This is a genomic window from Arcobacter thermotolerans (assembly GCF_983172305.1).
In genome coordinates this window covers 57,672-173,014 of sequence record NZ_CFAFZJ010000003.1, presented here as the reverse complement: position 1 = coordinate 173,014, position 115,343 = coordinate 57,672, and the positions used below count along the sequence as shown (strand labels likewise).

Here is a 115,343-nt window from a genome sequence, read left to right as displayed (position 1 = left end):
ACTAATAGTACATTTTTTCATCTTAGAACTTATTTTAATTATCTTTTTGATAATATTGTTGATTAAAATCTAATTTTAGGATAATAAAAGCAATGACTGAATCAAAATATATATGGATGGATGGAGAGTTTACTCCTTGGAATGAAGCAAAAGTACACGTTTTAAGCCACACTTTACACTATGGAAATGGTGCAATTGAAGGTACAAAAGCATATAAAACTGTTGATGGAAGATGTGCGATATTTAAACTAAATGAACACACTCAAAGACTTTTAAACTCATCAAAAATGACATTAATGAATGTTCCATTTACTCTTGAAGAGTTAAATAAAGCTCAAGTAGAGTTACTACAAAAAAATGAACTAACAAATGGTGCATATATCAGACCACTTGTATATTTAGGGTATGGAGTTATGGGACTTTATCATAAAGATGCTCCAGTAAAAGTATCTATTTCTGCTTGGGAATGGGGTGCTTATTTAGGAGAAGAGGGTCTTAAAAAAGGTGTTAGAGTAAAAATTTCATCATTTACAAGAACTCCAAATACTTCAGGTATGGGAAAAGCAAAATCAGTTGCAAACTATATGAACTCTCAAATGGCAAAATATGAAGCTGTTGAAGCTGGATATGATGAAGCACTTTTAAGAGATGATCAAGGTTACATTGCAGAAGCATCAGGTGCATGTTTCTTTATTGTTAAAGATGGAAAATTAATATCTCCTCCAAATGATAACTCACTTGAATCAATTACTCAAGCAACTGCAATTGATTTAGCAAAAGATATGGGAATTGAGGTTGTTAGAAGAAGAATAACTAGAGAAGAGATTTATGTAGCTGATGAAGCTTTCTTTACAGGAACAGCAGCAGAGATTACTCCAATTAGAGAAGTTGATGCAAGAGTTATTGGAGCTGGATGTAGAGGAGAAATCACAGAAAAAATTCAATCTGCATATTTTGATGTAGTAACTGGAAAAAATCCAAAATATACAAAGTATTTAACATATATTAACTAATTTTAAATATTATATTAGATTAAAAAAAATATAAGGAAGATTATGCCAATAGATAACGACTATTTTAAGAACAGACAACAAGGGAATAAACCAAGTGGTGGTGGAGGTGGAAATTTTCAACCACCATTTGAAACTCCAGAATTTTTCAAAAATTTTGGTAAAAAAGCAGGTATGCTCTACCTTGTAATTATACTAATTGGTGCACTATTTTTGTTTAAACCATTTGTTATTATTGAATCAGGACAAGTTGGGATCAAAGCAACAACAGGAAAATATGATAAAGAGCCTTTAAATCCAGGATTCCATTTTTATATTCCTGTAATTCAAAGAGTTATTGTTGTTGATACAAAAGTTAGACTTTTAACATATATGAACACTCAAAGTATTGGTTCTTTTGATCAAAGTATCAAAAATAACCCTGCAATAAATGTTTTAGATTCAAGAGGTTTACCAATCTCTATTGAATTAACGGTTCAATACAATATTATTGCAAGTGGAGTTCCTGAAACAATTGCAATTTGGGGACCATCTTGGGAAGATAAAATTGTAAATCAAGTTGTTGGAGAAGTTGCAAGAAGTGTTCTTGGTGGATACAATGCTGAAGTTCTTCCTATGAAAAGAAATGAAGTTGCTGAAAGTCTTGATAGATTAATAAAAGAGAAAGTTGCTGAAAGATCTAAGCAAGCAGTTGTAGTTGAATCTGTTCAGCTAAAAGAGATTGTTCTTCCTGAAAAAATTAAAGAGCAAATAGAAAAAGTTCAAATTGCAAATCAAGAAGCCGAAAGAGTAAGATACGAAGTTCAAAGAGCTAAACAAGAGGCTGAAAAAAGAGCAGCACTTGCAACTGGAGAAGCTGAAGCTAAAAGAATTGAAGCTCAAGGTAGAGCTGATGCTGTAGCTATTGAAGCAAAAGCACAATCTGCTGCAAATAAAGTTATTGCTGAATCTTTAACATCTAATCTTCTTCAAATGCAACAAATTGAAGTTCAAGGAAAATTCAACGAAGCTTTAAGAGAGAACAAAGATGCAAAGATTTTCTTAACACCAGGTGGTTCAACTCCAAATATTTGGGTTGATACAAAAGATAAAAATAGAGATACTGTAGTTAATCAAAAATAGTATGTAAATTTTAAAAGAGGTGGAGAATGAGAATAGTAGCTTTAATTTTATTATTACTATTTTCTAGTAACCACCTTTTTGCTGATTCAATAGAATCTGTTCTTAAAATAAAACCTCCAATAAAATATAATCAAAACCAAAAATATGACAAAATCAAAAAGTATAGTGACAATCAAAGTGATGGTGATAGCAAAAAATATGACTTTGGAATTGACATTGGTATAGATAAAGAGCTTATGACAATAGATAAGTTAAAAATTGATGTTGGAACAAAATTTAAAGGTATTAATTAGATGAAAAATATAGAAAAGATAGATTGGGCGAAAATGGGAGATTTAATACCTGTTATAACTCAAGATAGTAGTTCAAATGAAGTTTTAATGCTAGGATATACAAACAAAGAAGCTTTAGAAATTACACTAAAAACTGGATATGCACACTACTTTAGTAGAAGTAAGCAAAGAATTTGGAAAAAAGGTGAAAGCTCAAATCACACTCAAAAAATAGTAAATATTTTCCTTGATTGCGATAACGATACTCTTTTATTTAAAGTTATTCAAGAAGGAGTTGCTTGTCATACAGGAAGAAAATCTTGTTTTTTTACAAATCTAGAAAATAGTGAAGTTGTTGAAGATGTAAAAGTTGATTTATCAAAAACATATAGCGTAATAGATAATTTATACCACACTATACAAAAACGAAAAAATGAAGATATTACAAAATCTTACACTGCAAAACTTTTAAATGGTAGCCAAAACTCTATGCTTAAAAAAATTGTAGAAGAAGCTGGAGAGTTTTGTTTTGCAATAAAAGATAAAAACGAAGATGAAGCAATATACGAAGCAGCCGATATTACATATCATGTTTTAGTAGCTCTTGCAAGTCTTAATATAAATCCTGATAGAGTAAAACAAGAGTTAGCAAGAAGATTTGAAATTTCGGGGATAGAAGAAAAAAACTCAAGAAACAGATAAAAATTATTAATATTTCTTATACAACTAAGTTGCATTTAATAATTGCTTGTTATAATGCTCGCAACAAAAACTAAAAAAGGAGTTTAAATGACAAATAGCTGTCAACACTGCTCTAAGAAAATACCAATTTCAAAAGTTTTTTGCTCTCCAGCTTGCAAAGAGAACTATTTTCAAAAAATTGCAATATCAGTTCCAAAACCTTTTGTAAAAAAATTATACTTTTTTTGTACAGAAGAGGAGAAAAGCTATGAAATCAAAACTTTTGCTAAAAGACACAATTGGCATGAAGAGTTAGTAATAGAAAAAGTAGAAGAATTATTCCAAGAGTATTACAAGTGTGGATAAATAGAAATTTAATTCTATTTAAATTAAAAGGAGAAGTTATAAAAACTTCTCCTTTTTTTTATACAAAATTTTTAGGTTTAAAGACTATTTTTTAGTGGCAACCGCATCCAGAGCCACAACCACCACTTTTTTTAGCTTCATGCTCAGCTTTTATTTTTTGTCCTTCAGGAGAACAGGCACTAACACCTGCTGGCATAATTGGCTGAATAGCCTCATTTGAAACTTCACCTTGATTTTCAAGCATAGATATAAGTTTACTTGCAGCCATCATATATCTTTTTGCACTTATTGATTCAGGTTCAAAATAAACTATTGGTTTTCCACTATCCCCACCAACTCTAATAGCAGGTTCAATTGGAAGATGAGCTAAAACTTGAGTATTGTACTGTTTAGCTAACTCATCACATGTTCCTGTTCCAAAAATATCAGATTCTGTGTTACATGATGGACATATAAATCCACTCATATTTTCAACTATTCCAGCAACTGGAATATGAAGCTTAGAGAACATATCTAAAGATCTTCTACTATCATCAAGAGCTACATGTTGAGGAGTTGTTACATTAATACCAGCACTTACAGGAACACTTTGAGCAAGAGTTAATTGAGCATCTCCTGTTCCTGGAGGCATATCAATAAATAAAATATCTAACTCTTCCCATAAAATATCTCTTAAAAGCTGTTGGATTGCCTTCATAATCATAGCACCTCTCCAAATAACAGCCTCTCCCTCTTTCATTAAAATTCCCATAGACATAATATCTACGCCATAAGCATTTAAAGGTTTTGCTTTATTTCCTATTACTTCAACCTCTTTTCCATTTACTCCCATCATTCTTGGAATATTTGGTCCATAAATATCAGCATCTAAAATACCAACTTTTTTACCTTGCATAGCTGCTGCAATTGCAAGATTTACAGTTGTAGTTGATTTTCCAACTCCACCTTTTCCTGAGCTAACCATTACAATATCTTTTATTTGTGGTGCGATGTTTTGACCACTTACGCTATTGCTTTTTTGTTGCTCCTCTTTTGGTTTATTAAAAACCAAATTAATATTTAAATTTGGAAGAGCTTTTGGAATCTCTCTTCTTAATTCATCTTCAACCTCTTTTGCTGTTGAAGTAATATCTAATAGTATTGTGCAAGAGTTTGCATCTAATTTAATATCTTTTACAAATCCAAAATCAATAATTGATTTTGAAAAACCTGGGTATTTAACACTTTGTAAAGCTTTTTTAATATCTTCTATACTCATTTTTAATCCTTTTTTATAGGTTCCCATATAAAAAAGGAACCATCTAATATAAACTACTTTTTAACGGAATTTATAAAAAATTCCTAAAAGTAGCAAAATTCTAAAGGGCTTCGAGAACGAAGCCTTATATCATAGGTTCCCATACAAAAAAAGAACCTCCTCATAAATCGAGAAGTTATTATATTTTAATTAGGATAATTTTTGTCTTAAATTACCCCGCCATATTATCTATTGCTTCACCATGTTCTTTTACAATTTTTTGAGTTATCTTGTATGAACAAAATTTTGGTCCACACATTGAGCAAAACTCTGCTTCTTTAAATACATCTTGAGGCAAAGTTTCATCGTGATACTCTCTTGCACGATCTGGGTCTAAACAAAGTTCAAACTGTTTATTCCAATCAAATGCATATCTTGCATCACTCATCTCATCATCAATATCTCTTGCACCTTTTCTTCCTCTTGCTATATCGGCACTATGAGCAGCTATTTTATATGCAATAATTCCATTTCTAACATCTTCAGCATTTGGTAATCCTAAATGCTCTTTTGGAGTAACATAACAAAGCATTGATGCTCCATGCCATCCACCAACAGCAGCACCAATAGCAGATGAAATATGATCATACCCAGCAGCAATATCAGTTGTAAGAGGTCCTAAAATATAAAAAGGAGCTTCATGACAATACTCTTTTTCTATCTTCATATTTCGCTCAATTTGATTTAAAGGCACATGTCCAGGTCCTTCAATCATAACTTGTACATCTTTTTCCCAAGCTCTTAAAGTCAAATCTCCAAGAACTTTTAGCTCTCTTAGTTGTGCTTCATCAGATGCATCAGCTAAACATCCTGGTCTTAAACTATCACCCAAAGATAAAGATACATCATACTTTCTACAAATATCTAATATTTTATCAAAAGCTGTATTAAATGGATTCTCTTTATGATAGTGCATCATCCATGCTGCCATCAAACTTCCACCTCTTGAAACTATTCCCATTTTTCTTTTTGCAATATGAGGCATAAACTCAAGTAAAAATCCAGCATGAATTGTGAAATAAGAAACACCTTGTTGTGCTTGTCTTTCAATTACTTCAAGCATTTTTTCAATACTTAAATCCTCTATTTTATCTTTTACATCATGTAAAATTTGATAAATAGGAACTGTACCAATTGGAACTGTAGAGTGAGCTATAACAGCCTTTCTAATCATATCCAAATCTCCACCTGTACTTAAATCCATAATAGTATCAGCACCATACTTTAAACAAACATCAACTTTCTCAATCTCTTTGCTAACATCACTTGCTAGTGCTGAACTTCCAATATTTGCATTTATTTTACAAGAACTTGCAATTCCAATAGCCATAGGAATTTGATTTGTATGATTTACATTTGCAGGAATTATAAGTCGTCCACGTGCAATTTCACTTCTTATAAATTCAGCATCAAGATTTTCAACTTTTGCAACATACTCCATATGAGGAGTAATAATACCTTGTTTTGCATAATACATTTGAGTTCTTACTTTATCGTTTTTATGTTCTTCTAACCATTTTTGTATATTTTGCATTTTTGCTCCTAAATTAATATTATTTTCTTTATTGCTAAGACAAATTTTGAGCAAAAAAAAAGTACTCTCCGAAGAAAGTACTTTTTATTAAATTTTATCCATTTTAAACTATGAAATTTAATTTTTAAATTTACTTCCTACGCTGGTCTTAACCATCAGGTTCAAAGGGTCAGGTTTTACCTTCTCAACGCCAAAGCGTCCCCCCGCAATAAAAAAACTATTCTAGCATAAAGAATGATTAAAAACATATTAATTCTCTTTTAAAGCTCAATTATCCTTTAGTAGATATAATATAAGTTACAATTTTATATAATCATTTTTATTTCATATTAGGTTTTTAGGAAAAATGATAAAAAATTTTGCAAAATATATACAAAACTTACCAACTTTACCAGAAATCATAATAGATTTAGATAGTTTTAGAAAATCAAAAAATAGAAATTTTAAACAACTTGCTATGATTATAAAAAAGGATAAGAGTCTTCATTTAGATATTTTAAAAGTTATGGATTTTCAAATATTTGATTTTTTGAATAAACCAAAAAATATACATAATTTTATTTTAATTACTAGTTTAGAGTTTGTTTGTGCATTAGCAACATCTTTATCTTTTTGTAGAAATATAAAAACAAATCTATTTTCATATGCTGCCACTTTTGATGATTTTTTATATTCAAATACTCTTTCAATGCTAATTGTTGAAATGTGGTTAAAAAAGAGCGATAAAAACTTAAAAGATGAACTTCTTATTCCAGCATTTTTACAAGATCTGGCAAAACCTTTTATCTCTCAAGCAATAAGTGAAAATAAACTAACCGAACAGTTCTTAAATGAAATAAAAAACTCAAATATGAGTAAAGCTGAAGAGAAATTTATAGGATTTAATTCTCAAAGAATAAGCTCTACTATACTTAAAAATTGGGGTTTAAGTCACAATATTATATTTCCAATTTTATTTTCAAAAGATTTAAAAAATTGTCCAGATGAATTTAGACTAAAAGCTCTTATCTTGAATATTGTTAGCATTGTTTCAAATTTAAGAGAGCCTCTATTAGAATCAAATATAAAAAAAGCAATTAATGAAATTGAGTTATTTGGGTTAAATAGCGATAGATTTTTAAGTACAATAAGTAACATAAATGATAATATAAAGAGCAATTCTTAAAAGTATTATAAGTAACATTTAGCTATTATCTGTAACTTTTTTACTCAAAGGTTGATAATTGAAAGATATTACTTTAGTTGTTTTATGTGCTGGAAACTCTACAAGATTTGATAATTTATGTAAAAAACAGTGGATTAGGATTGACAATGAACCTCTGTGGTTAAATGTTACAAATAGATTAACTTCTTTTTCTAATTTTTCAAAAACTATTGTCGTTTCACATAAAGATGAGTTAAGCTACATGAAAAACTTTAGTGATGATTTTATTTATGTTGAAGGTGGAGATACAAGACAAAATTCTATAAAAAATGCTTTAGAATTTGTTGATACACCTTATGTAATGATAAGTGATGTTGCACGTGCTTGTATTAGCAAAAATATTATTTCTGATTTAATCCAAAATAAAAACAAAGCCTCTTGTATAGTTCCAATTTTAGATGTAAGTGATACTGTTATATTTGAGAAAAACACTATTAATAGAGAAGATGTAAAACTTATTCAAACTCCTCAATTATCAAATAGCGATATTCTAAGAAAAGCAATTTCAAAAGATATTGAATTTACAGATGAAAGTAGTGCTATAAAAAATATAGGTGAAGAAATATTTTATATAAAAGGTGATATCGCTAGTAAAAAACTAACTTTTTTTGAAGATATTTCTCAAATTCCATGTCTAAAAGCTCCAGCTAAAACACAATTTGTTGGAATTGGATATGATATTCATAGTTTTGAAGAGAAAAAAGAGATGTTTTTAGGTGGTGTAAAATTGCCATATGATTATGGATTTAAAGCTCACAGTGATGGTGATGTTTTAATCCACTCTTTAATTGATGCCCTTTTAGGTGCTATTGGTGCTGGTGATATTGGAGAGTTTTTTCCAGATACTGATGATAAATTTAAAGGAATCGACTCAAAAATACTTTTACAAAAAATTATAAGTTTTGTAAATAATGTTGGATATGAAATTGTAAACATTGATATTACAATAATTGCTCAAAAACCAAAAATAAATCCTCATAAAAATGAGATAAAAAGTAGTTTATCAAAACTTTTAAATCTTCCAAAACAATTTATAAATATCAAAGCATCAACAGCTGAAAAGTTAGGTGCTGTTGGAAGAGAAGAAGGAGTAGTTGTACAAGCTATGACAAATTTAAGATATTACGATTGGACTAAATAAAATGAATATACTAATAATTGAAAATGAAGTTTATCTAGCACAGAAAGTTGTTTCAAGACTTCTTGATGATGGTCATAACTGTGATTTTGTAGAAAATGTAAATCTTGAAAATTTAACAAAAGAGTATGATATTGTACTTCTTTCAACATCAATATCAAGCTCTATCGTAAAAGGTGTTATTAAAAAATATGGTCAAAATTCAATAATACTTCTTTTAGTATCTTATATTTCAGACGAAACTGTAACAAACCCTATTAAAGATGGAGCAAAAGATTATATTATGAAGCCATTTTTAATGGATGAATTAGTTAGAAAGATTTATCACTATAAAGAGTGTAGAGCTATAAGAAGAGAGCTTAAAGTATTAAAAGATTATTTCGAATTTACTATGAGTGATATTGATATAAAAGATGTGTTAGTTCCATTTTCATTCCCCTTACTAATAGAGACAAATTTTCAAAGCTATGCTGATAAACTTGTTTTTGAAATCGCAAAAAAAGTAGATTTACCAATAAAATTTATCTCCTTATCTTCAGCAAATTGGCAAAAACAGATAGCAAATCAATTTGAAAGAACTATTATTTACCTTACTGATTATCATACTTTAAAAAGAAATGTAAAAGATCAACTAATAAAACAGATTTTAGATAAAAAATGTGTAATTTGTTCTTTAGAAAGTGATGATGAATTTACTCACAAAAAAGTAGTTTTTAATAGTAAAAATAAATCTTTAGATCATAGTCAAATTATGTCAATAAACGATTATATAAAAACAATAGTGATAAATCATCAAAATAGATACCCTGATACAGAACTTTCAAAAAGGTTAGGAATATCTAGAAAATCTCTTTGGGAAAAGAGAAAAAAACTCGAAATTGATAAAAAGAAGTAACTATGAATTTTAGAAAATTTTTCTTAACTGTAGGATTTAGTGGATTAAGTCCAAAAGCACCTGGAACTGTTGGAAGTTTTGTATCTTTAATTTTAGGAGTCATTTTACTTGAGTTTTTACACACATCATCTCTGTTTCTACTATCTATTTTAATAACTATAATAGCTATAAAACAAATAGATCTTTATGAAAAAGAGATTGGTAGTCACGATAGTAGTGAAATTGTAATAGATGAATTAGCTGGTATGTGGATAGCTTTAGCTATTTGTGGAATAAATAGTGAAAATGTTTTCATTTTAGCTCCTCTTGCTTTTATATTTTTTAGAATCTTTGATATTTGGAAACCATCTATTATTGGAAAAATTGATAGGGATGTAAAAGGTGGATTAGGAGTAATGGGCGATGATGTTTTTGCTGGAATTTTTGCTGGAATTTGTACAGCTGGAGTTTGGCAACTAATTGAAAAATTTGTTATTTAAAAAATAGAATTTATAGATTAAAACAAAAAGGGCTTTTATAGCCCATTTGCTTCGATAAGTCTTGATTGATGATCAGCAATAAGAGGATCAATTACCTCATCAAACAGACCATCTTGAAGAATATAGTCAAGTCGATATAAAGTTAGATTTATTCTGTGGTCACTTAGACGATTTTGTGGGAAATTATAAGTTCTAATTCTTCCACTTCTATCTCCAGTTCCTACTTGCTCTTTTCTATTTGCACCCTCAGCTTCCATCTTTTTTTCCATCTCAATTTCAAAAAGTTTAGCTTTTAGAACTTTCATAGCTCTCTCTTTATTTTTATGCTGAGATTTTTGATCTTGATTTGTTACAACAATACCTGAAGGAATATGAGTAATTCTTACAGCAGAATCGGTAGTATTTACAGATTGTCCACCATTTCCACTTGCACGCATTACATCAATTTTAAGGTCATTTTCATTTATCTCAACTTCAACATCATCAACTTCTGGCATAACAGCAACTGTAATAGCAGAAGTGTGAACTCTACCTTGAGACTCTGTTGCTGGAACTCTTTGAACTCTGTGAGTTCCACCTTCAAATTTTAGCTTTGAGTAAACATGGTCACCCTTTACAAGTATTACAATCTCTTTATAACCACCAGCTTCACTATCACTTGAACTCATAATTTCAACTTTCCAGTTATTGTTTTCTGCATATCGCAAATAACCACGAAACAAATCTCCAACAAAAAGTGCAGCTTCATCTCCACCTGTTCCAGCTCTAAGCTCCAAATATATATTTCTATCATCATTTGGGTCTTTTGGAATCATAAGAAGTTTTATCTCATCTTCCAAAATAGGTTTTTTCTGCTCAAGCTCTTTTAACTCTTCTTTTGCTAAATCACCCAGCTCAGAATCATCAAGCATACTTCTGTTCTCTTCAATATCTTCAAGAACTTTTATATACTCTTTTGCTTTTCTAACAATTGGTTCTATACTTGATTGCTCTTTTGACAGAGTTGTCATTCTTTTTATATCACTAGTTATGTCAGGAGACATCAATAAATTTGTAATCTCCTCTGATCTAGTAATAAAAGGTTGGAGTTTGTCTTTTAGCATAAATTATATAGCATTAACTTTTAGTTGAAGTCTGCTTACTTTTCTAGAAGCTGTACCTTTTGCTAAAATACCCTTTGAAACGCAGTGGTGGAAGTATTTATTTGCAACTTTCATAGCAACTACTGCTTTTTCTTTATCAGCACTTTCTACTGCTGCAATAACATCTTTAGTGATGTTTTTAATTCTTGTTTTGTAAAATCTATTTCTTATAGTTTTTACTAATGTTTGTCTAGCTCTCTTCTCAGAAGATTTATGATTTGCCATTTTATTTAACCTCTTTATAAATTTTTAAAGGATAGAATACTATCCAAAATAACTTAAATAGAGTTTAATTTTAGGAAGATTTAATGAAACTATTTGGAACAGACGGAGTTAGAGGAAAGGCTGGAGAGTTTTTAGATGTTATTACAGTTATAAAATTAGCACAAGCAGCTGGAATTTATTTTAGGAAGCACTCAACAACAAATAAAATTCTTGTAGGTAAAGATACAAGAAGAAGTGGGTATATGATTGAAAATGCACTTGTTAGTGGATTAACTTCTGTTGGTTACAATGTAATTCAAATAGGACCTATGCCAACACCTGCTATTGCATACCTTACAGAAAGCATGAGATGTGATGCTGGAATTATGATTAGCGCTTCTCATAATCCATTTGAAGATAATGGAATAAAATTTTTCGATAATCATGGTAACAAACTTAGTGTTGAAAGTGAAAAAGAGATTGAGAAAATTTTTAATGATGATGATTTACTACAACAAAATCAAGCTGTTGAAAAAGAGATTGGTTCTTCAAAAAGAATCGATGATGTTATTGGAAGATACATTGTTGTAATAAAATCTTCTTTCCCAAAAGATTTAACTCTAAAAGGATTAAGAATTGTCCTTGATTGTGCAAATGGTGCTGCTTATAAAGTTGCTCCTACAATTTTGGAAGAGTTAGGAGCTGATGTAATTACAATAAATAATAAACCAAATGGTTTTAATATTAACGATAATTGTGGAGCTATGCATCCTGAAAATGTTTCAAATTTAGTTCGTGAATATAGAGCAGATATTGGTCTAGCACTTGATGGCGATTCTGATAGATTGGTTGTTATTGATGAAAATGGAGATATTGTTGATGGTGACAATCTTTTAGGAGCTTTAAGTGTATATCTAAAAGAGGAAAATCTTTTAGAAGGAGATGCTTGTGTTGCTACAGTTATGTCAAATAAAGCATTAGAAGATTATTTAGAAAAACATAATATCAAACTTTTAAGAAGTGATGTTGGTGATAAATATGTACTTGAAGTTATGAAAAAAAATGGTGTTAATTTTGGTGGTGAGCAAAGTGGACATATCATATTTTCAGATGCTGCAAAAACAGGAGATGGTTTAGCTTCAGCACTTCAAGTCTTAGCTTTGATAATAAAATCAAAGAAAAAAGCAAGTGTTGCTTTAAATCCATTTAGTTTATATCCTCAAATATTAGAAAATTTAAAAGTTAGTGAAAAAGTACCGTTAAAAGATATAAAAGGTTTAGATGAGATTTTAAAACCAATTAGAGAAAAAGGTATAAGAGATTTGATAAGATATTCAGGAACTGAAAATAAAATTAGACTTTTGCTTGAAGGTAAAAATAAAAAAGATGTTGAATCATCTATGAAAACTTTAGTAGATTTTTTCAAAAAAACACTATAAAGATAGGAAATAATTTGAAAAAAGAGTTAAAAATTGCATTGTTTATTTTTGCAACTATTTTTATTATAGATCAAGTTGTAAAATTTGGTTTTGCCTCTTTAGGATGGGGAGCTACTGGAAGCTTTATGAATCTAGAGCTTGCATATAATTATGGCGTAGCATTTTCTATGCTAGAATTTTTGGCTGGATATTTAAAATATATACAACTTTCTATAGTAGTTTTAGGAACTATTTATCTTATTAAAAATAGAGATGTTTTTTATAAATACTATATTCCTATTGCACTTTTATACGCTGGTGGTTTATCAAATATTTTAGATAGATTTACTTATGGTGCGGTTGTAGATTATTTTGCATGGCACTATATGTTTGAGTTTGCAATATTTAATTTTGCTGATGTTATGATAGATTTAGCGGTTGTTATAATTATAGTTATGCAAATAAAAGAGAGCAGAAAACAAAAAGTGGAGTAATCCACTTTTTTATGATTTTATCTTAGTTATAGCTTTTTGAAGTCTTATAAATCCTTCATCTATTTCACTTTTAGAGATTGTTAGTGCTGGTAAAAATCTTAAAGTATTATTTCCTGATTTAAGAACCATAACTCCAAATTCAAAAGCAGTTTTTATTAAACTTGCTAAAGTATCAGCATCTTTTACTCTTAATCCTCTCATAAGACCTAATCCAACATGAGTTATAAAAATATCTCTATTTGCTTCAAAAATATCATTTAATTTTTTTGTAAAATATATAATAGTTTCATCCAAAGTTCCGCTATCTTTTAAATTTTCTAAAATATCCAAAACTTCTAAAGCAGCTGCGGTTACCAAATAGTTACCACCAAAAGTACTTCCATGGTCACCAGCTGCCCAAATATCTTTATGTTTAGTCATAACAGCTCCCATAGGAACACCGCCTCCTATACCTTTTGCCAAAGTTATAATATCTGGCTCTATATCATATAAATTTGAAGCTAAAAACTCTCCAGTTCTAAATACTCCTGTTTGAACTTCATCAATTATTAATAAAATATCATTTTCTTTTAGGAATTTTGCCAACTCTTTAATTTTTTCTTTATCAAATGGAAAAACTCCACCCTCACCTTGCACAAGCTCTATCATAACAGCAACTGTTTCATCATCGATTGCATTATAAACATCATCTATCGCATTAAATGAAAATCCATCTGGGTATGGAGCAAACTTACTTTGATGAAAAGAGCTTTGACCTGTAGCTTTTACAGTTGTGATTGTTCTTCCATGAAAAGAGTTTTCCAAAGTTATAATTTTGTATCTTTTTTTCTCAAAATTTAACTCTCCATAAGTTCTTGCTATTTTTATAGCTCCTTCATTTGCTTCAGCTCCACTATTTGAAAAAAAAGTTCTTACATCATATCCACTAAGCTCTTTTATTTTTTTAGCCAAAAGTGCTTGAGGTTCTATTGCATACAAATTCGAAGTATGCGTAAGATTTGAAACTTGTTCAAAAATTCTTTTTGCAACTCTAGAATTTCCATGTCCTACACTTGTAACTCCAATACCTGAAGTAAAATCTATATAATCTTTGTTTTCATCATCATAAAGTGTTGCATTTACACCTTTTTTGAAGTTTACATAATTTCTTGCATATGTATGAAGTACATAATCTTTATCTAATTTTTCTATATCTTTCATTACTTTTCCTGATCAATCAATAATTTTTTATGAATTATAACTATAAATCTTTAAATCTTACTAGTTATCATCATTTATAGTTGCTGAATAATATCTATTTAAATCAAACAATCCATACTCCAAAGGATTTGATTTTTTAAACTCATTATCAAACCAATCAAAGTGTTCCCAGAAATTTGGATTTGCTCTATTTATTGTGTAATCTCTAATATGCTCTTTTAATTTTATCTTGCTTTCATAATTCTTTATAGTATTAAAAAAATCTAATATTTCATTTTGTTTTAAAACAATAAAAAGGCTTGGATAAGAGCTTACAAATCCTTCAACAAAATCTATATCATCTTTTGTTGGGTCAAGTCTTGACTCTTCATTAAACATCAAGGCTACATTATCATGCCATCTATTTACAACCATTGAATAGATAAGATTTTCACCATTATCCATAATAATTCTTATTAAAATAGCATTTGCATCTCTATCAGTAAAATGCTTTGTTATTTTTGTGCTTCCTGGTGCTGCTAGTGATTTAAAACTCTCTTCAATCTCCTCTTTTGTATTATAACTATCTCTTAAAGGAGTTGGTTTATATGCTTTTTCTAGAAAATTAATTTTATCTCTTTTTGTTTTTGTATAATCAAGTACCATATTTGAAAATTCATATTTATAATCGTTTGAATAGTATTTTATTCCTGTTTCATTTTTTGATGGAGAATAAACTGTAAGATATTTTGCTAACCAACCAACATACCAAGAGTTAAAATAATCCATTCTACTTTTTTGTGGCAAAAACTCCAAAAAGTTATTTTCACCTTCAACTCTTAATCTATCCATATGTGTTCTTACTAACAACTGATGCGCAGTATTACCAAATACATCAAAACCAGCAACTAAAGAGTAATATAACCTTTCTAAAAGAGGAAAATCTATAACCCAAAGAGTTTTTGGAACGCTTCCTACTGCTCCATATTGAAGAGAGGCTGTATCAAAATGTCTATAAACAGTCAAAACTGAGTCATTGTGATTTGGATTATTACTTTTTCTAATATGCTCTAACTTCATTCCATCTGGATAATATTTTTTATAAATATTTGCTCTATCTTCTTGATATTTTTTTGTCTCTTTTTCATGTCCGAGATTTTTAAAAGTTTCAAATAATCCTGGATCTTCTCCTAGTTGATTTGGAATTTTAAGATATTCAAAATTATCTCTCAAAAAGTTTTTATCTATTACACTAACATCATATTTTGGATCCATAAACATTACCCAAAAGTGGTCTTGTATTACATTTAATGCAACTTGTCCTTTGCAAACAGGACCTTTTATAAATGAATTTATAAAAAAATATATATCATTTAGTAAAAACTCATATCTACTTTTTGCTGGAATTTGCTCAAATACTGCTAATGCATTTGGAGCAGAATGTTCATTATAAGATATTAAATAAGGTACTTCCTCCCAATTTGGTTTTATAAAAGTATCCTTATAAAATCTTAATTTTTCATCGTTAAACTTAACAACCATATGAGTTTTATGAACAATTGTGCCTTCAACTTTTTGTAATCTATAATAAAACTTCTCCTTAATTTCATCATAAGGAAATCTTGTAGGAATTATCTTTGGTTCAGTTCCAGATGGAGTACTAGATCGGATTATTTGGAAAAAGTTTTTACTATTATCATCAAAAGATATATGAGCCAAAAAGAGATGCTCATAAATATATCTTGCTGTTACTTGATTTTTTATACTTTTATCATTAAAAAAATCTTCATATTTTTTTATTTGGGCTTTTTCAAAGTCATTTATAGTATCTTTTGGAGTGTCATCTATTGCTCCATTATCAAGCCAAGTCATAATAGTATTGTATTCATTTTTTGATAAGCCTGGAAAACCATAAGGCATTGCTTTGTGTGGATTTACTTCAAGATAATCTTCCAGTTCTTCTTTGTTTTTTACACAAGATAACTTATCTGTTTCAGGAGAATATTTACCTTCTAATTTAGGATTTCTATCTTTTTCAAAAAGATACTGCATCATAATAGAAGAATTTGTATCTTCCATCTTATCAGTCATAGAAAAAAAACCTTTATCTCTCCAATCTTTAGTATTTAAAGCATCAACAAATAGCCTAGTTGGATTTACAGATTTTATTCTTGTATCATAAACTAAATCTTTTGAAGCACCCCTATCAAGACCTGAAAAAGAACCTAAATTTAGCTGACATGGAGAGTTATAACAAGAGTGACAAGATACACATCTATTATCTAAAATTGGTTTTACATCTTTTGTGAAAGATATATCTTTGTTAACTCTATCAAAACTTACTGGATCAAGCGGTTTACTTGAACATCCAAAAAATAAAAATGAAAAAATTAATACTATAAAGAGTTGAAGCTTCATAAAATTTTCCTTGTTATCTTAAAAATTTTTAGATTATACAAGAAGTTTATTTTTAAAGTGCTTTTTGCTAGAATTCGAAACTAAAATCAAAGGAAAAAAATGAGACACCTAATTCGTACTTCGGACTTTACAAAAGAAGAGATACTCAAAATTTTTGATGATGCTAGAGAGTTTAAGAATAATAAATTTAGCAAACTCTTAGAGGGTAAAATCATTGTTACACTATTTTTTGAAAACTCAACAAGAACAAGAAGCTCTTTTGAAATAGCTGCAAAAAGATTAGGAGCTGAAGTTGTAAATCTTGATGTTGGTACCTCTTCTCAAAAAAAAGGTGAAACAATGTACGATACTGTTTCAAATATAAATGCTATGAACCCTGATGCTATAATTATTAGACATAGTGTTCACGGTCTTCCAGAGAGTTTGATAGGTTATGTTGATTGCCCTATAATAAATGCAGGTGATGGAAGACACTCACATCCAACTCAAGCTTTTTTAGACCTTTTTACAATTAATGAATATTTTGGTGGAAAAACTGAAGGTAAAAAAATAGCAATTGTTGGAGATGTTAGAAATTCAAGGGTTGCTGGAAGTAATAGAAGGTTACTTCCTAGATTTGGAATAGATGTAAATTTGGTAGCTCCTGATTGTTTTAAATATGAAGGTGAAGAGTTTAAACAGTTTGATACAATTCAAGAAGTTATTGATGATATGGATATTATTATGAGTTTAAGAAGTCAACTTGAGCGTCATAATATCACATATTTTGAATCACTTCAAGAGTATGCAAAAGATTTTTGCATTACAAGTGAGTTGATGAATAGAAAAGAGTTTTTACTTCTTCATCCAGGTCCAGTTAATAGAAATATTGATATTACTGATGAAGTTTTAAAACATCCAAGATGTAAAGTCTTAGAGCAAGTTACAAATGGAGTTGCTATAAGAGCTTCTATATTAAAAAAATTAATCCTAGAGGATAGATAAATAGTTACTAACTTTCAAGATATTCTAAATAAATTTGGCTCGTTAAAAGAGCCTTTTTTATTTTTAATCTCTTATGATTTAGAAAAAATCTATATAGAAAAACTTCAAAATCTCTCACAAAATATAAAATTTGAAATAGATAGTAAAAATAAAAAAAATATAAAAGATTACAGTTTAAAAAAATATCCAATTAGTTTTGATGAGTACAAAAAAAAGTTTGATTTAATTCAAGATGAGATAAAAAAGGGAAATAGCTATTTACTAAATTTAACTGCACAAACAAAAATAGATACAAACCTAACTTTAGATGATATTTATGAATCATCAAGCTCTTTATTAAAATTAAGAGTAAAGTTGGATGATTTAGATTTTGTCTGCTTTAGCCCAGAAAAATTTATAGATATAAAAGATAATAAAATCTATACATATCCTATGAAAGGAACTATTGATTCAAATTTTGATGATGCAAAAAATATTTTACTAAATAGTAAAAAAGAGTTAGCAGAACACACTATGGTTGTTGATTTGCTAAGAAATGATTTAGGAAAAGTTGCTAATAATATAAAAGTTGAAGAGTTTAGAACATTTAGCAAAATAGTTACAAAAGATAGAGAACTTTTTCAAACAAGCTCAATTATTTCTGGAGATTTACAAAATAATTGGCAAGAAAAAATAGGAGATATTTTATCAAATATTCTTCCTGCTGGAAGTATCACAGGTACTCCAAAAAAATCTACAATAGAAATTTTAAATAATATTGAAAACTATGATAGAGGATTTTATAGTGGAATTTTTGGTATTTTTGATGGTATAAATCTTCAAAGTTTTGTGCTAATTAGATTTATCGAAAATATAAATAATGAGCTTTTTTATAAAAGTGGCGGTGGGATTACAAGTGATAGTATTGCAAAAGAAGAGTATAAAGAACTTTTAAATAAAGTTTATCTACCATTTTAAAGGAAATATATGTTTTTTGAAACAATAAAATGTGAAGATTGTGAGATTTTTAATTTAGAGTATCATCAAAAAAGAGTTGCAAAAACTATCGGAAAGAATTTTGATTTACAAGAGTATATAAATCCACCAACAAATGAGCTACTAAGATGTAAGATAGTTTACAACAAAGATGAAATTTTAAGTGTAGATTATTTTCCATATAAAATACGAGATATAAAAAGCTTTAAAATAGTAGTTGATAATAGTTTAGATTACTCAAAAAAATATCTAAATAGAGATAAACTTGACAACTTATTTTTAAAAAAAGATAGTTGTGATGAGATAATTATTCTTAAAAATGGAGTAGTTACCGATACAACAATTGCAAATATAGCTATATTTTATGATGAAATTTGGATTACTTCAAAAAATTGTTTGTTAGAAGGAACTTCAAGGGCAAGGCTAATAGAAAAAAAAGAGTTATTTGAAAAAGACATAAGTCTGGATATGTTAAAAAAAGCTTCAAAAATAGCTCTTATGAATGCTATGATTGATTTTTATGAGTTAAAGGATTTTAGAATAGAGTATTAAAAAATTAAATTATTTTTATTACTGAGGCAAAGCCTCAGATATTTTAACTCTATTTTACCATTTGCGAAAAATCTTGACAAATACTAGAGTTTGAAACTGGAGAGAATTCACTACTTAATTCATTTTTATTTTTATATTTTAAAGCTACAGCACTGTCATTAAAAACTTTAATATGAGTTACATCTGCAATGTTTTTAATATCTTCACTTATTTTAAAATCACCATTAATACCACAAATTTCTACTGTTTTTTCACCTCTAATAGGATGGCTTCCATACTTTATAGACTTAATCTTATCTACTTTTACACCACTTGCAAGTGCTAGTAAATAGTGTCCTAGACCAACTGCAAGAATCGGAATATTTGCGTCTATTAATCTTTTTATTTCAGCTATTTCATCAGTTAAAATATTTGGATTTCCAGCTCCGCTACTTAGAACTACTCCACCTATTTTACCTGCTTTAAAATTATTAATTATATCATCTGCTTTTGTAGAAGCAGGAACTACTTCAACTTCAAATCCTAACTCAACAAGCTCATTTAAAAATGATTTTTTAACTCCATAATCAATTACTTGAACTCTTTTATCACTCATTTGAGCTTTATTATACTCTCCTGTTTCATGATTCCAAACACCTGATTTATGAATATAAGCCTCTTTAGTTGAAATATCTTTTACAAAATTGATTTCATCATATTTTTTTGCTTCATTTAATTTTTTTGCTAGTTCATCTTTAGAAGAGATTTGTGTAGATGCAATCATCATCATACTTCCCTCTTCTCTTACAATTTTTGTCAAGAATCTTGTATCAATATCACAAATTCCAATAACATTTTGTTCTACTAAAAAATCTTTTAGACTCATTTCTGCTCTATAATTTGAGTAAGCATCATGATAATTTCTCACAATTATACCTTTTGCATGAGCTTTTGAACTTTCCATATCAACTCTATTTGCACCCGTATTTCCTATCTCTACAGCTGTAAAATTGATAAATAAACCATTATTTGAAGGGTCTGTAATAATCTCTTGTTGTCCAAATGTTGAGTTATTATAAACCAGTTTTCCAACAGCAGTTGTATCTGCACCAAAAGAGTTTGCCTCTAAAAATATTCCGTTTTCTAAATAAATATATACTTTTTGCATCAAATTAATCCTCTTTTTATTAACTCTTCTTCATAAAGTCTATGATAAACCAAATCATAGTCCTCTGTACCTGGAATTAGCTTTCTTTTATAGTTTTTAAGTTTAGCTAATACTTCACCATCTGCTTTTTCAAACCCTTTAATGAAATCATCCAAAGAACCAAATATCACATTTTTTATTTGGTTATCTGAACAAGTAAAATGTATATAATCCTCCTCCCATAGATAATCTAATATTTTGTGAGCAATATCAGAAAATCTATCTTCATTGTTTAAGATAACTCCAAAATCATTTGCAAGTCTTTTTTTTGTCATCCAGAAAAGTTGTCTTCTATCAGCATTTAGATACTCTATCTCTTCTGTTTGAGAATCTAAAATCTCTTCTACTTTCTCATCTAAAGATTGCTCTTTTAGAATATCTTCATCTAAAATTCTTTCAACTTGCTCTTCTATACTGGCTTTATCTTTTCTTGTCTCTATAAAATCACAAGTTATTAAATCTCTTGTAATTCTTCTTGAAAGGTATGTAGTTTGGTGTAGCTTTAATCTCATTTTATCCCCTTAAAATTGTATCATCTCGTTCTGGTGAAGTTGAAATTATTCCAACCTTTACATTTGTTATCTCTTCAATTTTTTCTATATATTTTTTTGCATTTATTGGTAAATCTTCATATTTTCTAATTCCAACAACACTATCCCAACCATCTATTTCTTCATAAATAGCTTCTACATTATCCATATTTGATGGCATATAATCAATTCTCTCTCCATTATAGTTATATGCAACACAAACTTTAATTTTATCAAAGCCATCTAAAACATCTAGTTTCATTAAAGCTAATTTATCACAACCATTTAATCTACTTGCATATCTAACTGCAACAGCATCAAACCAACCACATCTTCTCTTTCTTCCTGTAACTGTTCCAAACTCTTTTCCAACTTCACCCATAGTTTTTCCATAATCTGTGAAATCTTCTGTTGGAAATGGTCCATTTCCAACTCTTGTACAGTAAGCTTTTACAATTCCTGTAATTTCACCTATATCTTTTGGATTAAGTCCAAGACCTGTACAGGCTCCTGCACTAACAGTACTTGAAGATGTTACATATGGATAAGTTCCATGGTCAATATCTAAAAGTGTTCCTTGAGCACCCTCAAGTAAAACTCTTTTATTATCTTCAAGAGCTTTCCAAACCATATTTGTAGTGTTTGTTATATATGGTGCTAAATTAGAGCTATAAGTTTCAAGCTCATTTAAAAGCTCTTTTTTCTCTGGAATTTTAATCTCTAAAACATCAAAAATAGCTCTATTTTGTTCAAAATAATCTAAGATATCATCACAAAGTTTTTCTGGATTTAATAAATCACCTGCTCTAAAACCATTACGGCTTACTTTCTCAGCATAAGTTGGTCCAATTCCTTTTCCAGTTGTTCCAATAGCTTTATCACCTTTTAATCTCTCTTTTGCTTGATCAATTAAAGCATGAAAAGGCAAATTTAAATGAGCTTTATCAGAGATATATAATCTTCCTTCTAAGTTATCAAATTGGCTCATCTCTTTTAAAATATTTAGTGGAGAAACAACAACCCCATTTCCTATAATATTTATAGCTTTTTTATTTAAAATTCCTGAAGGAATAAGTTGAAGTGCATATCTAACTCCATCAACCCAAATTGTATGTCCTGCATTGTGTCCACCTTGGCTTCTACAAACCATATCATACTTTTGTGCAAGCATATCAACAATTTTACCCTTGCCTTCATCTCCCCATTGAATTCCAACAATAACATCTGCCTTCATAACTATCCTTCTATCATTTTTAATAAATTATCTGTGTATAGTGCAAAACCTAATGAGCTAATTCCATCAGCTTCATACATTCCACCTCTACATAAAACAAAATTTTTCTCTATTACTCTGTAATAAATATCATTATAATATTTTAAGCTTCCATAATATAATGGAGCTATTATTATATTTGAGTAATCTACCTCTAAAGATTTTTTTAAAAGTTTTTGTAACTCATCTTTTAAAATATCTGGAACTAATTTTATAGCCTCTTCTAAACTTTTTATATCCTGAACTCTTAAAAGTTTATCAAGCCAAGATATTTTTAACTCTAATAGCTTAGAGATATCACCATTTTTAAGAAGTTCAATATCAATATTTAACTCTTTTGCTAAAATTCTTGGAATTTTTATATTTGATATTTGTAAAATTGGCTCTATATTTAAAGCTTTTAAAATATTAGCTGTTAAATTTAGTATATCACTTATATTGTCGTGTTCTATCCACTCACAACCTATTTGATAATCCTCACAACTAGGATATGAAAAAACAGGTTGGATATAGAACCATTTTTTTTGTTTTGTAGTTCTTCCTAATCTTTTTGTAATAATTCTTACAACATCTAAAGTTGAGTCAGCCCTTAAAGATACTTGCTCATTCTCTTCATCTGAAAATTTAATTAGTTTTTTTTCATCTGTTATTGATTGATGTTGCGAATATGAAAAATTTGGTGTTAGAATCTCTTCAAAACCATTATCTTCCAAAATATCACAAACTCTATTTTCTAAAACTCTTTTTGCTTTTGCTGTTTTACCAAAATAAAGACGGCTACCTTTTGGAATTTCGTGTTCAAAAATCATAATTGATTAATTTCCTTTATAAAATGTCTGAGCAAAAACTCTGTTTGCAGTTCCATCAAATGTTCTAATTTTTAACTCATCCATAACCAGCTCAATAGCATTAACAGCCCAAGATGCTTCAAAATCTTCAACTAAACCCATATGATTAATTCTAAATATTTTTCCAGCTAAGTGATCTTGACCACCTGCAATATCAACATTGTATTTTGTTTTTAAAAGTTTTCGAATCTCATTTGATTGTTCTGTATAAACAGTTGTCATAGCATTTGCAGGATTTTTTGGATAAATTTCAAATCCTATTGCTTTTAACGCTTCTTGAGTTGCTTTTGCTCTTAAAGCTGTTTTACTATATAAATTATCAAATCCTACTTTTTTTAATTCAACTAAAATAGCTTCTAATCCCATAATTAATGTAGTTGCTGCTGTCCAAGCCGTTGTATTTTTTCTTTGATTTTTTAACTCAGTTGCAAGATTGAAATAATATCCAGCTGATTTTTCTTCTATTTTTTCAATTGCTTTTTGTGATAATCCAATCATTGCAAGACCTGGAGGAAGCATAAATGCTTTTTGACTTCCAGTAATAAGTGCATCAATATTTGTAACATCTATTTTTTCAACACCTAAAGCTGTAATTCCATCCGCTACAACTATTATTTCTGGATTAATTTTTTTAACTTCTTTTGCTATTTCTTCAACAGGATGCCTTAATCCTCCAGCACTTTCACATATTTGAATAAATATAGCATCGATATTTGAATCATTTTTGATTTCATTTATAACATCTTCAACGCTAACAGCAGTATTCCACTCATTTTTTATTTCAGTATAATCTATATTAAACGCTTTACAGATTTTTCCAAATCTCTCTCCAAATTTTCCAGAATTAACTGTAAGTGCTTTTTTTCTAGTAAAATTAGTTACACAAGCCTCCATAGCTCCTGTTCCACTTGAAGCTAGCATTAAAACTTCTGGCATATTATAAATTTCTATTAAAAGATTTCTAGTTCTCTCAAAAATTGCTTCAAACTCTTTTGTTCTATGATGTATTGTAATATCGCTCATAGCTTTTCTTGCAAATTCTGGTACAGGAGTTGGTCCTGGTGTTAATAACATATTAATTATCCTTATTATAAATATTTCATATTTCAGTAAAACGGAATATTTTAGCTAAAAAAAGATTATTAAATGGTTAAAATATGTTTTATTAGATATAATTGCACGATTAATTTTATAAGGTAAAAAATGAAAGCAACAAAAATCTTATTATCAATACTATTATTAACTCCTTTTCTTTATGCAAAAGAGTTTGTGGTAAATAGTAAAAACTCAAAAGCAAATTTTCAACTAACATACCAAAAAACAAATATAGTTGATGGAAGCTTTCAAGATATTAGTGGATTGATAATTTTTGATGAAAAAGAAAACATAATAAAATCAATAAAAGGTTCTGTGGATACAGACTCAGTATCAACACAAAATGGTGAATTAACATCTTTAATAATAAGTGAAAAAATCTTAAATAGCAAAAAATACCCAGAAATTGAATTTATTGCTGAAAAAATAAGTGATGATAAAGTTTTTGGTGATATAACAATAAATGGTGTAAAAAGAAGTGTCGAATTTGATATTGAAAATAGTGGCATCTTTCTTGATAAACTTTATGTGACAATGAGTACAACTTTAAAAAGAAGTTCTTTTGATCTCTTTTGGGATGTTTTAGAAAATTTTGGAAGTAGTGCTGTATCAAATGATATTAAAGTTAGCATAGATATCGAAGCAACTTTACAAAATGATTTAATTTTTCAACATGCAAAAGAGAAAACAAAAAAATAGTATTGACTTTTAATACTAATTAGTAATATACTTTCACCTAAGGAGTCTTTATGAAAGAAAAAAGTTTAAAATCTTATGGTGAAAAAACTGATAAATCAATGAAAACAGTTATGAGGCTCTTAAGAGTTGCTCACATTTTAAATAACAAGACTGAACTTTTTTTATCAAAGCACAACCTTACATTTAATCAATTTAAAGTTTTAGAAGTTCTATACCATAAAGGTGATTTAAATATAAGTTCAATTACAAAACTTATCATGGGAACTCCTGGAAATACAACTGTTGTTGTTAAAAATTTAAATAGAGATGGACTAATTGAGTCAAAAAAAGACCCAAATGACAATAGATCTTCAATTTTATCAATAACTTCAAAAGGAAGTTTGATAATGCAAGAGATTTTTCCAAATCATGCAAAAAATCTAAGTGAGTTTTTAGATGTTTTAGATGATTATGAATTAAAAACTTTATATGATTTATTAAATAAAATTTACAAAGAAAAAAAGGATTAAAAATGAAAAAGATTACTTTAGGATTATTAAGTATATTTACAGCAAGCTCGTTATTTGCTGGAACTTATAGTGTAGATACATCACATTCAACTGCTGGTTTCTCAGTAAAACATATGATGGTTACAAATGTTGTTGGAAAAATAAAAGATATATCTGGGACTTATGAATATGATGAAAAAGCAAATACTTTATTAAGTGTTCAAGGTGAATTAAATGTTGCTTCTATTGATACAGCTGATGAAAAAAGAGATGCTCATCTAAAAGCTGATGATATTCTAGATGTTGCAAAATTCCCAAAAATAAGTTTTAAATCTACAAAAGTAGAAAAAGATGTAGTTTATGGTGATTTAACTATAAAAGGTATTACAAAAAATATTAAATTAAATCTTGAAAATGGTGGTTCACTAGGTAAAAAATCAGGTTTTTCACTAACTGGAAAAATAAATAGAAGTGAATTTGGTGTAACTTGGAATAAAATTTTAGAAACAGGTGGAGTTGCTGTTAGTGATGAAGTAAAATTAAATATTGATATTGAAGGAAATTTGACTAATTAATTTTAGTCAAATAATATTATGAATCCATCTTTATTTATCTCTCATGGAGCACCTAATATTATTTTTAGTGATTTAAAATCAAAAAAAAGTATTCAAAATCTTAAAAAGATTTTGGATACTCCAAAATATATTATTATAGTATCAGCACACTATGTAACAAAAAATTTAAAAGTTATAAATCCTATTGCAAATAGTTTAATGTATGATTTTTATGGTTTTGAAAAAGAGTTGTATGAGTTCAAATACAATATAAAAAGTGATATAAATTTAACAAATAATCTAATAGAGAAATTAAAAAATCAAGGTATTGATATAAGTATAGATGAAAACCGAACTAGTTATGATCACGGAGTTTGGAGTGTTTTATCTTTAATATATGAAAAACTTGAAATTCCACTAATTCAACTTAGTATTCCAATATCTTATAGCATCAATGAACTATTAAACTTAGGTGAAAAACTAAAAATATTTAAAGATGATGCTTTACTTATTTTTAGTGGTGGAGTTACTCACAATTTAAATGAGATGGGATATGGAAATACTAAAACTTATGCAAAAGAGTTTAATGATACTATTAAAGATATTGTAGAAAATGGAAAAATTGAAGAACTAAAAAATATAAGTAAAGATAAAAATTTTTATAAAAATCATCCTACGCTAGAGCACTTTATCCCTTTGCTTTTAGCTTTTGGAAGTGCTTTTAATAAAAAAGGCGAATCATTTAATAGTGAGATATTATATTCAAATATCTCTATGGAAAGTTTTATTTTTGATAAAAAAGAGGTATAAAAATGATAAAAAAATTACCAAAACAAAATATGGGAAAATCAAATTTAGGTTGGTTACAAAGTCGTTTTCACTTTAGTTTTGCAGAGTACAGAAATCCTAAAAATGTACATTTTGGAGTTTTAAGAGTTTTAAATGATGATTTAGTTGAGGCAAAAACTGGCTTTGAGATGCATCCTCATGAAAATATGGAGATTATCTCATATATTGTTGATGGAGAGATTACTCATAAAGACTCTATGGGAAATAGTGAAACTTTAAAAAGAGGTGAAGTTCAATACTTAAGTGCTGGAGATGGAATATATCATAGTGAAAAAAATGAGAGTGATAAGATTTTAAGATTGCTTCAAATTTGGGTATTCCCACCACAAAAAGGACTTCCACGACTTTATGGTTCAAAAAGATATACAAAAGAGCAAAGAGATAATAAACTTTTACATATAGTTTCAAGTCAAGATGGAAATTGTGATATAAAGATATATCAGGATGTAAATATTTATGTTAGTGAATTTGATAAAGAACTAGAGTTTGAAATAAAAGAAGATAGACAAGTATATTTTGTGCAAATTGAAGGAAGTTCAACTGTAAATGGAGTCGCATTGGATTTTGGCGATGCTATGGAGATTACAGATGAAGATAAAATAGTAATAAATCCTATTTCAAAAAGCCATATTTTATTTATAGAAATGAAAAAATAATATATTTTAAATTAATCTCAAAATAGATATACTAATTCAATTTTAAGGAGTAAAAATGCTAGTTACATTAAATATAAAAAATGAAAGTAAAAAAGATAGTTTTTTAAATTTTTTAGCAACTCTTGATTATATAGAGATTAAATCTCAGCAAAATATTAAAAAAAACAACTCAGAGAAGAAAGATAAATTTAAAGATTTTGCAGGTTTGTGGCAAGATAGAGATATAACTTTAAAAGATATAAGAGAAAAAGCTTGGAAGTAATATTAGATACAAATATTCTAATAGAAATATTAAAAAACAATGAAGAAACAATCGAACTTGTACAAAAGTTTAATACTCATTATATAAGTGTAATAAGCGCTATGGAGCTTTATTATGGTGCTTTCAATAAAACAGAACTAAATAAACTAAAAAAATTTGTAGAACTCTTTCATATAATAAATATAAATGAGGAAATATCAGATTTATCTAAAAAGTTAGTTTTTGATTATGCAAAAAGCCACTCTTTGGATATCCCTGATAGTTTAATCGCAGCAACAGCAATAATAAATAATATAAATCTGCTAAGTTATAACAAAAAAGATTTTAAATTTATAAATAATTTAAAACTTTTATAAATGAAACTACTAAAATAGAAAGAAGTAAAAATGGATCCGAAAAAAAGGTTTGATGTAAAAGTAGGTTTAAAAGTAAATATTGTATTAAAAGCAGATCAAAGAACGGGTAAACTAACTCAAGGAGTTGTAAAAGATATTTTAACAAATTCACCAACTCATCCACATGGAATAAAAGTAAGATTACAAAACGGGGATGTTGGTCGTGTTCAGCAAATACTTTAAAAAAAAGATTAAATTATGAGTATAAAAATTGTTTTAAATGGAGCTGGTAGAATTGGAAAATCAATTTTAAAACAGCTTTTAAATGACGAGAATTTTGAAATTGTAGCAATAAATGAGATAAATCCATCTGTTGAAAATATAGTTTACTCTATAAACTATGATTCAACTTATGGAAAATTAAATGATAAATTTAAAGTTATAGAGAATAGTTTTATACAAAATCAAAAATCAAAAATCAAAATTACAAACTACAAAGATATATCAGAGTTAAATTTAGATGGAGTTGATATTTTAATTGATGCAAGTGGTCAAAAAACTGATTTAAATATATTAAGAAATTTAAAAGTAGATAAAATAATTTTAACTCATCCTCAAAAAGATGCCGATATAAATATAGTTTTGGGTGTAAATGAAGAAAAGCTTGATTTAAAAAATCATAAAATAATATCTACAAGTTCTTGTAATGCAACTGCATTGCTTCCTGCTTTAAAGATAATTGATGATAAAAAAGAGATTCTTTGCGGTGATATTGTAACTATTCATCCGCTTTTAAATCATCAAAGAGTTTTAGATGGAAGCTTCGTTCAAAGTGCTACTAGAGATGTTGATTTAAATTTTGAGTTTGGAAGAAGTTCAACTCAAAATATTATTCCAAGTCAAACAACTACTATAAAAGCTTGCTCTTATGTTCTAGAAAAGTTTAATTCAAATTTAATAAGCTCAAACTCTCTTAGAGTTCCAACAGATACTGTTGGAGTTATAAATGTAACACTTTTTACAAAAGAGATTTCAAGCAAAGATGAGATAAAAAATATTTTTTTAGAGTTTGAGAAAAATCAAAAATTTCCAATAGTTTTAAACAATTTTGAAGCACTTGTTTCAAGTGATTTTAAAAAAGAGAAATTTACAACAATAGTTGATCATAGATTTTTGGAAGTTAAACAAAATATGATAAAACTACTTTTATGGTATGACAATGAGTGGGGATATGCTTCTAAAGTTGTTGAGATTTTAAAATATATAGATATAAAAAAAGGCTAGATAAAAAATCCAGCCTTTAACTTTAAAAAAAGAGTTTTTATATAAACTCTACTTTTCTTTTACCTTCTTTTAACTCACCAATTACATAACCATCAGTGTTTGCTAAAATAGCATCTACATTTGAAGGATTTACAACAAGGATCATTCCAACTCCCATATTAAATGTTCTATACATCTCTTCAAGCTCTACATGTTTACTCATAAATTCAAATATTGGTAAAACTTTTATTTTAGCTCTATCTACAACAGCAGTTAAATTTTCTGGTAAAACTCTTGGAAGATTTTCAGTAATTCCACCACCAGTAATATGTGCTAATGCATTTATTTTATCTTTGTTGGCTTTAAACTCTTTTACATAAATTCTTGTAGGTTCAAGTAAAACATCTTTTAATTTTTTACCTTGAAAATCATCCTCTAAACTCATGCCAAGTTTTTCTAAAAGAAGTTTTCGCACAAGTGAAAATCCATTTGAGTGAACTCCAGAGCTTGGAAGAGCAATTAAAACATCTCCAGCACTTACTCTTTCAACTCTATCAAGCTCATCTTTTTCAGCTATTCCTACACAAAAACCAGCTAAATCAAAATCACCCTCTTTATACATACCTGGCATCTCAGCAGTCTCTCCACCAATTAGTGCACACTCGCTTCTAATACAACCTTGCGCAATTCCTTTTACAACTTGAGTTGCTTCTTCAACTTCAAGTTTTGCAGTTGCATAATAATCAAGAAAAAATAGTGGCTCTCCAAAGTTACAAAGCAGATCATTTGTACACATAGCAACTAAATCAATACCAACAGTGTCAAATTTTTTAGCATCAATTGCTAATTTTAATTTTGTTCCAACACCATCTGTTCCAGCTAAAATAACAGGTTTTTTGTAACCACTTGGAAGTTCAAAAGCACCAGCAAAAGAGCCAATTCCTCCAAGAACTCCAGGAATCATTGTAGATTTTACATAAGGTTTGATATTCTCTACAAACTGATTTCCTGCATCAATATCAACTCCTGCATCTTTGTAACTAACTGTTGCCATTTTTTACCTTTTTTCGTAATATTCTCAAATCTTAAGATTTATTAAAAATTTTTCGGTATTATAGCAGACTATTTATAAATTTTAAGGAATTGAAAAATGAAAGATAATATTACATTTAGTGAAATGATGGTACATATACCACTTTGCACACATAAACTTGCTAAAGATATTTTAGTAGTATCTCAAGAAAATAGTGATTTAATAAATGAGCTTGATAGACATAAAAAAGAGTCTAATTACAAATTTATTGAACTAAACGATTTAGAAAAAATTGAAAACAAATCTTACGATGTAGTAATTTTACCAAATACAAAACTAGATATAAAAATTGTAGGAAAGCTTTTTGATATTTTAAAAGATGATGGGCTTATTGCATTTTCTTCAAAAGTTTTTTCAAGAGATGATAATAGATTAATTGATGATTTAAAACTAGTAGGTGAAAAATTCTGGATAGCAATGCCTTACAGATTTGGACACCAAGCTTCAATAATTGCTTCAAAAAAATATCACCCAACGGCTGATTTAAATCTTCAAAGAGCAGATTTTCTTGATGATTTAGAGTATTATTCAAGTGAAATTCATATAGCTTCTTTTGTTTTTCCAGCAAAACAACATAAAGATTTAACAGGTATTGCAAAAAGATAGTATGAAACAAAAAAAAGAAGATAGTTTTAAAAATGCAATTGCACTTACAGGAGGAATTGCAACTGGCAAAAGTACAGTTTGCAACCTTCTAAAACTTCATGGTTTTTTAATAATAGATGCTGATAAAATAGCTCATAAACTATTAGATGAAAATAGTCAAAAAATAGAAGAACTTTTTGGAAAACAATATGTTGAAAATGGAAAAGTTTTAAGAAAAGAGTTGGGTAAAATAATATTTTCTAATGAAGAGAATAAACTAAAACTTGAAGCACTACTTCATCCACTAATTTTTCAGAAAATCGAAAAAGAGGCAAAACTCTTTGAAGAACAAAATAAACCTTATATTGTTGATATTCCTCTATTTTTTGAAAAGATGCACTACCCTATTTCTAAATCAATTGTTATTTATACTCCAAAAGATTTGCAAATAAAAAGATTGCAAAATAGAGATAATATAAGCAAAGAAGAGGCTATATTGAAAATTTCAAATCAGATGGATATTGAAGAGAAAAAAAGCTTGGGTACATATATAATAGATAACTCAAAAGATTTAAAACATCTTCAAAATGAAGTAGAAAATTTGATATCAAAGGTTTTAAATTAGCTCCTTTACTTAGGAGCTAATTTTTACTCTGCTACATTTATATCTATGCCTTGTTTTAAAAGTTCATCTTGTCTAACTCTTAAATAATCCAAGTAAGTTTTTGGATACTGTATATAGTGTTTCCCACTAACATATCTTAAAACCTCTTTGAAGTGAAAAGGGAAAAGTAAAGCATCTATTGTTGAGATTAACTTTTTATCATCATAAAGCAAAACAGCTGGTCTATAATCTAAATTTATTTTCTCAACCAAAGATTTTGCTGTAGTTTTTTCACCTGTTGGTAAAATTAACTCTTTTGTACTATTTGCATCAACTCTAATAACTGTAAATTTTGAAAACTCATAAATTACATCTTTATTTGTTAGAATTTTATTGTGAAAATGGTCACATTGAATACAATTTTTATCCTCAAAAATAATTGCAACAGGAGTTTTTATTTTAGATAAATCATTTAAATCTTTAAACATTTTATTTTGTATAAAAATATATGTATCTTTTTTATCTAACTTACTTAAGTATGATGTAAAATCCATTTTTTCATAAGATTTTGTCTGTATAAAATCCAAAATATATTGAAAATCTTTGCTATTTCTATATCCATTTACTCTAGCAACTATCTCTTTATTTGAGTTAAAAATAAGAAGTGTTGGACTGTATTGAATTTTTAATTTTTCTGTTAAATCTTTTTCAGTTAAGACATCTCCATCAACCCAAGTTAATTCACGACTTCCTTTAACATTTAGTTCAATAACATCAAAATTATTTTTGATAAATTGGCTAGTTTTGTTATCTTCTTCAAAACTCTCTTTTAGCATTTTTGAACAATAAGGACAACCTTCAAAATCCAAAAATATCATAAAATGCTTATTCTTTTCAGTAGCTTCTTCAATATCTTCACTTATATCTAAAAAACTATCCTTAAACCAACTAGGTACTTCATGATTTGAAGAACCAATAACTTTCCCCTCTTTTGCGTTTAAAGTTGTAGCAAAAAATATTGCAACAAAAATTAAAAATAAACGTCTAAATATAAACTTCATAATCTCTCCTATATTTAAAATAATAATGATTCTATTCAAATTATCATTATAAAAAGCTATAAATTTGAATTCTTTAATCTAAAAATGATAGAATTCTTTTTATAAAATAAAATTTACTATAAATATAATTTAATCTTATGATAAATGTCTATAAGAATAAATTGTGTTTATATAAAATCTTAATATTTTTTATGTAAAAGGATTTAAAATGAGCGAAAAAAATGAGTTTGTAAAAAAAACTTCTTATCGTAAAAAGAGATATTTTGTTTATGCAATTGTTTCAATAATATCATTAGTAATGCCATTTATTCAAATAAATGGAAATCAATTATTCTTATTATCTTTTGATAAAAAACAGTTTCATCTTATGGGAACTGCTTTTGATATGCAAGAGTTATACTTAATGCCATTTTTATTGATGTTGCTATTTATAGGAATTTTTGCAATAACTTCAATTGGTGGTAGAGCTTGGTGTGGTTGGGCATGTCCTCAGACGATTTTTAGAGTAATTTATAGAGATTTAATTGAATCAACACTTTTAAAACTTAGAAGAATAAAAAATAAACAAAAAGATATTGATTTAAGTAAAAATGGAAATAAAATCAAAAAATTTGTTGGTGTAATTTTATGGTCTATTTTATCTTTAGTTGCAGCATCAAACTTTATGTGGTATTTTGTTCCTCCTCAAGATTTCTTTGCATATATTCAAGACCCACTTGAACATATGTTTTTAATAGGAATTGTTTTAAGTATAGCTGCATTTTTAATCTATGATGTAATTATTTTAAAAGAAGATTTCTGTGTATATATCTGTCCATATTCAAGAGTTCAATCTGTTTTGTATGATAATAATACTTATCAAGCAATCTACTCTACAAAAAGAGGTGGAAAAATATATGATGAAAATAAAGAAAAAGTTGTTTGGAAAATAAAAGATTTACCAGACCCTGCAAATGAGTGTACTGCTTGTGAAGCTTGTGTTACTGTTTGCCCTACTCATATTGATATTAGAAAAGGTTTACAACTAGAGTGTATAAACTGTCTTGAGTGTGTAGATGCTTGTACAACAGTTATGGGAAAACTTGGAAAACCATCTTTAGTTCAATGGTCAAGTACAAATACTATAGTTGAAAATAAACCAACAAAACTTCTTAGAAAAACAACAATTATGTATTTTATCTCTCTTACTATCACTTTTGCTCTACTTTTTGCTATGAGTGGAGAAAAAGAGTATATGCTTTTAAATGTTAATAAAGATACAGAACTTTATAAGATAAAAGATGGAAATGTTGTATCAAATAACTATTTATTACTTTTCCAAAATACTGAGTCAAAAACTCTAACTTACGAATTAGAAATAGTAGATAATCCAGATATAAAAATCACAAGATTTGAACCATTTACTCTAAGTCCTGGAAAAATGGCAAAAAAAGTTGTGATTCTTGAAACAGATAAACTTTTAGTAGATAATAATCTAAAAGATACTCCAATTACAGTAACTATTAAGGCTTATGCTAAAGAGGATCCAGAAAAAGTAAAAGTATTTAGAAAAGCTACTTTCTTCTTCCCTAGATCTGATAAACTTCAAAAATAAATATAGAGTGCAATAGCACTCTATATTTTTAAATATCTTCTTAATTAAAATTTAGATAAAATCACAGCTTATATATTTTAAAAATTCAATAATATTTACGGAGTATTTTAATGACAAAATTCATTTTTGTAACAGGTGGAGTTTTAAGTTCTTTAGGAAAAGGAATTACATCGGCTTCAATTGCTACAATATTAAAACAATCTGGATTTAAAGTAAGTATGTTAAAAATTGACCCTTACTTAAATGTAGATCCAGGAACTATGAGCCCTTTAGAACATGGAGAAGTTTTTGTAACAGCTGATGGAGCTGAAACTGACCTTGATTTAGGAAACTATGAAAGATTTATAGATAGAACTTTAACAAAAATAAATAGTTTTACAACTGGTCAAGTTTATCAAAGTGTTATAAAAAGGGAGAGAGAAGGTGGTTATCTTGGAAAAACTATTCAAGTAATTCCTCATGTTGTTGATGAGATAAAAAATAGAATTTTTGCTGCTGCTGAAGGAAATGAATTTTTAATTATTGAAATTGGTGGAACAGTTGGAGATATAGAGAGTCTTCCATTCCTAGAAGCTATTCGTTCTATTAGACACGAACTTCCAAAATCAAACACTATGAATATTCATGTAAGTTTAGTTCCATATATTAAAGCAGCAGGAGAACTTAAAACAAAACCAACTCAACACTCTGTTCAAGAGTTAAGAAGAATTGGTATAACTCCTCATATGTTAGTTTGTAGAACAGAAAAAGAGCTTCCAAAAGCTCTAAAAGACAAATTAGCACTATCTTGTGACATTGACAGAAATGCTGTTATTGAAGCTGGTGATGCGCAATCTATTTATCAAATGCCTTTACATTTTATAAAAGATGGTATTTTAACTCCTCTTCAAGAACATTTTAATATCAAAATAAAACCAAATATGGAGAAATGGGACACTTTAGTAAAAAATATTTTAGTTCCGCAAGATGAAGTTACTATTGGCTTTGTTGGAAAATATCTTGATTTAAAAGAGTCTTACAAATCTTTAACTGAAGCTTTAATTCATGCAGGTGCTCATCTAAATACAAAAATAAATATTCACTGGTGTGATAGTGAAAGAATTGAAGATTTAGGAGCTTATGAAGTTATTGGGAATGTAGATGCTATTTTAGTTGCAGGTGGATTTGGAGCAAGAGGTGTTAAAGGAAAACTTGAAGCTATTAAATATGCAAGAGAAAATAATATAACTTTCTTAGGAATTTGTCTAGGAATGCAACTTGCAATTATTGAGTTTGCTAGAAATGTTTTAGGAATTGAAGATGCAAACTCTATTGAATTTGATAGTGAAACAAAAAATCCTCTAATATATTTAATTGATGAATTTATTGATCAAAGTGGAAATAAACAACTAAGAACTAGTAAATCACCTCTTGGTGGAACTATGAGATTAGGAGAGTATCCTTTCGAACCACTAAAAGGTTCAAAACTACAAAAAGCATATGGAAATAATAAAGAGTATTTTGAAAGACATAGACACAGATATGAAGCAAATCCAAAATATAAAGAGGCTTTAGAAAAAGCTGGAATGATTATTTGCGGTGAATCAAATGGACTTATTGAAGCAGTTGAACTACAAGACCATCCTTGGTTTGTAGGTGTTCAATTTCATCCAGAATTTACATCTCATTTAGAGACACCAAATCCTATAATTTTGGATTTTGTAAGAAAAGCTAACTCTCCTAAATAATGTCGAAAATCACAAAGGATAGACTTTTTGAAATCTTAAATGCAAGGCATTTGAATAATCCATATTCAAAACTTGCATCTATACCATCTTTTAATAACTTCAAAGATATCAATATCGCTACAAAAAGAGTAAAACAAGCTATTTTGAGTGGTGAAAAAATAACTATTGTTGGAGATTATGATGTAGATGGTATTGTATCTACTACTATTATGATAGATTTTTTTAACTCTTTGGGTATAAAAGTTGATTATATTATTCCAAATAGATTTGAGCATGGTTATGGTTTATCTGTTAAAATTGTTGATATGATTGATAGTGGTTTAGTAATTACTGTTGATAATGGAATAACTGCATATGAAGCATCTTTAAAACTAAAAGAGAAGAATATTGATTTAATAATCACAGACCACCATACAGTTGGAGATAAAGTTCCAATAGCACTTGCAATTATTAACCCAAAACAAAATGATTGTAATTTTGAATTTAAAGAGATTTGTGGAGCTCAAGTTGCTTGGTATTTTTGTGCTGCAATAAAAAATGAGATGAACTATGATATAAATATGAGTTCATATTTAGACCTTTTATGCTTAGCAATAATTGCAGATATTATGCCTATGACAAGCCTTAATTACACTATGGTAAGACAAGGATTAAAAAAGATAAAAAACTCTTCTAGAGAAGCTTTTAAACTTTTAAATTCTCACTTAAAAAAAGATATTTTAGTTTCTGATGATATTGGATTTACAATTGCTCCAAAACTAAATAGTGCTGGTAGAATGGATGATGCAACTGTTGCATTAAAATTTTTATTATCAAAAGACCAATCTAGCGCATATGAAAGTTTAGCTGTTTTAGATGAATTGAATAGTTACAGAAAAACTATTCAAGAGAGAATTTCTAATGAAGCAGAGCAAAAATCAAATAAAGAGGATAGAGCTGTTATTGTTTGGGCTGAAGATTGGCATGAAGGAATTATTGGTATTGTTGCTTCAAAACTCTCAAATAGTTATAAAAAACCTGCTTTTATATTTTCAATCCAAAATGGTATTGCAAAAGGTAGTGCAAGAGCGAACTCAAATATAAATTTATATGATTTAATATCTAAAGCTTCACATCTTCTTTTAGGTTTTGGTGGACATAAAAATGCTGCTGGTCTATCTTTATTGGAAGAAAATCTACCTGAATTTAAAGAAATAATAAACAAAGAGCTAGAAAAATCAGATGATATATTGCACAATGAGTTTATAACTTTGGGTGAACTTGATGTTAGTAGTGTAGATTTGGAGTTTATATCTATTATTGAAAGTTTTGAACCTTATGGACTTGAAAATGATAGACCATTTTTTAAAGTTTCAAATGCAAATCTTATAAAATCAGAACTAATAGGTAAAGATAAAAATCATCTAAAATTAACTTTAAGTAGTGATGGATTTGTTTTTGAAGCTTTGAAGTTTTTTAACTCAAATACAAATTTAAATAATAGATTGGATTTGATAATATCAATTTCAAAAAATGAGTTTAGAGGAGTAGTTACTCCAACTTTTTTAATTCAAGATTTTTTATAAGACCATAGGTCTTCTAATACTATTTCTAAATTCCATATCTCGATTTTGAGATATTCCCTCAAGATCTAATATTTCACTATCTAAATCTGTTCTAGCAAAAGATGAGCTAAGTATATTTCCACTATTTATATCTATTAATTTTATAAAAAGATTTAAGCTTTTATTAGAAATAGAGTAAGTTCCAACAACTGCATATCTTGATTTTACATTATCACTTAAAATTCTATTTTTTTCTCTAGTTAAAAGATTAAACCCAGATGGTCCAAATTCAAACTCTTTTCCTAGTTCTATCTCTTTTACAATAACATCTAAAGATGATAATCTATCTTTTAAAAGATTTGATAGTAAAAAACCAAGTTGAGATCTATTTTTTAAATTATCAAGATTTACAAAATCTGATACCAAAACAACCTCATCGTAAGCTACATTTTTCTTTATCTTCATAGCTGATTTTTTTACCATATCGTTTAACATTGAATCAAAATTTGTATTTTTTGAAATTGGGTCTTTATATGCTCCACAAGAGCTTAAAAAAAGTGTTAAGAGTATTAAAGATAGATAAAATCTAAATACTCTTAATTTTTTTAAAATCATAAAACTACTTCTCTTTTACAATTTTTATAGTTCTCATAGGGGGACAATCTCCAAACATTGTACAATCATGAGCTAATCCATGAACATAAGTAGATCTTGCACTTGTTATTACTTTACCAGTTATGTTATCAATAACTCTTGCATTTAAAATAACTTTTCCATTTTGTCTTGAGTAAGTACCAACAACAACATAAGTACTAGGAACCTCTTTTTTTAACTCATGTGGTTTTCTACTTAAAAAATACTCACCTTTATCGTTAATTGAAATAGCCATTTGTCCTCTAAACTCAATTAGATTAAATCCTCTATTAGATAACTCATCAATCATACTTTCACCAACAACTCTTCCAAACTCTGAAGTTGTTTTGAATTGATCTAATCTTACAAAAGAAGTTACAATTAATGGCTTACTAGTATCAAGTTTTTTATTTACCATCATCTGTGTTGCAAGAGATGATATAGTTGCTTCTAAACTATTTTGAACTGTAATATTTTCTTGTTTATAGTTCGCAACATTCATACCATCTTTCATCTGATTTACCTTATCTGATTCAGTTTGTACCTCTTTGTTTTTTTGAGTACATCCTGCAAGAATAGTTATAAAACATACAAAAATAGCAAATTTTAAAATCTGTTTAGACATTTACAATCCCCTTTTTAAATTCTTAAGATTTTATTTAAAATTTACTTATATATCCTTTATAAAAGCTTATATAAACCAAATTTCAATATAATAAACTTCAATTTTGAGTTAAGCTTCATTCTTGAAGCCCTTTAGGATTTGCTACTTTAACAATTTTTTATAAATTGTGTTAAAAGTAGTTAAAAAATATTAGTTCCTTTTTAAATAGGAACTATTTAAAAAAGGATAATTTATGGCAAAAATTTTAGTTCCAATAGCAAATGGATTTGAAGAGATAGAGGCAATTTCAGTTATTGATATTTGCAGAAGAGCAGGAATAGAAGTTGTGACTGCTGGGGTTGAAGATAAAGTTTTAATTGGTGCTCATAATATAAAAATTGAGATGGATAAGAAAATTGATGAAGTAAAATCAAGTGATTTTGATATGATAGTTCTTCCAGGTGGTCTTCCAAATGCTTTTACTTTGGCTGAAGATAAAGATGTTCAAAGACTTTTAAAAGAGTTTGAAGAGAAAAACAAAAAAATTGGAGCTATTTGTGCAGCGCCTTATGCACTTCACAAAGCAGGAGTTTTAAATCAAAACTATACTTGCTATCCAAGTTTTGAAAAAAAGATAAAAGATGATGGCTACCAAAATGATAAAAATGTGGTTACTGATAATAATGTAATCACATCAAGAGGACCAGCAACTGCTATTGATTTTGCACTTGAAATTGTAAAAACTTTAAAAGGTAATGATATTTATCACCAAATTAAAACAGGTCTTCTAGCATAAGTTTGTAAGCCTTTATTTAAGGCTTACAAACTTTTAATTACTTCAAAAACAAATTTTAGATAGAATCTTTAGTTAAAAAATAAAATAGAAGATTTATAAAATATGTCACAAATACCACAATTTACACATTTACACTTACATACAGAATATTCACTACTTGATGGTGCAAACAAAATAAAACCTCTTGCAAAAAAACTAAAAGAGTTTGGCATGAAAAGTGTTGCTATGACTGACCATGGAAATATGTTTGGAGCAATAGATTTTTATAATGCAATGAAAAATGAGGGGATAAAACCAATCATTGGAATGGAAGCATATATTCACAATAGCGAAGATTTAGGAGACAAAACAAATAGACAAAGGTTTCACTTATGCTTATATGCAAAAGATGAGATAGGTTATAAAAATCTTATGTATCTTAGTTCTCAAGCCTATATAAATGGGTTTTACTACTATCCTAGAATAAATAAAGAGCTTTTAAAAAACCATTCTGAAGGTCTTGTTTGTAGTGCTGCTTGTTTACAAGGAGAGGTAAACTGGCATCTAAATACTCAAAATGAACGAAATGTTAAAAATGGTGCAAAAGGTTATGAAGAGGCAAAAAAAGTAGCACTTGAATACAAAGAGATATTTGGTGATGATTTTTATTTAGAAATTATGAGGCACGGTATTGGTGACCAGCATTTTGTAGATGACCAGATTTTAAGAATCTCTGCTGAGACTGGAATAAAAGTTGTTGCGACAAATGATACACACTATTTAGAACAAAAAGATGCCGATGCTCATGAAGCTTTTATGTGTATTGCTATGAATAAACTCTATGACGACCCAAATAGATTAAGACATAGTGTTCATGAGTTTTACTTAAAATCACAAGAGCAAATATATAAGCTCTATGCAGATATTCCTGAAGCTATAGAAGCTACTCAAGAAATAGCTGATAAATGTAATCTTACAATCAAGCTAGGAAATCCAACACCACCAAACTTTAAATTTACAAGAGATAAATTAAAAGAGTTAAATATAGATATTCCTGAACCACAAAATGAGTACTCTTTAGAAAATGATAAGGTTTTATTTGCATTTGAGTGCAGAAAAGGTTTAGAAGATAGATTAAAACTAGTTCCCAAAAATAAACATCAAGAGTATAAAGATAGATTAGAAACAGAAATAGAAATTATTAATAATATGAAATTCCCAGGATATATGTTAATCGTTTGGGATTTTGTGAAAGTTGCAAAAGATATGCAAATTCCTGTAGGTCCAGGAAGAGGATCGGCTGCTGGAAGTTTAGTTGCATATAGTCTTAAAATTACGGATATTGACCCTATTCCTTATGGTTTACTTTTTGAGCGATTTTTAAATCCAGAGCGGGTAAGTATGCCCGATATTGATATGGACTTTTGCCAAAGCCGTCGTGGTGAGATTATCGATTATGTTGTAAATCAATATGGACGAGCAAACGTTGCACAAATTATAACTTTTGGTAAACTTTTGGCAAAAGGAGTTATACGAGATGTTGCAAGAGTTTTAGATATGCCTTATGCAAAAGCTGATGCTATGGCAAAACTAATTCCTGATGAGTTAGGAATTGATTTAAAAAACTCTTGGGAGAAAGAGCCAAAAATCAAAGAACTTTGCGAAACAGATCCCCTTGCAGCTAGAGTTTGGGAATATGCTCTTGCTTTAGAGGGATTAAATAGAAATGCTGGAACTCATGCAGCTGGAGTGGTTATCTCAAATGAACCACTTTGGAATAAAACTCCTCTTTTTAAACCAAGCGGACTTGATACTCTTGCAACTCAATACAATGGAAAATATATTGAAGATGTAGACTTAATTAAATTCGACTTTCTTGGACTTAAAACCCTTACAGTTATTGATGAAGCTTTAAAATTAATAGAACAAAGACATGGTAAAAAAATAGATTTTGCAACTGTTGATGTAAATGATAAAGGTGTTTATGATTTAATCCAAACAGGAGATACTTTAGGACTATTTCAAATAGAATCTGATGGTATGCAAGATTTATGTAAAAGATTAAAACCATCAAATTTTGAGGATATTGTAGCCGTTCTTGCACTTTATAGGCCAGGACCTATGGAATCTGGAATGCTAAATGACTTTATAGAGAGAAAACACGGGCGTGCAAAAATTGATTACTTCCATGATGAACTAGAAATTGCACTAAAACCTATTTTAGAAAATACTTATGGAGTTATTGTTTATCAAGAGCAAGTTATGCAAATTGTTCAAAGTGTTGGAGGTTTCTCTTTAGGAGGAGCTGATTTAGTAAGACGTGCTATGGGTAAAAAAATCAAAGAGGAGATGGATAAGCTAAAAGGTCAATTTGCTTCTGGTGCAGAGCAAAAAGGATTTACAAAAGCCTATGCAGAGGAACTTTTTGATTTGATTGTAAAATTTGCTGGATATGGATTTAATAAATCTCACTCAGCAGCATATGCTCTAATAACATTCTATACATCATACTTAAAATGTTACTATCCAGCAGAATTTATGGCTGCTTTATTAACTTTGGAAAAAGATAATACAGATAAAGTTGTAAGGTATGTTGATGAAGTAAAAAGATTAGGACTTGAGCTATTTGCTCCTGATATAAATAAATCTGATTTAGTATTTTCAGCAAGAGTTGTAGATAATAGAGAAGTTGTTATGTTTGGAATGGGCGCAATTAAAGGTGCTGGAGATGTTGCTATAAACTCAATATTAAATGCAAGAGAAGATGGAGATTTTAAAAATCTATCAGACTTTGTATCAAGAATAGATGCTAGTAAAGTTAATAAAAGAGTTATAGAATCTTTAGCAAAAGCAGGAGTTTTTGATAGTTTTGGATACTCAAGAAATGCACTTCTAAGTCAAATAGAAAAAATAGTTGATGGCGCTTCAAAAGCTTCAAATGCAAAAAAAATGTCATCTGGTTCTTTGTTTGGAGATAGTACTGAGCTTACAAATATAGAAATTGAACTTGATAATTTGCCTGAATATTCAAAAAAAGAGATTTTAGAACTTGAAAAAGCAAGTCTTGGTTTTTATGTTTCAGGTCATCCTCTTGATGAGTACAAAGATAAAATAGAAAAGATAAACTACACTTTATCTTCACAAATAGATGAAATAGCAGATGGTAGCCAGATTTTAATTGTTGGAAAAATTGAAACAATATCTGAGAAAATATCAAAAAAAGGTTCTAAATTTGGAATTGTATCAATTTTGGATTTTCATGGAACTGTTGAATTTATGCTTTTTGAAGATAAATTAAAAGAACTTCAAGAGAATTTTGATTTAAATGAACCAATAGCGTTTAAAGTTAGAATCTCAAAAAATGACCAATTTACAAGAATGAGTGTTTTAAAAATAGAGACTATTTTTGATGCCCAAAAAGAGAAAATAAAAATTAAGGCAAAAGAGATAGAAGAGCCACCATTAACTGTAGCTCTTCCATTTTCAGAAGATGAAAACTCTATTTATAGTTTATTTGATTTAATAATAAATAATCAAGGAAAAAGAGAGCTAAAGATAATAATAAAATCCAAATTAGCAGACCTAGAGCTTGAAAGTGGTATAAAAGTATCAAATGCAGTTGAAAAACTAATTCACAATATAAAAGGAGCATATATAATAGATGATGAAAATTCTATTAACAAATGATGATGGATATGATGCCGTAGGACTTAAAGCTTTAATAAAAGCTTTAACACCAATAGCAAAAGTAATGGTAGTAGCACCTGCAAAAAACAAATCAGCATGTGGTCACTCTTTAACTTTAGATAAGCCATTACGACTTATAAGCGTTGATGATGAATACTATAAAATAGATGATGCAACACCAACAGATTGTATATACTTATCTTTAGGTCACCTTTTTAAAAATGGTTACCGACCTGATTTGGTAATAAGTGGTATAAATATTGGTGCAAATATGGGAGAAGATATCACATATAGTGGAACAGCAAGTGCTGCAATGGAGGCTGTAATTCATGGAGTTCCAGCAATTGCCATATCTCAAGTTTGTAAAGATATGTGCAGAAGTATTGTTGTTGATTGGGATTTTGAGCTAGCTTGTAAGGTAATTTTAGATCTTATAGCTAGAATAAAAAATGGCTCTTTCCCACTAGCTGAAAGAAAGTTTTTAAATGTTAATATTCCACCTTTAAAAGTAAAAGATTGCAAAGGTGTAAAAATCACAAAAGCTGGATATAGAGAGTATGGAAATGATGCACATAGACATACAAATCCAAGAGGTGAAGAGTATTATTGGATAGGACTTCATCCATTAAGATGGAAACCTAGTCTTGATAGTTCTTGTGACTTTGAAGCTATAAAAAATGGCTATGTATCAATCAGTCCAATAATGCTAGATATGACATCTCATAGCGATATAAAAAATTTGGAAAATTGGCTAGAAAAATAAAAAACAAAAATTAAACAAAGGAAAGTCAAACTATGAATTTCAAAAATTCAATTACAAAACATATAACAAAACTTGTAGGAACTCTAAAAAATGAAGATGAACTTCAAGAAGTATTAAAACGAAAATTTACAAAAAGAGAGTACAAAACTTTCATAGCTTTTGAAGAGGGTAAAGATATAGATGAAATAAAAACTCTTTTAAAAGAAGAAGATACAAAAGAGGTAGAAAAAATCTACCAAACTGCTATTAAAAAATTAAATCAAGAGATTTTTAAAAGGGAGTTAGTAGATTTATAAAAATCTACAACACCATTTTTATATCACTGTGCTCACCTAATAGTCTAAAAATCTCAGTTCTATCATCATCATTGTGTACTAGCATCTCCAAACTATAACTTTTGAATTTACCTTTTGAACTAGTTTTTGATGGTTTTAAGTTATGTTCTCGTTCAAAAATAACCTCTTTTACACATTTTTTAATATTACAAGTTTCCAAAACAACAAGTTTGTATTCCCAACTACAAGGGTAGTTTAACTCTAATTTTTTATCACTTAAATCTATCATCTTTTAAAATCTCCACTTTTTCCACCGCTTTTACTTTCAAGCTGAATATCTGAAATTATCATACTTTTATCAATAGCCTTTACCATATCATAAATTGTAAGAAGTCCAACACTAACACCTGTTAAAGCTTCCATCTCAACACCTGTTTGCCCATTTAATTTTGCTGTAACAAAAAGTTTAAAACTATTTGTTTGTGGTAACTCTTCTATATCACAGTTAATTCCATTCAAAAGTAAAGGATGGCACATAGGTATTAATTCGCTTGTCTTTTTTGTCCCCATAATTGCTGCTATTACGGCCGTTTGTAAAACTGGACCTTTTTTAACAACATTTCCAATAATTGCATCATAAGCCTCTTTACTCATAGTAATCTTTCCACTTGCAACTGCAATTCTATGTGTCTCATTTTTTCCTGAAACATCTACCATTTTTGGTCTATTATTATCATCAATATGTGTTAAATTCATAATATATTCCTTAATATTTAAAAAAATTATTCTATTCTAATATAGATTAAATAGGAATTAAGTTTATTTAATTATAATCCAAGCTCAAATTTAAAAAGAAAGTGGGTGATTTTAGTGCCAGGCATTAAAGTTAGAGATAATGAATCTTTTGACGAAGCGTATAGAAGATTTAAAAAGCAATGTGATAGAAACCTTATAGTTACAGAAACAAGAGCTAGAAGATATTTTGAACCAATGACTGAAATCAGAAAAAAACAAAAAATTTCTGCTAGAAAGAAAATGCTTAAAAAATTATATATGCTTAGAAGATACGAATCTAGATTATAAGATTTATTATTTTCCAAGTAAAAGCCCAGTTCTTAGGAATTGGGCTTTTTTTATTTAGATTAACTTAAATAACACTAAACTAATAGCCATAACAAACATTCCCAAAGAGATACCAACTATTGTAGTATGAGCATTTCCATAAACTCTTGAAGCTGGTAAAAGCTCATCAAAAGATATATAAACCATAATTCCAGCAACAATTCCAAAAACAATTGCCAAAGTAGCATCTCCCATAAAAGGAAGAAGCAAGAAAAACCCAACAACAGCACCAAGAGGTTCAGCTAGTCCTGAAAGTGTTGCATACCAAAATGCTTTTTTCTTCTCTCCAGTTGCGTGATAGATTGGTAAAGATACTGCCATTCCTTCTGGAATATTGTGAATTGCTATTGCAAATGCGATTGTAATACCAACTGTTGGGTTTTCCAAAGCTGAAACAAATGTAGCAAAACCTTCTGGAAAGTTGTGAATTGCTATTGCGATTGCTGTGAAAATTCCTGTTCTTCTTAGCTTTGAATTTCTTATTAGTGAAGATTTTGTATCTGGTTTTAACTCTTGAAGCTGATTGTCGCTTTTTGGTTCGTGTGGATTTAAATCCTCTGGAATTACTTTATCTATAAAGGCTGTTAAAATTATTCCTATAAAAAAGCAAATTATTGTTAAAAATTCTCCTGTAATAGGATTTTCATAGAGATTGGTAAAAGATTCTCTTGATTTAACTAAAATCTCCATAAAAGATACATAAATCATAACTCCAGCTGAAAATCCCATACCAATTGATAAAATAAAGTAGTTATCTTTTTTTGAGAAAAATGCCAAAATAGCACCAATAGATGTAGCAAATCCTGCGAAAAAAGTTAGCATTGCAGCGAAAAGAAAGGTTTCAAGTGAGATGTCTTGCATAAATTACCTATGATTTATTTTTTAAAATTTGGATTATATCATATTTGATTTTTACACTTCTAGCTTATTTAAAATCTCATATCCTTCGTAGTAGTAAGATTGTTCAATTCCTTTAAAAATAACTTCTCTATCATCTATTTTAGGAGTTAAATTTTCACTTAAGAGTGTTCTTATTTCTAAATCATTTATAGGGCTTCTTTCCATTGCTTGAAGATATAACTCTTTAGGAACATTTTGCCAATCAACAACTTTTTTAAGCTCTTTTTTTAGTATCATATCTAGCCATATTCTCATAGTTCTACCATTTCCTTCTAAAAATGGATGAGCTATGTTCATTTCAACATATTTTTCAATAATCTCTTTAAAATTGCTTTGTGGCATTTGCTCTATTTTTGGTAATATCTCTTTTAGATATAAACTATTTGCAAATCTAAATCCACCTTTTGAGATATTTAGTTCTCTTAGTTCACCAGCAAAATCATATAGTCCATCAAAAAGATATTTATGTATTTGTTGTAAGCCTTTTAATGTTCCAATTTCAATATTATCTATATCACAACTTTCAAATAATTTGTATGCTTTTTCTAAACTTTCTTTGTCTATATTTTTCATCTTTAGCCTTTATTTTAGATATTTGTTTTTAAAGCCTATCAAAGGCTTTTTTATATACTTCCATATCATCTCTTTGCCCAACAGCAATAGTGTAAATTGTCAAAATATCATCTTGCACTTCGAAAACTATTCTCACTCTTTTCTTATCAATATAAACTTTTTTAAATCCACTTAAATTCATACCATTTTTATTTCCAAGGTTTTCACCTATTTGTGGAGATTGTTGAATTTGTTTTAATTTTTTAAATACTTTGATAACCAAAGCATTATCTAAAACTTTTAAATCATCATAAACTTTATCATGAAGTTTTAAAGAATACATTATAAGTTATCCAAATTTATATTTAGTTTCTTTGCCATATCTTCCAAAGAGATATAACTGTCTTTTGGCTCTTTTTTTCTTTGTTCCACAACTTCAAAAATCTCTTTATGCTCCAAATATTCTAAAAACTTTTCAAGTTTTTTTAGTTTTTCATACTCTTGTGTAGAGATAACGACTGCTTCAAGTCGATTGTTTTTTAAAATTCCGACTTTTTCTAAGCTTCTCTCTTTTACATCTGTTAGGATTTTGCTTATTTGTTTTGTGAAATCTGTAATTGATAAAAGTTCATTTTGTGTATAACTTACCATAATTTACTCCTAAATTTAATATGAAATATTATAGTAAATTTACCATAAAAAATATATAAATATTTGATTTTTACACTTCTAGCTTATGTAAAATATCATCTAAATTTAAAGAGTTCAAACTCATCTTTGAAAAGGCAAACCATTTTTTACCCAAATCTTTCAAACTTGCTCCCAAATGATAAATCTCTTTTTTATCGATAATTAAAAATCTATCGTGGCTAGATTTAAAAGTTTTTAGAGAGATATTTTTATATTGTTTTGAATATTTTTCGAAATCTAGTTTTAGCTGTTTTGAAATTGTTGAAGTATAGATTGTGAAATTTATATTTGGATATTTAGAAAAAAGAGTAAAAACTGTCTCATCAATATAGTTATCTATTAATATAACTTCTTCTTTTGCTAGTTTTAGCAAATCATTTACAAAACTGTAAGCATCGTAAATTTGCCCATCAAAAAAGATGTTTTGATTAAATTCCAAAGAGTTGTTTTTTATTTTTGATTTTATAAATTGCATATCATTTTCAAGTGCAAAAAGCCTTTGTTCTGTAATTTTGTGATTATTTATCGCATATCCATTTTGAATATAGTTTTTTAACACAGATGTTGCCCATTGTCTGAATTTTGTAGCTCTTAAAGAGCTTACTCTATACCCAACACAAATAATTACATCTAAATTATAATGCTTAAGTTCTCTTTTTACTAATCTATTTCCTTCTTTTCGAACTACCGAGAAAAACTCGGTAGTTGAATTCTCATCTAGCTCTTTTTCTAAATATATATTCTTTAAGTGCAAACCAACATTATCTGTACTTGTATCAAATAACTGAGACATTTGTAATTGTGTTAGCCAAATTGTTTCACTATCAACCGAAACTTTAAGTTCTAGTTCACCATCATTGTAAACCACTAAATTTGATAAATCTTGCATTTTGTTTCCTCTTTCTTGAAGATTTTTTAAATCTTAGCAAAAAAGAGTAAAAGGGGAAAGGAATATTACAATTTGTAATTAAATTTGATTTTTATATTTTAAAGATTTTTGTAGTTAAGGTTTACTACAAAAAATACTAACAATATAGCTATTTAACTCTATTTCTGCTTCAAAATGAAAAGAGTATTTTATTTATCAAACTTTTTAGCAATTTTTCTAAAAACTTCATCTCCATTTATAAGCTCTGTTTGATTTAATTCAATTTGATTTTTTCGCTCTTTTGCCTCTTTTATCCATAAATCAGTTATTGTTTTATCTGTTGGATTTAAGCTAGATAATATTTTATCAACAATTTTTGTTTTTATATCTATTGGTAAAAGTTCTACTTCATCTAATAGTTGTTTTTGATTTAATGCCAACATTTTAAATCCTTTTTTAAATTAAGTTGCTGATTATATCATATTTGATTTTCTATATTTTAGAGGAAAATCTGATAATGCTTTAATAGTTTTTAAAAGTTCTTTTTTGAAATTTTGTGCAGCAGATAATTTATCTTTTGATATAAATTCATAAATAATATATAAATTTTTTTCAAAATTATTTGAAAGTTTAATTTGCATATTTTTTATCTATTTCTTTTTCAAATAAATCAAATCTTTTCTCAAACTCATCTATTGAATAAAGCTTTTCTTTGCCATCTTTTATATCTTCTCTTATTTTTTGAAGTTGTTTTTTTCTATCATCAAAATATATATCTTCATAATCGCTACTATTTCGAACTAATATTTTATTTTGATTTTTTTGTACAAAGTTTAGAAACTCTTTCAAAAAACTATCTTGAATATCTATTGTTAAAGTTTTCATAAAAAATCCTTTTTAAATCAAGTTTTGGATTATATCATATTTGATTTTTATATTTTAGATGCTTTGGAAGTGGGACTTCAGTCCCACCATTTGTTTTATTAATGGGACTGAAGTCCCATTTCCAAATTTTAAAGTCCATTTCCGAAAATTGCCACTAAATGCCTTCTACAATTTTTATCTCATCAGAAGTTAAATCGTAGTGTTTTATTTTTTTACATTATTTGTTAAAACTATTTAATTTGATATATTTTAATTCTCTTTTTTTATATTTATTGATAATTTGTTTTTTTAATAAAATAAAATATTTATATAAAGTGCCCATAAAATAGCTATTTCAATAAATTTGTTTTATTTTTTAGAGAAAATTTGTTTTTTATTTGCCAATAAAATAAACCATATTTTTCTTTTCTCCAGATCTATTTATTTCACCTTCATCATACATTTTATAAATAACTCTTCGTAAATAATTTAAATCAAAATCTCCCATTCTTTTATGTATTTCAGAAATTTTACTATTTGGATATAGTTTTAAATCATGTTCAAAAGAAGATAATATTTTTTGATTAATCATACACATTAAACCTTTTGTGCTTATAAGGCTATTTAACATTCCCATCAAAAAATGATGAGAATGTGTAAAAATTAATTAGGTAATGAATAACCTAATTCTTCTTTTATTAAACTATATACTTCTTTATGAGTTGAATATTTGATTATATTGTCAGAACATTTCTTAGATAAAAAAGCAGATACCTTATCTTTATTTGAACCATATAGTCCAGCTACATATCCATCTTCATGCTCTTGTTTACAGTTAAAAAACTTATCATCTCTTGCTTTATCTCTTGCCATTTGTTATTACCTCCTTTCTTAAATTTATAAATTTCAAAAAAAACATTACAATTTTAATTTTGTTTTTTATCATTTTTATCATTCTTTATTGAATTATTATTAACTACAGGCTTTACTTCTTGTACAATATTTTTTTTACTTGAACTATAAAGTCCACTAGCACTATCTTGACAATATGTTATAGTTTTTTTATTAGACATTTTACCTCCTTTATAGATTTTTTTGTATTACTATTAATAAGATAAATATTGATGAAAAAAGTATGGAAATTTTAAATACTCTTGATGTTAAAAAATCAATTTTTTGCATTCTATTCTCTAGTTCTAAAATATCTTGTTCATTCTCATCTGATATAATTTTTTTAAAATATTCTTTATTTAATTTAAAAACATCTAATAATTTGTAAACAGTAAATCCAAAACCGAATAATGAAATTAAAAAAGTTATAATTATAAAAAAACTTAAAATACAATTTGAATATTTAAAAGTTGTTGCGAAAGTTAAAATAAAACCTAAACTTCCTACCGAAAGATTTAATATTGTTCTATCTAATTCATAGCTACCTTGCACAAAAGAAGATAAAGCTACTTTGTGCAATTCTTCTGAACGAAATTTATTTTCTATTCCATTGCTCATAAATGTTCCTAAGTATAATTTTTCATATACTATCATAAATGAAAGAAACTTCAAAGAAATATTGCATTTTGTAATTAAATTTGATTTTGTATTTTATTTATTATTATCAATAATTTTAAAATTTACATCTTTTTCATAATATTTTGCATCTAAAAGATTTATTTTATAAATATCTTGATATCTATTTAATCTTTGTTTAATTGAATTTTTACTCTCATTTGGAAAAGAACCATTTTTAAACATTTTTATTAAATTATTCTTTGTTGGAATTTTGTAGCCATTTTTTAAGCAATGATTATTTAACCATTCTTCTTGAAATTTTACAAATTTCTCAAGTTCTTCATTTTTATAAAAAATATCTATTTCATTCCACCATAAAATAATTAATGCTGATATTCTTCTTCTAATATCATCTAAATATTCTTGAGAAGTTTCTATAATGCTATTTGTTAAATATTCTACAATTATCCAAGTATAAAATAATAAATAAGGTAATCTACTATATAAATATGCCCATTGGGTTTCAAATTGAGAATAACCTGAAAATATCATATTTATATTTAATGGCTCAGTAAAAATCTTTTCATGAGTTGTGAATAGATGCATTGCTTTATTACAAATTATATCAAAACTATCTTCACTTGATTTGTCGTATCTTAATTGTGCTATATATTCTGGACTTAATCCAAAATTAGAACTCATAATTTCAAATATTTTTTCTATTCTTTTTGCATGCCCCTCTTTTCCACCAGCTGAACTAAATTCAAGATGTTTTAAGTTTTTTTTATATTCTGACGGTTCTAATTTAGAGCTTTCTGCATTTTTCTTAAATTTATCTGAAAAATTTAACTCACTTAAAACAATATCTTCTAATAAATATAAACTTTCTTGCAAAGGTTTTCTAATAAGCATATAAGAAATTGTTAATTTTCCTTTTCTTGATGTTTCAAGAGCTTCATAGAAACAGTGTAACATATCAGATAATAAAGCTGGAAACACTATTGTTTTTAATACTTTTGCACTTTTATTTTTCTCTTTAGTATTAACTATCCATTCACCAATATCTTCTGAATTTTCTAAAAATTTCTTATATTCATCTTCATAAATATCTATGTTTACTGAAAACATATTTGTTTGTTTAGCAGTTTCAAATAAACTTGTCATAATATCGTGCAACAAAAAACTTAATTCATGTCCAAAATTAAATTTTTCAGGCAACTTAGTTCCTTTTCTATTTTGCAGCGAACCAAACATTATAAGCCCTCCACAATTTTAATCTCATCAGGAGTTAAATCATAAAGTTTATAAACCATTTGGTCGATTTCTTTATCTGTAATATTGATTTGATTTTGGATTTCTAAAACTTCTTTTTTGTCATTTTCAAAAAGTCTTTGCCACTCATTTTTGAAATTTCGTTCTTCTAATTTATCAGCAAATTTTAGTTTTTTTGCTTTTGCATACTCTTTTACAAAATCATCAAAATCTAGCTCTTCAAATTTTTGTAGCTTTGTAGGAACTTTTTCAAGATTTAATTCATTTATAAAGTTTTGTTTTGTTTCTTGTAATTTTTCATTAATAATAAAAATTTCTTTCACTCTTTTTTCAAAATAATCTTTTTTATCATCTGAATATAATTTAATAGGTATTTTCTTAAAATAATCATAAATTAATTGATACCCTCCTTGTATTTTAGTACATATATTGGAAATTAAAAACCAGCCAAGTTTTGAATTTAATATTCCTAATAAAAAATAATCTTCTTTTGGAAATATAAAAGTAGCATTATTACAATAAGCATTATTTTTATTCATTGTAAATGCAGGACTAACTTGAAAAACTAAATATATAATTTTTGATTTTTCAAAATCATCAACATATTTACTCCCATATCTACTAAGTGCATACCAAGGATATCTTCCTTGTTTAACTTCTGGTCTATTTTCTAAATTTGTTTTAAATTTTTCCAAATATTTATATATTGCAGGATACTCATCTATTTTTATATCCCAAGGAATATATAACAACCATTTATCTATTTTTGAATTTTTATATCTTTGAATATCTTTTCCAATAAGAAAAGGTTTAATAATTTTCTCAGAATTATTATCTTCATTTAGAAGTTCTATTTTTGTTTTTTCATCAATAACAAAAGCATCGTTAAATCCAGTCATAATCCCTCTATTAATATTTCCATTTGTATAAATATCAAGAGTTATTGAATTATCATATAATTTTTGAAGTAGATTAGTTTCAAATATATTCCACCCATTATCATCAAGCTCTTTAAATAAAAAATTCTTTCCGTTAACTCCAATAATATTATTTAAATCTTCATTTATTTCTTTTAATTGATAACTTTTAAAATATTCATTTTGATTACTATTTGAAATTGTTAAAATTAAAGGATATGTAGTTGCACCCTCAAAAATTTGTAAATCACCAAAATCAATGATTGATTGAATATTATAAGTTTTTAAAAACTGTCTTAAAGGTTTTCCATAAGAAGTTTTTAGCCACTTATTTGGAAAAATGTAACTAAACAATCCATTATTTTTAAGTAACTTTAATCCTAATTCAACAAAATAAACATATAAATCTGCACTTCCATGATAAACTTTATAGATTTTGCTCAAAGCTTCTTTTTGCTCTTTTATAGCTTCTTGTCTTACATAAGGTGGATTTCCAATAACCACATCAAAACTATTTTCACTAAATGGCATTTCTAAAAGTGAGTTTGCACAAACTATCTTGTCTGCTAGCTTTGTAAGAGCTCTTCCTCTTTTTGCAGTTCGTAGCCACAAACTTAGCTTTGCTATCTCTACAGCATCTTCATTTATATCTACACCATAAAGATTATTTTCCAAAATCTCCTCTTCTACCATATATGAAGCAAACAAATCTCCCATCAAAGCCAAATCATTTTGAAGATTTTTGTGTTCAGATATTAAGTATTCCAAAGCTTGATTTAAAAAAGCTCCACTTCCACAAGCTGGGTCTAGGATTTTTAGATTTAGAAGCCAGTTTTTATACTCTTGCAGGTTCTCTTTTGTTTGTTGCTCTTGTTTTGTTAGTTTTTTTGGGTTTGATGGGGTTAAAATCCCATTTCCGATTAAGAGTTCTTCTCTTTTCTCACTACACATTTTACCAAGAGTGTTTTCTACAATATATCTTGTGATATATTCAGGTGTATAAAATACACCATCTTTTTTTCTTTTTGATTTTGTTTTATCAAAATCAATATTTTCTATATTTGCTTGAAGCTCTTCAAGGTCTGTTAAAGATTGCTCAAAAATATGTCCCAAAATATTTACAGATATTTCACTAGCAAAATCATAGTTAGATAGTATTTGTGCATTTTCATCTAAAATAAAATCATCTATAATCAAACTATCAAGAAGCAAATCTGTGGCAAAAAGTCCACCGTTGTATTGAGGAATTTGTAGTTTATCGTTTCCTTTGTTTATAGCATCAAAGTAGAATTTATAAATATCATATAAAGAGTAGTTTGTAAACTTTTGATTTATAAACTCCTCTCTAATCTCTTTTATCATATTTGCTCTAAGTAAATCTCTATCTTCTGCAAATAGTATAAAAATAATACGGTCGCATAGTTTTTGTGTTAAGCGAAGAAGTGTTTGTTGGTTTAAAGCTTCACCATTTAATAAAGATGAGGCTAAAGCCTCATTTCCAAGATTGTTTTTTACAATATTTTCAAAAAGAGCAGTTCTAAAATGGCTAAAATCTTTGTAGAGTTTTTTAGATATATCTTGCTCAAAGCTGTTTGATTTCTCTTTTAGTTTTAAAGGTACATCATCTTTTATACTCTCATAAGAGATTAAAAGATGAAGCTTTTTAAACTCTTCATAATTTAGAGTAAAAAGATTAAACTTCTCATAAGCTGTCTTTTTATCTACATAAAATCTTAGCTCATCGAAATTTGAGATTATTATATATTTTGAGTTTGAGTGCGAAGCGTGATAGTTAAATGCTTGAGTCTCTATTTTGTCAAGATTTTTTGTATCTTGAGCTTTTAGCTCAATTACTCCTACAACTTTATCATCTACATAAATCACTCCATCTGCTTTTTTAGCATCTGTTTCATTTTTCTTTTCTCTCTCAAGATTAAAAGATTTTGGATTTGTCATATCAAGAGTATAGCCTAAGCAGTTTTCAAAAATATCTACCAAAAAACCATCTTGATACTTCTCCTCTTTTACTGTTTTTATATATTCAACTTTTTCTAAAAACTTTTGAAATGAAGCCCAACGAAGTGCAACTTTACTTTCATCTTGTTTTACACTATTTATTATTGACTTTTGAAACATTGACATAAAAAGAAACCTTGTGTGATTTTATTAAGCTTAAATGTTACCATTTTTTTTGAAAAAGAAGATAAAAATAGAAATATTAAATATTAATAAATGATTGAAAAAAAATTATAAAATGTTTTATGATATAATCAAACAGAATATCATTTTAAAGGAGATATAACAGTGTCAAAACAAATTGATAAAACAAATATCTTAAATTATTTAAAAGAGCATTATTCTGAATTTAAAAATAAATATAATGTTGAAAAAATTGGGCTGTTTGGAAGTTATGCAAGAGATGAAGCAACAGAAAATAGTGATATAGATATTTTTGTAAAAATGAAACCATCGCTATTTGATATGGTAGCTATAAAAGAACAAATAGAAAATGATTTAAATAGAAAAGTAGATATTATAAGAGAACACAAAAATATAAAACCTATTTTTTTAAAAATGATTCAAAAAGATTTAATATATGCATAATGAACAAAAATTGATAAATTATCTAATAATCAACTTCTAATAAAATATCCAAATATTCCATGGAAAAATGTAAAAGGAATTAGAGATATTTTATCTCATCACTATTTTGATTTAGATGCTGAAGTAATTTTTAATATTTGTAAAAAAGATGCAAATGAATTACTTGAAACTACTATTAAAATAATAGAAGAGCTAAATTAAGGCGGATATTGAGTATATTCGCCTTTTTTTATTTGACCTACTTGAACTCTAAAAAGTATTCACAAAAATTTGAATTGAGTAGTGAAAATTCTAGATTAGTTTTATAGCTACTCCTCCTAAGGTATGAGTTGTAGTTATTTTAGTTTTTATTCTTTTGTCATTAAAACCAACTGTTTTAATATCTGATTTGTTGGTTACATTATGTGTAAGATTAAATATTGCATCAGCTTTTAATTTAAATGCTTTTCTAATGAGTTCCTTTTTCGCACTCTCGTAACTTTCTGAATTTATAGTAATCATTTTAATCACTTCATAATTTAGATTATCTGGAGTATAACTAATTACAGTTAATTCTTTTGAATATACTTTCCTATAAAATTCATCTTTTATTCCAAGCTTAGGAAATATTATTGATAATAAATACCCTAAAGAAAAAGAACCAGATATAAAAGAAATAATATATAAAATCCAATTATAAACTAACCCCTTATCAATTAAAAATAATCCAAAAACTAATACCACTACTGAAACAATTAGATACTTAAACATTCTTATTCTAAAATCTTTTACAAATGATAAATCATTTCCATTTTTTTCTATAGAATCAAAATCCATTTTTTTAAATGGGATATTATTTTTATTTAAACTAATATCATCATTATTTTTATTATTTAAGCAATAGATTTCTGTTGCCTTATTATCTTTAACAATAAAATCAACTTCTGAATTAATTTTTAATTCGGTAATTTTATTTTGCCAGTCTGTATCATAAAAGAAAGAATATCTATTACCATCTTCTCCAAGAATTAAACCATTTTTATCATCATTTTTAAAATCTAAAATTATACCTTTCACTGAACTTACGCCTCCATAAAATAATTGTATTATTTTACATCTATATAAGTTAAAAATAGATTGTTATTTTTTAGTACCAAACTTCCTAAACTTTTAAAGTAAATAAACTATGTATATCAAAAATAAAGCTATCTTCGTAAATTTAAAATGAAATCACTCCAAAGATTAATTAGTCGAATAAGCTGTTAAAATATTTATAACTTCATCTGTCAAAGATATTTTAAAATCATCAAAATTTAAATCTTTTGCTTTCATCAATTTTCTTATAATAGTTAAAAATTTTTTATCAAAATGAATCCTTCTATTTATAATGATATCGAGGATTATAGTAATAGTATAAATTGGGTTATAAAATTTTATTTTTATACTATTTTTTAGTTATAACCCAATTTTTATTATATTAATTTGCATTACTTTAGACTATTTTTATTTTTAGTTAGCGATTTTATATGGATTATATGTATTGTTTTAAATTGATTTAGATTAGTAAATGGTACGCCTGGTAGGAGTCGAACCCACAACCCCTCGGGTCGAAACCGAGTATTCTATCCAGTTGAACTACAGACGCACTTGAAAAATTAGGATTGAAGTTTATCCTAATTTTGCTTAAAAATTTTAGAAGAAGATATTATCTAAAACTACTAAAAAGAAGAAAACTATTCCTAAATATCCATTTACAGTAAAAAATGCTCTATCTATTTTTCTAAAATCTTTATTTACTAAATAGTGCTCATAACTTAGCATCAAAGCACTTATAATAACTGCCAAATATGCAAAATATGAACCAGATGCATAAATCACAAACAGAAGCCAAAAAGCGACAGTTAAAAAGTGAAAAACTTTTGAAAATAGCATTGTTTTTTTTGCACCAAATTTTGAAGGAATTGAGTGAAGACCTAGTTTTTTATCTACATCAATATCTTGTAGTGAGTAAAGTAAATCAAACCCAGCAACCCAAAACATAACTCCAATACTTAAAAATATTACCCATAAAGGAATAGTTTCACTAACAGCAACAACCCCAGCAATAGGAGCAAGAGCCAAAGAGATTCCCAAAATAATATGTGCTAAATATGAAAACCTTTTAAAGTATGAGTATGAACCAATAATTACCAAAATAGGAAGTGATAAAATCAAAGCCAAATCATTTACAAAATAAGCTACTAAAATAAATCCAAAAGCATTTGTCAAAAAGAATATAAACATAGCTTTAGGAGATACTCTTCCATCTACATTTGGTCTATTTTTTGTTCGTGGATTTAAAGCATCTATATCTCTATCCATAAAACGGTTGAAACCCATTGCAAAGTTTCGTGCAAATACTGCACAAAGTGTTCCTAAAACCAGAAGTTTAAATCCAAACCAAGGAGTTTGATTTACTTGCGCTGAAGATACAACCATTGCTATAAATATAAATGGTAAAGCAAAAACAGAGTGCTGAAACATCACTAATTCGCTAAAATCTTTTATTTTTTTTATTAATTTTTCCATGGGCTGGATTTTATCAAATAATGAGTAAATTAATGCTTTTTGGTTATAATCAATCAAATTTTAATCGGGAATTAATTATGAAAAAATATATGTTTCTAATACTTTTAAGCCTTTTTTCTATAATTTTTACAGCTTGTAGCACAAAAATTGATGACTCAATAAGTAATTCAAATCAAGATGATATATCAAATCTTTTAGATCAACTTGCACAAAAAGAGAAAGAGATAAATGATATTATAAAAGAGCTTGAACAGTGTGGAGCTACAAAACAAAAAGCAAAGTAGATTAGAAAATGAAAGAATTAGCAATAATAGGAACAACTGCTTCAGGAAAAACAGCACTATCTATTGAAATAGCAAATAAAACAAACTCTATAATCTTATCTTTGGACTCTCTTTGTGTCTATAAAGAGATAGATATTGCAAGTGCAAAACCAACAAAAATAGAAAGAGGTGATATAGTACATTTTGGGATAGATGAAGTTTTTCCAAATGAAAAATTTGATGTTATTGAGTTTTTAAATTTGTATAAAAATGCAAAAGAATATGCAGAAAAAAATATGAAAAACTTAATAATAGTAGGTGGAACAGGCTTTTATCTTAAAGCTTTGGTTGATGGAATAAGTGATGGTTTAAAAGAAAATACAAATTTAGATATGAGTTTAAATGATGCTTATAATTTGCTTTATAGTTTGGATAAAGATTATATGCAAAAAATTGAACCAAATGATAAATATAGAGTAGAAAAAGCATATTCGATTTATAAACAAAGTGGATTAACTCCAAGTCAATATTTTTTGAAAAACCCAAAGATTGCTCTCTCTCCAAACCTTCCAATTTTTGAAATTTTATGGGAAAAAGATGAGTTAATAAATAGAATTTCTTTACGAACAAAACAGATGATAAAATCTGGGCTTATAGATGAGACTATATATTTAGAGAAAAAATATACAAGAGCTCCAAATTGTATGAGTAGCATTGGAATAGTAGAAACTTTAGAGTATCTTGATGGAAAAATTGATAAAAAAAGTTTAGAAGATAAAATTATTCAAAATACCTTAAAACTTGCGAAAAGACAAAATACTTTTAATAAGGGTCAATTTACTAATAGAGTTTCAAATATAATTCCTAGCTTAAATTCAGAGATTATTAAGTATTTTTCGATATAATCGCCGTTCAAAAGTCTATTAAAGGACCTGCAAAGACTTGCTCTTTTTTTAGACGTTTAATATTTTAAAAGGAAATTGGAATGAAAAAAGATATTCATCCAGATTACAAAGTATGTCAAGTTTCTTGTGCATGCGGAAATAGCTTTGAGTCAAAATCAGTTACTGAAACTTTAAGAGTTGATATTTGTTCAAATTGTCACCCATTCTTTACAGGAGAGCAAAAATTAGTTGATGCTGCTGGAAGAGTTGAGAAATTCAAAGCTAAATATAATATGGCAAAATAGTTTATTGCTATGTTGTGCTTAGTTCCAACACCAATAGGAAACCTTGAAGATATTTCAAAAAGGTCTTTAGAGGCTCTATTGGAGGCGGAACTAATTTTTTGTGAAGATACAAGAGTCACAAAAAAACTTCTAAATCTTTTGGCTGAAAAATATTCTTTAGATTTTTCACAAAAAGAGTTCAAATCTTTTCACTCTCACAATGAAAAAGAGATATTAAAAAGTTTAACAAAAGATACTTTTACTAAAAATGTTGTTTATTGTAGTGATGCTGGCATGCCTTGTATTAGTGACCCTGGTGCATCTTTGGTTGATTGGTGCATACAAAATGAAGTTCCTTATGATGTAATCCCTGGAGCAAATGCAATTTTAACAGCTTTTGCTATGAGTGGTTTTAGTAGTACAGAGTTTACATTTTTTGGTTTTTTGGATCACAAGGGTGTAAGTCGTGCTTCAAAACTAGAAGAGGTTTTAAATAGTTCTAGAGTTGGAATTTTATATGAATCACCTCATCGGCTTTTAAAACTTCTTGAAGAGTTAAATAAAAAAGAGCCAGATAGAACAATATTTTTAGTAAAAGAGATAAGCAAGTTTTATCAAAAAACATATAAAAATAGTGCAAAAAATCTATATGAAGAGTTAAAGAGTATTGAAATAAAAGGTGAATGGGTTGTTGTAGTTGAACCAAAAGAGAAATTTGGTTTTAATCTTGAATTAGATGATATTTTACCACTTGATATTGCACCAAAAATAAAAGCAAAGTTAATAGCAAAGCTTACAGGTGCTAGTGTAAAAGAGATTTATCAAGAATTATTGGATAAAATCCAAAATTAATTTAAATGAGAAAAAATGATAGTATACGGAAAACAGATAGTTTTATATGTTCTTGAAAAACACCAAGATTTAATAGAAGAGATTTTTTTATCAAAAGAGATTGATAGTAAACTTTTTTCAAGATTTGCAAAACTAAATAAAAAAATTCACAAAGTTGATAACCAAAAAGCTCAAGCTTTAGCAAAAGGTGGAAATCACCAAGGTCTTATTTTGAAACTTAGTGATTATATTTACACACCTCTAAAAGATATAAAAAATATGAATTTTATAGTTGTTTTAGATGGTCTTACAGATGTAGGAAATATTGGAGCAATTGCAAGAACTGCTTACTCTTTAGGAGTTGATGGAATGATTGCAGCTGATATAAAAACTATAAGCAACTCTGGAACTATAAGAACAAGTGCTGGAGCTTTGCTTGATTTACCTTTTGCAATTCATCCAAGAAGTGTAGATTTAGCAAGTGAGCTTATAGATGCTGGTTTCACATTAATAGGTGCAACAATGGATGGAGTTGATCTAAAAAAATATGGAAAAATAGAAAAAACAGATAAGGTTGCAATAATTTTAGGAAATGAAGGTGCTGGGATTAGTCCAAAAGTTGCAAAAAAATTAGACCTGAAAGTTTCAATAAAAATGGAACATGAATTTGACTCTTTAAATGTAAGTTCAGCTGCTGCTATTTTAATATACAATTTAAAAAGATAAAAAGGAAAATATATGAAAAAACTACTACTTATAATATTTTTATGCGTAAGCTTGAATGCAAATATCAATCAAGCTGTTTTAGGAATAATAGGAAGTAGTGATTTCAATACTCATAGAAATTTGATTAATACTATTTTTAAAAATCAAAGCTATTTTTATACAAATGGTAGTCTTGATTATGCAAAAATTTCTCAAACTTTACAAAACAACAATCTTTTAAAACTTTCTTTAGGTTCTACTCAAACTATTGAAGCAACTTTTATATTTAATTCAGACCCAAAAAAATCTTTTAAAAATATAAATGATATTTTAAAAGCGATAGGTATTCAAAATTTTGTAACAATAAATCAAAGTGTCTCAGAAAATCAGCTAAAATGGAGTATAAAAGTACAAACAGCAGCCGCCATAAACCCTCTTAGATTATCTCAAGAGCTACAAAATACAAATTGTAGGGTTGTTGATATAAAAAAAGAGGGTAACAATAAATGGAGTTATTATATTGACTCAAAAAAATCTTCTATTTATAAAGCTGAAGATTTAGTTACAAAGGCTAGTGTGTCATTAAAAAAACCTATAAAGCCATATATTTTGGAGATTGCAAATACAGATGCAATAAAAATTGATTCAAATATTGGAAATAACTGGTACCCAAATATTATTTTTTATGATGATGGTTTTAATGTAATTGATGTTTTTGAGAGTGAGAGTTTGCATAAAAATCTTAGAGTTGATATTCCAACAAATACAAGATTTATAAAAATTGATGATTTTTATGCTTTAACAAATATAAAAAATGGTTTAAATATTACTAAGGAGTAATAAAATGTTTGACGAAATTGAATTTGAAAGAATGAAAAGACTTCCAAACTATGTGTTTGCGCAAGTTAATGCTATTAAAATGGAAGCAAGAAGAGCTGGAGTTGATGTAATTGATTTTTCTATGGGAAATCCAGATGGAGAGACTCCAAAACATATTGTTGATAAATTAAAAGATGCAGCTAGTAAACCAAAAAACTATGGGTATAGTGCTAGTATTGGAATATATAAATTAAGACTTGCTATTTGTAACTGGTACAAAAGAAAATATAATGTAGATTTCTTAGACCCAGATAAACACGCTTGTGCAACAATGGGTTCAAAAGAGGGTTATGTTCATTTAGTTCAAGCTATTGTAAATGTTGGAGATGTTGCTGTTGTTCCAGATCCTACTTATCCAATTCACTCATACGCATTTATGTTAAATGGTGCAGCTATTCATAAATTTGAGTTAGTATTTGATAATGAGTTTAAAGTAGATGAAGAGTTGTTTTTTAAAAATCTTCAAAAAACAATTGATGAGTCAATTCCAAAAGTAAAATATGTAGTTGTAAACTTTCCTCACAATCCATCTTGTGCAACTGTAACTCCTGAGTTTTATACAAAACTTGTAGCTATGGCTAAAAAAGAGAGATTTTATATAATCTCTGATATTGCATACGCTGATATTACATTTGATGGTTATAAAACTCCTTCAATTTTCCAAGCTGAAGGTGCTTTAGATGTTGCTGTTGAGTGCTTTACATTAAGTAAATCATACAATATGGCTGGATGGAGAGTTGGTTTTATTGTTGGAAATGAAAAACTTGTAGGTGCTTTAAAAAGAATAAAATCATGGCTTGATTATGGAATGTTTGCTCCAATTCAGATTGCTGCAACTGTTGCTCTTGATGGTCCACAAGATTGTGTAGATGAGATAGTTTCAAAATATGAAAAAAGAAGAGATGTTATGCTTCAAGCATTTGCAGAAGCTGGTTGGGTTATGGATAAACCAAATGCATCTATGTTTATTTGGGCAAAAATACCTGAAAAAGCTAGACACTTAGGAAGTTTAGAGTTTTCTAAACAACTTTTAAGAGAGGCTCAAGTTGCAGTTAGTCCTGGAATTGGTTTTGGACATTATGGTGACCAGTATGTAAGAATTGCTTTGATTGAAAATGAAAAAAGAATTAGACAAGCTGCAAAAAATATAAAAAGATATTTAAAAACATTAGAATAGGAAAAATAACCATGCTTAAAGTTGGAATTATTGGAGTAGGAACAGTTGGAACAAGTGTTGTAAATATTTTACGAGACAATAAAAATATTATAACTGCTCGAGCTGGAGTTGAAATTGTTCCTACTATTGGAGTAGTTTCAAATTTAAATAAAAAAAGAGATGTGCAAATAGAGCTTACTGATGATGTTTCAAAAGTTTTAGAAGATGATAGTATTGATATAGTTGTTGAACTTATGGGTGGAATTGAAAAACCTTATGAGATAGTAAAAAGAGCTTTAGAAAATGGTAAGTCAGTGGTTACTGCTAATAAAGCACTACTAGCATATCATAGATATGAGCTTCAAGAACTTGCTGGTGATTCACCTTTTGAATTTGAAGCAGCAGTTGCTGGTGGAATTCCAATTATTAATGCTTTAAGAGATGGTTTGAGCGCAAATAATATAAAGTCTATTCAAGGGATTATGAATGGAACTTGTAACTATATGCTTACTAAAATGATAAATGAAGGTATTGCGTATGATATTATCTTAAAAGAAGCTCAAGAGTTAGGTTATGCAGAAGCTGATCCTACTTTTGATGTAGGAGGTTTTGACACTGCTCATAAACTTTTAATTCTAGGTTCAATCGCATATGGAATTGATATAAAACCAGAAGATATTTTAATTGAAGGTATCCAAAATATCTCTAAAACAGATATAGAGTTTGCAAAAGAGTTTGAATATAATATAAAACTTCTAGGAATTGCAAAAAAAGTAGATAATCAAATAGAGCTTAGAGTTCACCCTGTTTTAATTCCTCAAGACAAGATGATAGCAAAAGTTGATGGTGTTATGAATGGAATCTCTGTAGTTGGAGATAAAGTTGGTGAAACTATGTTTTATGGAGCAGGAGCTGGTGGAGATGCAACAGCTAGCGCAGTTATTGCAAATATTATTGATATTGCAAGAAAAGGTAAAGGCTCACCTATGCTTGGTTTTGAAAAACAAGTAGGAGTAAAACCAACTTTAATGCCAAAAGATGAAATTAAAACAAAATATTATTTAAGACTTGAAGTTGCAGATAAAACGGGTACTTTAGCAAAGGTTGCAAAAGTTTTTGGAGATAATTCTATCTCAATAGAAAATATGATGCAAAAAGCAAAAAAAGATGAAAAAGCAAACCTACTTTTAACAACTCACACTTGTGTTGAAAAAGATATTTTAAAAGCTATATATGAACTTGAACACTCTCAAGTAGTTCTTAAAAAACCTGCTATGATAAGAATAGAAGATTAAATTCTTCTACTCTTTTTCATATAAATACTCTAACAGTGCAGTATCTTTAAAAAATTGATACTTTTTAATCAAATTATCTTCAATATCTATCAAAGCCATAAAATCTGTTTCATAAATCTCTTTATTTTTCAATATTTTATATTTTAGGTAACCTTTTACAAATACACTATTTTTATTTTCTCCAATACTTTCTATCTTAAAATCTAAAGTTTTGTAGTATTCATTTAAATGAGTAAAAAACTCTAATAACTCTTTTTTATTACTATATTTTCCATATAGTTCAGATAAAGTAGGGCTAGTTTCTTTTACCGCTATATAATCTATATTTTCATCAACCAAAGATAAAGCTTTATTTATATCTTTTTGACCTAAAGCTTTATAAAAACTACTTACAATATGTTTTTTATCCATAGATATTTTCAAATTTATAAACTCTTTTGTAGAAATATTTGCTCCAAAATGATGAACTATATTTTTGATAAAAAACTCTTTTTCTTCTTTTGTGAAACTACTTGTTGCATCATCTATTACAATTGAAGTATAACCTTTATCATGTGCTTCTCTAAAAGTTGATTCTACACAAACATTTGTAGCAAATCCCGTCATATATAAAGTTTTTATACCATTATTTCTTAATATTGAATCTAAATTTGAACCAGCAAAACCACTAGCACCTAATCTTCCAGCAATAATAAACTCATCTTCTTTTGGTACAAAATCATTATGAAAGTTCTTACTTTCTCCTTGCCAAGTTTTAACTTGAGGAATAACTGCCCTTAAACCATATTCCCCATTTCCAAACTCTTTATAGTCATCACTTAAAACTAAAGGTATATGAACAACTTTCATACCTATTTTTCTTGCATATTCCAAAGCCTCTTTTGAGTTTTTTATAGAATCTTCAAACTGCTTTTTATCTTTCATAAGCTTGTAAAGTTTAGAATTTTCATCTAGCCATTCATTTTGGTACTCAATTAGCACCAATGCAGAATTTGATATATCAATCTCTTCCATTTTTATATCCTTTGAATAAAGATTTAACACTAAAAATAGTGTTGTTAAAAATATTTTTGTCATCTTATCTTCCTTTTTTGTAAATTAGTTACAATTAATGCATGGAATTATCAAATAATTAACCTTAATTGTAGATTAACTACAAAATATGTATAATTTTCTACAATTTAAGGAGATAAAATGTTTGAAGATTTATTTGACCCAAATTTAGTATCAAAACTATTAGTAACTATCGGTGATGTTGCTGAAGTTACAGGAATACCACAAAGAAAGCTTAGATATTGGGAAGATAAAGGGATTATTCAATCTTCTTGCCAAAAAGATGGAACAACGAGAAAATTTGACTATTTAAATATAAAAAAGATACTTTTGATAAAAGAGTTAATTGATGAAGGTTTTACTTTAGAAGCTTCAGCTAAAAAAGTAGAAGAGAGAATTGAAAATCTACAAGTAGCTTTTAATAAACTACAAGAGAAACAAGAGAATTTATAATTATAAAAACTCATTTTTCAGATTTTGATTTTTTGAGTATATTTTATAAGTCACCTTTTTATAAATAAACTCCAAATAGTTTGCATGAAGCCAAAGCCTACTTGAACCTGTAACCTTAAATCTATCCTCTTTGCTTAGAGTTTTATTTAGATAATTTTCTGCATTTACATCATCAACACCATAAATAGGGTCTCCTAAAATTGTATGTCCAATTGAGTGAAGATGGACTCTTATTTGATGTTGCCTTCCTGTTAGTGGAATTGCTTCAATGAGTGTCAAATCTTTTTCTTTGTTATATTTTATTGGTTTTATGATTGTAGTTGATTCTTTTCCATTCTCATTTTCAGAGCAAACCTTCATTCTGACACCTATTAATAAACCTTCTTTATCAATATTTTTATCTATTTTTAACTCTTTATCTATTTTTCCACAAACAATTGCAAGATATGATTTATGGTATTTTTTCTCTTGAAACATATCTTTTAACTCAATTTCACTCTTTTTATTTTTTCCAACTATTACTAAACCACTTGTTTCAGCATCAATTCTATGAATTAAATTTGCATTTTCTCCAAAGTGATATCTTATTTCATCAAGTAAAGAGTAAGGAGTGTTTTTAGATATAGGATGAACCATAAGATGTGTTGGTTTATCAAAAATTGCAAAATCTTGAAATTCTAATAAAGGTTTTAATCCTCTACTAATTCCTTCAAAAACTCCAATAGAAATCTCATCACAATCAATGATTTCACTTGGATTAAAAGCACTCATATCACTTCTAAAAACTCTTCCTTTGCCTATTAGTTTTTGTGCGATTTTAGGGCTATATCCTAAATCATCTTCAAGAAAAAATTGAATTTTTTTATCTTTGATTGCTTTGAATTTTTTAAGTGTAAACGGCAAAATTATCTTCCTATTTTAAGTTCATAATGGATACAATATCCCTTAATTTTTAACAAAATAATATAATAAAAAATATAGAAATACGATTAGAAGGGTAATTTATGGTAGAAAGATACGCAAGAAAAGAGATGAGCTCAAAATGGACACAAGAAGCAAGATATGCAGCTTGGTTGGAAGTAGAAAAAGCAGCTGTAAAAGCTTGGAATAAATTAGGTCTTATACCAGATAGTGATTGCGAAAAAATAGTAAAAAATGCAAAATTTTCAGTTGAGAGAATTGAAGAGATAGAGGCTATTACTAAACACGATTTAATAGCATTTAATACAAGTGTAAGTGAGAGTTTAGGAGAAGAGTCAAGATGGTTTCATTATGGAATGACATCTTCAGATGCAGTTGATACAGGTGTTGCTTTACAAATGAGAGACTCTTTACAAATTATAATTGAAGATGTGAAAATGCTTATGGAATCAATTAAAAAAAGAGCAAATGAACATAAATATACTCTTATGGTTGGAAGAAGCCACGGTATTCATGGAGAGCCAATAACTTTTGGTCTTACTTTAGCTGTTTGGTATGACGAAGTTAAAAGACATCTAAAAAATCTTGAAGAGACTATGGAGGTTATTGCAGTTGGTCAAATTTCTGGAGCTATGGGAAATTTTGCTCATGCACCTTTAGAGCTTGAAGAGTACGCAATGGCTGAGCTTGGTCTTAAACCTGAACCTTGTTCTAATCAAGTAATTCATAGAGATAGATATGCAAGATTGGCTACCTCTTTAGCACTTCTTGCTTCTAGTGTTGAAAAATTTGCAGTACAAGTTAGACATCTTCAAAGAACTGAAGTTTATGAAGCTGAAGAGTATTTTGCAGCTGGACAAAAGGGAAGTTCAGCTATGCCACACAAAAGAAACCCTATTTTAACTGAAAATATAACTGGACTTGCAAGAATAATTAGAGCTTATGTAACACCAGCTTTAGAAAATGTTGCTTTATGGCACGAAAGAGATATTTCTCACTCTTCAACAGAGAGATTCTGGTTACCAGATGCATTTATTACAACAGACTTTATGCTTCATAGAATGAATAGCGTTATTGCAAATCTTACAGTTATGCCTGAAAATATGATGAAAAATCTAAATTTAACTGGTGGACTTGTATTTTCTCAAAGAGTTTTACTAGAACTTCCACTTCAAGGAGTTAGTAGAGAAGATGCATATAAAATAGTACAAAGAAACGCTATGAAAGTTTGGCAAGAGATTCAAAAAGGAAAACCAACTACAAATGAAAAAGGTGAGTCTTTATATCTTCAATATCTTTTAGCTGATGAGGAATTAAGAAAATCTTTAAGCGAAGATAAAATAAGAGAGTGTTTTAACTTTGATTATTACACTAAAAATGTAGATAAGATTTTCAGCAGAGTTTTTAATTAATAGGGGATTTTAAATGACAATAATGATTCAAAAAAGAAATGGAAGAAAAGAGGTTTTGGATATTACAAAAATCCAAAAAATGACTATAGAAGCAACTGCAGGTCTTGAAGGAGTTAGTCAAAGTGAATTAGAACTAGACTCTCATATAAAATTTATTGATGGAATGAATTCAAGCGATATTCAAGATGCTTTGATAAAAACAGCTGTTGAAAAGATTGATATTGATGTTCCAAACTGGACTTTTGTTGCTGCTAGACTTTTTTTATATGATTTATACCATAGAGTTGGAATTGCAACTTATGGAGTAAAAGGTGAAGCATATAGACACTTAAAAGAGTACATTAACTTTGGAATAGAAGCTGGAAGAATTATTCCAAACTTAGCAAATGGTTATGATTTAGATGATTTAAACTCATATATTGACCCAAGTAGAGACTTTTTATTTAACTATTTAGGAATTAAAACTCTATATGATAGATATTTAATTAAAAACTCTAAGGGTGAACCAATAGAGTTACCACAACAAATGTTTATGGCAATTGCTATGTTTTTAGCTCAAAACGAAGAGAAAAAACAAGAAAAAGCAAAAGAGTTTTATGATGTTATCTCTAAATTTGAAGTAATGCTTGCAACTCCAACATTAAGTAATGCTAGAACAAATAGACATCAATTAAGCTCTTGTTATATTGGTTCAAGTCCTGATAATATTGAAGGTATCTTTGATGGTTACAAAGAGATGGCACTATTATCTAAATATGGTGGTGGAATTGGTTGGGATTGGAACCAAATAAGAAGTTTAGGTGGTTCTATTGATGGACATAAAAGTGCTGCTGGTGGGACAGTTCCATTTTTAAAAATCACAAATGATATAGCAATTGCTGTTGATCAATTAGGTACAAGAAAAGGTGCGATTGCTGTATATCTTGAGCCTTGGCATATGGATATTATGGATTTTATTGATTTAAAGAAAAATAGTGGAGAAGAAAGAAGAAGAGCTCATGATCTATTTCCAGCACTTTGGATTAGTGATTTATTTATGGAGAGAGTTTTAGAGGATTCTCATTGGACACTATTTGATCCTGTTGAAGTAAAAGATTTAAGTGAATATTTTGGTGAAGAGTTTACTGCCAAATATATAGCTTATGAAAACAATGACAATATCACAAAAAATAGAATAAAAGCAAAAGATTTATGGAAAAAGATTTTAACTTCATATTTTGAAAGTGGAAGTCCATTTTTATGTTTCAAAGATAGTGCAAATAAGGCAAATCCAAATCAACATGTAGGACACATAAGAAGTTCAAATCTTTGTACAGAGATTTTCCAAAATACAAACCCAAATCACTATAAAATCAAAATAGAGTTTGAAGATGGTACTATCAAAACTTTTGAAGAGGAAGATTTAGTAATAGTTGATGGTGGAATTACAAAAAAAGCAAATAAGGTAACTGCACTTGATAGTATAAATGGTAAAAAAATATTTATAGTTGAAAAACAAAAAATAGATGGAGATACTGCTGTTTGTAACCTTGCAAGTATAAATTTATCAAGAATCAATACAAGTGAAGATATAAAAAGAGTTGTACCAATAGCTGTAAATATGCTTGATAATGTAATTGATTTAAACTTCTATCCACTTAGAAAAGTAAAAGCAACTAACCTAAAATCAAGAGCAATAGGTCTTGGTGTTATGGGTGAAGCTGAGATGTTAGCAAATAATAAAATATCTTGGGGAAGCAATGAACACTTTAAGAAAATAGATGAGATTATGGAGTATATTTCATATAATACTATTTTAGCAAGTTCAAATTTAGCAATAGAAAAAGGTTCTTACCCTACTTTTGATGGTTCAAATTGGAGCAAAGGTATTATGCCTCATGATCACACTCCACAAGCTGTAAACGCTATAGTAAATAAAGATTTATTTGATAACTCTTGTGACTGGGATTTTTTAAGAGAAAAAGTTAAAAAAGATGGAATGAGAAATGGTTACCTAATGGCTATTGCTCCAACATCGTCTATCTCTATTTTAGTTGGAACAACTCAAGCAATTGAGCCTGTTTATAAAAGAAAATGGTTTGAAGAGAACTTGAGTGGTTTAATTCCAGTAGTAGCACCAAAATTAAGTCCAGATACTTGGTCTTTTTACACTCCTGCATTTGAAATAGATCAACTTCAAGTTGTAAAAGCAGCAGCAATTAGACAAAAATGGATTGACCAAGGACAAAGTACAAATATCTTTATGAGTTTAGATAAAGCAAGTGGAAAATATCTACATGAAATTTATACTTTAGCTTGGAAACTAGGTCTTAAATCAACATACTATTTAAGAAGTCAAAGTCCAGAAGCAAAAAATGATGTAGAAGATAGAAGTATGGAGTGTGCTGGTTGTCAATAAAGACACCATTTACATTTTTAAAGGAAAATAGATGGAAAGAAAAATTATATACAACCCAAATTCAAAAGAGTCTTTAAACGATAGAAGAGTTTTTGGTGGAAATAGTGATGGAATGATTAACTTCACTAAAATGAAATATCAATGGGCATTAAATCTTTGGGATACTATGGAAGCAAATACTTGGTTTCCTAGAGAAGTTCAAATGACACAGGATGCAAAAGATTATAAGTATCTAACACCAGCTGAAAAAAGAATGTATGATTTAGTATTAAGTCAATTGATTTTTATGGATAGCTTACAAACAAATAATTTAATGGATAATATAAATCCATATATAACTGCGCCTGAAATAAATGCTTGTCTAAGTAGACAATCTTACGAAGAGGCAAATCACAGTAAATCTTATGCTGTAATGGTTGAATCAATCTCTGATAATACAGATTTAATCTATGATATGTGGAAAACAGATGCAAAGTTAAAGGAGAAAAATACTTATATTGCAGAAGTTTATAAAAACTTATCTCAAGGTGAATTAACAGATGAAAAACTTCTTTTAGCACTATTTGCTAATCAAATTCTTGAAGGTCTATATTTTTATGCAGGTTTTGCAGCTATTTATGCACTTGGTAAAAGTGGTAAAATGCTTGGAAGTTCACAAATGATTAGATTTATTCAAAGAGATGAAGTTACACATCTTTTACTATTTCAAAATATGATAAATAGTGTTAGAAAAGAGAGACCTGAGCTATTTACTTCAGAACTTGAAGAGAGTGTAAGATCTATGTTTAGAAAAGCAGTTGAACTTGAAGCATCTTGGGGTTCTTACATAACACAAGGTCAAATTCTAGGATTTACAGATGCGATAATCACACAATATATTCAATATTTAGCAGATAGAAGACTTGAAGCTGTTGGATATAAAGCAGAGTATAATGTAAAACACCCTATTCCTTGGGTAGATGGATATGCAAGCTTTAATGACCAAAGAACAAACTTTTTTGAAGGAAATGTAGTAAACTACTCAAAAGGTAGTATAGATTTTGATGATTTCTAAAATTTAGCACAAAAGATAGGGGCAAAAATGTCAATTTTTATGAAGATTTTTATTTTACTGATTTTATTTATATCTTTAAATATAGTTTCTATATATACTTTTAGTTACGAAGATTATTTTACAAATAAAAAAGAGGATATAGAACTAAAAGATAAAAATGGTATTTTCCAGTTTTTTGGTAAAGATTTCTTCAAAAAAGTTGGTTACAAACCATCTGAATTTGTAATTTCTAAAAACAACAATCTTTTATCTCTTGATGGTACATTTTCAAGCAATGAAGTTGCAAAACAAGTTCTTGACTTTCTAAAAATAAATAGTATCCAAAATATTAAAATTGTCGAAAATAGCGAGATTAGCAAAGATTTATTAAGAGAAATTTCAGAACTTACTGGACTTTTAAAAGATAACTTTGAAAATGGTGCAAAATTAAGTTTTGATGGAAATATATTAATCTTAGAAGGTGAGCTAAAAGATAATAGCCATAAAAATTTAATAACAACTGTTATCTCAAAAATAGATAAATATGAGATACAAACAAATATTTATGAAAAAAAAGAGCATATAGTTGATGAAAATAAAGATAATGTTACAAAAAATGAGAATTTTGAAGAAATAGATAAAAATAATGAACAAAAAGAGAAAATATTATCAAAAGATGATGTACAATCTCTTGTTAATAATATTTTTATAACAGATAAAATTTCTTTTGAAAGACGAAGTGCAGAACCAACAGAAAAATCAAAAGTTCTTATAGAAAATCTTAGTAATATTTTAAAACAAAATCCTAAATTTACTATAGAAGTTGGTGGTCACACAGATTCAAGAGGAAATAAAGAGCTAAATAAAAAGATATCTCAAGATAGAGCAAATAGAGTAAAAGAGATTTTAGAGAGCTTTGGTGTTGATAAAGATAGAATTAAAGCAGTTGGATATGGAAATGAAAGACCAATTGCAAAAGATGATGAAAATGGATTGTCAGAAATAAACAGAAGAGTAGAATTTATTATAGGGGATTAATAATATGCTAGTAGAGATTGCACAATATATTGTTATAAATTTATCAGTTGCATTTATTTTAGGTTTAGTTCTTGGTTATATTCTTGGAAAAGGAAATAAAGAGAAATTTAACTCTATACAATGTAGTAAAAATAACGATGAAAACACTATTAAGAAAAACAAATTTAAAATAAATCCCATTTTTAATAAAAGTGCTAGTTTAGATTTTAAGCCTATGGTTTTAAGTTCATCAAATAAAAAAGATAATCTTAAAAAGATAAAAGGGATAGATGAAGATATAGAAAATGAGTTATTTAAACTTGGAATTTATCATTTTGAACAAATATCAATTTGGTCTAGTAAAAATTCGGAGTGGATAGAAAACTTTTTAAATCTTCCAAACTATGTACGAGCTAATCAATGGGTAGAGCAAGCAAAAATTCTAAAAACAGGAAGAGAGACAAGCTATAGCCAAAAGCTTTTAGATGAAGAAAATGAAGATAATATCGATTTAACTACAAAATAGTAAATTCAAAAATCTTCTTAAAAAATATCACACTTCATCACTCTTTTAAAATATAATATTAAAAAATCATTATTTAGGTGAATAAAAAGTGTATTTAAAAAAGCTTATCTTATTTTTCTCTTTCACAATAAGCTCATTTTCACAAGAGTTAGGAAATTTATTAGATAATTTAAATAACTACACAGATAAAACTAATTTAAATATAGATTATAAACCAACTGCTATGACTGTTTTATATGCTTCTGATTTAGAAGCTTTTGGAATACATAGTTTAGGAGAAGCTTTAGATTTTATTCCAGGTATTCAAACATACTCAGGAACTGCATTTGCTCCTTTTATATCAGTTCGCGGGCAAACTCAACCTTTAAACACTATATATGAAAAAGTTGGATTTTTTATCGATGGTATTAATATTGGCGCAAATAATTTTGAAAATTTTCCTATTAGTTTAATAGATAGAATAGAGATATCAAAAGGTGCAACATTTGGTTTAAATAATCCATATAGTTTTGTTGCAAGTATAAACATAATCACTAAAAGTTCTATCAAAAACTCAAATAATATTAGCTTTCAAACAGGAAGCTTTATAAAAGATTTACATCTTTATCTTTAAGTGAAAAATTGGGCTCATTTGATATGGGATTAGGTTTTTACTATTTAAAAGATAATAAAAAAGTAGATGCACCAAGTGCAACATTAACTACAGAAGAATTTGGAACTTCTTTTGATAGAAAAAAAGAGTCTTTAGAGGGTAAAGAGGATGTTGGATTTTTATTATCATTTAAAAATGATAATTTTGAGTTTTCAAATAGATATATAAAAAGTGATAGACAAAATAACTATGGTATGTTTAATTTACTAGATTTTAATGATGATGGATATTCAAAATATGAAACTATTGCAAGCGAATTAAAATATGTACAAGATATTTCAGAGAATAATCTTCTTGAATCAAAAATAGGTTTTTTACAAAATAATTATCAATTTAATTCATATTTCTATAAACTCGAACCAAATAACCTAGGTTTATATAATCCACATTTTAATTTAGATTTTGCACAAAGAGACAAATATCTATCTTTTTTAATAAAAAATAGTACTTTTAATAATCATGAGATTGATTTTGGAGTACATCTTTCAAGAAAATCAACTGTAAAAAATGATTTTTATACAAATGTTGATGAAGATTATAAGATTGGAAGTTTAATTGGAAGCTCATATATTCCAAATAAACCTCATCTTACAAAATTAAGTGGTAAAGATGGAAATATTTCAGATATAGAAGATAAAACAAATATCTCTTATTATTTTAATGATACTTACTCTTATAGTGAGAATTTAACACTCTCTTTTTTAGCAAAACTTGATGATTTTAAAGAGTTTGATAGTGCTAAAAGTTTTAAACTAGGAACAGTTTATTCAAATGACAATAAAAATATATATAAATTTATTCTATCAAAATCTAGTAAAACACCATCTTCTATTGAAGATTCAATGGTTGGGCATCTAAGAGTTTATGGTAATAAAGATTTAAAAAATGAAGAGATAGAAAGTGCTGAATTAATATATATTTACAGTGATAACAAAGATAAACTTAAATTAAATCTATTTTATTCTATCTATAAAAATGGTATTGATTCAAGAGAGTTTGATACAAATAAATATAAATTTATTAATAAAAGTGATGATGAAAATAATTATGGTTTAGAGTTAGAGTATTCAAAACTATTTGAAAATCGTTCAAAACTATTTTTAAATAGTAGCTATAATATTTTTGAATATAAAAATAGTTACTATAATTTTGATATTAATACGCCAGTTGTATCTAAACTTACAACTACTTTAGGATTTATTTATCCTTTAAGTTCAAAATTTACAATAAGTCCACTTTTAAGGTATTATGGAGATAAAAATCTATTAAATGGAACAGAGATTGGTGATGTTTTATTAACAGATTTAACTCTATCATATAGGTTCTCAAAAGACTCTAAACTATCTTTTGGAGCTAAAAATCTATTTGACCAAAACTATTATTACTACGGAAATAAAACTAAAGATGAAAAGATGCTAAGAGAAGGAAGAACTTGGTTTACAAGTTTTAGTTATGATTTCTAAAAAAATATTTTTCATAATATTCTTACAATTTTCACTCTTTGCAAATAGTGTATATAATATAAATTTTTTAGATTTTCAAGCAAAAGTATTTCCAAAAATTATATTATTAGACAATAATTTTGAAGATAAGCTATTAGAAAATAGTGTAGTTCTTACAATTTTATATGAAGAGATAGATTACAGGGTAGTAGAAATTTTAAAAGATAAAATAGAAAAAGAGTACAAATCTTTAAAAGATTATAATCTTAAAGTAAATAGTTTAAAATATAGTGAATTTAATAGAAATAAATTAAGTACAGCATATATTTTATTATTAGGAAAAGATGAAAAAATATTAGAAATATCTAAAATCTTATCTTCTAATAGTAGACTTACTTTTGCTTATGATAATAGCTATTTGGATTTAGGAGTTATTTTTGGACTATCCATAACTTCAAAAGTAGATATACTTTTAAATCTTGAAGATTTAAAAAACAGTAAAATCGAACTCCAAAACTCTATATTTAGTGTGGTAAAAATAAGATGAGAAATTTAAGTATTGTAACTCAAATAGCTATAATCAATATTTTTGTTTTTACCATTTTTATATCAATATTTATATATAAAAATTACGCTATTGTATCAAACCAGTTCGTTTTACTTCAAAATGAGAAGATTGATTCTATTATAAAAACTATATCTCCAGTAATCTCTATAAATTTAACTCTAGGTTTAGAAAACAATATAAAAGAGATTGTAAATGATAGTATCAAACTACATAAAGAGTTAGTTGGAATTGAGGTAACAAATAGCAACAATAAAATTGTATATAAAAATATAAATAGTGATATAAAAGATTTAAAAATTTATCATACTATTTTGGAAGACACTATTTTAAAATCAAATATTGGTGAGTTAAAGGTATTTTATACTTTTTCATCTATTTACTCAAAACTTTTAACTGAATTTTATCAATTTTTAATTTTCATTGCTATCTTTTTTATTTTTTCCCTTTTATTATCTTCATATTTAATAAAATATAACCTAAAACCACTTATAAAATTAAAAGAGGGTATGAAAAATTATAGCTTAGAAAAAAATAGTAGCTTAATAGAAGATAAGTTTAAAAATGAGATCTCTGTAATAAATAATAGTGCAGTAAAAATGGTAAAAAAAATCGAAGAAGAACTTGAAAAAAAAATTTTATATGAAAAAGAGATTATGCAAAAAAATCGTCTTGCCTCTATGGGTGAAATGATTGACAATATAGCACATCAATGGCGACAACCTCTTATGAAAATAAATGCAATAGTTTTAAATACAGATAGAAGTATTGAACTTAAAAAATATGATGAAAAATATTTGCAAAATAGATTAGATGATATATCACAAGCTTTATATCATATGTCAAATACAATAGATACATTTAGAGAGTTTTTAAATCCACACAAATCTAAAGAAAGTTTTGAAATATCAAACTCTATAAAGAAGAGTTTAAAGGTTTTAAATACTTTATTAGTAGATATAGAGGTAAATCTAAATCAAAAAGAGATTTATATAAATGCTTATGAAAGTGAGTTTATGCAAGTTATAATATCTATATTATCAAATTCAATAGATAGATTTAAAGAAAGAGATATAGAAAAAAAATATATAAATATAGATATTTACGAAGATGATATTCACTATTTTATATCTATAAAAGATAGTGCTGGTGGTATAAAAGAGGATATTATAGATAAAATATTTGAACCATATTTCACAACAAAATATAAAAGTGGAGGTACTGGAATGGGCTTATATATCTCTAAACTTATTATACAAAGTAGTTTCAAAGGTGATATAAAAGTAAAAGCTGTAGATAATGGAATAAAATTTATATTAGAAATACCAAAAGGAAAAGAGTTTTGAGAGAAAATTTAAAAAATTTTACATTGCTTTATGCTGAAGATGATAAAGCTATTCAAAAAGAGATGTTGGAGTATTTTTCTAGCTATTTTAAAGAGGTTTTTACTGCAAATGATGGTAAAGAAGCTTTAGAAATATATAAACAAAATAGACCAGATGTTATGATACTTGATATTTATATGCCTCATTTAACAGGAATTGAATTAACAAAAATTTTAAGAGAAAATGACTATAAAACAAAAATAGTTTTAATAACTGCACACTCAAACGACACTTTACTTTTGGAAGCCATAAACATAGATGTAAATTACTATTTAATAAAACCAGCAACTTTGAAAAAAGTAAAAGATATGCTTGATAAAATCTCTATTGATTTATTAAGAAGCTCCGAAAAAATAATAAGATTTGATGAAAATGTATATTTTAATCAAACTAGTAAAAAACTCTATAATAAAAATATAGAGCTAAAACTTAGTAAAAAAGAGCTCTCTTTGTTAGAACTTTTTATAATAAATAGAAATAAAGATATAACTATTGAAGATATTATGTCTCATTGCTGGAGTGATATTTTTGTTGAAGTATCACTTGATAGTGTAAAATCTTTGGTTAGTAACTTAAGAAAAAAACTTCCCAAAGATACTATTTTAAATGTTTATGGTGTTGGTTACATTTTAAAAAATAGTTAAAATCTTAAATTTAACTATTTTTTTATTAAAAACTTCACACTTCATCACACTCTTTTTTTATAATTCACTTCTAGGAAACAATTTATAGGATATTACATGTCAATTAATTATATAAATCATAACTATCAAAACATTGAGATTGCAAATAAGGGGATTTGCAATTTTATTATATATGAACTAGAAGAAGAGTTTGAAATAGATGATGAAGATAGTTGGATTAAGATCTAATTATATATTTAGGAGTTAGCTTGGAAGATATTATTGTTTCAAAAGATGAGTTAATAGAGCTATTTGAAACAGAAAAAATAATTGACACTGGAAAAGGTTGGTATATGGAAAATAGTTTTGTAAATATTATCGCACTACATGAGATTGAACCAAAGTTTATTCAAAATATTACAAATGCTAAGTTTTATAAAATAATAAAAAAATAGATAGTTTTAAAATATTTTCAAAACTTCCTAATATTGCTTCATATAATCATAAAATTGGACTCTTTTATGATATGGGAAATGTATATCAAGAAAAAAATCTTGATACAACATTTCAAAGAAAAACTCTACAAGATATTGGTTTGGGATACTACTCATCATTTGATGATTTCTTTTTAAGAACACAAATAGCTTGGAATTTAAACTCAAAACCAATAAGTAGTGAATATACAAATCATAAAAATAGTAAGTTTTTAGTTCAAGCTGGGTGGGTGTTTTAAAAATTAGAAATGGGATTTAAATCCCATGTTTAATTATCTATTTTTACTAAATATCTTCCAACAGCAGTACCATTTAGAAGTTTTTCATAAGCATCTTTTATACCATCCAAGCTTATTTCATTTGTAATTTCATTTAGGTTTTTAATACTATATTTACCAGCTAATTTTTCCCAAGCATCTTGTTTTTTATCTAAAATACACTCAACACTATCAATTCCAATTAATCTTACACCTCTTAGAATAAATGGAAAAATATTTGTATTTAAACTACTTGAAGCCGTAAGTCCACAACAAGTAACAACTCCATCATAATTTGTCTGTTTTAAAGCTGTTGATAAAATATCTCCACCTGTTGTATCAATGACTCCTGCAAATCTTGGTTTTAAAAGGGCTTTTGAGCTATCTTTTAAAAACTCTTCTCTTAAAACCACTTCACTCGCACCAATTTCTTTTAAATAGCTAATTTTATCTTCCTTTCCAGAAAGAGCTACTACATTAAAACCTAACTTACTTAAAATTGCAACTGCCAAAGAGCCAACTCCACCTGTTGCACCAGTAACTAAAATATCACCACTTTCCTGTGTTATATTATTACTTATAAGTTCATTTATACTCAATGCTGCTGTAAGTCCTGCTGTTCCATAAATCATAGCCTCTTTATCGCTTAAAGAGCTAGGAATTGCTACCACCCAAGAAGCAGGAACTTTAACATATTGACTATGCCCACCATTTGTATTCATACCTAAATCATATCCAGTAACAATAACTTTTTGCCCTACTTTAAAGATATTAGATTTTGTCTCAACAATCTCTCCTGCAATATCAACACCAGTAATATGTGGAAAAACTCTAGTAACTCCAGGATTTCCAACTGAACTAAGAGCATCTTTGTAATTTAAAGATGAATATGTAGCCTTAATAATAACTTCATTCTCTCCACAAATTGGTTTAAGCACATCTTTTACACCAGAAATAATTTCATCATTATGATTTTTTTCAACTACAAAAGCTTTCATTTTAATCCTTAATTTTTGAGTAAATCTTTTAAGCTATCTTTTGGATTTTTGCCATTTAGTATGAGTTTTACTTCATTTGCTATTGGTGAGTAGATTTTATATTTTTTTGAGAGTTTATCAATTGCATCAGCAGTTTTTACACCCTCCGCAACTTCACCTAACTCATCTAAAATATCTTTTAAACTCTTATTTTTTGCTAGTCCTAAACCAACTCTAAAGTTTCTACTCATTGTAGAATTTGCAGTCAAAAATAGATCACCTGCACCACTTAGACCCAAAAAAGTCATCTTTTTTGCTCCAAAATGTTTTCCAAATCTTTGCATCTCTACTAAACCTCTTGAAATAAGAGAAGCTTGTGCATTTTTTCCGAGATTTAATCCTTCACAAATTCCACTTGCAATTGCTAAAACATTTTTATAAGCTCCTGCTATCTCAGCTCCAATAACATCTGAACTATAATATGTTTTTATAAAATTTGGGAAAAATTTACTAAACTCTTCATATATTTTTTTTGATTTTGAATTAATCACCAAAGCACAAGGCAAACCTTTTATAACCTCAGCAGCAAAAGATGGTCCAGAGATAAATCCAATATTTTCATCTGGTACAAATGATGAATAAATCTCGTTTAAAAACTCTCCACTATTTGCTTCAATCCCTTTTGAAGCAACAAGAATTTTTTGACCTTTAAAAACAAAATTCTCTTTTAACCAAGTTTTTATCTCTTGAGCTGGAATTGCAATAATTAAATATTCACAAGATAGGGCAAAATCTAAAGGTACAAAATTTTTTATATCTCTTTTTGTTCTTGAAGTTATAAAACACTCTTGTTTTGAATTTAGTGCAAAATGAAGAGCTTGTCCCCATTTTCCAGCACCAATTACTGCGATTTTGCCATTATTCATTATTTGCTTAATCTCTCTTTTATTAGCTCATTTACTTTTTGAGGATTTGCACTTCCTTTACTTGCTTTCATAGTTTGTCCTACAAAAAATGCAAACATCTTCTCTTTTCCAGCTTTATATTCTGCTACTTTATCAGCATTTGCAGCTAAAATTTCATCAATAATTGCAAATAAAGCTCCATCATCTGAAACTTGTTTAAGTCCTAATTTCTCAATTGTAGCATCTACATCTTTTGAAGAGTTTGCAATTAAATCATCTAAAACCTCTTTTGCAGCTTTTCCAGAGATTGTATTATCTTCAATTCTTTTTACAATTGTAGCTAGTGTTTTTGCATCTATTGGTGACTCTTCAATAGTAACACCCTCTTTTAATCTTCCTTGTAGCTCAACTGTTAGCCAAGTTGTAGCATTTTTAGCACTAATTCCTTCACTCATCATCTCATCAAAATAGTTTGCCATCTCTAAAGATGAAGTTATAACAGACGCATCATACTCTTTAAGTCCATACTCTTTTACAAATCTAGCTTTTTTCTCATCTGGAAGTTCTGGAATTTTTGAATACTCTTTTAGCATTTCATCTGTAATAATTAAAGGTAAAAGGTCTGGATCTGGAAAATATCTATAATCAGCGGCATCTTCTTTACCTCTCATACTTCTTGTCTCTGCAGTAGTTGTATCAAAAAGTCTAGTCTCTTGTACAATTTCAGTTGAGTGAACTCCATCTTCCCAAGCTTCAATATGTCTATTTACCTCATATGCAATTGCTTTTTCAATAAATCTAAATGAGTTCATATTTTTAATTTCACATCTAGTGTAAAAGTTTGTATCACCTTTTGGTCTTATAGATACATTAACATCGCATCTAAAACTTCCCTCTTGCATATTTGCATCACTAATTCCTAAATATCTTACAATTGAGTGAAGTTTTTTAAGGTATAAAATAGCTTCTTCAGCACTTCTCATATCAGGTTCTGAAACAATTTCAAGAAGTGGAGTTCCAGCACGATTTAAATCAACTTGTGAATGGTTACCACTATGGATATTTTTTCCAGCATCATTTTCTAAATGAGCTCTTGTAACTCCAATAGTTTTTTGACTTCCATCTGGAAAATCAATAGTTAGTTCACCAAGACCAACAACAGGAGTGCTTAATTGAGATATTTGATAACCAGTTGGTAAATCTGGATAGAAATAGTTTTTTCTATCAAAAACTGATACTTGATTTATTTGTGATTTCAAAGCAGTCCCAAGCATAATAGCTTTATGAACTGCCTCTTTATTTAAAACAGGAAGTCCTCCTGGAAGTGCTAGACAAGTTGGACAAGTGTTACTATTTGCCTCTTCTCCAAAACTTGTTGCACAAGAACAAAATAGTTTACTCTTTGTATTTAACTGTACATGAACTTCTAAACCAATTACTACTTCAAACATACTTGACATATTTTAAATCCTTATCTTAATACTTTTATATCTGCTTTTACTTTTTGTTTTTCAAAATGATCTTTCAAAAATGTCTGCTCTCTTTGCTCCATAATATCATTAAAAACTCTAGGTTTTGCAACTTCAAAAGGAATTGCAACTTTCCCTTCTGCTTGTTTTAAAAATAGAGTTACATACTGCTTATCTGCTGTAAATATTGGAGTAAATGTATTTGGTTTTGTACCATTTAAAATATATTGTAACTGAGCATGAATTTTATTACTCTCTAATTTTAATGGCACTTTTGTAACTTCACCTGAAGCCACTTTTGATGGATTTTGAATTGTATCAACAAGTGCATTTCTATTTGTAGAGCTATATTGAACAACATCAAAATATTTTGAAGTTAAATATTTATTTATATTTTTTTCATAATATAGTTGCATATCTTCATCATTTGCAATTGCTAATTGCCCACGAACCAAACTACTAATAAGCTTTTGTCTAATAACAGCATTTTTCGCCTCATTTTCAAAAACTTCATAATTTGGATACTCTTGTTTAACTATTGATTTAAATGCATATACATCCATTCCATTTGAGTTTGCAAGTTTTTCAATATACTCATTTGTTTCAAAAATATCAGCAGTGATATTATTTTTCTTAACTAGTTGATCATATAAAACCTTATCAATTAAGTAACTAACTGCCTCATTTTTTGAGATTTTATTTACAGACATTGTTTTTTCAATATCATACTGTGTGATTGGTTCATCATTAACAGTTATTGCTATACCGTTTATTGTTGAAGCGTATGTTAAGCTTGAGCCTAATACTAAAGCTAGTAGAAATTTGTGCATTTTGAGAATCCTTTCTTTGATAAAAGGGATATTTTATCGAAATTCCCTTAAATTTATAAAATTTGCTCTATAACAACACCATTATCTTCTAAAAATTTTGAGATGATTTGAGAGTTTGTATGTTCATAAGATTTCTCATATACTATTCTTTTTATTCCACTTGCTATTAAATTTTTTGAACATTCACTACAAGGCTCCAAAGTAACATAAATTGTAGCACCTTCTATACTAATACCTTTTCTTGCAGCCCAAATAATTGCATTCATCTCTGCATGAATTTCATAAGTTTTTGACCAATCGTGGTGATCTTTTGTATATTTTCCATCCCAAAAATCACTACAATTTTGATAACCAGCAGGTGTTCCATTGTATCCAGTTGATAGAATTCTTCCATCTTTTACTATTACAGCACCTACTTGCTTTGATACACATTTAGAAGCAAAAGATAACTCTTTTGCTATATTTAAAAAGTTTTTATCACTAATCATAATTTTGCCTAAATTTTTTTTTCGATTATAACAAAATTTGATTTATAATCTTAAATAAAGCTTATTTTTATATCCAAAAATATAAAAATTAGAAACTTTTTGATATTATCATAGAAATTTTTATAAAAAAAAGGCTAAATATGGATTTTAAAGATATAAAAGAGTTAATTAGAGTTTTCGATAAAAGTGAACTTAATAAACTAAGAGTTAAAGAAGGAGAGTTTGAAATCTCTATGCAAAGAGGTTTTGAAGGTGGAGTTACTACAGTTTCTACGACGCCTATGGTTCAAGCTGTTGCTCCAGTTACTCAAAATGCTTCTACATCTTCATCTGTTTTATCTACTCCTACTGTTTCAAATGAAGCACCAAAAGATAATGGAGCAAATGGTATAACAATAAATGCTCCAATGGTAGGAACTTATTACTCTTCTCCATCTCCTGATTCTCCATCTTTTTGTGGAATTGGTGATATTGTTAGAAAAGGACAAACTCTTTGTATTTTAGAGGCTATGAAAATTATGAATGAGGTTGAAGCTGAATTTGATTGTAAAATTATTGATATTTTAGTTCAAAATGGAGCTCCTGTTGAATATGATATGCCAATATTTATAGTTGAAAAAGTTTAAGAGTAACATATGGCAGAAATAAAAAAGATTTTAATAGCAAATAGAGGTGAGATAGTTCAAAGAGCTATTAGAACTATAAAAGAGATGGGGAAAAAATCTGTTGCTGTTTATAGTGCTGGTGATAAAAATGCTTCATATTTAAAACATGCTGATGAAGCTGTTTGTATTGGTGGTGCAAAATCAAGTGAATCTTATCTAAATATTCCAGCTTTAATAACAGCTGCTGAAATGACAGGTTGTGATGCAATTTTCCCTGGTTATGGATTTTTATCTGAAAATCAAGATTTTGTAGAGATTTGTAAACTTCACAATATTAAATTTATTGGTCCTTCATCTGAAGTAATGGAGAAAATGGCTGATAAATCAAAAGCTAAAGAAGAGATGGTAAAGGCTGGAGTTCCTGTTGTTCCAGGAAGTAAAGGTGCTGTACGAACTCTTGATGAAGGTAAAAAAATTGCACGTGATATTGGTTACCCAATTATGGCAAAAGCATCTGCTGGTGGTGGAGGACGTGGTATGAGGTTAATCAAAGAAGAAAAAGACTTTGATTCACAATATCTTGCAGCTTCAAGTGAAGCACTAGCAGCCTTTGGTGATGGAACAATGTATCTTGAGAGATTTATAAACAATCCTAGACATATAGAAGTTCAAGTTATAGGTGATTCTCATGGAAATGCGATTCATATAGGGGAGCGAGATTGTTCACTTCAAAGAAGACACCAAAAAGTAATAGAAGAGTCACCTGCAATTTTATTAAATGATGAAACTAGAGCAAAACTTCACGAAGTTGCTGTAAAAGCAACTAAATATTTGAAATATGAAGGTGCTGGAACTTTTGAATTTTTAGCAGATGATCAACAAAATATCTATTTTATGGAGATGAATACAAGACTTCAAGTTGAGCATCCAGTTTCTGAAATGGTTTCAGGTCTTGATATTATTGAGTGGATGATTAAAGTTGCCGAAGGTGAGAAACTTCCTTCTCAAGATACAATCAAATTTAGAGGTCATGCAATAGAGTGTAGAATTACAGCTGAAGATCCAAATACATTTTTACCATGTCCTGGAAAAATAACTCAATGGATGGTTCCAGGAGGAAGAAATGTAAGAGTAGATTCACATATCTATACAAACTATATAGTTCCACCACATTATGACTCAATGATTGGAAAACTAATAGTTTGGGGAAGAGATAGAGAAAAAGCTATTAATATAATGAAAAGAGCTTTAAGTGAATTTGAAGTTGAAGGAATTAAAACTAATATTCCATTTCATAAAAAAATTATGGAAAACAAAGATTTCATAAGCAATAATTACGATACAAAATATCTTGAAAACTACAAAGGTCTTGATAGTATCTAAAAATTTGGTCTTTTAAGAAAGAGAAATCTTTCTTAAAGCTAAATCTAATAATATTTTAGATAAACTCCGCAGATTTATACACATTTATATGCCTATCTTTTTTTAAGATTTAGTAATTTTATACTAAAAACTTACATATTTTTTATATTTGATTATCCATTATAGGAAGGTTTTTTAATATAAGAGTGTATATTCACAATATATACTTAAGGATAAAAAGTGACTTTTCAAGACTTTAAATTTAAAGAAAATTTACAAAAAGCAATCGATGAAGCTGGTTTTAAAGAACCAAGTCCAATACAAATAGATGCAATTCCACATATACTTTTAGGAAAAGATATAGTTGGTCAAGCACATACAGGTACTGGTAAAACAGCAGCATTTGGTTTACCAGTTTTAAATCAATTAACAGGAAAAAATGCAGAAGCAGTTGTAATAGTTCCTACAAGAGAATTAGCAATGCAAGTAAGCGATGAATTATTCAAATTTGGAAAATTTCTAGGAATTAACACAGCAACTGTTTATGGTGGACAATCTTACTCAAGACAACTAAAATTAATAGAAACGGCAAGCGTTATAGTAGCAACTCCTGGAAGATTTTTGGATTTATTAAAAAATGAACATATAAAAATTAAACCAAAATTTGTAATCCTAGATGAGGCTGATGAGATGCTTGATATGGGATTCTTAGATGATATTAAAGATATTTTCACATATCTTCCAGAAGATAGACAAACTCTACTTTTCTCAGCAACAATGCCAGTTGCTATTAAAAATTTAGCAAAAACAATTTTAAAAGAGCCAGAATTTGTAACAATTACAAAATCTGATGTTACAAATAAAAATATTACTCAAACTTTTTATGTAGTAGATGAAAGAGAAAGAGATGATGCATTAATTAGACTTTTTGATTATAAAAATCCAAAAAAATCTATTATATTTTGTAGAACAAAAAAAGATGTTGATAGATTATCTACATTTTTATTATCTCAAGGTTTTATGGCTAAATCATTACATGGTGATATGGAACAAAAACAAAGAGAAGAAGCTATAAAAGCATTTAAAACATCAAAACTTGAAATACTAATTGCAACAGACGTTGCAGCAAGAGGACTTGATGTAAATGATGTAACTCACGTATTTAACTATCATTTACCTTTTGATGGTGAATCTTATGTTCACAGAATTGGAAGAACTGGAAGAGCAGGAAAAGATGGAATGGCTATTTCAATTGTAACACCTCATGAGTTTAGAACTCTTCAAAGAATTGAAAAAACAATTGGTGCAAAATTAGAATCAAAAGTTGTTCCAAATATTTCAACTGTTAAACAGAAAAAAATAGATGAACTTAAACAATCTATCTTAGATCAAGAGATAAAAGATTATGCAATAACTATTGTTGAGGAGTTAAAAGAAGAGTTTGATATTTCAACAATTGCATTTAAACTAGCTTCAATTATTGCTTCTAAAACTTATGTAAAAGGAAATAATCACATAGGAAAAAGCGAAAGTGATATAAGCAGACTAATCGAAAATATGTTAAGAAGTAGTGATAGAGGTGATGATAGAAGAGGACCTTCAAGAGGAAGAGGAAGAAGTGGTGGTGGACAAAGAAGAGATTCTGGTTCAAGAGATGATAGAGGTGGACAAAGAAGACCATCAACATCAAGAAGTAGAAGTAGCTCATCTAATTCAAATAAAGATTCATCTGACAAACCAGCAAGAAGCTCAAGACCTAGAAGAAGAGATTAATTCTAAAAAGTTATTTCTTCATACTTGTTTTCTTTCACTTAGGGTTTTTAGAAGTATGTAACTTTATGATTATATGAAGAAAACTAGTAGAAATAAAGATATAAAAATTTAGAGAAAATTATTCAATTTCATAGAATTTACACTAAAAAATAGTTAAATTCTATGTATGAAAGTTTTGTAAATATTTATTTAATCGTATAATATAAATAAATTTAAAAATTTTGTAAAATAGCTTGCTTTTATATTTTTATTCAGTTAGAATACTCGTCTTGAAGATGATTTAGGGTTTTTGACTACATCTTTTGTTTGCTTTTATTGATAACTACAAGAAATTGATACTAACTTACTTAATACAAATTAAAACTCCACTTTAACTTTATAGATTACTTTTTAATTAAAGTAGAAAAATAAATTAAAAGGAAATGCCATGGCAGATCAAAATATTGGAACAGTAAAATGGTTCAACTCAGAAAAAGGTTTTGGATTTATTCAAATAGAAAATGGAAATGATGAATTTTTCATTCACCACAGTGAAATTCAAAGTTCAGGATATGGAAGAGTATCTTTAGATGAAGGACAAAGAGTATCTTTCGAAATTGGAAGAAATGAAAAAGGTCCTCAAGCAAAAAACGTTAGATCAATATAACTTTTTTAAAATCAGATTTTTTCTAGGCTATCTAGCTTAGAAAAATCTAATTCACCTAAAACTAATATAACTACAACAAATTATAATCAACTATATAAAATAGTTAAACATCAAAAAAAATTATAAAAGAGAGAAATGTCAATAACAAAAATAAATTTATCAATAAAACAGTCAGTTTTATTAAGACTTATAAAAAATGGAGAATCTCTAGAAGATGCTTCCTCAAAAGCTGGATTATGTATTAATCTTGCAAAAAATTATTTAAAACCAAAAAATCCATTTGCAATATATTAATTTTATGGATTATAACGATAATAGCAATAATTAATATATTCAGATACAATCACAACAATAAAACTTTTAGAATAAAAATGAATTAATAGCGATTTTTCTTCGATTACTTCTTTAACGATTATTATACATAATTTAAAAGGTTAATAAATGGGAATAATTGAAGATTACTTAATAAAGAAATACAATACTAATATGTTGATAAAAGAATATGCAATGCTTGAATTGCAGATTGACAAATTACCAAAATATTTTGATAAACAAAGATTTATTTCTACAACAGAAATAGAAAAACTAATAAATTCTGAATGTAAAAAAGGAAAATTAAATCTTAATATTATTTAATGTTAAGGTATAATTTATCTTCTTTTCATTTTTACTTATAACTAAACTTTAAATAAGATTAATTAAACTATAATGACTTCATTACAATTTAGTTACATAAGGAAAATAAAATGGATATAAAGACCATAAAGACCATAGAAAGTGCCACCGAAAAATCTATCTCAAGCTTTGCAAAATTATCTCTCTCTTTGCTATTTTTATTAGCTGTATTTCTTTGGACATATTCATCTCACGGTAAAGTACCCGATAATACCTTTTTAATAATTGGTGCTATTTTTGGCGCTTACATGGCTTTAAATATTGGAGCAAATGATGTTGCAAATAATGTAGGACCATCAGTTGGAGCAAAAGCTTTAACCTTAACAGGTGCAATTATAATAGCAGGAATATTTGAAAGTGCTGGAGCAATTATAGCAGGAGGTGATGTTGTAAATACAATCAAAAGTGGAATTATAGACCCAAATTTAATTGCAGATAAAAATTCATTTATTTGGGCTATGACAGCTGGACTTCTTGCTGGTGCTGTTTGGTTAAATTTTGCAACATCTATTGGAGCTCCAGTTTCAACAACACATGCAATAGTTGGTGGAGTAATGGGAGCTGGAATTGCAAGTGCTGGTTTTTCTATTTTAAATTGGGGAAGTTTATTTGAAATTGCATCTTCGTGGATTATATCTCCTATACTAGGTGGTATTGTTGCAGCTGGTTTCTTATATTTCATAAAAAAACAGATTGTTTACAAAGAGAATATGCTTGAACAAGCGCAAAAATTTGTTCCCATTTTAATTGCAATAATGACTTGGGCATTTACAACTTATCTTATACTAAAAGGTTTAAAACAGTTAATAAATATAGGATTTTATAGTGCTTCAGGAATAAGTATTTTATTTGCTATTGCAGCTTATTATCTTACTAAAAAAAGTATTGAAAAGAATTTATCAAATTTAACAAACGACAGATCAAGTGTTAATAAACTTTTTACACCTGCTTTAATATTTGGTGCAGCACTATTATCATTTGCACATGGTGCTAATGATGTTTCAAATGCAATTGGTCCACTTGCAGCTATAAATGATGCAATAATGCATGGTGGAACTGGTATACAAGCGTCTGTACCATTTTGGATTATGTTTGTTGGGGCTATAGGAATTGTGATTGGATTGGTATTATATGGACCAAGACTTATAAAAACTGTTGGTAGTGAAATTACAGAGCTTGACCAGATGAGAGCATTTTCTGTAGCTATGGCAACAGCTGTAACAGTTATTCTTGCAAGTCAAATGGGACTTCCAGTTTCTTCTACTCATATTGCAATTGGTGGTGTATTTGGTGTTGGTTTTTTAAGAGAAGCTCTTGATATGAGCGAGAAAAATTATGTTCAAGATATTAGAGAGAAATTTAAAAAACATAAAAAAGAACTTGAAAAGGCTCAAGCAGATTTAGCTAAACTTGAAGCTATTAAAGATAAAAATAAATCTACATATATAAAAATTGTTGAATTATTTAAAAAAATCGATGAAATAGAAGATTTAGTAAAACAAGAGAAAAAAGATTTTAAAGAGGCAAAAGGTACTAAGTATGTAAAAAGAGATGCCGTAAAGAAGATTATTGCTGCTTGGATTATTACAGTTCCTACTTCTGCACTATTGGCTGCAGGAATTTATTATATGATTAAAGGTATAGTTGCAGTATAAGTAGAATTTTCTACTTATACTATATTTTTTTTAGGATTTTCAAATAGAAGCTATTCTTTCAGTTCTTCCAATATATTTTTTTATATTTTTAGGTTTTATTGCAAAAAAAAAGCTAAAAACACAAATAGATGAGAAGACTTTAGTCTTATTATCATTATATTTTCTTCAACCAATTATGATTTTTTGGGGATTAACAAAAGAACCAATTAATTACGAATTTGTATTATCTCCAATATTTTTTCTTATTTGTATGGGTTCAACTCTACTTTTAATGCTTTTATACTCAAAATTTTTATTCTCTTCAAAAACAGACGAAAATATATTTTTAGCAACAGCATTAATAGGAAATACAGGAAACTTAGGAATTCCTCTAGGAATTGCTTTATTTGGTGTTGAATCAGTTCCTTATACAAGTATTATTAATATTGCAAATATCTTTTTTATGTACACAATATCTATATACTTTTTTGCAAGAGATAAGTTTAATTTTAAAGAGTCAATAAAATCAATATTTAAAATTCCAGTTATATGGTTTGCAATTTTTGCTTTAGCTTTTAACTATTTTGAGTTTAAAATTCCAAAAGAGTTTGATTTTGCATTACAAATGGGAGCTTATACATCTTTAACTCTTCAATTGATAATTTTTGGGACTTATTTATACAGTGTAAAAGTCAAAACTATCCCTTGGAAACTATCATTACAGATAAGTTTTGCAAAGCATATTTTACTACCAATAGTCAGTATTATAGTAGTTGTTAATTTTACAAATTTTAATCCTATGATTGCGTCAATTTTAGTTATGGAATTAATGATGCCACTCGCAGTTAATAATGTAAATTTTTCTGTAGTATACAATACAAAACCAACTGATGTAGCAGCTACAATTTTAGTATCATCTGCAATTTTTATAGCAATTCTTCATTTTTATATTGAAATAATTGATTATTTTATAGGATAAACATATGAAAAAATATGATTTTGAAGATTTAACTATCTATTTTGAAGGTGAAATATATAAATCTAAAGAGTATTCAAGAAATAATACTACTGAAATTTTAAAAGATTTATATATAAAATACTCTTTTGATTTTGTATCAAAACTTGATGGAGTTTTTGCTTTTTGTATCTATGATAAAATAAAAGGTCTTTACTTTTGTTCAAGAGATAGATTTGGAAATATTCCATTTTATTACCACATAAAAAATGAAAAATTTATATTTTCAACTTCTATAAAAGATATTCTAAAAGAGCTTCCAAATTTGCCAAAATTAAATAAAATTGCTCTTAGTAAATATATTCAGCACTTCTCAACTTTTGGAGAAGATACATTTTATTGTGATATTTTTAAGCTTGAAGATAGTTCATATCTGATTTTTGAACCAAAAAAAGATTTAATCAAAAAGAAATATTATAAAATTAATACATATAAAGCCGTAAACGATGAAAATATAGCTTTAAATGACTTAGAAGAGCTTTTATACTCCGCAATTGAAAAAAGGCTTATATCGTCTCCTAGCACACTTTTAAGTGGAGGAGTTGATAGCTCACTTATCTCTTCAATTTATACCAAAATATCTGGTAGAAAAATAGATACTTTTAGTATTGGTTATAATGAATACAAAAATTATTGTGAACTTCAATATGCCAAAATTACTTCAAATCATATAAACTCAAATCATCACGAAATAATAATTGATAAAAAGAACTATATAGATAGTTTTTATAATACTTTAGAGTTTTTTGATGAACCTCATGGAGATAGTGCTGCTGTTCCACTAAATTTTTTATTAAAAAATGTTAAAGATTTTGGTGTAAATTCACTTCTATCTGGAGAAGGTGCTGATGAGCTTTTTTTTGGTTATGACAACTATGCAAAGTTTTTAAAGTATCATAATTTTGGAAAATCTTTATCAAAAGAACAAAATGAATTTTTAAATGAAATTATATCAGCTTTGCAAAATAATACAAAAGAGAGTGAATATTTAAGAAGAGTTGTAAAAAAACAAAATATATATAACTCTTTTGGAGAGATTTTTAATGATATTCAAAAAAGAAAGCTATTTGTAAAAGTTCCAATATTTAAAAGTGAAACACCAAAGCAAGACTTTGTTGATAATATGAGTTATATTGATTTAAAACTTTGGGTTTCAAATCCTGTTTTAACAAAAGTTTACAAAGTTTCAAAAGAGAACTCTTTGCAAATTCATACTCCATTTTTGGATAATGATTTACTTAAATATGTTTTTAGCATTAAAAGTTCAATAAAAATGGGCAATACAAACAAATACTTACTTAAAAAGATTGCATCAAAATATATCCCTGAACAAATAATTAATAGAACAAAAAAAGGCTTTAACTCACCTTTTAATGAGTGGCTTCAAGATGAATTTGGAAGCTCTATTTTAGATACTATTATAGAAGTAAATAGACAAACTGGATTTTTTAATGAAAATTATTTAAAACAAATTTATACACTTGCTAGTTCAAATAAATTTAAACAGCATTTGTACTCACTTTTTGTTTTCTCTTTGTGGTACAAAAAAGTATATCTTTAGATTGTTTATTTAATATATACTAAAGGCTGTTATTTCAATTTGATATTCTTGTGTAGCCATCTTTTAATCCTTGTTTTTATCTACAAAATGTATAAATATCTCATCTGCTTGTTTTTTTAAATTAGGACAATATATTAGTTTTTTAATAATAGCCAATACCCAACCATTTCCATCAAAAATATATTTAAGATCTTCATCTTTGTCTTTTGACATACTTAACTCTTTTAACCTATCTAATAAAATCTTATTTTTAATATCACTACAATTTAAACTTTTATTATTATTTTGAAAAGCATCTATTATTATAATCTCGTACAAAATTCTTATCTCATTATAAATATAAAACTCTTTACTTAATTTTTGTTTTGCTAGAGGTAGATATCTATTTGAAAATTTTTTGTATATTGGATATATATATATTAAATTTCTTAAATGTTCTTCATCATACTTCTCTTCATTTTCATAATTTTCTAATTTACCTCTAGCTGAAAGAGATAATTCATTTAATAAATCTATCATAAAATCAAATTTATATTCTGTTACTCTTGGTACATCGTAATTAAAATCATTTATCGCAAATCTTTTTATCTTATCTACTATTTCTTCATAATGTTTTTTATATTCTTCTTTTGTCAAAGTTGTTTTAAAAGCCATTGACATATCTCTTCTATCTGGTATTCCACCTATTCCATATATTCCTCTATAAAGTATCACATACCAATATACATCTTCTGCTGAAGTTTCTGGAAGCAAAGATTTTCCTTTTTCATACTCTTCATTCATCTTATTAAATAATGGTCTCATTAAAAAATTATCATAATCTACAAATCTATGTAAATTTAAAATATAATTCTTATATTCCATTGATTTTATAAAATGCTCTGTTGCTTGTGGATTTGGTGATTTATCTAAAGGAAATTCATTTGATAACATACTAGTTGTACTTTTTGAGAAAGTAGATATATAACCTAAAAAAATTAATATTACTAAAATTAAGATAATCCATCTTATTCTTAATCTTTTAAATAGTTCTCTAAACAAAAATCTCATTTATATTTCCCCTAATATATAAAAATTTTTATATGTTAATGTTTCCCGTGAAACATTGTTATTTTTCCCAAAACTCTTTTAATGCTTGTGGTGTTTTTTGTTCATCATCTTCTTTAATACTAAAATCTGAACTAAAACTTATCTGCTCAATCTCTTTCATAGCAGCTTCATAATCTTCTTGACTAATTTTTGAATCACTTTTTATAGTTTTTTCTTCAACTACTGCTTCATTTATAGTCTTTGTGTTTATATTTGTACTATTTCCAGCTTTTAAATTCAAATAATCTTTCATCAGTTTTTCATACTCTGAAAAGTCTAGCATCATTATAGATGGCTTACCATCACGAAGAATTATTGCTTTTTCTATCTCTTTTTTTTGTAACTTATCAAAAATAGATTTGTTTTTTCTTACTAAATCTGTTGCCGAAAACATCTCATCTGATGTGTATTGTAATAAAGACATAATGTAATCCTTTACATAAAATATCTTGTATTATAACACATTTTATAAGTTATTTATAAATAAAAAATTTATTTACTAAAAATATTTTCTGCCCACTCTGTAATAGGTCCTCTTAAAACTTTTTCAAGCTTAATTGCAAAAATATTTACAAGATTATTCTCATTTTGAGTAGATTTTAGAAGAGTTGTTAGAGCATTTGTATATCTATTTACGTAGAAATTATCAATTTGTTTATTTGAACCAAGAATTACAACTTTACAACTACTATCAACTCTAGAAAGTACCATCTGCATTGTTTTATTTGACATATTTTGTGCTTCATCAATTATAATAAATGAGTTTGAAAGCGTTCGACCTCTCATCTCTCCAACCCACATAGTTTCAATACCATAATTTGAAATCATCTGCTCAACTCTTGAGCTTACTTCACTATCTTCAAGCGGAGTATATGAAATATCATCCCTTTTACTTCTTCTTCTTTTGTGTTCAGTTCGTATAATATACTCTAAACTATCCATAAGTGGATGATTATATATTCTAAATTTCTCTTCAAGTCCTGGTAAATAACCAACATCTTCGCCTTTATCCAAAGACTCAATAGAGTTTCTTATATATATAATTTTTTGAAAATGTTTCTGTTTTACAAGTTTTAAAGCACCACTTAATGCTAAAAGTGTTTTTCCGCTTCCAGCTTTAGCTTCAACTATTAAAACATTATAAAAATGATTTATTATAGCATTTGAGAAAAATAGTTGCTCTTTATTTAAAGGTGTAATTATTTGATTTCTTATCTCTTCTTCATCAAGGATTTTTATTTTATTATTTTGAATTGAAGCCAAAATAACTTGATCTGAATGTTTAACTTTTAAGCAATATGAAAAATCAGAAACTTTATATTCTTTATCAAAATTGATTATATCTTGATTATCTAAGTTTTCTAAATCTTCAAAGTTTATATCAATATTCTTTATAAAATCGAAATTAAATTTATCACTATCTTTACCATGAAGTGCTACACTTTTTATATCAAGAGATATAGCTCTTGTTCTTGCCATAATATCCATAGAGACAAATTTTATATCTTTGTTATAATAATTTTTTGCAAACTTTGCAACTTCAAGTATTTTTCTATCATTCAAAATATTTAAAGATATATTTTTACTATTTATAGAGTATTCATCTTTAGAGATAATATCAACTATTGTTTCATCTTGGTTTATAAGTTTTAATCTAATTATCTTAAAATCTTCATATTTATTTGTGCTTAAAACTTCTGAATTCTCAAGAATTCTTGCAAACTCTCTTGCTTGAAAATTTATCTCATCATATCCACTTTTTTTAGAGTCTAGTTCATCTAAAACTGTTTCACTTAAGATTATTAAGTTTTTTGCACCATCACTTAATTTAAAGATATTTCTAGCATCTTCTAGTAATATATTTGTATCTAATAGGTAATATTTTTCAAAATTCATCTATTTTTTTCACCTTTTTTGGTTTCATAATCATATATGATATAAATGCAAATAATAAAACTATGATTACTGTAAAAAGAATCGAAAAACTTTTTGTAATAACATAAGTAACAATTAAAATAGCAAGTAAAGTTGGTTGCTCATTATACATTCTAAAGAATTTTCCACTTCTTTTGCAACTATTATTTTCTAGTTGCTTTCTATAATAATCTAAAGAAAAAGAGTAAGCTATCAAAAGTGATAACATAAATAGCTTTGCAATCATCCAATTTTGACTTAGAAGTGCTGGATTTAAAACTATCATACTAATTCCACTTAAAATAGTTATCCACATAGCTGGATGACCTATATACTTGTATATTTTCATCTCTTGTATTTTCACAACTTCAACAAACTCTTTTTTATGACTATTTTCAACATGATATACAAAAAGCCTAGGAAGATAAAATAGCATCGCCATCCAAGATAATACTGCTATTATATGCAGACTCAAAATCCAAGTATAATATTCCATTTAATTTCTCCTAATATATTAAACTCTATTCTAACAAAATTAACAAATATTAAAATGAAAATATATCTATATTTTAATTTTCATTCTTAATTTTTCTAATCCATTCACTTAAAGTCTTTTCAAATCCAATATCAAGTGAATTATAAAGTTTTAAATCCTCTTTTAAATACTCTTGTTCTACATATCCTCCAAAATCATGAGGATAAAGATAACCAATATGCTGGCTATCTAAGTGTTTTGGTATATCAAGAATTTTTCCATTTTTTATCTCTTCAAGAGCTTTATTTATAGCTTTATATGCACTATTTGATTTTGGACTTGAAGCTAGATAAATAGCACACTGCGCTAAAATAATTCTTGATTCTGGATAGCCTATTTTATTACAAGCTTGCATTGTACTACTTGCAAGATTTAAAGCATTTGGATTTGCATTTCCTATATCCTCACTTGCAAATATTACAAATCTTCTAGTAATAAAATCAACACTCTCTCCACCATCTATTAATCTTGCCATATAATATAATGCAGCATCAATATTTGAACCTCTTAAAGATTTAATCATTGCACTTGCTAAATCATAGTGAGAACTACTAGAACTAACCCCATCACCTATAACATTTGCTCTTAACTCTTTTAAACTATTCAAACTAATCTCTTGATCTACTTTATATGAAAAATTTAATAGAGTAAGCATAGCTCTAGCATCACCAGAGCTTGAATAAATCAAATAATCTTTAACTTCATTTGATAAAGTTATATCAATATCTTTTAAAACTATATTTAATATTTTTTCCATTTCATCATAAGAAAATGGTAAAAATTCATATAAAAATGATCTTGATCTTATTGCATTTGTAAGAGTAAAAAATGGATTTTCTGTACTTGCTCCAATTATTGTAGCATCATAATTTTCCATAATTGGAAGTAAAACTTCTTGTTGATTTTTTGAAAGTCTATGAACTTCATCAATAAATATTAAAGGTTTAATAAAGCTATTTTTATATCTATCAAATACCTTTCTTAAATCTTCAATTTTAAATGTTGTTGCGTTAAAATAGTGATAATCGCTACTTATCTCACGAGCTATAATTTTTGCTAAAGTAGTTTTTCCAGTTCCAGGTTTTCCATAAAAAAATAGATGAGGAATATCTTTTTGTTTTATTAATTTATAAAGAGCTTTATCTTTACTTATAATATGAGATTGACCAACAAAACTATCAAGTGATGTTGGTCTATATTTATTAGCTAAGTCTATCATCTTCTTCATTTAAAAAGATTCGTAAATTTTTATACTCATCTTTTGTAAGGAATCTTGTTTTTCCAGTTGGTAGATTATTTAAACTAACCCCACCATATTCAACTCTTTTTAAATCCATAACATCAAGTCCAAAATATCCAAAAAATCTTCTTAGTTCTCTATTTTTACCTTCACTAATTACTACTTTTATCTTAGAAATTTTTTCTCCATTTGTTTGAATGTCATATGCCAAAAATGGAGCAAAATTCATTGATTTTATCTTTGTCTTTTTATATGCACCTTTTGTTGCATCATCTATCTCTAGACCTTTTTGCATTGCCATCTCAATTTTTGGAGATATTGGACCACTTACTTTTACCTTATAAACTCTTTCAAGATTTGAATGCATTAAAGCATTTACTATGTTTACACTGTCGCTTAAAAGCAAAACTCCTTCACTTGCATAGTCAAGTCGCCCTACACTATTAAAGTGCTTATATTTGCTATCTAAACCATCATAAATAGTCTTTCTACCTTGAGGGTCACTTTTTGTTACTAGCTCACCTTTTGGTTTATTATAAACTATTACCGTGTACATTCTCTCTTTATCTTCTTTGATAATCTTTTTACCAATTTCAATCTTATCACTTAATTTAACTTTTGTAGCTAAATCTGTAATAACTCTATTATTAACCTTTACTTTTCCTTCAGCTATTAAAGCATCTGCTTCTCGTCTTGAGTAATTACTGTTGTGAGATATAAATTTATTTAATCTTAACTCTTCAACTGCTCTTGTTCTTACTTCTGGCTTTTTTGTATCTTTTTTTTGTTCTTTTCTTGTTTCATTTTTCATTTTATACCTGCCTCTATTAGGTCGTGAATATGTAATAAACCTTTAAGCTCTCTATTTTTATTAGTAATTATAAGAAGTTGTATTTTATAAGTCTCAATAATCTGTAAAGCATCACTTGCCAAAAGGTTCTCATCATCAAATGTTCTTGGATTTAAAGTTGCAATAGCTTCAACATTGCAATCAATAGAAAAACCATCTTTCATCAAAGCTCTTCTTAAATCTCCATCACTTAAAACACCAATAACTTTTTTATTCTCATCTTCAATAATTACAGAACCTAGTCTTCCTTGGCTCATTACAATTATTGCATCTTTTAATTTTGTTTCACGTGAAACAATAGGAAGATTATCTTTTCTTAAAAGGTCATCTACTTTTACGAATAGCTTTTTACCTAAACTTCCACCAGGATGAAAAGATGCAAAATCCTCTTTTTTAAAATCTCTTCTTTTCATAAGGCATACAGCAAGTGCATCACCCATTGCCATTGTTAATGTAGTAGATGATGTTGGAGCAGTATCAAGAGGACAAGCCTCTTTTTGTACGTTAATATTGATAAAATAGTCTGAATATTTTGCTAAAGTAGATTTTTCATCTTTTGCCATTGCAATCAGAGGAATATTAAATCTTTTTATATGTGGAAGAATTTGAATAAGCTCTTCGCTCTCTCCACTATATGAAATAGCCAAAACTATATCCTCTTTTCCAATCATTCCCAAATCACCATGCATCGCTTCTGTTGGATGAAGAAAAAATGAACTAGTTCCAGTACTTGCAAGTGTTGCTGCAATTTTTGCTCCTACAAGCCCAGATTTTCCAACTCCTGTAACAATAAGTTTACCTTTTGAATTTATAATAAGATTTACAATATTTTCAATATCAAAAGAGATAGAGCTTGAAGCAATTTCAAGCTCTTTTGCTTCAGTAAGTAAAACTTCTTTTACTATCTCTTTGTAGTTCATAAAGAATTCCTTATTGTACAAATATAGTTGGAACAATCATTGGATATTTTTTATATTTTCTTACACAATGTTTTCTTACAACTTTTCTAAGTTCATCTTCTAAAATTCTACTATTTTTAAATATTCCAGGTTTTGTATTAACAAGGAAAGTATTCAAAATCTCTTCTATCTCATTTGTAAAAAATCTATCTTGTTTGTCTGATATAAACCCAAATGTGGCAACTTTTGGTTTTGATGCAAGAGTTCTATCATTTTCATTTATTTGAGCAACTATCATAACAATACCCTCTTTTGCCATAGTTTGTCTATCTATAACAACATCGTCAGATATTTTATGATTTAACTGATTATCGATATAAACTTTCCCACTTTTAACTGTTTTTACTTTTTTAAGATACTTAGGATTTACTTCAATTTGTTCACCATCAGCCATAACATAAACATTTCTCTCTAAAACACCACAATCAACACCAGTCTCACCATGTTTTAAAGCATGATTATACTCTCCATGCACTGGCAAGAAGAATTTAGGCTTAACTAGTCTTAGCATAAGTTTTTGCTCTTCTTGAGCAGCATGTCCAGATACGTGAATATCAGCAAAGTCTTGATAAGCAACTTTTGCTCCAGCTTTTAAAAGATGGTTAATAATCTCAGAAACACTTCCTTCATTTCCTGGAATTGCTTTTGCTGATAAAATTATTTGATCCTCAGGTTTAATTTTTACATGTCTATGCTCGTGAATTGCCATTCTATATAAAGCACTCATTGACTCGCCTTGACTTCCTGTTGTTACAATCATAATCTCTTTATCAGTATATTTATTTATTTCATGAGCTTCTATAAATTGATCTTTTGGAAATTTTATATATCCTAAAGTCATAGAGATATCTAAGTTTTTCTCCATAGAACGACCAATTACACAGATTTTTCTTCCATATTTTAGAGCTTTTTCGATTGCTTGAGCAACTCTATGAATATTTGAAGAGAATGTACTCATAATAACTCTTCCTGTTGCTGTAGCAAATATTCTTTCAAAAGTTGGTCCAACAGCTTTTTCAGTTTTTGTAAATCCAGGAGAGTGAGAGTTAGTTGAATCAGAAGTCATAACTAAAACACCCTCTTCTCCATAATGTGCAAGTCTATGAATATCTGTTGGGAAACCATCATATGGAGTATGATCTATTTTAAAATCTCCTGTATGAATCATAGTTCCAGCAGCAGTTTTAATAGCAATACAAGATGAATCAATAATTGAGTGAGTTACGTGCATCCACTCAATTTCAAAATCATTTCCAATTTTAATTGGTGTTCTTTTTGAAATAGCTCTAAAAAGTGCTCTGTGTTCTCTCATTTTATGTTCATCAAACTTACTTCCAATCATCTCCAAAGGAAGTGGTGAACCATAAATTGGAAATTGCATCTCTTTAAATAGATATGGCATAGCTCCAATATGATCTTCATGACCATGAGTAATAATTACTGCAACAATTTTATCTTTTATCTCTCTAAGATATGTGAAATCTGGAATTAAGATATCAACTCCATGCATATCACCATCTGGAAAACTCATACCAACATCTACAATGATTGCTTCGTTCTCAGTCTCTACAACCATCATATTCCCACCAATTTCATTTAATCCACCAAGTGGAGTGATTCTAAGTTTTGCATTTGTATTTAGATTTAATTTATAATGTGGGTTTAATCTATCTTTATGAATTTTTTCATTTATCATATATGCTTTTTTAAGATCATTAGTCCAACCATCACCAACTGTAGGTATATCTTTATTTATAAATCTTGGTTTATTGTTTGGTTTTTTCTTCTTAAAAGGTGCTCTTTTTTCTTGAGTTTGTTCGCTATTATTTCTATTTTCTTGATTTTGTTCAGAATTTTGAGCTCTAGGAGGTCTAGGATTTCTTGGTCTGAACTCTCTTTTTTCAGAACCTGTATTAGTTGATGACTCTTCTCTTATTTCAGTTGTTTTTATTTCACTATTTTTTGAAATTTCTTCTTTATTTATCTCTTCCATTTTTTACCTTTGTATGCATTTGGCTATACAAAGATGAACTAACTTCATGAGGTCTTAAGTTGTCGTTTAACTCTAACTCTTCATAAAGAGCTAAAATCTTAGATTTATCAAGAATTGAGCTAAGATTTTTTGATAGTTTTTTTCTTGGCTGCACAAAACAAGCTTTCAAAAATCTATTAAAATCTTTATCAAGTTTTAGCGATAAATCTTTTTTTATATAAAGAACAGAAGATGTAACTTTAGGCATTGGGTCGAACGCCTCAGCTGGTACATCAAAAAGTATTTTTGACTCTTTAGAGATAAGTTCTGTCATTATCCCCAAAGATGAATACTCTTTATCATTTACTTTTGCAGTAAATTTTTGAGCTACCTCTTTTTGAACCATTACAATAATGTGTTCACAAAGTTCATCTTCAAAAGCTCTTAATATAATATTTGTTGCAATGTAGTATGGTAAGTTTGCTATTAAATCATATTTACCATCATGTAAAAATTTCAGCTCATCCCAAGCTCTTAAAACATCTATGTGTTTTAGTGTGAATTTTTTACTCTCTATTTCATTTGCAAATTTCGACTTTAAGATACCAATTAAATCGGTATCAACCTCATAAGCTGTCACATCTTTGTACTTGACTAAATTTTTAGTCAAATCACCTAAGCCAGGCCCTATTTCTACAATATGATTATTGTTATGGGGCATCGATTGGATGATTTTATCTAATATTGAACTATCTTTTAAAAAATTTTGTCCGAACTCTTTTTTTGCTTTTACTTTTTCCATTAGGCAAGAGTATATCTTTTTTTAACTTACATTTAGGTAATATCTTTAACTAATTTTTAAGGAATTAAAATTGAATAATCTAACAAAAAGAATAATCCCATGCCTAGATGTAAACAATGGAAGAGTTGTAAAAGGCGTAAACTTTGTAGGTCTAAAAGATGCAGGAGATCCTGTTGAAATAGCAAAAAGATACAACGATGAAGGTGCAGATGAGTTAACATTTTTAGATATTAGTGCAAGTGTAGAAAATAGAGGAACTATTGTAGATATTGTTAAAAATGTTGCTAAAGAGGTATTTATCCCACTAACTGTTGGTGGAGGAATACGAAATTTAGATGATATTTATGCTTTATTAAATGTGGGATGTGACAAAATTTCTGTAAATTCAAGTGCTGTTAAAACACCAAACTTAATAGATGATGGAGCAAAAAGATTTGGAAGTCAATGTATTGTTGTGGCAATTGATGTTAAAAAAGTATCAGATGGCTCATATCATGTTTTTGTAAAAGGTGGGAGAGAAGATACGGGACTTGATGCAATTTCTTGGGCAAAAGAGGTAGAAAATAGAGGTGCTGGAGAGATTTTATTAACTTCTATGGATACAGATGGAGTTAAGAGTGGTTTTGATTTGGAAATTACAAAAGAGATTTCAAAAATTGTAAATATTCCAGTAATTGCAAGTGGTGGAGCTGGAAATATGTCTCACTTCAAAGATGCTTTTGAAGCTGGTGCTGATGCTGCATTGGCCGCTTCAATTTTTCACTTTAAAGAGGTTGATATCATGGATTTAAAAAGATATTTACAAAAAAACAATATAAATGTAAGGATATAAATGAAAAAACTATTAGCAGTTGCTATACTTTTACCAATATTGAGTTTTTCTTATGAAATAAATTTTAATAAATCATTTTCAAAAGTTGTAAACCCTGATTTATTAACAACAAATATAAATATAAGTGTTGAAAAAAAAGATGAAAAAAGTGTAAATATTGAAGTAGAAAAATTTAATAATTTTTTAAAGAATACAAAAAATATTACAATAAAAAATACAAATTATAATTTGACTCCAAAATATGATTATGAGAATAATAAATCAATATTTAAAGGATTTATAGCAAATACAAGATTTATTATAGAGTCAAAAGATCCAAAAGAGATAAACAATTTTTTAGCTGATTTAATGGCTTTAAAAGATAGCTTAAAATCAGATGATATTAAAATAAATATATCAAATTTATCTTGGGAAATTGGTGAAAATTTACAAAATAAAAATATTGATGAACTAAGAGTAGAAGTTTTATTATGGATAGGAAATTATACAAAAGAACTTTCAAATAAGATTGGAAAAAAATGTGAAATTAAAAATGTAAATATAAACGAAAACTTTGACTACCCTACTTTTAAAAATAGAGTAATGAGTTCTTCTTTAGATATGGTAAATTCATCTGAATCAATAAATATTTCACCAATAAATACAGAAGAAATTATAAAAATAAATACAAATTTTATACTGGATTGTAAGTGATTGTAAGTGCTGGAAATCAAGAAACTTTTACCTTTGCTAAATCAATAGGTATTGGATTAGTTTCTAGTGCGATAAATCTTACAAAAATTTGTCTATTTAATAGACCAGAGTTTATTTTATTTATTGGAAGTGCTGGAAGTTATGGAAATCATAAAATATTTGATATTGTTGAATCAAAAAACTCTTCAAACATAGAGTTAATCTTTTTGCAAAATTTTGCATATACACCAATAGATAATGCAGTTAGAATTGATACAGCCTTGACAAATAGTGAAGTTATTGTAAATAGTTCAAACTATATAAGTACAAATCAAATTTTATCAAAAGAGTTTTTACAATACAATGTCGAACTTGAAAATATGGAGTTTTTTTCTGTATTAAGTGTTGCAAAAGAGTTTGAAATACCAGCTTTTGGTATTTTTGTTGTTACAAACTATACAAATGAGAATGCACATAGTGATTTTATAAAAAATCATAAAGAAGCAATGAATAAATTAGTTAAATATTTAGAAGATAAAAATATAATAAAAGAGGCAAAATAGTGGCAAAATTTGATGAGTCATCAATATATGACTACACACTAGATGAATTAAAAGAGAGATTAAAACCATCATTTAGAGCAAAACAGGTTTATAATTGGCTTTATAAAAAGTATGCAAACTCTTATGATGATATGAAAAATCTTCCAAAAGAGTTAATAGAAGATTTAAAAACAAACTATCCAATTGATATATTAAAAGTTGTAAAAAAAGAGCAAAGTCGTGATGGAAGTATAAAATATCTTTTTAAATTAAGAGATAACCACACTATTGAAGCAGTTTTACTCTTGATGAAAGATAAAAAAATTGATGAAGATGGACAAATTGTAAGAAGTGAAAAATATACAGTTTGTATCTCTAGTCAAGTTGGATGTAAAGTTGGATGTAGTTTTTGTTTAACGGCACGTGGTGGATTTGTAAGAAATCTTACAGTTGGAGAGTATATAGCTCAAATTGTTCATATAAAAAGAGATAATGAAATAGCTGAAAACAAGGCTTTAAATATTGTTTATATGGGAATGGGTGAACCTCTTGATAACTTTAATAATTTTGTAAAAGCTGTTGAGATTTTCTCAGAACTTGATGGTTTAGCAATAAGTAGAAGAAGGCAAACGGTTTCAACTTCAGGAATTGCAAGTAAGATTAAAAAACTAGGTGAAAAAGATTTACAAATACAACTTGCTATTTCACTTCATGCTGTTGATGATGAGTTAAGAAGTGAGCTTATTCCTATGAATAAAGCATATAATATTGCATCAATTATTGACGCTGTTAAAGAGTTTCCAGTAGATACAAGAAAAAAAGTTATGTTTGAATATTTGGTTATAAAAGATAAAAATGATAGTTTAGATGCAGCAAAAAAACTTGTAAAACTTCTAACTGGTTTACAAGCAAAAGTAAATCTAATATATTTTAATCCATATCCTGGAACTACTTATCAAAGACCTCTTGAAACTGATATGATGAGATTTAAAGATTTTTTAAATTCAAAAGGTGTAATTTGTACAATTAGAGAGTCAAAAGGTTTAGACATAAGTGCAGCTTGTGGACAGTTAAAAGAGAAGGAGTTAAATGGGAATTCTTGAAATAGCTTTAATTATTTTTATAATAGTTGTAGTACTTTCTAGTGCTATTGGATTTTATATTCATAATAAAGATGATAAACAAAATGATAAATTTGAGGAGAATTAATATGACAGTTACAAGATTTGCACCAAGCCCTACGGGGTATTTACATATTGGTGGATTAAGAACAGCTCTTTATAGCTATTTATGGGCAAGAAAAAATGGTGGAGTTTTTAGACTTAGAATTGAAGATACTGATTTAGAAAGAAATAGTCAAGAGGCTTTAAATGCAATTATTGAAGCTTTTAACTGGGTTGGTTTATCTTATGATGGAGAAGTTGAATATCAATCAAAAAGAACTGAAATATATAAAAAATATATAAATCAACTACTTGAAAGTGGAAATGCTTATAAATGTTATATGAGCAAAGAAGAACTTGATAGCTTAAGAGCAAAACAAGAAGCTGCAAAACAAACTCCAAGATATGATGAGACATGGAGACCTGAAGATGGTAAAGTTTTACCTACAATTCCAGAGGGAATTGAGCCAGTTATTAGAATCAAAGCTCCAAAAACAGGAGAGATTAGATTTCTTGATGGTGTGAAAGGTGATATGAAATTTGATGCATCTTTTGTTGATGACTTCGTAATTGCAAGATCAAATGGAATGCCTACATATAACTTTGTTGTAACTATTGATGATATGTTAATGGAAATGACAGATGTCATTAGAGGCGATGATCACTTATCAAATACTCCAAAACAGATTGTTATTTATAATGCTTTAGGTGTAAAGCATCCAAACTTTTATCATGTACCTATGATAAATAATCCAGAAGGTAAAAAGCTCTCAAAAAGAGATGGTGCAATGGATGTTATGGATTATAAAAGATTGGGGTATTTACCAGAAGCTTTATTAAACTTCTTAGTAAGACTTGGTTGGTCAAATAAAGATCAAGAAATTTTCTCTATGAAAGAAATGTTAGAGTTATTTGATCCAAAAAATATAAATAAATCAGCATCTGCATATAATGCTGAAAAACTTTTATGGTTAAATAGTGAATATATAAAAACTGTTTCAAATGATAGATTAATAGAGGAGTTGAAATTTTTTGATTTAGATTTAACTAATTACTCTAAAAAAGAGGAGATTTTAAACCTTGCAAAACAAAGAGCAAATACACTATTAGAATTAAAAAAATCTATACTTGATATAAAAAACAGTCCTAATGAGTATGAAGAAGCTGGGGTTAAAAAATTTGTAAAAGATGATACAAATTCAATTTTAAAAGAGTATTTAGAGCTTTTAGAAGAGAATAAAAATAGTTTTGCATCTCCTAGTGAACTTGAAAATATCACAAAACCATTTATAGAAACAAAAGGTTTAAAATTTCCACAACTGTTCCAACCTATAAGAATTGCATTAACTGGTGGAACACAAGCACCATCAGTTTACGATATACTTTTTATCTTAGATTTCGCTGAAAGTAAGATAAGAATTTCAAAAGCTTTGGAAAAAAATTTTAAAAACTCTTGATTTAAGAAAAATATTAAGGCATAATGTCTAACTTTTTCAAAGGATAAGAATTATGAACATTTACGTTGGGAATTTATCGTACAAAATGAACGATAATGATTTAGAAGCAGTTTTTGCTAAATTTGGTGCAGTTAAGAGCGCAAAAATAATTATGGACAAAGAAACAGGAAGATCTAAAGGTTTTGCTTTTGTTGAAATGGAAGAAGCTAGTGCAGGAAATGCTGCTATTGAAGCTTTAAATGGTAAAGAGACTGATGGTAGAACTTTAAGAGTAAATGAAGCTAAACCAAAAGAAGATAGACCAAGAGATAGCAGACCAAGAAGAAATTTCTAAGACTGCAAAGGGGTTTAAAAACCCCTTTTTTTATGCCAAAATGAAAATTCTACTTCTCGAAGATGATTTAATCTTAAATGAAATTCTTGAAGAACACTTAATAAAACAAAAACATCAAATTACTACAACTTTTTCTTCAAATGAAGCTATAAAAGAGCTATATTCAGAGACTTTTGATTTACTTCTATTAGATGTAAATGTGCCAGATTTAAATGGCTTTGAACTATTAAAAGAGCTAAGAGATAATAATATTTTAACTCCAACAATATTTATAACATCTCTAAATATGGTAGAAGATATGCAAAAAGGGTTTGATAGTGGATGTGATGACTATATTAAAAAACCTTTTGAGTTAAAAGAGCTTGATATTAGAATAAATAATATAAAAAGGCTTTTTAATATAGATATAAAAATTATCAAAATAGATGAAAATAGTTATTTAGATTTACAAAATTTGGAGATAAATTTAAATAAAAAAAGTTTTATAATCTCAAAAAAAGAGTCTGAAATTCTTGCATATTTATTAAATAATCCAAAAAAAACTATCAGTATTGAAGAGATTATAAATAATATTTGGTCATATGAAGATAGTGTAGAAAGCTCTACAATTAGAACTTATATAAAAAATCTGCGAAAAATATTGGGAGAAGATAAAATATTAAATATAAGAGGAGTTGGATATAGATTTAACTTCTAGTGAAAAGAAAAGTTTTTTTAGCTTCTTAGGTCTTTATTTAGGATCCTCTTTTATATTAATGTTAATCGCTCTATTTTTCTATTATCAAAATGAGAAAACACTTTATTTGGATTTAGTAAAATCAAATATGCAAAATATAGTATCTAAAGTTTCAAATGAAATAATAATATCTCATATGTTGGATGTCGAATTTGATAAAAATATATATTTGAATAATCAAGATTATAAAATCTCTTTTTATGATAAAGATAAAAATTTATTATTTGGAAATTTAGATGAAAAGTTAAATTTTGAACAAAATTTTTATAATGATGAAGAAAAATTAATTATTGTTGATAGTTCAACTGTAGGACATTTAGGAATTTGGTATATAGCTTTAAAAGACAATAGCTTAAAAGAGAAAATATCAAATTTAAAATTAAATATTTTTCTTATTTTTTTAATATTTTATACAATAATTGCTATTGTTAGCTGGTCTTTAGCAAAACTATTTCTAAAACCAATAAAAAATGAGAGAGAAAGATTAAATAACTTTATAAAAGATACTACTCATGAGTTAAATACACCAATAAGTGCAATAATTATGTCTTGTGAAGGAGATAACTTAACTCAAAAACAGTTGGATAGAATAAAATTTAGTGCAAAAAGAGTTAGTGAAATTTATAAAGATTTGACGTATATATTTTTAGGAAATATTGAAAAAAAAAGTTTAAATAAAATAGATTTATCAAAGATTATAAAGCAAGAGATTATAAGTTTTGAGCCAATGATTGCTAGAAAAAGATTAAAAATAAACCTTAATATAGAAGAGTTCTTTTATGAGATAAATAAAGATGATTTTTTAAGACTTTTTAATAATCTATTCTCAAATGCTATAAAATATAACAAAATAGATGGAAATATAGATATTATTCTTAAAAATAGAGAGCTAATAATAAAAGATACAGGTATTGGAGTGTCAAAGGATAAGATTAAAGATATTTTTAATAGATATTACAGAGGAACAAACCAAAGTGGTGGCTTTGGTTTGGGGCTAAATATTGTAAATATGATTTGTAAAACATATAATATAAAAATAGATGTTGAATCAATTGAAGATAGTGGAACAAAATTTATATTAAATTTTTAAAGTTCCTCTTCACCAATAACAATATTTTTACCACTATTTTTAGCTCTGTATAGAGTCATATCCACTCTTTTAAATAAACTTTCTTTATGGTCATCATCATTTAATGAAGCTACACCGAAGCTACAAGTAACCTCCTTTGGAACAACAGAGAACTTATGTTCGTTTATTATTTTTCTTAAGTTGTTGGCAACATATTTTGCTTTTTCAAAATGAGTTCCAGGAAGTAAAATTACAAATTCTTCTCCACCCCATCTAAAAACAGTATCAGTTGCTCTAATATTTGAAGATATAAGATTTGTAATAGATTTTAATATTACATCCCCAATATCATGACCAAAAGTGTCATTTATATTTTTAAAATCATCTATATCAAGAAGTATTATACTCAGTGGATTTCTTTGCATTTTTGCTTTTTGTAATTCAAATTCAAAAAACTCTTCAAATTTCATTCGATTAAATACACCAGTTAAAACATCAATAGAAGCTTGTTGCTCTAAAGTTTGTGTCATAGAATAAAGTTCATCTACTTTATGTTTCATAGCTTTATTAAGAGTACTTAGCTGCTCTTTTGCTTGTTCAAAGTCTGTTACATCATTTCTTATTGCAATATACTCTACTATGTCACCATCTATATCTAGAATAGGAACTATTGTTGATGAAACAGTGTAACTTCTACCATCTTTTTTAAGATTAGTAATTAACCCACTCCAACTTTTCTTATTTTTTATAGTGTTCCATAGTTCTTGAAAAGTACTACTTGGCATAGTTGGATGTCTTACTATATTGTGTGGTTTACCTACTAGCTCTTCTCTTCTATATCCAGAAATTTCACAAAACTTATCATTTACATAAGTTATGATACCTTTTGGATTAGTTTTTGACACAATGTTACTTAAGTCAACAGCTTTTTTATACTCATTTAACAGCTTTGTATTATCATCTTTTGGAATAGAATTTGAATCATTAATTTGTTCATAAATTATAAAAAGGTCTTTAGCAACTGCTAAAAAATTATTTTCAATATCTCTAAGAAGATTAAATGATAGTAAACCTTCTAAATTAAAAAATAGAATAATTGAATTTTTTAATGAAGTAAAAAGAGTAAAAAAATCATTTGTACTAAAAGATGCTTTATTTAAAATATTTAAAAGTCTACTTTTAATTGATACATCCGAAACATTTAAATCCCACTGCATAGAACCTATAATAAATTCATAGATATCATAGAAAACTTTTTTTTGTTCAGTTGTAAGAACATATTGATGAGTAAGAAATATATCTTTTACTAACTCGTTTTCTAACCAATCATCAACGATTTTATTTTTATTTACTTTCAGTAAATATGAGAATTCTTTTATTTGAATAACACGATTCATTTGCGACCTTAATTTATATTGTTATTTCGTTAAGGAAATAAACTTTTGGATAAAGATTATTATATATAAAATCTTATTATTAAATAGTTAAATTTAATACTATTTGTTTATAAAGTATCCACATAAACTACACATAAACTTTGGTAGATTTACAAAAATTAAAAATAAAAAGGATAAATGAAATGAAAAATATCATTAAAGTGTTTTTTACACTATTTTTAGCTGTAAGTTTTTTAAAAGCTGAACCAATGAAAGAGAATCTAAATATTGATGGATATTCAATAGAGCTTACAAGTAAAAGGGATCTTAGTGCAGGAAGTAATGAGTTCTTTGCAAAAATTACAAAAGATGGGAAAGAGGTAAATGACGCAAAATTAAAAGCTAAATTTTTTATGCCAGAGATGCCAGGTATGCCTTATATGGAGCATGAAGGTGAAGCAAAATTTGAAAATGGCATTTATAGTTTTGTAATTAATTTCTGTATGGATGGAACTTGGCAATATAATATCAGATTTAAAACAGCTGATGATAAAGTTCACTCTGTAAAAAGTAGCGTGAGCTTCTAAAATGAAAAAAGTAGTTTTTACTTCACTAATTTTTGCTAGTTATTTATTTGGAACTTCGATTGAAGATATAGTACAAAAGAGTTTACAAAATAATTTTGATATTAAAAGCCTTGAAAACTCTATTGAAATTGCTAATTTCCAAATAAAACAGGCTAAAAATTGGGAAAATCCAATGATAAGCTTTAAAGCAAATGATATTATGCTAAATAAAAACTATTTAAATAATCAAAAAGAGTATGGAATTGAGTTATCTCAAGCCATACCTATTGGTAAAAAACTTGAACTTGAAGAGAGTATTGCAAAAAAAGATAAATTATTGCAAGAACAAACTTTACAGGATATAAAGCTAGAATTTGAATCAAAAATTTATCTATATTCATACACTATTTTAATTTTAGAAAATAGATTAAAACTGCTAAATGAATATCAAAAGAATTTAAACCGCCTAGAAGAGCTTTATACAAAACTATATTCATATGATAAAGTATCTTTAAATGAGATATTAAATACACAAATCTCAAAATATGATTTACAAATGAAAATAAATGAACTTCAAACAACAAAAGATAATTTATATCTAAGTTTAGAGCAAATAAGTTATGAGAAGATTGATAAAATTGATGATAGTTTAGTATTAAAAGATATAAACAGACAACAAATTGAAGAACAATTAATATTTCATCCAAAGATACAAACACTTCAAACAACAAGCCAAAAATATAAAGATACTGCTCAACTTGAAGATGCAAAAAAGTTTTCAAGTATAACTTTATCTTTAGAATATATGCAAAATAAAGAGCAAGATTATGCAAATATTACAATGTCTATGCCTCTACCAATTTATAATACAGAAAATATTAATAAATTAAAAGCAAATTTAAATACAAATGAAACTAATAATAAACTAGATAGTCAAATTCATAATCTAAGATTACAAACAAAAATATATCTAAATAATTTAGAGCAATATAAAACAAATTATAAAATCCTTCAAGAAAAGATTGTACCTATAAAACAAAAAATACAAAAGGTTTTAGAAGAGTTTGTAGGATTTGATAAAGAGAGTTTAAAAGAGAATCTAAATAGTTTAAATGAATTGATTGATTATGAAATGAAAGCAAGTGAACAACTTGAAAAATATTTTGAAAACTACAGTGAACTTATATATTACTCAAATAAAGGTGTAAAATGAAAAAAATATTCTTATCGCTAATACTTATAGCTATAGCTCTTAATTCCAATCCTATAGATGCTAAACAACTATTTAATATTGAAAAAGTAAAAGTAAAAAAAGAGAGTTTTAAAGAATCAAAAGAGTTTTATGGAATTACAAAACTAAATGAGAGTAAAACGATAGATATTGTAAGCAGATTTGATGGATATATTACACATTTAAATGCAAATAAAAATTATATGATCATAAAAAAAGGTGAAAGTTTATATACAATTTATTCAAGCGATATTGCATCAATAAAAGCTGAGATTGAAATAGCAAAAGATTTAAATAAAAATTTATATGATAAAGCAAATAGTAAATTAGAAAACTTTGATATAAAAAATGCTAAGTTTTTAAATAATGAAGTAGTTGTAAGTTCACCAATATCAGGAATAATCACACAAAAAAATGTAAATAATAAATCTTATGTAGAAAAAGGAAAAACTCTTTTTCAAATTTCATCACTTGAAGATATTTGGTTTGTAGCTTCTATATATCAAGAGGATTTGAGTTTTATAAAAGCAAATATGAATTCAATAATTAAACTTGATGGAGTAGAAAATTCAATAGTAGCAAAAGTTGATTTTATATATCCAGTTTTTAATGAAGAGAAAAAAACAGTAGATATTAGATTTGTTATAGAAAATTCACAAAATAAGATTTTGCCTTCAATGTTTGGGAAAGTAAAAATAGAAAAAGAGAGTAAAGAGATTTTAGTTTTACCAAAAAGTGCAGTTATTAAAAAATCAAACTATTATTATGTATTTATTCCAAAAGAAAATGGAGAGTTTACACCTAAAAAAATAGAGGCAAAAAGAGTAAGTGGTGATAAATATGAAATTTTAAGTGGTTTAACTCTTGATGAGGAAGTTATAAATAATACCCTATTCTTATATGATGCTGATGCTATGACAAATAGACTTTATGATGAAACTTCTGATGAGGAGTGGTAAAAATGGTTGAAAGAATAATAGACCTAAGTGTAAAAAACCGTTTTATTGTAATTTTTATTACTCTACTATTAGCTTTTGGCTCAATATATGCTATAAAAAATACAAGTTTAGATGCTATTCCTGATTTATCAGCAAATCAAGTAATAATTGAAGTTGAATGGAGTAATCAAAGTGCAAAGACAATAGAGGAGCAAATATCATATCCACTAATTTCAAATCTTATGAGTCTTCCAAAAATAGAGACAATAAGAGCCATGAGCAGTTTTTCAACATCTATGATATATGTAATTTTTAAAGATGGAGTTGATTTATACGATGCTAGAAGTAGAATTTTAGAACAACTATCAACTTTGCAAGGAACATTTCCTGCTCTTGCAAAAGTAAAATTAGGTCCTGATGCTTCAGGTGTTGGTTGGGCTTATGAATATGCACTAAAATCAAAAAATAGAAGCCTTGATGAGCTTAGAACTTTGCAAGACTATTTTTATAAATTTGCACTTTTAGGAGTTGATGGAGTTAGTGAAGTTGCATCAGTTGGAGGATATGTTCGAAACTATGAAATTACTCTAAATCAAGATAGATTAATTCAATATGATTTAGACATAGAAGAGATTAAAGATGCAATTACTAAAAATAATAATGATAGTGGAGCAAGAGTAATACTTGAAAATGGTTATGAACAAATCATTAGTGCAAGAGCATATTTAAAATCAAAAAAAGATATTGAAAATATAACTATAAAAACTCAAAATAATATCCCTTTGAAAATAAAAGATATAGCAGAAGTTAATCTTACTTCAAATGATAGAAGAGGTATTGCTGAGTTAAATGGTGAAGGTGAAGTTGTTGGAGGAATTGTAGTAACTAGATATGGTGTTGATGTTCATAGTGTAATTAAAAATGTAAAAGCTAAATTAAATTCGCTTAATATTGATGATGTTGAAATAGTTGAGGTTTATGATAGAACCTCTTTGATTGATGCTGCAATTGATACTTTAAAAAGAACTTTGATTGAAGAGTCTATTATTGTTATGTTAATAGTTGCAATATTCTTGTTTCATTTTAGAAGTGCTTTAATTATAATTATTACCCTTCCTTTAACTGTAATGATTAGTTTTTTACTCATGAAGTTATTTAATATTGGCTCAAATATTATGAGTTTAGGTGGAATTGCAATTGCAATTGGAGCTATGGTTGATGCAACAATTGTAATGGTTGAAAATGCTCATAAACATCTTCAAGGAAAAGAAAATATAACAGAAGAGGAGAGGATAGAGATAATATTATCTTCTGCAAAACAAGTTGGACGACCTATTTTCTTTGCCCTACTTTTGGTTGTAGTATCATTTTTACCTATATTTGCACTAAGTGGACAAGAAGGAAAACTATTTTCACCACTTGCATTTACAAAAACATTTGCAATGCTTTGTGGGGCGATACTTTCAATTACCCTAGTTCCTATTTTGATGATATATTTTATAAAAGGTAAAATCATTCAAGAGGATAAAAATATCTTAAATAGTTTTTTTATAAAAATTTATTCACCAATATTAAAATTGAGTTTAAAATTAAAATACTTGGTGGTTACTATATTTTTTATAATTATAATTTCTGCCTTATATACATATTCAAAACAAAAATGGGAATTTATGCCAACACTAAATGAAGCAACATTTATGTATATGCCTGTAACTCCTTATGGAATTGGAGCTGATTTAGCACGTGAGTTAGCACAAAAAACGAATATGGTTATAAAATCTTTTCCAGAAGTGCAAAATACTTTTGCAAAAGCTGGACGAGCAGCAACAGCAACTGATCCAGCGCCACTTGCAATGATTGAAACAATTATTACTTTTAAACCACAATCACAGTGGAGAGAAGGAATGACTTATAAAAAATTAATTGATGAGATGGATAAAAAACTTCAAATTCCAGGACTTATAAATACATGGACATATCCAATTAAAGGTAGAATTGATATGTTACTTACAGGAATTAGAACACCTTTGGGAATAAAACTTTATGGTAAAGATTTAGAAGTTTTACAAGAAGAGAGCTCAAAAATAGAGAACATATTAAAAAAATATGAAGGCTCTATGAGTGTTAGCGCAGATAAGATAAATCAAGGATATTATTTAAATATAAAAATAGATGATGAAGAAATAAGCAGATATAACATAAGCAAAAACACTATTTTAGAAACTTTAAGTATAGGAGTTGGTGCTGAGCAATTAACTCTCTTTTTAGATAATTTAGAGAGATATCCAATAAGCTTAAGGTATGAATCAAAAGATAGAGAAGATATAAGGGCATTAGAAAATCTACAAATAAAAACTAATCTAGGATTTAAACCACTTAAAACATTTGCCACTTTGTCTTATGAAG

General features: G+C 27.5%; 128 protein-coding genes, 1 tRNA gene and 1 riboswitch (1 of these 130 only partly in view). Of the genes, 78 read left to right on the top strand and 51 right to left on the bottom strand.

Annotated elements, in window-relative coordinates; all coding sequences use genetic code 11:
• The first annotated feature begins 92 nt into the window (after positions 1-92).
• The 5 genes from AC5LG6_RS03925 (at position 93) to AC5LG6_RS03905 (ending at position 3,451) form a co-directional block, all read left to right on the top strand.
• Positions 93-1,013 carry a branched-chain amino acid transaminase gene (locus AC5LG6_RS03925; protein ID WP_066167458.1) on the top strand — a complete coding sequence of 307 codons (921 nt, stop codon included), beginning with the start codon at positions 93-95 and terminating at the stop codon, positions 1,011-1,013.
• Positions 1,014-1,055: 42 nt separating this feature from the next.
• Positions 1,056-2,132: a prohibitin family protein gene (locus AC5LG6_RS03920; RefSeq protein WP_187472838.1), complete on the top strand. Its 1,077-nt coding sequence runs from the start codon at positions 1,056-1,058 to the stop codon at positions 2,130-2,132.
• 26 nt (positions 2,133-2,158) lie between these two features.
• The gene (locus AC5LG6_RS03915; RefSeq protein WP_260888252.1) at positions 2,159-2,425 is read left to right on the top strand and encodes a hypothetical protein; all 267 of its coding nucleotides are present in this window, start codon (positions 2,159-2,161) and stop codon (positions 2,423-2,425) included.
• Entirely contained in the window at positions 2,426-3,106 is a 681-nt protein-coding gene (gene hisIE / locus AC5LG6_RS03910) for a bifunctional phosphoribosyl-AMP cyclohydrolase/phosphoribosyl-ATP diphosphatase HisIE (RefSeq protein WP_081560791.1), read from the top strand.
• 87 nt (positions 3,107-3,193) lie between these two features.
• Positions 3,194-3,451, top strand: coding sequence for a hypothetical protein (locus AC5LG6_RS03905; protein ID WP_066156814.1), 258 nt, complete (start codon positions 3,194-3,196; stop codon positions 3,449-3,451).
• Between the two features lie 91 nt (positions 3,452-3,542).
• On the opposite strand, the gene AC5LG6_RS03900 is transcribed toward AC5LG6_RS03905, so the two are convergent.
• Positions 3,543-4,709: an Mrp/NBP35 family ATP-binding protein gene (locus AC5LG6_RS03900; protein ID WP_066167464.1), complete on the bottom strand. Its 1,167-nt coding sequence runs from the start codon at positions 4,707-4,709 to the stop codon at positions 3,543-3,545.
• Positions 4,710-4,920: 211 nt separating this feature from the next.
• Positions 4,921-6,282, bottom strand: coding sequence for a phosphomethylpyrimidine synthase ThiC (gene thiC / locus AC5LG6_RS03895; protein WP_498585748.1), 1,362 nt, complete (start codon positions 6,280-6,282; stop codon positions 4,921-4,923).
• A gap of 117 nt (positions 6,283-6,399) precedes the next feature.
• Positions 6,400-6,497: riboswitch (TPP riboswitch) on the bottom strand.
• A gap of 131 nt (positions 6,498-6,628) precedes the next feature.
• Between thiC and AC5LG6_RS03890 the strand changes: the two genes are divergently transcribed.
• Genes AC5LG6_RS03890 through AC5LG6_RS03875 form a run of 4 tightly spaced genes read left to right on the top strand, consistent with a single transcriptional unit; the run spans position 6,629 to position 9,998 of the window.
• On the top strand, positions 6,629-7,447 hold the full coding sequence (locus tag AC5LG6_RS03890; RefSeq protein ID WP_498585747.1) for an HDOD domain-containing protein: 819 nt from the start codon (positions 6,629-6,631) through the stop codon (positions 7,445-7,447).
• 58 nt (positions 7,448-7,505) lie between these two features.
• Positions 7,506-8,627: a bifunctional 2-C-methyl-D-erythritol 4-phosphate cytidylyltransferase/2-C-methyl-D-erythritol 2,4-cyclodiphosphate synthase gene (locus AC5LG6_RS03885; protein ID WP_498585746.1), complete on the top strand. Its 1,122-nt coding sequence runs from the start codon at positions 7,506-7,508 to the stop codon at positions 8,625-8,627.
• A gap of 1 nt (position 8,628) precedes the next feature.
• Entirely contained in the window at positions 8,629-9,519 is an 891-nt protein-coding gene (locus tag AC5LG6_RS03880) for a DNA-binding transcriptional response regulator (RefSeq protein ID WP_141053302.1), read from the top strand.
• Between the two features lie 2 nt (positions 9,520-9,521).
• Positions 9,522-9,998, top strand: a complete 477-nt coding sequence (locus AC5LG6_RS03875) for a phosphatidylglycerophosphatase A family protein (RefSeq protein WP_498585745.1) — start codon at positions 9,522-9,524, stop codon at positions 9,996-9,998.
• Positions 9,999-10,033: 35 nt separating this feature from the next.
• Here AC5LG6_RS03875 and prfA read toward each other — a convergent pair whose 3' ends face one another.
• Positions 10,034-11,101, bottom strand: a complete 1,068-nt coding sequence (gene prfA / locus AC5LG6_RS03870) for a peptide chain release factor 1 (RefSeq protein WP_066348116.1) — start codon at positions 11,099-11,101, stop codon at positions 10,034-10,036.
• 3 nt (positions 11,102-11,104) lie between these two features.
• A complete protein-coding gene (rpsT, locus tag AC5LG6_RS03865; RefSeq protein WP_066156778.1) occupies positions 11,105-11,365 on the bottom strand; it encodes a 30S ribosomal protein S20 in 261 nt (86 codons plus the stop codon).
• 83 nt (positions 11,366-11,448) lie between these two features.
• Between rpsT and glmM the strand changes: the two genes are divergently transcribed.
• Together glmM and lspA are read left to right on the top strand one after the other, a co-directional pair.
• A complete protein-coding gene (glmM, locus tag AC5LG6_RS03860) occupies positions 11,449-12,783 on the top strand; it encodes a phosphoglucosamine mutase (RefSeq protein WP_498585744.1) in 1,335 nt (444 codons plus the stop codon).
• A gap of 14 nt (positions 12,784-12,797) precedes the next feature.
• Complete coding sequence (lspA, locus tag AC5LG6_RS03855) at positions 12,798-13,256, top strand: signal peptidase II (RefSeq protein WP_066156771.1); 459 nt, start codon at positions 12,798-12,800, stop codon at positions 13,254-13,256.
• A gap of 9 nt (positions 13,257-13,265) precedes the next feature.
• Here the strand turns inward: lspA and AC5LG6_RS03850 are convergent, their stop codons facing one another.
• Together AC5LG6_RS03850 and AC5LG6_RS03845 are read right to left on the bottom strand one after the other, a co-directional pair.
• The gene (locus AC5LG6_RS03850; RefSeq protein WP_260942144.1) at positions 13,266-14,456 is read right to left on the bottom strand and encodes an aspartate aminotransferase family protein; all 1,191 of its coding nucleotides are present in this window, start codon (positions 14,454-14,456) and stop codon (positions 13,266-13,268) included.
• A 60-nt stretch (positions 14,457-14,516) separates the two neighbouring features.
• Positions 14,517-16,853 carry a fatty acid cis/trans isomerase gene (locus tag AC5LG6_RS03845; protein ID WP_498585743.1) on the bottom strand — a complete coding sequence of 779 codons (2,337 nt, stop codon included), beginning with the start codon at positions 16,851-16,853 and terminating at the stop codon, positions 14,517-14,519.
• Positions 16,854-16,952: 99 nt separating this feature from the next.
• On the opposite strand from AC5LG6_RS03845, the gene AC5LG6_RS03840 reads away from it, so the two are divergent.
• Genes AC5LG6_RS03840 through AC5LG6_RS03830 form a run of 3 tightly spaced genes read left to right on the top strand, consistent with a single transcriptional unit; the run spans position 16,953 to position 19,364 of the window.
• Positions 16,953-17,837 (top strand): aspartate carbamoyltransferase catalytic subunit, encoded by an 885-nt coding sequence (locus tag AC5LG6_RS03840; RefSeq protein ID WP_498585742.1) that lies wholly within the window; start codon positions 16,953-16,955, stop codon positions 17,835-17,837.
• Positions 17,838-18,794 carry an aminodeoxychorismate synthase component I gene (locus tag AC5LG6_RS03835; RefSeq protein ID WP_498585781.1) on the top strand — a complete coding sequence of 319 codons (957 nt, stop codon included), beginning with the start codon at positions 17,838-17,840 and terminating at the stop codon, positions 18,792-18,794. It begins immediately after the preceding gene.
• 9 nt (positions 18,795-18,803) lie between these two features.
• Complete coding sequence (locus tag AC5LG6_RS03830) at positions 18,804-19,364, top strand: aminotransferase class IV family protein (RefSeq protein WP_498585741.1); 561 nt, start codon at positions 18,804-18,806, stop codon at positions 19,362-19,364.
• Between the two features lie 49 nt (positions 19,365-19,413).
• On the opposite strand, the gene AC5LG6_RS03825 is transcribed toward AC5LG6_RS03830, so the two are convergent.
• From AC5LG6_RS03825 to AC5LG6_RS03805, 5 genes are read right to left on the bottom strand one after another with little or no spacing between them, the layout of a single operon-like run.
• A complete protein-coding gene (locus AC5LG6_RS03825) occupies positions 19,414-20,511 on the bottom strand; it encodes a carbamoyl phosphate synthase small subunit (RefSeq protein ID WP_498585740.1) in 1,098 nt (365 codons plus the stop codon).
• Positions 20,511-21,062, bottom strand: a complete 552-nt coding sequence (locus AC5LG6_RS03820) for a DUF507 family protein (RefSeq protein ID WP_498585739.1) — start codon at positions 21,060-21,062, stop codon at positions 20,511-20,513. The genes AC5LG6_RS03825 and AC5LG6_RS03820 overlap by 1 nt, the downstream gene beginning before the upstream one ends.
• A gap of 1 nt (position 21,063) precedes the next feature.
• A complete protein-coding gene (locus AC5LG6_RS03815; protein ID WP_498585738.1) occupies positions 21,064-22,314 on the bottom strand; it encodes an adenylosuccinate synthase in 1,251 nt (416 codons plus the stop codon).
• A 2-nt stretch (positions 22,315-22,316) separates the two neighbouring features.
• Positions 22,317-23,162, bottom strand: a complete 846-nt coding sequence (locus tag AC5LG6_RS03810; protein ID WP_066160349.1) for an ATP phosphoribosyltransferase regulatory subunit — start codon at positions 23,160-23,162, stop codon at positions 22,317-22,319.
• A gap of 6 nt (positions 23,163-23,168) precedes the next feature.
• On the bottom strand, positions 23,169-24,275 hold the full coding sequence (locus AC5LG6_RS03805; RefSeq protein WP_498585737.1) for a pyridoxal-phosphate-dependent aminotransferase family protein: 1,107 nt from the start codon (positions 24,273-24,275) through the stop codon (positions 23,169-23,171).
• A 129-nt stretch (positions 24,276-24,404) separates the two neighbouring features.
• Between AC5LG6_RS03805 and AC5LG6_RS03800 the strand changes: the two genes are divergently transcribed.
• Genes AC5LG6_RS03800 through AC5LG6_RS03760 form a run of 9 tightly spaced genes read left to right on the top strand, consistent with a single transcriptional unit; the run spans position 24,405 to position 29,423 of the window.
• On the top strand, positions 24,405-24,995 hold the full coding sequence (locus AC5LG6_RS03800) for a YceI family protein (protein WP_066220944.1): 591 nt from the start codon (positions 24,405-24,407) through the stop codon (positions 24,993-24,995).
• Positions 24,996-25,045: 50 nt separating this feature from the next.
• Positions 25,046-25,504, top strand: coding sequence for a MarR family winged helix-turn-helix transcriptional regulator (locus AC5LG6_RS03795; RefSeq protein ID WP_187471735.1), 459 nt, complete (start codon positions 25,046-25,048; stop codon positions 25,502-25,504).
• Positions 25,505-25,506: 2 nt separating this feature from the next.
• Positions 25,507-26,058, top strand: coding sequence for a YceI family protein (locus AC5LG6_RS03790; protein WP_066220937.1), 552 nt, complete (start codon positions 25,507-25,509; stop codon positions 26,056-26,058).
• An 18-nt stretch (positions 26,059-26,076) separates the two neighbouring features.
• Positions 26,077-26,847, top strand: a complete 771-nt coding sequence (locus AC5LG6_RS03785; protein WP_498585736.1) for a DODA-type extradiol aromatic ring-opening family dioxygenase — start codon at positions 26,077-26,079, stop codon at positions 26,845-26,847.
• A gap of 2 nt (positions 26,848-26,849) precedes the next feature.
• The gene (locus AC5LG6_RS03780) at positions 26,850-27,542 is read left to right on the top strand and encodes a pirin family protein (protein WP_498585735.1); all 693 of its coding nucleotides are present in this window, start codon (positions 26,850-26,852) and stop codon (positions 27,540-27,542) included.
• A gap of 55 nt (positions 27,543-27,597) precedes the next feature.
• Positions 27,598-27,804: a hypothetical protein gene (locus tag AC5LG6_RS03775; protein ID WP_066405240.1), complete on the top strand. Its 207-nt coding sequence runs from the start codon at positions 27,598-27,600 to the stop codon at positions 27,802-27,804.
• The gene (locus tag AC5LG6_RS03770) at positions 27,795-28,160 is read left to right on the top strand and encodes a type II toxin-antitoxin system VapC family toxin (protein WP_082762514.1); all 366 of its coding nucleotides are present in this window, start codon (positions 27,795-27,797) and stop codon (positions 28,158-28,160) included. Before AC5LG6_RS03775 ends, AC5LG6_RS03770 begins: the two co-directional genes overlap by 10 nt.
• Before the next feature lie 30 nt (positions 28,161-28,190).
• The gene (locus AC5LG6_RS03765; protein ID WP_066156723.1) at positions 28,191-28,382 is read left to right on the top strand and encodes a YwbE family protein; all 192 of its coding nucleotides are present in this window, start codon (positions 28,191-28,193) and stop codon (positions 28,380-28,382) included.
• Positions 28,383-28,397: 15 nt separating this feature from the next.
• Positions 28,398-29,423 carry a glyceraldehyde 3-phosphate dehydrogenase NAD-binding domain-containing protein gene (locus AC5LG6_RS03760; protein WP_498585734.1) on the top strand — a complete coding sequence of 342 codons (1,026 nt, stop codon included), beginning with the start codon at positions 28,398-28,400 and terminating at the stop codon, positions 29,421-29,423.
• Between the two features lie 37 nt (positions 29,424-29,460).
• On the opposite strand, the gene purM is transcribed toward AC5LG6_RS03760, so the two are convergent.
• Positions 29,461-30,456 carry a phosphoribosylformylglycinamidine cyclo-ligase gene (gene purM / locus AC5LG6_RS03755; protein WP_498585733.1) on the bottom strand — a complete coding sequence of 332 codons (996 nt, stop codon included), beginning with the start codon at positions 30,454-30,456 and terminating at the stop codon, positions 29,461-29,463.
• 96 nt (positions 30,457-30,552) lie between these two features.
• On the opposite strand from purM, the gene AC5LG6_RS03750 reads away from it, so the two are divergent.
• Together AC5LG6_RS03750 and coaE are read left to right on the top strand one after the other, a co-directional pair.
• Positions 30,553-31,101 carry a class I SAM-dependent methyltransferase gene (locus AC5LG6_RS03750; protein ID WP_066220923.1) on the top strand — a complete coding sequence of 183 codons (549 nt, stop codon included), beginning with the start codon at positions 30,553-30,555 and terminating at the stop codon, positions 31,099-31,101.
• A 1-nt stretch (position 31,102) separates the two neighbouring features.
• Positions 31,103-31,705, top strand: a complete 603-nt coding sequence (gene coaE / locus AC5LG6_RS03745; protein ID WP_434270079.1) for a dephospho-CoA kinase — start codon at positions 31,103-31,105, stop codon at positions 31,703-31,705.
• A gap of 23 nt (positions 31,706-31,728) precedes the next feature.
• Here the strand turns inward: coaE and AC5LG6_RS03740 are convergent, their stop codons facing one another.
• Entirely contained in the window at positions 31,729-32,745 is a 1,017-nt protein-coding gene (locus tag AC5LG6_RS03740) for a thioredoxin family protein (RefSeq protein ID WP_498585732.1), read from the bottom strand.
• A gap of 208 nt (positions 32,746-32,953) precedes the next feature.
• On the opposite strand from AC5LG6_RS03740, the gene ccoG reads away from it, so the two are divergent.
• The 3 genes from ccoG (at position 32,954) to recJ (ending at position 37,631) form a co-directional block, all read left to right on the top strand.
• Complete coding sequence (ccoG, locus tag AC5LG6_RS03735; protein ID WP_066220915.1) at positions 32,954-34,339, top strand: cytochrome c oxidase accessory protein CcoG; 1,386 nt, start codon at positions 32,954-32,956, stop codon at positions 34,337-34,339.
• 110 nt (positions 34,340-34,449) lie between these two features.
• The gene (gene pyrG, locus AC5LG6_RS03730) at positions 34,450-36,066 is read left to right on the top strand and encodes a CTP synthase (protein ID WP_066156690.1); all 1,617 of its coding nucleotides are present in this window, start codon (positions 34,450-34,452) and stop codon (positions 36,064-36,066) included.
• Positions 36,066-37,631 (top strand): single-stranded-DNA-specific exonuclease RecJ, encoded by a 1,566-nt coding sequence (recJ, locus tag AC5LG6_RS03725; RefSeq protein WP_141047913.1) that lies wholly within the window; start codon positions 36,066-36,068, stop codon positions 37,629-37,631. Before pyrG ends, recJ begins: the two co-directional genes overlap by 1 nt.
• Here the strand turns inward: recJ and AC5LG6_RS03720 are convergent.
• Together AC5LG6_RS03720 and AC5LG6_RS03715 are read right to left on the bottom strand one after the other, a co-directional pair.
• A complete protein-coding gene (locus tag AC5LG6_RS03720; protein WP_066167557.1) occupies positions 37,626-38,225 on the bottom strand; it encodes a FlgO family outer membrane protein in 600 nt (199 codons plus the stop codon). The genes recJ and AC5LG6_RS03720 overlap by 6 nt on opposite strands.
• Positions 38,226-38,229: 4 nt before the next feature.
• Positions 38,230-38,868: a FlgO family outer membrane protein gene (locus AC5LG6_RS03715; protein ID WP_498585731.1), complete on the bottom strand. Its 639-nt coding sequence runs from the start codon at positions 38,866-38,868 to the stop codon at positions 38,230-38,232.
• Positions 38,869-39,100: 232 nt separating this feature from the next.
• Here AC5LG6_RS03715 and AC5LG6_RS03710 point away from each other — a divergent pair, with 232 nt between their 5' ends.
• From AC5LG6_RS03710 to AC5LG6_RS03695, 4 genes are all read left to right on the top strand, one after another.
• Positions 39,101-39,643 carry a DJ-1 family glyoxalase III gene (locus AC5LG6_RS03710; protein WP_187471745.1) on the top strand — a complete coding sequence of 181 codons (543 nt, stop codon included), beginning with the start codon at positions 39,101-39,103 and terminating at the stop codon, positions 39,641-39,643.
• 102 nt (positions 39,644-39,745) lie between these two features.
• The gene (gene dnaE / locus AC5LG6_RS03705; protein WP_498585730.1) at positions 39,746-43,309 is read left to right on the top strand and encodes a DNA polymerase III subunit alpha; all 3,564 of its coding nucleotides are present in this window, start codon (positions 39,746-39,748) and stop codon (positions 43,307-43,309) included.
• Complete coding sequence (gene surE, locus AC5LG6_RS03700) at positions 43,284-44,072, top strand: 5'/3'-nucleotidase SurE (protein WP_260878525.1); 789 nt, start codon at positions 43,284-43,286, stop codon at positions 44,070-44,072. Before dnaE ends, surE begins: the two co-directional genes overlap by 26 nt.
• Positions 44,073-44,104: 32 nt before the next feature.
• Positions 44,105-44,368: a hypothetical protein gene (locus AC5LG6_RS03695; RefSeq protein WP_498585729.1), complete on the top strand. Its 264-nt coding sequence runs from the start codon at positions 44,105-44,107 to the stop codon at positions 44,366-44,368.
• Between the two features lie 4 nt (positions 44,369-44,372).
• On the opposite strand, the gene AC5LG6_RS03690 is transcribed toward AC5LG6_RS03695, so the two are convergent.
• Positions 44,373-44,636: an HP0495 family protein gene (locus AC5LG6_RS03690; protein ID WP_066220894.1), complete on the bottom strand. Its 264-nt coding sequence runs from the start codon at positions 44,634-44,636 to the stop codon at positions 44,373-44,375.
• Positions 44,633-45,103 (bottom strand): cyclic pyranopterin monophosphate synthase MoaC, encoded by a 471-nt coding sequence (gene moaC, locus AC5LG6_RS03685; protein ID WP_498585728.1) that lies wholly within the window; start codon positions 45,101-45,103, stop codon positions 44,633-44,635. Before moaC ends, AC5LG6_RS03690 begins: the two co-directional genes overlap by 4 nt.
• 114 nt (positions 45,104-45,217) lie before the next feature.
• On the opposite strand from moaC, the gene rpsU reads away from it, so the two are divergent.
• A complete protein-coding gene (gene rpsU / locus AC5LG6_RS03680) occupies positions 45,218-45,430 on the top strand; it encodes a 30S ribosomal protein S21 (RefSeq protein WP_066157053.1) in 213 nt (70 codons plus the stop codon).
• A 54-nt stretch (positions 45,431-45,484) separates the two neighbouring features.
• Here the strand turns inward: rpsU and zupT are convergent, their stop codons facing one another.
• From zupT to AC5LG6_RS03610, 14 genes are all read right to left on the bottom strand, one after another.
• Positions 45,485-46,330, bottom strand: a complete 846-nt coding sequence (gene zupT, locus AC5LG6_RS03675) for a zinc transporter ZupT (protein WP_066360462.1) — start codon at positions 46,328-46,330, stop codon at positions 45,485-45,487.
• Between the two features lie 51 nt (positions 46,331-46,381).
• Positions 46,382-46,942, bottom strand: a complete 561-nt coding sequence (fic, locus tag AC5LG6_RS03670) for a protein adenylyltransferase Fic (protein ID WP_498585727.1) — start codon at positions 46,940-46,942, stop codon at positions 46,382-46,384.
• 28 nt (positions 46,943-46,970) lie between these two features.
• Positions 46,971-47,264: a type II toxin-antitoxin system RelE family toxin gene (locus tag AC5LG6_RS03665; RefSeq protein ID WP_066153264.1), complete on the bottom strand. Its 294-nt coding sequence runs from the start codon at positions 47,262-47,264 to the stop codon at positions 46,971-46,973.
• The gene (locus AC5LG6_RS03660; protein ID WP_141046203.1) at positions 47,264-47,572 is read right to left on the bottom strand and encodes a type II toxin-antitoxin system Phd/YefM family antitoxin; all 309 of its coding nucleotides are present in this window, start codon (positions 47,570-47,572) and stop codon (positions 47,264-47,266) included. Before AC5LG6_RS03660 ends, AC5LG6_RS03665 begins: the two co-directional genes overlap by 1 nt.
• Positions 47,573-47,642: 70 nt before the next feature.
• Positions 47,643-48,500: a virulence RhuM family protein gene (locus AC5LG6_RS03655; protein WP_498585726.1), complete on the bottom strand. Its 858-nt coding sequence runs from the start codon at positions 48,498-48,500 to the stop codon at positions 47,643-47,645.
• A gap of 188 nt (positions 48,501-48,688) precedes the next feature.
• Entirely contained in the window at positions 48,689-48,922 is a 234-nt protein-coding gene (locus AC5LG6_RS03650; protein ID WP_066165006.1) for an addiction module protein, read from the bottom strand.
• A gap of 30 nt (positions 48,923-48,952) precedes the next feature.
• Positions 48,953-49,120, bottom strand: a complete 168-nt coding sequence (locus tag AC5LG6_RS03645; RefSeq protein ID WP_260888224.1) for a type II toxin-antitoxin system RelE/ParE family toxin — start codon at positions 49,118-49,120, stop codon at positions 48,953-48,955.
• Positions 49,110-49,364: a hypothetical protein gene (locus tag AC5LG6_RS03640; RefSeq protein ID WP_066175533.1), complete on the bottom strand. Its 255-nt coding sequence runs from the start codon at positions 49,362-49,364 to the stop codon at positions 49,110-49,112. The genes AC5LG6_RS03645 and AC5LG6_RS03640 overlap by 11 nt, the downstream gene beginning before the upstream one ends.
• Positions 49,365-49,737: 373 nt before the next feature.
• The gene (locus tag AC5LG6_RS03635; RefSeq protein ID WP_498585725.1) at positions 49,738-49,935 is read right to left on the bottom strand and encodes a hypothetical protein; all 198 of its coding nucleotides are present in this window, start codon (positions 49,933-49,935) and stop codon (positions 49,738-49,740) included.
• Between the two features lie 71 nt (positions 49,936-50,006).
• The gene (locus tag AC5LG6_RS03630; protein WP_320340766.1) at positions 50,007-50,216 is read right to left on the bottom strand and encodes a hypothetical protein; all 210 of its coding nucleotides are present in this window, start codon (positions 50,214-50,216) and stop codon (positions 50,007-50,009) included.
• Between the two features lie 53 nt (positions 50,217-50,269).
• Positions 50,270-50,416, bottom strand: coding sequence for a hypothetical protein (locus AC5LG6_RS03625; RefSeq protein ID WP_320340765.1), 147 nt, complete (start codon positions 50,414-50,416; stop codon positions 50,270-50,272).
• 10 nt (positions 50,417-50,426) lie between these two features.
• Positions 50,427-50,852 carry a hypothetical protein gene (locus AC5LG6_RS03620; RefSeq protein ID WP_498585724.1) on the bottom strand — a complete coding sequence of 142 codons (426 nt, stop codon included), beginning with the start codon at positions 50,850-50,852 and terminating at the stop codon, positions 50,427-50,429.
• Between the two features lie 93 nt (positions 50,853-50,945).
• On the bottom strand, positions 50,946-52,106 hold the full coding sequence (locus tag AC5LG6_RS03615; protein WP_498585723.1) for a hypothetical protein: 1,161 nt from the start codon (positions 52,104-52,106) through the stop codon (positions 50,946-50,948).
• Positions 52,106-55,183 carry an Eco57I restriction-modification methylase domain-containing protein gene (locus tag AC5LG6_RS03610; RefSeq protein WP_498585722.1) on the bottom strand — a complete coding sequence of 1,026 codons (3,078 nt, stop codon included), beginning with the start codon at positions 55,181-55,183 and terminating at the stop codon, positions 52,106-52,108. The genes AC5LG6_RS03615 and AC5LG6_RS03610 overlap by 1 nt, the downstream gene beginning before the upstream one ends.
• 162 nt (positions 55,184-55,345) lie before the next feature.
• On the opposite strand from AC5LG6_RS03610, the gene AC5LG6_RS03605 reads away from it, so the two are divergent.
• Positions 55,346-55,645, top strand: a complete 300-nt coding sequence (locus AC5LG6_RS03605) for a nucleotidyltransferase family protein (protein ID WP_066165020.1) — start codon at positions 55,346-55,348, stop codon at positions 55,643-55,645.
• Between the two features lie 9 nt (positions 55,646-55,654).
• Positions 55,655-55,846 (top strand): HepT-like ribonuclease domain-containing protein, encoded by a 192-nt coding sequence (locus tag AC5LG6_RS03600; protein WP_260968463.1) that lies wholly within the window; start codon positions 55,655-55,657, stop codon positions 55,844-55,846.
• A gap of 90 nt (positions 55,847-55,936) precedes the next feature.
• Here AC5LG6_RS03600 and AC5LG6_RS03595 read toward each other — a convergent pair whose 3' ends face one another.
• The 3 genes from AC5LG6_RS03595 to mqnP all read right to left on the bottom strand — a co-directional run bounded on the left by AC5LG6_RS03595 (position 55,937) and on the right by mqnP (position 58,192).
• The gene (locus tag AC5LG6_RS03595; protein WP_260898609.1) at positions 55,937-56,701 is read right to left on the bottom strand and encodes a hypothetical protein; all 765 of its coding nucleotides are present in this window, start codon (positions 56,699-56,701) and stop codon (positions 55,937-55,939) included.
• A gap of 491 nt (positions 56,702-57,192) precedes the next feature.
• Positions 57,193-57,269 (bottom strand) — tRNA-Arg (locus AC5LG6_RS03590).
• Between the two features lie 47 nt (positions 57,270-57,316).
• On the bottom strand, positions 57,317-58,192 hold the full coding sequence (mqnP, locus tag AC5LG6_RS03585) for a menaquinone biosynthesis prenyltransferase MqnP (RefSeq protein ID WP_498585721.1): 876 nt from the start codon (positions 58,190-58,192) through the stop codon (positions 57,317-57,319).
• A 77-nt stretch (positions 58,193-58,269) separates the two neighbouring features.
• On the opposite strand from mqnP, the gene AC5LG6_RS03580 reads away from it, so the two are divergent.
• From AC5LG6_RS03580 to AC5LG6_RS03545, 8 genes are all read left to right on the top strand, one after another.
• The gene (locus AC5LG6_RS03580) at positions 58,270-58,476 is read left to right on the top strand and encodes a hypothetical protein (RefSeq protein ID WP_081560731.1); all 207 of its coding nucleotides are present in this window, start codon (positions 58,270-58,272) and stop codon (positions 58,474-58,476) included.
• Positions 58,477-58,484: 8 nt separating this feature from the next.
• Positions 58,485-59,360, top strand: coding sequence for a tRNA (adenosine(37)-N6)-dimethylallyltransferase MiaA (gene miaA, locus AC5LG6_RS03575; protein WP_434270065.1), 876 nt, complete (start codon positions 58,485-58,487; stop codon positions 59,358-59,360).
• 80 nt (positions 59,361-59,440) lie between these two features.
• Positions 59,441-59,644, top strand: a complete 204-nt coding sequence (rpmE, locus tag AC5LG6_RS03570; RefSeq protein WP_066153287.1) for a 50S ribosomal protein L31 — start codon at positions 59,441-59,443, stop codon at positions 59,642-59,644.
• 9 nt (positions 59,645-59,653) lie between these two features.
• Complete coding sequence (gene rsmI, locus AC5LG6_RS03565; protein ID WP_066153290.1) at positions 59,654-60,475, top strand: 16S rRNA (cytidine(1402)-2'-O)-methyltransferase; 822 nt, start codon at positions 59,654-59,656, stop codon at positions 60,473-60,475.
• A gap of 15 nt (positions 60,476-60,490) precedes the next feature.
• Complete coding sequence (gene rlmB, locus AC5LG6_RS03560; RefSeq protein ID WP_498585720.1) at positions 60,491-61,180, top strand: 23S rRNA (guanosine(2251)-2'-O)-methyltransferase RlmB; 690 nt, start codon at positions 60,491-60,493, stop codon at positions 61,178-61,180.
• 12 nt (positions 61,181-61,192) lie between these two features.
• On the top strand, positions 61,193-61,999 hold the full coding sequence (locus tag AC5LG6_RS03555; RefSeq protein ID WP_066360438.1) for a hypothetical protein: 807 nt from the start codon (positions 61,193-61,195) through the stop codon (positions 61,997-61,999).
• Positions 62,000-62,003: 4 nt separating this feature from the next.
• Entirely contained in the window at positions 62,004-63,215 is a 1,212-nt protein-coding gene (locus AC5LG6_RS03550; protein ID WP_187471759.1) for an LL-diaminopimelate aminotransferase, read from the top strand.
• An 11-nt stretch (positions 63,216-63,226) separates the two neighbouring features.
• Positions 63,227-64,489, top strand: coding sequence for a homoserine dehydrogenase (locus tag AC5LG6_RS03545; RefSeq protein WP_066348027.1), 1,263 nt, complete (start codon positions 63,227-63,229; stop codon positions 64,487-64,489).
• 6 nt (positions 64,490-64,495) lie between these two features.
• Here AC5LG6_RS03545 and AC5LG6_RS03540 read toward each other — a convergent pair whose 3' ends face one another.
• A complete protein-coding gene (locus AC5LG6_RS03540) occupies positions 64,496-65,566 on the bottom strand; it encodes an isochorismatase family protein (protein ID WP_498585719.1) in 1,071 nt (356 codons plus the stop codon).
• A 117-nt stretch (positions 65,567-65,683) separates the two neighbouring features.
• Here AC5LG6_RS03540 and AC5LG6_RS03535 point away from each other — a divergent pair, with 117 nt between their 5' ends.
• Positions 65,684-65,995 (top strand): MerR family transcriptional regulator, encoded by a 312-nt coding sequence (locus tag AC5LG6_RS03535; RefSeq protein WP_260898621.1) that lies wholly within the window; start codon positions 65,684-65,686, stop codon positions 65,993-65,995.
• On the opposite strand, the gene AC5LG6_RS03530 is transcribed toward AC5LG6_RS03535, so the two are convergent.
• Complete coding sequence (locus tag AC5LG6_RS03530; protein WP_498585718.1) at positions 65,996-66,898, bottom strand: RluA family pseudouridine synthase; 903 nt, start codon at positions 66,896-66,898, stop codon at positions 65,996-65,998.
• 101 nt (positions 66,899-66,999) lie between these two features.
• On the opposite strand from AC5LG6_RS03530, the gene purB reads away from it, so the two are divergent.
• The 13 genes from purB (at position 67,000) to AC5LG6_RS03465 (ending at position 78,702) form a co-directional block, all read left to right on the top strand.
• Complete coding sequence (purB, locus tag AC5LG6_RS03525) at positions 67,000-68,328, top strand: adenylosuccinate lyase (RefSeq protein WP_498585717.1); 1,329 nt, start codon at positions 67,000-67,002, stop codon at positions 68,326-68,328.
• A 13-nt stretch (positions 68,329-68,341) separates the two neighbouring features.
• Complete coding sequence (locus AC5LG6_RS03520; RefSeq protein WP_187472880.1) at positions 68,342-70,726, top strand: ribonucleoside-diphosphate reductase subunit alpha; 2,385 nt, start codon at positions 68,342-68,344, stop codon at positions 70,724-70,726.
• Between the two features lie 31 nt (positions 70,727-70,757).
• Positions 70,758-71,780: a ribonucleotide-diphosphate reductase subunit beta gene (locus tag AC5LG6_RS03515; protein WP_260878545.1), complete on the top strand. Its 1,023-nt coding sequence runs from the start codon at positions 70,758-70,760 to the stop codon at positions 71,778-71,780.
• Positions 71,781-71,807: 27 nt separating this feature from the next.
• Positions 71,808-72,797, top strand: coding sequence for an OmpA family protein (locus AC5LG6_RS03510; RefSeq protein WP_498585716.1), 990 nt, complete (start codon positions 71,808-71,810; stop codon positions 72,795-72,797).
• A gap of 4 nt (positions 72,798-72,801) precedes the next feature.
• The gene (locus AC5LG6_RS03505; RefSeq protein ID WP_498585715.1) at positions 72,802-73,302 is read left to right on the top strand and encodes a helix-hairpin-helix domain-containing protein; all 501 of its coding nucleotides are present in this window, start codon (positions 72,802-72,804) and stop codon (positions 73,300-73,302) included.
• An 88-nt stretch (positions 73,303-73,390) separates the two neighbouring features.
• Positions 73,391-73,915, top strand: coding sequence for a TonB-dependent receptor (locus AC5LG6_RS03500; protein WP_498585714.1), 525 nt, complete (start codon positions 73,391-73,393; stop codon positions 73,913-73,915).
• Positions 73,916-73,938: 23 nt separating this feature from the next.
• Positions 73,939-75,417 (top strand): TonB-dependent receptor domain-containing protein, encoded by a 1,479-nt coding sequence (locus AC5LG6_RS03495; protein ID WP_498585713.1) that lies wholly within the window; start codon positions 73,939-73,941, stop codon positions 75,415-75,417.
• Positions 75,407-75,943 (top strand): hypothetical protein, encoded by a 537-nt coding sequence (locus AC5LG6_RS03490; RefSeq protein ID WP_498585712.1) that lies wholly within the window; start codon positions 75,407-75,409, stop codon positions 75,941-75,943. The genes AC5LG6_RS03495 and AC5LG6_RS03490 overlap by 11 nt, the downstream gene beginning before the upstream one ends.
• Positions 75,940-77,307, top strand: a complete 1,368-nt coding sequence (locus AC5LG6_RS03485; protein WP_498585711.1) for a sensor histidine kinase — start codon at positions 75,940-75,942, stop codon at positions 77,305-77,307. The genes AC5LG6_RS03490 and AC5LG6_RS03485 overlap by 4 nt, the downstream gene beginning before the upstream one ends.
• Entirely contained in the window at positions 77,304-77,990 is a 687-nt protein-coding gene (locus AC5LG6_RS03480; RefSeq protein WP_260892253.1) for a response regulator transcription factor, read from the top strand. The genes AC5LG6_RS03485 and AC5LG6_RS03480 overlap by 4 nt, the downstream gene beginning before the upstream one ends.
• Positions 77,991-78,086: 96 nt before the next feature.
• A complete protein-coding gene (locus AC5LG6_RS03475) occupies positions 78,087-78,218 on the top strand; it encodes a hypothetical protein (RefSeq protein ID WP_434258477.1) in 132 nt (43 codons plus the stop codon).
• A 20-nt stretch (positions 78,219-78,238) separates the two neighbouring features.
• The gene (locus AC5LG6_RS03470; protein ID WP_498585710.1) at positions 78,239-78,424 is read left to right on the top strand and encodes a hypothetical protein; all 186 of its coding nucleotides are present in this window, start codon (positions 78,239-78,241) and stop codon (positions 78,422-78,424) included.
• Between the two features lie 71 nt (positions 78,425-78,495).
• On the top strand, positions 78,496-78,702 hold the full coding sequence (locus AC5LG6_RS03465) for a hypothetical protein (RefSeq protein WP_434281731.1): 207 nt from the start codon (positions 78,496-78,498) through the stop codon (positions 78,700-78,702).
• A gap of 29 nt (positions 78,703-78,731) precedes the next feature.
• Here AC5LG6_RS03465 and AC5LG6_RS03460 read toward each other — a convergent pair whose 3' ends face one another.
• The 5 genes from AC5LG6_RS03460 to AC5LG6_RS03440 are packed head-to-tail and all read right to left on the bottom strand — an operon-like array spanning position 78,732 to position 83,389.
• Positions 78,732-79,718: a YhdH/YhfP family quinone oxidoreductase gene (locus AC5LG6_RS03460; RefSeq protein ID WP_498585709.1), complete on the bottom strand. Its 987-nt coding sequence runs from the start codon at positions 79,716-79,718 to the stop codon at positions 78,732-78,734.
• Between the two features lie 8 nt (positions 79,719-79,726).
• A complete protein-coding gene (locus tag AC5LG6_RS03455) occupies positions 79,727-80,623 on the bottom strand; it encodes an NAD(P)H-dependent glycerol-3-phosphate dehydrogenase (RefSeq protein ID WP_260892257.1) in 897 nt (298 codons plus the stop codon).
• The gene (gene gatB, locus AC5LG6_RS03450) at positions 80,623-82,053 is read right to left on the bottom strand and encodes an Asp-tRNA(Asn)/Glu-tRNA(Gln) amidotransferase subunit GatB (protein WP_498585780.1); all 1,431 of its coding nucleotides are present in this window, start codon (positions 82,051-82,053) and stop codon (positions 80,623-80,625) included. Before gatB ends, AC5LG6_RS03455 begins: the two co-directional genes overlap by 1 nt.
• Before the next feature lie 20 nt (positions 82,054-82,073).
• Positions 82,074-82,901 carry a peptidylprolyl isomerase gene (locus tag AC5LG6_RS03445; RefSeq protein ID WP_066156119.1) on the bottom strand — a complete coding sequence of 276 codons (828 nt, stop codon included), beginning with the start codon at positions 82,899-82,901 and terminating at the stop codon, positions 82,074-82,076.
• Positions 82,902-82,954: 53 nt separating this feature from the next.
• Positions 82,955-83,389 carry a deoxycytidylate deaminase gene (locus AC5LG6_RS03440; RefSeq protein ID WP_066164167.1) on the bottom strand — a complete coding sequence of 145 codons (435 nt, stop codon included), beginning with the start codon at positions 83,387-83,389 and terminating at the stop codon, positions 82,955-82,957.
• 140 nt (positions 83,390-83,529) lie between these two features.
• Here AC5LG6_RS03440 and accB point away from each other — a divergent pair, with 140 nt between their 5' ends.
• The 9 genes from accB (at position 83,530) to AC5LG6_RS03395 (ending at position 92,660) form a co-directional block, all read left to right on the top strand.
• The gene (gene accB, locus AC5LG6_RS03435) at positions 83,530-84,015 is read left to right on the top strand and encodes an acetyl-CoA carboxylase biotin carboxyl carrier protein (protein WP_498585708.1); all 486 of its coding nucleotides are present in this window, start codon (positions 83,530-83,532) and stop codon (positions 84,013-84,015) included.
• 9 nt (positions 84,016-84,024) lie between these two features.
• The gene (locus AC5LG6_RS03430) at positions 84,025-85,377 is read left to right on the top strand and encodes an acetyl-CoA carboxylase biotin carboxylase subunit (RefSeq protein WP_498585707.1); all 1,353 of its coding nucleotides are present in this window, start codon (positions 84,025-84,027) and stop codon (positions 85,375-85,377) included.
• 219 nt (positions 85,378-85,596) lie between these two features.
• On the top strand, positions 85,597-87,129 hold the full coding sequence (locus tag AC5LG6_RS03425) for a DEAD/DEAH box helicase (RefSeq protein ID WP_498585706.1): 1,533 nt from the start codon (positions 85,597-85,599) through the stop codon (positions 87,127-87,129).
• A gap of 427 nt (positions 87,130-87,556) precedes the next feature.
• Positions 87,557-87,775 carry a cold-shock protein gene (locus AC5LG6_RS03420; RefSeq protein ID WP_066163762.1) on the top strand — a complete coding sequence of 73 codons (219 nt, stop codon included), beginning with the start codon at positions 87,557-87,559 and terminating at the stop codon, positions 87,773-87,775.
• A 135-nt stretch (positions 87,776-87,910) separates the two neighbouring features.
• Positions 87,911-88,069, top strand: a complete 159-nt coding sequence (locus AC5LG6_RS03415; protein ID WP_164071323.1) for a hypothetical protein — start codon at positions 87,911-87,913, stop codon at positions 88,067-88,069.
• A gap of 147 nt (positions 88,070-88,216) precedes the next feature.
• The gene (locus tag AC5LG6_RS03410; RefSeq protein WP_066219562.1) at positions 88,217-88,411 is read left to right on the top strand and encodes a hypothetical protein; all 195 of its coding nucleotides are present in this window, start codon (positions 88,217-88,219) and stop codon (positions 88,409-88,411) included.
• 110 nt (positions 88,412-88,521) lie between these two features.
• Positions 88,522-90,105 carry an inorganic phosphate transporter gene (locus AC5LG6_RS03405; RefSeq protein ID WP_066359647.1) on the top strand — a complete coding sequence of 528 codons (1,584 nt, stop codon included), beginning with the start codon at positions 88,522-88,524 and terminating at the stop codon, positions 90,103-90,105.
• Between the two features lie 43 nt (positions 90,106-90,148).
• Positions 90,149-91,063 carry an AEC family transporter gene (locus AC5LG6_RS03400; protein ID WP_498585779.1) on the top strand — a complete coding sequence of 305 codons (915 nt, stop codon included), beginning with the start codon at positions 90,149-90,151 and terminating at the stop codon, positions 91,061-91,063.
• 4 nt (positions 91,064-91,067) lie between these two features.
• Positions 91,068-92,660 carry an asparagine synthetase B family protein gene (locus tag AC5LG6_RS03395; protein ID WP_498585705.1) on the top strand — a complete coding sequence of 531 codons (1,593 nt, stop codon included), beginning with the start codon at positions 91,068-91,070 and terminating at the stop codon, positions 92,658-92,660.
• Between the two features lie 63 nt (positions 92,661-92,723).
• Here the strand turns inward: AC5LG6_RS03395 and AC5LG6_RS03390 are convergent, their stop codons facing one another.
• From AC5LG6_RS03390 to rsmA, 9 genes are all read right to left on the bottom strand, one after another.
• Positions 92,724-93,710 (bottom strand): hypothetical protein, encoded by a 987-nt coding sequence (locus AC5LG6_RS03390; protein ID WP_498585704.1) that lies wholly within the window; start codon positions 93,708-93,710, stop codon positions 92,724-92,726.
• Positions 93,711-93,768: 58 nt separating this feature from the next.
• The gene (locus tag AC5LG6_RS03385) at positions 93,769-94,173 is read right to left on the bottom strand and encodes a hypothetical protein (protein WP_498585703.1); all 405 of its coding nucleotides are present in this window, start codon (positions 94,171-94,173) and stop codon (positions 93,769-93,771) included.
• A 68-nt stretch (positions 94,174-94,241) separates the two neighbouring features.
• Entirely contained in the window at positions 94,242-95,645 is a 1,404-nt protein-coding gene (locus AC5LG6_RS03380; RefSeq protein WP_498585702.1) for a PhoH family protein, read from the bottom strand.
• Positions 95,635-96,159: a protoporphyrinogen oxidase HemJ gene (hemJ, locus tag AC5LG6_RS03375; protein WP_066219545.1), complete on the bottom strand. Its 525-nt coding sequence runs from the start codon at positions 96,157-96,159 to the stop codon at positions 95,635-95,637. Before hemJ ends, AC5LG6_RS03380 begins: the two co-directional genes overlap by 11 nt.
• A 73-nt stretch (positions 96,160-96,232) precedes the next feature.
• Positions 96,233-97,417 (bottom strand): replication-associated recombination protein A, encoded by a 1,185-nt coding sequence (locus tag AC5LG6_RS03370; RefSeq protein ID WP_066404001.1) that lies wholly within the window; start codon positions 97,415-97,417, stop codon positions 96,233-96,235.
• The gene (locus tag AC5LG6_RS03365) at positions 97,401-98,249 is read right to left on the bottom strand and encodes a pseudouridine synthase (RefSeq protein ID WP_141052112.1); all 849 of its coding nucleotides are present in this window, start codon (positions 98,247-98,249) and stop codon (positions 97,401-97,403) included. The genes AC5LG6_RS03370 and AC5LG6_RS03365 overlap by 17 nt, the downstream gene beginning before the upstream one ends.
• Positions 98,246-99,208, bottom strand: coding sequence for a KpsF/GutQ family sugar-phosphate isomerase (locus tag AC5LG6_RS03360; protein WP_066219536.1), 963 nt, complete (start codon positions 99,206-99,208; stop codon positions 98,246-98,248). Before AC5LG6_RS03360 ends, AC5LG6_RS03365 begins: the two co-directional genes overlap by 4 nt.
• 10 nt (positions 99,209-99,218) lie before the next feature.
• A complete protein-coding gene (locus AC5LG6_RS03355) occupies positions 99,219-101,240 on the bottom strand; it encodes a ribonuclease J (RefSeq protein WP_498585701.1) in 2,022 nt (673 codons plus the stop codon).
• Positions 101,224-102,021 carry a 16S rRNA (adenine(1518)-N(6)/adenine(1519)-N(6))-dimethyltransferase RsmA gene (rsmA, locus tag AC5LG6_RS03350; RefSeq protein WP_081560428.1) on the bottom strand — a complete coding sequence of 266 codons (798 nt, stop codon included), beginning with the start codon at positions 102,019-102,021 and terminating at the stop codon, positions 101,224-101,226. The genes AC5LG6_RS03355 and rsmA overlap by 17 nt, the downstream gene beginning before the upstream one ends.
• A gap of 70 nt (positions 102,022-102,091) precedes the next feature.
• Here rsmA and hisF point away from each other — a divergent pair, with 70 nt between their 5' ends.
• The 8 genes from hisF to AC5LG6_RS03310 all read left to right on the top strand — a co-directional run bounded on the left by hisF (position 102,092) and on the right by AC5LG6_RS03310 (position 108,847).
• Positions 102,092-102,853 carry an imidazole glycerol phosphate synthase subunit HisF gene (gene hisF / locus AC5LG6_RS03345; RefSeq protein ID WP_066156062.1) on the top strand — a complete coding sequence of 254 codons (762 nt, stop codon included), beginning with the start codon at positions 102,092-102,094 and terminating at the stop codon, positions 102,851-102,853.
• Complete coding sequence (locus tag AC5LG6_RS03340) at positions 102,854-103,546, top strand: SIMPL domain-containing protein (protein ID WP_260878562.1); 693 nt, start codon at positions 102,854-102,856, stop codon at positions 103,544-103,546. It begins immediately after the preceding gene.
• Positions 103,543-104,088, top strand: coding sequence for a phosphorylase family protein (locus AC5LG6_RS03335; RefSeq protein ID WP_498585700.1), 546 nt, complete (start codon positions 103,543-103,545; stop codon positions 104,086-104,088). The genes AC5LG6_RS03340 and AC5LG6_RS03335 overlap by 4 nt, the downstream gene beginning before the upstream one ends.
• Positions 104,088-105,170: a dual-specificity RNA methyltransferase RlmN gene (gene rlmN, locus AC5LG6_RS03330; protein ID WP_498585699.1), complete on the top strand. Its 1,083-nt coding sequence runs from the start codon at positions 104,088-104,090 to the stop codon at positions 105,168-105,170. Before AC5LG6_RS03335 ends, rlmN begins: the two co-directional genes overlap by 1 nt.
• 107 nt (positions 105,171-105,277) lie before the next feature.
• Complete coding sequence (gene gltX / locus AC5LG6_RS03325; RefSeq protein WP_498585698.1) at positions 105,278-106,687, top strand: glutamate--tRNA ligase; 1,410 nt, start codon at positions 105,278-105,280, stop codon at positions 106,685-106,687.
• A 52-nt stretch (positions 106,688-106,739) separates the two neighbouring features.
• Positions 106,740-107,021: an RNA-binding regulator gene (gene rbp / locus AC5LG6_RS03320; RefSeq protein WP_066156047.1), complete on the top strand. Its 282-nt coding sequence runs from the start codon at positions 106,740-106,742 to the stop codon at positions 107,019-107,021.
• Between the two features lie 40 nt (positions 107,022-107,061).
• Complete coding sequence (locus tag AC5LG6_RS03315) at positions 107,062-107,718, top strand: response regulator transcription factor (RefSeq protein WP_066219518.1); 657 nt, start codon at positions 107,062-107,064, stop codon at positions 107,716-107,718.
• A 106-nt stretch (positions 107,719-107,824) separates the two neighbouring features.
• Positions 107,825-108,847, top strand: a complete 1,023-nt coding sequence (locus AC5LG6_RS03310; protein WP_498585697.1) for a sensor histidine kinase — start codon at positions 107,825-107,827, stop codon at positions 108,845-108,847.
• Here AC5LG6_RS03310 and AC5LG6_RS03305 read toward each other — a convergent pair.
• Positions 108,844-110,223, bottom strand: coding sequence for a sensor domain-containing diguanylate cyclase (locus AC5LG6_RS03305; protein WP_498585696.1), 1,380 nt, complete (start codon positions 110,221-110,223; stop codon positions 108,844-108,846). The genes AC5LG6_RS03310 and AC5LG6_RS03305 overlap by 4 nt on opposite strands.
• Before the next feature lie 182 nt (positions 110,224-110,405).
• Between AC5LG6_RS03305 and AC5LG6_RS03300 the strand changes: the two genes are divergently transcribed.
• The 4 genes in view from AC5LG6_RS03300 to AC5LG6_RS03285 are tightly spaced (at most 2 nt apart) and all read left to right on the top strand, a layout consistent with a single transcriptional unit that may run on beyond the window.
• Complete coding sequence (locus AC5LG6_RS03300; RefSeq protein WP_498585695.1) at positions 110,406-110,789, top strand: FixH family protein; 384 nt, start codon at positions 110,406-110,408, stop codon at positions 110,787-110,789.
• Between the two features lies 1 nt (position 110,790).
• A complete protein-coding gene (locus AC5LG6_RS03295) occupies positions 110,791-111,981 on the top strand; it encodes a TolC family protein (protein ID WP_498585694.1) in 1,191 nt (396 codons plus the stop codon).
• Complete coding sequence (locus AC5LG6_RS03290; protein ID WP_498585693.1) at positions 111,978-112,958, top strand: efflux RND transporter periplasmic adaptor subunit; 981 nt, start codon at positions 111,978-111,980, stop codon at positions 112,956-112,958. Before AC5LG6_RS03295 ends, AC5LG6_RS03290 begins: the two co-directional genes overlap by 4 nt.
• Positions 112,959-112,960: 2 nt before the next feature.
• Positions 112,961-115,343: the 5' portion of an efflux RND transporter permease subunit gene (locus tag AC5LG6_RS03285; protein WP_498585692.1), read on the top strand. 704 nt of this gene lie beyond the right edge of the window; only the first 2,383 of its 3,087 coding nucleotides appear in the window; it begins with the start codon at positions 112,961-112,963; the stop codon falls past the right edge of the window.

What these genes read in the sequence shown, in the direction of transcription:
- AC5LG6_RS03925 (WP_066167458.1), top strand. Translation starts at nt 93, where the DNA reads ATGACTGAATCAAAATATATATGGATGGATGGAGAGTTTACTCCTTGG.
- AC5LG6_RS03920 (WP_187472838.1), top strand. Translation starts at nt 1,056, where the DNA reads ATGCCAATAGATAACGACTATTTTAAGAACAGACAACAAGGGAATAAA.
- AC5LG6_RS03915 (WP_260888252.1), top strand. Translation starts at nt 2,159, where the DNA reads ATGAGAATAGTAGCTTTAATTTTATTATTACTATTTTCTAGTAACCAC.
- hisIE (WP_081560791.1), top strand. Translation starts at nt 2,426, where the DNA reads ATGAAAAATATAGAAAAGATAGATTGGGCGAAAATGGGAGATTTAATA.
- AC5LG6_RS03905 (WP_066156814.1), top strand. Translation starts at nt 3,194, where the DNA reads ATGACAAATAGCTGTCAACACTGCTCTAAGAAAATACCAATTTCAAAA.
- AC5LG6_RS03900 (WP_066167464.1), bottom strand. Translation starts at nt 4,709, where the DNA reads ATGAGTATAGAAGATATTAAAAAAGCTTTACAAAGTGTTAAATACCCA.
- thiC (WP_498585748.1), bottom strand. Translation starts at nt 6,282, where the DNA reads ATGCAAAATATACAAAAATGGTTAGAAGAACATAAAAACGATAAAGTA.
- AC5LG6_RS03890 (WP_498585747.1), top strand. Translation starts at nt 6,629, where the DNA reads ATGATAAAAAATTTTGCAAAATATATACAAAACTTACCAACTTTACCA.
- AC5LG6_RS03880 (WP_141053302.1), top strand. Translation starts at nt 8,629, where the DNA reads ATGAATATACTAATAATTGAAAATGAAGTTTATCTAGCACAGAAAGTT.
- AC5LG6_RS03875 (WP_498585745.1), top strand. Translation starts at nt 9,522, where the DNA reads ATGAATTTTAGAAAATTTTTCTTAACTGTAGGATTTAGTGGATTAAGT.
- prfA (WP_066348116.1), bottom strand. Translation starts at nt 11,101, where the DNA reads ATGCTAAAAGACAAACTCCAACCTTTTATTACTAGATCAGAGGAGATT.
- rpsT (WP_066156778.1), bottom strand. Translation starts at nt 11,365, where the DNA reads ATGGCAAATCATAAATCTTCTGAGAAGAGAGCTAGACAAACATTAGTA.
- glmM (WP_498585744.1), top strand. Translation starts at nt 11,449, where the DNA reads ATGAAACTATTTGGAACAGACGGAGTTAGAGGAAAGGCTGGAGAGTTT.
- AC5LG6_RS03850 (WP_260942144.1), bottom strand. Translation starts at nt 14,456, where the DNA reads ATGAAAGATATAGAAAAATTAGATAAAGATTATGTACTTCATACATAT.
- AC5LG6_RS03845 (WP_498585743.1), bottom strand. Translation starts at nt 16,853, where the DNA reads ATGAAGCTTCAACTCTTTATAGTATTAATTTTTTCATTTTTATTTTTT.
- AC5LG6_RS03840 (WP_498585742.1), top strand. Translation starts at nt 16,953, where the DNA reads ATGAGACACCTAATTCGTACTTCGGACTTTACAAAAGAAGAGATACTC.
- AC5LG6_RS03830 (WP_498585741.1), top strand. Translation starts at nt 18,804, where the DNA reads ATGTTTTTTGAAACAATAAAATGTGAAGATTGTGAGATTTTTAATTTA.
- AC5LG6_RS03825 (WP_498585740.1), bottom strand. Translation starts at nt 20,511, where the DNA reads ATGCAAAAAGTATATATTTATTTAGAAAACGGAATATTTTTAGAGGCA.
- AC5LG6_RS03820 (WP_498585739.1), bottom strand. Translation starts at nt 21,062, where the DNA reads ATGAGATTAAAGCTACACCAAACTACATACCTTTCAAGAAGAATTACA.
- AC5LG6_RS03815 (WP_498585738.1), bottom strand. Translation starts at nt 22,314, where the DNA reads ATGAAGGCAGATGTTATTGTTGGAATTCAATGGGGAGATGAAGGCAAG.
- AC5LG6_RS03810 (WP_066160349.1), bottom strand. Translation starts at nt 23,162, where the DNA reads ATGATTTTTGAACACGAAATTCCAAAAGGTAGCCGTCTTTATTTTGGT.
- AC5LG6_RS03805 (WP_498585737.1), bottom strand. Translation starts at nt 24,275, where the DNA reads ATGTTATTAACACCAGGACCAACTCCTGTACCAGAATTTGCAAGAAAA.
- AC5LG6_RS03800 (WP_066220944.1), top strand. Translation starts at nt 24,405, where the DNA reads ATGAAAGCAACAAAAATCTTATTATCAATACTATTATTAACTCCTTTT.
- AC5LG6_RS03795 (WP_187471735.1), top strand. Translation starts at nt 25,046, where the DNA reads ATGAAAGAAAAAAGTTTAAAATCTTATGGTGAAAAAACTGATAAATCA.
- AC5LG6_RS03790 (WP_066220937.1), top strand. Translation starts at nt 25,507, where the DNA reads ATGAAAAAGATTACTTTAGGATTATTAAGTATATTTACAGCAAGCTCG.
- AC5LG6_RS03785 (WP_498585736.1), top strand. Translation starts at nt 26,077, where the DNA reads ATGAATCCATCTTTATTTATCTCTCATGGAGCACCTAATATTATTTTT.
- AC5LG6_RS03780 (WP_498585735.1), top strand. Translation starts at nt 26,850, where the DNA reads ATGATAAAAAAATTACCAAAACAAAATATGGGAAAATCAAATTTAGGT.
- AC5LG6_RS03775 (WP_066405240.1), top strand. Translation starts at nt 27,598, where the DNA reads ATGCTAGTTACATTAAATATAAAAAATGAAAGTAAAAAAGATAGTTTT.
- AC5LG6_RS03765 (WP_066156723.1), top strand. Translation starts at nt 28,191, where the DNA reads ATGGATCCGAAAAAAAGGTTTGATGTAAAAGTAGGTTTAAAAGTAAAT.
- AC5LG6_RS03760 (WP_498585734.1), top strand. Translation starts at nt 28,398, where the DNA reads ATGAGTATAAAAATTGTTTTAAATGGAGCTGGTAGAATTGGAAAATCA.
- purM (WP_498585733.1), bottom strand. Translation starts at nt 30,456, where the DNA reads ATGGCAACAGTTAGTTACAAAGATGCAGGAGTTGATATTGATGCAGGA.
- AC5LG6_RS03750 (WP_066220923.1), top strand. Translation starts at nt 30,553, where the DNA reads ATGAAAGATAATATTACATTTAGTGAAATGATGGTACATATACCACTT.
- coaE (WP_434270079.1), top strand. Translation starts at nt 31,103, where the DNA reads ATGAAACAAAAAAAAGAAGATAGTTTTAAAAATGCAATTGCACTTACA.
- AC5LG6_RS03740 (WP_498585732.1), bottom strand. Translation starts at nt 32,745, where the DNA reads ATGAAGTTTATATTTAGACGTTTATTTTTAATTTTTGTTGCAATATTT.
- ccoG (WP_066220915.1), top strand. Translation starts at nt 32,954, where the DNA reads ATGAGCGAAAAAAATGAGTTTGTAAAAAAAACTTCTTATCGTAAAAAG.
- pyrG (WP_066156690.1), top strand. Translation starts at nt 34,450, where the DNA reads ATGACAAAATTCATTTTTGTAACAGGTGGAGTTTTAAGTTCTTTAGGA.
- recJ (WP_141047913.1), top strand. Translation starts at nt 36,066, where the DNA reads ATGTCGAAAATCACAAAGGATAGACTTTTTGAAATCTTAAATGCAAGG.
- AC5LG6_RS03720 (WP_066167557.1), bottom strand. Translation starts at nt 38,225, where the DNA reads ATGATTTTAAAAAAATTAAGAGTATTTAGATTTTATCTATCTTTAATA.
- AC5LG6_RS03715 (WP_498585731.1), bottom strand. Translation starts at nt 38,868, where the DNA reads ATGTCTAAACAGATTTTAAAATTTGCTATTTTTGTATGTTTTATAACT.
- AC5LG6_RS03710 (WP_187471745.1), top strand. Translation starts at nt 39,101, where the DNA reads ATGGCAAAAATTTTAGTTCCAATAGCAAATGGATTTGAAGAGATAGAG.
- dnaE (WP_498585730.1), top strand. Translation starts at nt 39,746, where the DNA reads ATGTCACAAATACCACAATTTACACATTTACACTTACATACAGAATAT.
- surE (WP_260878525.1), top strand. Translation starts at nt 43,284, where the DNA reads ATGATGAAAATTCTATTAACAAATGATGATGGATATGATGCCGTAGGA.
- AC5LG6_RS03695 (WP_498585729.1), top strand. Translation starts at nt 44,105, where the DNA reads ATGAATTTCAAAAATTCAATTACAAAACATATAACAAAACTTGTAGGA.
- AC5LG6_RS03690 (WP_066220894.1), bottom strand. Translation starts at nt 44,636, where the DNA reads ATGATAGATTTAAGTGATAAAAAATTAGAGTTAAACTACCCTTGTAGT.
- moaC (WP_498585728.1), bottom strand. Translation starts at nt 45,103, where the DNA reads ATGAATTTAACACATATTGATGATAATAATAGACCAAAAATGGTAGAT.
- zupT (WP_066360462.1), bottom strand. Translation starts at nt 46,330, where the DNA reads ATGCAAGACATCTCACTTGAAACCTTTCTTTTCGCTGCAATGCTAACT.
- fic (WP_498585727.1), bottom strand. Translation starts at nt 46,942, where the DNA reads ATGAAAAATATAGACAAAGAAAGTTTAGAAAAAGCATACAAATTATTT.
- AC5LG6_RS03665 (WP_066153264.1), bottom strand. Translation starts at nt 47,264, where the DNA reads ATGTATTCTTTAAAACTTCATGATAAAGTTTATGATGATTTAAAAGTT.
- AC5LG6_RS03660 (WP_141046203.1), bottom strand. Translation starts at nt 47,572, where the DNA reads ATGGTAAGTTATACACAAAATGAACTTTTATCAATTACAGATTTCACA.
- AC5LG6_RS03655 (WP_498585726.1), bottom strand. Translation starts at nt 48,500, where the DNA reads ATGCAAGATTTATCAAATTTAGTGGTTTACAATGATGGTGAACTAGAA.
- AC5LG6_RS03650 (WP_066165006.1), bottom strand. Translation starts at nt 48,922, where the DNA reads ATGTTGGCATTAAATCAAAAACAACTATTAGATGAAGTAGAACTTTTA.
- AC5LG6_RS03645 (WP_260888224.1), bottom strand. Translation starts at nt 49,120, where the DNA reads ATGCAAATTAAACTTTCAAATAATTTTGAAAAAAATTTATATATTATT.
- AC5LG6_RS03640 (WP_066175533.1), bottom strand. Translation starts at nt 49,364, where the DNA reads ATGAAAACTTTAACAATAGATATTCAAGATAGTTTTTTGAAAGAGTTT.
- AC5LG6_RS03635 (WP_498585725.1), bottom strand. Translation starts at nt 49,935, where the DNA reads ATGATTAATCAAAAAATATTATCTTCTTTTGAACATGATTTAAAACTA.
- AC5LG6_RS03630 (WP_320340766.1), bottom strand. Translation starts at nt 50,216, where the DNA reads ATGGCAAGAGATAAAGCAAGAGATGATAAGTTTTTTAACTGTAAACAA.
- AC5LG6_RS03625 (WP_320340765.1), bottom strand. Translation starts at nt 50,416, where the DNA reads ATGTCTAATAAAAAAACTATAACATATTGTCAAGATAGTGCTAGTGGA.
- AC5LG6_RS03620 (WP_498585724.1), bottom strand. Translation starts at nt 50,852, where the DNA reads ATGAGCAATGGAATAGAAAATAAATTTCGTTCAGAAGAATTGCACAAA.
- AC5LG6_RS03615 (WP_498585723.1), bottom strand. Translation starts at nt 52,106, where the DNA reads ATGTTTGGTTCGCTGCAAAATAGAAAAGGAACTAAGTTGCCTGAAAAA.
- AC5LG6_RS03610 (WP_498585722.1), bottom strand. Translation starts at nt 55,183, where the DNA reads ATGTCAATGTTTCAAAAGTCAATAATAAATAGTGTAAAACAAGATGAA.
- mqnP (WP_498585721.1), bottom strand. Translation starts at nt 58,192, where the DNA reads ATGGAAAAATTAATAAAAAAAATAAAAGATTTTAGCGAATTAGTGATG.
- AC5LG6_RS03580 (WP_081560731.1), top strand. Translation starts at nt 58,270, where the DNA reads ATGAAAAAATATATGTTTCTAATACTTTTAAGCCTTTTTTCTATAATT.
- miaA (WP_434270065.1), top strand. Translation starts at nt 58,485, where the DNA reads ATGAAAGAATTAGCAATAATAGGAACAACTGCTTCAGGAAAAACAGCA.
- rpmE (WP_066153287.1), top strand. Translation starts at nt 59,441, where the DNA reads ATGAAAAAAGATATTCATCCAGATTACAAAGTATGTCAAGTTTCTTGT.
- rsmI (WP_066153290.1), top strand. Translation starts at nt 59,654, where the DNA reads ATGTTGTGCTTAGTTCCAACACCAATAGGAAACCTTGAAGATATTTCA.
- rlmB (WP_498585720.1), top strand. Translation starts at nt 60,491, where the DNA reads ATGATAGTATACGGAAAACAGATAGTTTTATATGTTCTTGAAAAACAC.
- AC5LG6_RS03555 (WP_066360438.1), top strand. Translation starts at nt 61,193, where the DNA reads ATGAAAAAACTACTACTTATAATATTTTTATGCGTAAGCTTGAATGCA.
- AC5LG6_RS03550 (WP_187471759.1), top strand. Translation starts at nt 62,004, where the DNA reads ATGTTTGACGAAATTGAATTTGAAAGAATGAAAAGACTTCCAAACTAT.
- AC5LG6_RS03545 (WP_066348027.1), top strand. Translation starts at nt 63,227, where the DNA reads ATGCTTAAAGTTGGAATTATTGGAGTAGGAACAGTTGGAACAAGTGTT.
- AC5LG6_RS03540 (WP_498585719.1), bottom strand. Translation starts at nt 65,566, where the DNA reads ATGACAAAAATATTTTTAACAACACTATTTTTAGTGTTAAATCTTTAT.
- AC5LG6_RS03535 (WP_260898621.1), top strand. Translation starts at nt 65,684, where the DNA reads ATGTTTGAAGATTTATTTGACCCAAATTTAGTATCAAAACTATTAGTA.
- purB (WP_498585717.1), top strand. Translation starts at nt 67,000, where the DNA reads ATGGTAGAAAGATACGCAAGAAAAGAGATGAGCTCAAAATGGACACAA.
- AC5LG6_RS03520 (WP_187472880.1), top strand. Translation starts at nt 68,342, where the DNA reads ATGACAATAATGATTCAAAAAAGAAATGGAAGAAAAGAGGTTTTGGAT.
- AC5LG6_RS03515 (WP_260878545.1), top strand. Translation starts at nt 70,758, where the DNA reads ATGGAAAGAAAAATTATATACAACCCAAATTCAAAAGAGTCTTTAAAC.
- AC5LG6_RS03510 (WP_498585716.1), top strand. Translation starts at nt 71,808, where the DNA reads ATGTCAATTTTTATGAAGATTTTTATTTTACTGATTTTATTTATATCT.
- AC5LG6_RS03505 (WP_498585715.1), top strand. Translation starts at nt 72,802, where the DNA reads ATGCTAGTAGAGATTGCACAATATATTGTTATAAATTTATCAGTTGCA.
- AC5LG6_RS03495 (WP_498585713.1), top strand. Translation starts at nt 73,939, where the DNA reads ATGGGATTAGGTTTTTACTATTTAAAAGATAATAAAAAAGTAGATGCA.
- AC5LG6_RS03490 (WP_498585712.1), top strand. Translation starts at nt 75,407, where the DNA reads ATGATTTCTAAAAAAATATTTTTCATAATATTCTTACAATTTTCACTC.
- AC5LG6_RS03485 (WP_498585711.1), top strand. Translation starts at nt 75,940, where the DNA reads ATGAGAAATTTAAGTATTGTAACTCAAATAGCTATAATCAATATTTTT.
- AC5LG6_RS03475 (WP_434258477.1), top strand. Translation starts at nt 78,087, where the DNA reads ATGTCAATTAATTATATAAATCATAACTATCAAAACATTGAGATTGCA.
- AC5LG6_RS03465 (WP_434281731.1), top strand. Translation starts at nt 78,496, where the DNA reads ATGGGAAATGTATATCAAGAAAAAAATCTTGATACAACATTTCAAAGA.
- AC5LG6_RS03460 (WP_498585709.1), bottom strand. Translation starts at nt 79,718, where the DNA reads ATGAAAGCTTTTGTAGTTGAAAAAAATCATAATGATGAAATTATTTCT.
- AC5LG6_RS03455 (WP_260892257.1), bottom strand. Translation starts at nt 80,623, where the DNA reads ATGAATAATGGCAAAATCGCAGTAATTGGTGCTGGAAAATGGGGACAA.
- gatB (WP_498585780.1), bottom strand. Translation starts at nt 82,053, where the DNA reads ATGTTTGAAGTAGTAATTGGTTTAGAAGTTCATGTACAGTTAAATACA.
- AC5LG6_RS03445 (WP_066156119.1), bottom strand. Translation starts at nt 82,901, where the DNA reads ATGCACAAATTTCTACTAGCTTTAGTATTAGGCTCAAGCTTAACATAC.
- AC5LG6_RS03440 (WP_066164167.1), bottom strand. Translation starts at nt 83,389, where the DNA reads ATGATTAGTGATAAAAACTTTTTAAATATAGCAAAAGAGTTATCTTTT.
- accB (WP_498585708.1), top strand. Translation starts at nt 83,530, where the DNA reads ATGGATTTTAAAGATATAAAAGAGTTAATTAGAGTTTTCGATAAAAGT.
- AC5LG6_RS03430 (WP_498585707.1), top strand. Translation starts at nt 84,025, where the DNA reads ATGGCAGAAATAAAAAAGATTTTAATAGCAAATAGAGGTGAGATAGTT.
- AC5LG6_RS03420 (WP_066163762.1), top strand. Translation starts at nt 87,557, where the DNA reads ATGGCAGATCAAAATATTGGAACAGTAAAATGGTTCAACTCAGAAAAA.
- AC5LG6_RS03415 (WP_164071323.1), top strand. Translation starts at nt 87,911, where the DNA reads ATGTCAATAACAAAAATAAATTTATCAATAAAACAGTCAGTTTTATTA.
- AC5LG6_RS03410 (WP_066219562.1), top strand. Translation starts at nt 88,217, where the DNA reads ATGGGAATAATTGAAGATTACTTAATAAAGAAATACAATACTAATATG.
- AC5LG6_RS03405 (WP_066359647.1), top strand. Translation starts at nt 88,522, where the DNA reads ATGGATATAAAGACCATAAAGACCATAGAAAGTGCCACCGAAAAATCT.
- AC5LG6_RS03395 (WP_498585705.1), top strand. Translation starts at nt 91,068, where the DNA reads ATGAAAAAATATGATTTTGAAGATTTAACTATCTATTTTGAAGGTGAA.
- AC5LG6_RS03390 (WP_498585704.1), bottom strand. Translation starts at nt 93,710, where the DNA reads ATGAGATTTTTGTTTAGAGAACTATTTAAAAGATTAAGAATAAGATGG.
- AC5LG6_RS03385 (WP_498585703.1), bottom strand. Translation starts at nt 94,173, where the DNA reads ATGTCTTTATTACAATACACATCAGATGAGATGTTTTCGGCAACAGAT.
- AC5LG6_RS03380 (WP_498585702.1), bottom strand. Translation starts at nt 95,645, where the DNA reads ATGAATTTTGAAAAATATTACCTATTAGATACAAATATATTACTAGAA.
- hemJ (WP_066219545.1), bottom strand. Translation starts at nt 96,159, where the DNA reads ATGGAATATTATACTTGGATTTTGAGTCTGCATATAATAGCAGTATTA.
- AC5LG6_RS03370 (WP_066404001.1), bottom strand. Translation starts at nt 97,417, where the DNA reads ATGATAGACTTAGCTAATAAATATAGACCAACATCACTTGATAGTTTT.
- AC5LG6_RS03365 (WP_141052112.1), bottom strand. Translation starts at nt 98,249, where the DNA reads ATGAAAAATGAAACAAGAAAAGAACAAAAAAAAGATACAAAAAAGCCA.
- AC5LG6_RS03360 (WP_066219536.1), bottom strand. Translation starts at nt 99,208, where the DNA reads ATGAACTACAAAGAGATAGTAAAAGAAGTTTTACTTACTGAAGCAAAA.
- AC5LG6_RS03355 (WP_498585701.1), bottom strand. Translation starts at nt 101,240, where the DNA reads ATGGAAGAGATAAATAAAGAAGAAATTTCAAAAAATAGTGAAATAAAA.
- rsmA (WP_081560428.1), bottom strand. Translation starts at nt 102,021, where the DNA reads ATGGAAAAAGTAAAAGCAAAAAAAGAGTTCGGACAAAATTTTTTAAAA.
- AC5LG6_RS03340 (WP_260878562.1), top strand. Translation starts at nt 102,854, where the DNA reads ATGAAAAAACTATTAGCAGTTGCTATACTTTTACCAATATTGAGTTTT.
- gltX (WP_498585698.1), top strand. Translation starts at nt 105,278, where the DNA reads ATGACAGTTACAAGATTTGCACCAAGCCCTACGGGGTATTTACATATT.
- rbp (WP_066156047.1), top strand. Translation starts at nt 106,740, where the DNA reads ATGAACATTTACGTTGGGAATTTATCGTACAAAATGAACGATAATGAT.
- AC5LG6_RS03315 (WP_066219518.1), top strand. Translation starts at nt 107,062, where the DNA reads ATGAAAATTCTACTTCTCGAAGATGATTTAATCTTAAATGAAATTCTT.
- AC5LG6_RS03305 (WP_498585696.1), bottom strand. Translation starts at nt 110,223, where the DNA reads ATGAATCGTGTTATTCAAATAAAAGAATTCTCATATTTACTGAAAGTA.
- AC5LG6_RS03300 (WP_498585695.1), top strand. Translation starts at nt 110,406, where the DNA reads ATGAAAAATATCATTAAAGTGTTTTTTACACTATTTTTAGCTGTAAGT.
- AC5LG6_RS03295 (WP_498585694.1), top strand. Translation starts at nt 110,791, where the DNA reads ATGAAAAAAGTAGTTTTTACTTCACTAATTTTTGCTAGTTATTTATTT.
- AC5LG6_RS03290 (WP_498585693.1), top strand. Translation starts at nt 111,978, where the DNA reads ATGAAAAAAATATTCTTATCGCTAATACTTATAGCTATAGCTCTTAAT.